We start from the raw sequence: 112107 nt of genomic DNA, 5'->3' as shown, positions 1-112107 counted from the left end.
CAGCAGACGAACACCCGCACTGCGGCGCGCGACGCCTTCGGTGACAAGACAGCCCGCGACCTTGCCGACGCCGGTGACCTTGAACACTTCCTTGATCGACGCATACCCGATGAAGGTTTCGCGGATCTCGTTGCTAAGCAGACCCGAAGCCGCCGCTTTGACGTCATCCACAAGATCGTAGATCACCGAATAGTACCGGATTTCGACGCCTTTCTGGTTGGCCGTGTTGCGCGCGGATGCATTCGCACGAACGTTGAAGCCCATGATCGGGGCGCCCGACGCTTCGGCAAGGCCGACGTCGGTTTCCGTGATGGCACCCACGCCCGAGTGAAGCACGCGCACGCGCACCTCTTCGTTGCCGATCTTTTCCATCGCCTGAACGATCGCTTCGGCAGAGCCTTGCACGTCAGCTTTGACAAGGATGGGCAGTTCGTTGACGCTTTCATCGGCCTTGGCGTTCGCCATCAGCTGCTCAAGCGTTGTCGCGGCACCGGCAGCGGCGCGTTTGTCGCGCGCGGCGTTGGCCCGGTATTCCGCGATCTCGCGCGCCTGGGCCTCGGTTCCGGTGACATTCAAAACATCGCCTGCCTCCGGCGTACCATTCAGGCCAAGCACCTCGACCGGGACCGATGGTCCGGCTTCCTTGACGCGCTCGCCCTGATCGTTGATCAGCGCGCGGACCTTGCCGTATTGTTCGCCCACGACAAAGATGTCGCCCTGACGAAGCGTACCGTTCTGGATCAGGACCGTCGCAACGGGGCCACGGCCCACGTCAAGCTGCGCTTCGATCACTGCACCGATCGCGGCCCGGTTCGGGTTCGCTTTCAGTTCAAGCAATTCCGACTGCAGTGCAATCGCCTCGAGCAGATCATCAAGCCCCTGACCGGTGGTGGCGGACACCTCGACGTCCTGCACTTCGCCGGACATCTTTTCGACGATCACTTCGTGCTGCAAAAGATCGGTCCGCACCTTGTCGGGGTTGGCCGCAGGCTTATCGATCTTGTTGATGGCAACGATCATCGGCACCTTGGCCGCTTTTGCGTGATTGATCGCCTCGATCGTCTGCGGCATCACCGCGTCGTCGGCGGCCACCACCAGAACCACGATATCGGTTACATGCGCACCGCGCGACCGCATCGACGTGAACGCCGCGTGGCCGGGTGTGTCGAGAAAGCTCAGCACCTGGCCGCCATCTGTCGTCACCTGATAGGCACCGATGTGCTGCGTGATCCCGCCTGCTTCGCCCGCAACGACCTTGGCGTTACGGATCGCATCCAACAGCGACGTCTTGCCGTGGTCCACGTGGCCCATGATCGTGATGACCGGGGGACGCGGCTGCAAATCCTTGGGATCGTCTTCGATCTCCTTGATCACGTCTTCCACGTCGGCATCGGACACACGCACGACCTTGTGGCCGAATTCCTCGATGATCAGCTCGGCAGTATCCGCATCGATGGTTTCGTTCTGCGTCACCATCATGCCGTTGTTCATCAGCGCCTTGACGACTTCGCCAACGCGCTCCGCCATGCGATTGGCCAATTCGGACACCACGATCGCTTCGGGCAACTGAACGTCGCGCACGACCTTTTCACGCTCGACCGATCCGCCCATCGCCTTTTGACGTGCGCGTTCCTGCTTGCGTTTCATCGCGGCCATCGACCGCTGACGCCCGCCTTCGCCACCGGCCAGCGCCTGGTTGAGCGTCAGCTTGCCAGAGCGGCGGTTGTCTTCGCCGCCCTTGTTGCGCTTGTTGGTATCTTCGCGGTCGCGCTCTGTCTTGCGTGCGGGCGCTTGCGGAGCGGCCTTGCTGCTGGACGGGCGGGCGACGGCGGGCTCTTCCGCAGGGGCCGCTGCCGCCTGGGCGGCGGCTTCGGCTTCCTGTTTGCGCCGCTCGTCCTCTTCGGCTTTCGCCTTCAGGCTTTCTTCGCGCTCACGCTCTTCGGCATCCTTGGCTTCCTGCTCGGCCCGGCGGCGCTCACGATCTTCGGCGCGCGCCTTTTCCTCGGCTTCGCGTTCCGCGGCCTCTTCGCTTTCACGGGCCTTGGCGGCCTGAACGGCTTTCAGGCGGCGTTCCATCTCGGCATCGGTGATGCCTGCGGGGCGTCGCGACGGATCACCCATTGCCGGCTTTGGCTTTGCACCGCCACCGGCTTGCTTCGACGCATCGGCTTTGGGAACCACAACGCGCTTGCGTTTGGTTTCGACCACGACGTTCTTGGTCCGTCCGTGGCTGAAACTCTGTTTCACGTTGCCCGGACGCGCGCCACCGCGCAGACCCAATGTTTTCTTGCCGTCAGTATCGCTCATGTAGCTCGTCTATCTTTCCGGGTGACCGTTGCCACCCTCAGTTATGCGCACGCCCTTTAGTCTTTGGGCTTCCTCTACAACACGTTGCGTGAGTCCACCAGAGGCGAGCGCCCCATGTATCACAGTTTGACGTCCGAATGCCAAACCCAATTCATCCGCCGTCAACCAGCCGATGTAAGATCCGTAATGCGGCGTGCTCAACTTCGACTTGCCGCGCCCCGATCCGTCGCTGGCCTGGATCAGCACTTCGGCCTCTTCCATCTGCAGCCAGCTCTTGACCTTTTCATACCCGGCGACCGCCTTGCCCGCCTTGCGCTGGAGCGAGATCAGATCGACCACGCGCCGTACCAGTTGCCGCTCAACCTCGTCCGACAGGGCCTCGGGCGTTTGCACCGGTTGCTTGGCCGCACGTGCGAACAACCCCTTCTTGGCTGCCTTGTCTATCGCGGCACGATCCGCCGCCACGTAAATGCCCCGTCCGGGCAATTTGCCCAGGACATCCGGCACGACCTGCCCGTCCGGTCCGACGACGAAACGCACCAAACCATACTTTGGTTGCACGTCGCCGGTGACGATGCACTTGCGTTCAGATCCCTCGGACCGGTCTTTCATGGCACCACCGCGCGTCATCATCGTGCCTCCGGACCCTGCAATCAGGCCTCGGCCTCCTCTGTTTCGTCCTCTTCGGCGGCGTCTTTTTCAAGATCGGCGAGATCGACCCAACCCAGCAGAACGCGCGCAGTCATGATCATGTCCTGGGCTTCTTCGAGGCTCACGTCGAACGGCTCCAACACGCCGTCGTCCTTGATACGCTCACCGTTCACGGTGGTCCAGCCACCGGCCAGTTCCCAATCCGCGCAGGTCGCGAAATCCTCAAGCGTTTTGACGTCGTCCTTGGCCAGCGCCTCAATCATCTGGGGTGTCAGGCCATCGAATTCAACCAGGCTGTCCTCGACACCCATAGCGCGGGCATTATCGAGCGCGGCCTTGTTCTGTGCCTCGAGCACATCGCGGGCACGGGCCTGCAATTCATTGGCGGTGTCCTCGTCGACGCCATCGATCACCAAAAGCTCGTCAATCTCGACATAGGCAACCTCTTCGAGGGTTGAAAACCCTTCGGACACAAGAAGCTGGGCAAAAAATTCGTCCAGGTCGAGATTGTCCATGAAGAGCTTGGTGCGCAGTTCGAACTCGGCCTGACGGCGCGCGCTTTCCTGCTCTTCGGTCATGATGTCGATATCAAGACCGGTCAACTGCGACGCCAGACGCACGTTTTGGCCGCGGCGGCCAATCGCCAGAGACAGCTGCTCTTCGGGTACGACGACTTCGATCTTTCCGGCTTCTTCGTCCAGAACGACCTTGCTGACCTCGGCGGGCTGCAACGCATTCACAAGGAATGTCGGCTGGTCTTCGTTCCAGGGAATGATGTCGATCTTCTCGCCCTGCAACTCGTTCACCACGGCCTGCACGCGACTGCCGCGCATGCCGACGCAGGCACCGACCGGGTCGATCGAATTGTCATAGCTGATCACCGCGATCTTGGCGCGCGAACCGGGGTCGCGGGCGACCGCCTTGATCTCGATGATGCCGTCGTAGATTTCGGGCACTTCCATCTTGAACAGTTCCGCCATGAATTCGGGCGCGGTCCGGCTGAGGAAGATTTGCGGGCCGCGCTGCTCGCGGCGCACATCCTTGATATAGACCCGGATCCGGTCGTTCGGGCGATACGATTCGCGCCCGATCTTTTCGTTGCGGCGCAAGATCGCTTCGCCCGCACCCACATCGACGATGACGTTGCCATACTCTTCGCGCTTGACCAGGCCGTTGATGATCGTGCCGGCACGGTCCTTGAATTCCTCGTACTGGCGATCACGCTCGGCTTCGCGCACCTTTTGCAGAATGACCTGCTTGGCCGACTGCGCGGCGATTCGGCCCATCTCGACCGGCGGAACTTCCTCTACGAATTGGTCGCCGACCTTGGGATCGTCCATATATTGCTTGGCCTGCTCGACCGTGAATTCGGCTTGATAGTTCTCAAGCTCTTCATCCTCGACCACCGTCCGCACGCGGGTAAATGTCGCCTTGCCGGTCTTGCGGTCGATATGCACACGAATGTCCATTTCCGCGCCATAGCGGGACTTGGCCGCCCGGGCGAGCGATTCTTCCATCGCTTCGACCACCAGACCGGGGTCGATCATCTTTTCGCGGGCAACCGCCTCGGCGGTTTGCAGCAGCTCAAGCTGGTTTGCGGATGTAATGGCCATCAGTTTTCTCCCTCATCAGACTCGTCGGTCTGGATCTCGTCAAAAGCGGTTTCGTCGATTGCGCCCGACGCCTTGCGCTGGCGCAGCATTTCCTTGATCAGATCGTCGGTCAGCACCAGCTTGGCGTCTGACAGCCAGTCAAATTTCAGACCAATTGTGCCTTCTTCCACGTTGATCAGAACTTCGTCGTCCTCGACCCCCGCCAATTCACCCTTGAAGCGGCGACGGCCATCGATCAATTCGGCGGTCTCGATCTTGGCCTCGTAGCCTTCGAACGCCTCGAAATCCTTCAGCCGCGTCAGCGGGCGGTCGATGCCCGGGCTCGACACTTCCAGTGTATATTCATCCAGAATCGGATCCTCGACATCCAGGATGGCGCTGACGGCCTGGCTGATCTGCGCGCAGTCGTCGACTTCGATACCGCCCTCGGGTTTGTCCGCCATGATCTGCAGGATCGTCGATTTGCCCGACATAAGACGCACGCGCACCAGTTCGAACCCCAGATCCTCGATCACCGGGGTGATGATCTCGGCCATGCGGCGGTCGATGGCGGCTTTGGCGATCAGGTCGTTGGTCATGAGATTGCTCGATACTCCAAGCACAAAAAAACGGGCGCGCGGCCCGTTACGAATTTCGGTGGAGCGTTTGGTTTGGACCCTAACGCGCCGCTGTTGAGGTTCATATACGCTTGAGATTCCGAGTCTGCAAGCCCTGATCGCCTATGCCATCCACCACCGCTCTGCCGCGCGCAGATTATCAAGCGGCCAGCGCGACCCGATGGTCGCGGGCAATGCCACAGTCCGCCATGCCGCCTGCGTCATGGCGTGTGCGTTTGGCAGAAGCGTAATATCGGGCTGGCCCAGAAGTTCGCCGGGATCGTCCAGATCGGCAACATCGACATAATGATCGCGCAACGCCTCGGCGCGCACATGCGCGGCCGGGACAGACACCAGTTCGACCGTGTCGAACCACCCCGCCTGACCGTCCTTGTAATGCTGCGCGACGCGGCTGCCCAGAAACTGCTGGCCGGGGTGAAACCGATCGACGCGGTAAAGGCCGGTGCCGATGCCCTCTGCCATCGCGTCGGCCATGCCGGCCTCGGGATAGATCACGAACTGCGGTGCGGACAGCGTGTAGGGGAAATCGGCGTTGCCCTGCGACAGCGTCACTTCGACCCGGTGCCGACCGAGCGCGCGCATGTCCGAAATGCCCGCCAAGGCCGCGTCGGTATGCAACGCCAGAGATGCGATTACATCCTGCGACGTAAAGACCGCCTCATTGTGAAACCGCGCATCGCGACGCAGATCGAAAACCCAGACGCGCGCATCCGAACTTCCGTGCCATCCGGTGGCCAGTTCGCCATGCAGCGTCCCGTCCGCGGCCACCTGCGTCAGCGTATCGAACACCGCGCCCAGCATCGCGACCTGCATGAAAACACCCATCGGCTTGCGCGCATCAAAGCTGTCATCGCGCCGCGCCCCGGACAGCGCCATCCGCAAACGCCCCCCGCGCCGTGGCGCCGCCATGGCCGACATGCCCGACGCCGCCAGCAATGCCGCGGCGGCACCGGATGCAAACAGCGCGCGACGATCCAATCTGGGGGCGGAACGGGTCATTGAAGGGCGATCCTGTCCATTGTGCGCACCAACTCGGCGCTGATGCCCGGTTCCGACAGCGCATGACCCGCGTTGCGCACCATCTTGAGTTCGCAGTTGGGCCACCGCTGCGACAACGCATAGGCGCTGTCGGGCGGACAGATCATATCATAACGCCCCTGAACGATCACGCCCGGAATATGCGCAATTCGGTCGACATGCGCCAGCAGCTGGCCGTCGAATTCCAGAAATCCCGCATTAATGAAATAGTGGTTTTCCAGCCGGGCAAAGGCCCGCGCATATTCGCCCGGGCTTTCACCGCCCGAACCGGACGAATGAATCGACGCCAGCGCGTTTTCCCATGCCGACCAGGCGCGGGCAAACAACGTTTCCTCGCCCATCTGGCCGGAAAACAGGCGCCGGTGATACGCGGCAATCAGATCGCCTTGCTCGGCCTCGGGGATAAGCCCGGTAAACCGCTCCCAGACCTCGGGCCAGAATTTTCCCGCCCCGCCGCCATAAAACCAATCCAGTTCCTTTTGCATCATCAGGAACACGCCGCGCAAAACGATGTGTCGCACGTGACCGGGATGCGCTTGCGCATAGATCAGCGCCAGGGTCGCCCCCCAGCTTCCGCCAAAGACGGCCCATGCGTCGATGCCCAGGGTCGTGCGGATAAGCTCGATATCCGCGACCAGGTGCCAGGTGGTGTTATGCGTCACCGATGCATGCGGTCGCGACCGTCCGCATCCCCGCTGATCAAAAAGAATCACCCGGTACACCGACGGATCGAAATACCGGCGCATCGACGGGCTGCATCCTCCGCCCGGACCGCCATGCAGCACGACCACCGGAATGCCCTGCGGATTTCCGCACTGCTCCACATAGATGCGGTGGCCCTGCCCAACATCGAGCATCCGCTGATCGTAGGGATCGATCGGCGGATAGAGATACTGCACTGCGCGCTTTTGGTCTGCGTACTTGTCCATTACTGCCCTATATAAGCCGAGAAAGACAAAAGAGCACATGGAGATCGAAATGCAAGCGCATCACACCACCGTGGACCCCGATGAGATCGCCAAATTCGAAGCGATGGCCGCAGAATGGTGGGATCAGGACGGAAAGTTCAAGCCGCTTCACATGCTCAACCCCTGCCGTCTGGATTACATCACCAACCAGATCGCGGGCGAATTCGATCGCGACCTCACGGCACCCCTTCCGTTCAAGGGGCTGCGCATCCTCGACGTCGGCTGCGGCGGCGGGCTGCTGGCCGAACCGATGGCGCGGATGGGCGCGGATGTCGTCGGCGCGGACGCCGCCGAAGGCAACATTCCGGTCGCACGGATCCATGCAGAGCAATCCGGGCTCGAAATCGACTATCGCCACACCACCGCCGAGGACATGGCCGCCGCGGGCGAACAGTTCGACGTGGTCCTGAACATGGAGGTTGTCGAACACGTCGCCTCGCCCATCGACTACCTGACCGCATGCGGGCAACTGTTGAAGCCGGGCGGATTGCACCTCTGCTCGACCCTGAACCGTAACCCGAAGTCCTACATGATGGCGATCATCGGTGCGGAACACGTCATGCGCTGGCTGCCAAGGGGCACGCATGACTGGTCGAAATTCATCACACCGGACGAGCTTTTCGACCTTTTGACGCGCGCCGGGCTCGTGCCGGTCGACCGCAAGGGGTTCGTTTTCAACCCTATCACATGGTCATGGAGCCTGTCGGACAGGGATCTGAGCGTGAATTACGTCACCGCCAGCCTGAAGCCTGACTAGGATTCGTCGGTCAGCTGCTTGCGCATCTCGCGCAGAATCGGCAGCGCGGCGCGCACCCGATCCGACCCCAATTCCTCGACCACCTGGTTGATCATCGGCGTGATCGAGTTGATTGCCGTGTCGCGCGCCGCCCGTCCCGCCGGGCTGATCGCGACCATCTTGCGGCGCGCGTCATCCCAATCGGGGCGGATGTGCACGTAACCCGACCGCTCAAGCTTGCTCAGCGTGTTGGTCATGGCGCCCCGCGTCACGTGAAACGTGTCGGCCAATTGGGCCGGCGTGCGCTCTCCGCCATGAAACGCAAGACCGTTGAGTACCGAGAAATGCGAGATTTCCATGCCCTTGGGCAGCACCCGGCTTAGCCGGTTGCGCACCAACTGATCGGCGGCCAGCACTTCGCTGAACAGCGCGATTGCGAGGGAATTCTTGTCATCCGTCATTCAGGGCCCATCGAAAGATCTTGCATTGGCAAGGCTTGGAATTTTGTTCCGCGCCTGCGTCACGCTCTCCATCGCCAGATCGGCGCAGTAGACACCGGGGGCCGTGCCCGCATCGAGGATCACTTCGCCCCATGGCGAGACGATCATCGAATGACCATAGGTGTCGCGGGTCCGGTGCGATCGGCTTGCATGGGTGCCGGTTTGCGCCGGCGCCAGGACAAAGCACCCCGTTTCGATTGCACGCGCACGCAGCAAAGGTTCCCAATGGGCCGGGCCAGTGGCCGGGGAAAAGGCCGACGGAACCGTCAGAACCTGCGCCCCCGCCCGCGCCAGAGTTTGGTAGAGGGCGGGAAACCGGACATCGTAGCAAATCGTCATGCCCAATTGTGCACCCAAAGCCGTTGCGAGAACAGCATGATCGCCCGGCCTGTATCCGGACGATTCGCGGTAAGTCTCGGTTTCGCTGACGGTCACATCGAACATGTGGATCTTGTCGTATCGCGCGACGATCCCCCCGGACGGATCGATCAGGAATGACCGATTCGCAAACCGGCCATCGTCGTCACCGGTCTTCAATGCCAGCGACCCGATCAAAAGCCACAGCCCTAGCGCCTTTGCCTCCGCTCTTAGCGTGGCGAGGGTCGCGTCGTCCTGCTCAAGCGCCAGCACGTCTTGTTGATGCCCGCGATTGGTCGATACGCAGTTCGTGACCTCGGGGGTCAGGACGAACGCCGCCCCGTCCCGCGCCGCATCGCGCACCATCGCGACCGTCCGGGGCAGATTCGCCACCGGATCGTCGCTCGCGTTCAATTGGCAAAGGGCAACCCGCATCACGCTTCCAGTAGCGCGTCCAGCTTGCCCGCCCGCTCAAGCGCGTACAGATCATCGCAGCCGCCGACATGGGCATCACCGATGAAAATCTGCGGCACCGTACGCCCCCCATTCGCCCGCTGAATCATCTCCGGCTTGCGGTCCGGGTTGGCCAGCACGTCCACCTCGGCAAAGCTGACGCCCTTTTCGTTCAGCAGGCGCTTGGCCGCATGGCAAAACCCACAAAGCGGCGAGGTATAGATTTCGACGGATGGCATTGACCATATCCCTTTCCAACAGATCGCGTTGAATAAGGATTTAGGTGTCTTTGGCCACGCGCGCCAGTGCCACGACGAAAACAGCCGTGGCGCCGCCGTCAATGCAAGCCGTGGCCGATGCCGAAAGCGTGGCGCCGGAGGTCATCACATCGTCCACCAGCAGGACCTGCCGCCCGACAATGCGGCGCCGTCTTTTCGGGTGTACGCGAATTGCGCCTTGCAACATCGTAAAACGTTCGTCGCGGGTCATCCCTTCCAGCGGTGTCGTCTTTCGGGTGCGGATCAAAAGGTCGGGACACTGCGAGGCACCGATCAGTTTGGCCAGGGCCTGCGCCAGCAACGCGGATTGGTTATACCGTCGTTTCAGCAACCGAAGCCAATGCAGCGGAACCGGCGCCACCAGCGCGTTGTCCAAAGGCAGGTCGCGGATCGTCTGCGCCATCCAGCGGGCTGCCGGTTGCGCGATTTCCTGACGGTCGCCATGCTTGAGCGCCAGCACCATCTTGCGCGCGTTATCCTTGTACAGAAGTGCCGCGCGCCCCTGCTGCCACGGGCGCTCCACGGTGCGGCACTCGTCACAGTGCAGCGCCTCTTCCGCCTTGTGTCCGGGCAGCGGCGTCCCGCACAGATCGCAGATTGCCCCACCCACAAACGCGGTGTCGCGCCAGCACTTGCCGCACAGTCCGAAATCGCTGTCCACCGTATCGCCGCAGGTCAGGCACCTGGCGGGATAGATAAGCGAGACCGCGGTTTGAACTACTCCCTGTGTCACACTATTATCTTCTTCATGACCTTACCCATACCCCTGACGGATCGCGCGGCATTGAACCGTAATCGGATGCGCGCCGCTGACGGCGACCTGTTCTTGCAGTCTGCGGCCGCCGACGATGTGCAGGATCGCCTGACCATGGTTAACAGGACGTTTAAATCGCCGGCCGTCGTGACGCCTTTTCCCGCGATCTGGGCCGATCGCATCCCGGGCGCCCGCATTGTTGCGGACGATGAAACCCTCGATCTTGCACCGGGCGCGCATGATCTTGTGGTCCATGCGCTGGGCCTGCACTGGGCCAACGACCCGGTGGGCCAACTGATCCAATGTCGCCGCGCGCTGTCGGCGGACGGTCTCTTGATCGCCGTCGCGCTGGGCGGGCAGACCCTGCATGAATTGCGCAGTTGCCTCGGCCAGGCCGAAGCGGCGCTGACCGGCGGCCTGTCGCCGCGCGTGGCCCCGATGGGCGAAGTCCGCGACCTCGGGGCCTTATTGCAGCGTGCCGGTCTTGCTTTGCCCGTGGCCGACAGCCTGCCGCTTCAGGTCGAATACCGGTCGATGTGGCATCTGATGCGCGATCTGCGTGCAATGGGAGAGGCCAATGCCCAAAGCGCGCGCCCCCGAAACGTCACCCGGCGTGCGCTGTTTCATCACGCCGCCGAACTTTATGCCGGTCACTTTGCCGCAGCCGAAGAACGCATCACTGCCACCTTCGAGCTGATCACGCTGACTGGATGGGCGCCCGACGAAAGCCAACCACAGCCGCTGCGGCCCGGATCGGCACGACAACGGCTCGCAGACGCGCTGGCCACGCAGGAAAACCCGCTGCCAGATTGACCCGGGCGGAAAACCGTTTATCTGACCCCCAGTTCACCGCGCCAAGGATACCGTCATGCTGGATACTGCAAACACCGCAACGCGACCTGTGCACGCCAAGCCGGACCACCCGGCGGTGGCGCGCCCCAAGATCGGTATCCTTCTGGCCAACCTCGGTACACCGGACAATTACGACTACTGGTCAATGCGCCGGTATCTGAACGAATTCCTGTCCGATCGGCGGGTGATCGACTACAGCCCCTGGATCTGGCAGCCGCTGTTGCAGCTGATCATCCTCACGAAACGCCCGTTTTCGAGCGGCGCGGCCTATAAATCCATCTGGAACGAGGCCGACGGCGAAAGCCCCCTTGCCACGATCACCAAAGCCCAGACCGCCAAGATCAAAGCGACGATGGAGGCGAAATATGGCGATGAGGTGATGGTCGATTACTGCATGCGCTACGGCAATCCCTCGACCAGGTCCAAGGTCCGGGCGATGACCGAGGCGGGATGCCGCAAGATCCTGTTCTTTCCGCTTTATCCGCATTACGCAGGCGCGACATCGGCCACCGCCAACGACGAGTTCTTTCGCGCGTTGACGCACGAGAAATGGCAGCCGTCCACCCGCACGGTCGAACCCTATTTCGACCGGCCCGATTACATCGACGCGCTCGCACAGTCGATCGAACGCGCCTATGCCGGCCTTGAAAAGAAACCCGACATTCTGGTGTGTTCCTATCATGGCGTGCCGATCCGCTATCTGATGGAGGGCGATCCCTACCACTGCCAATGTCAGAAAACCACGCGCCTGCTGAAAGAGCGGCTGGGTTGGAAGGACACGGAAATCACAACGACGTTCCAGTCAAAGTTCGGGCCCGAAGAGTGGCTGCAGCCCTATACCGTCGAAGAGGTGGCGCGCCTGGCCGAGCAGGGCAAAAAGAACATCGCCGTCTGCGCGCCGGCCTTCTCTGCCGACTGCATCGAAACGCTGGAAGAGATCAACGAAGAGATCAAGGAAAGCTTTGAAGAGGCAGGCGGCGAGCATTTCACCTATATTCCCTGCCTCAATGACGACGACGCGCATATCACCGCACTGTCCAATGTCATCGATGACAATCTTGCCGGGTGGATCAAAGGCTGACCGCCTGACGTTTACACCCGAAACGTAAAAAAGGCGGTGCAAGCACCGCCTTTTTCATAACTCTGCCGATATTGCTTAGTCAGCAACAGCAGCAGCAACCAGTGCCAGCAGAACCAGCGGCAGCAGAACGCCCGAAGACGAGCTGGACGCTTCTTCAACCACAACGGGTGCTTCCACGACGGGCTCGGCAAGCGAACCTGCGTAAGCTGTCGATGCGGCGGCTGTCAGAGCAGCTGCGAGAACGAGTTTTTTCATAGTATAACCTCCAGAAACAGCGCGCCAAGCAATGTGCCGGCGCGCACCCAAGACTTACCTCGTGGGAATTTCTAAACAACATAACTGTCGGATTGCAAACCCGGATTACGCGTCGGGGCCACACAACAGTCCGAATGTCGTCAAATAAGCAACACCTGCGTGCCCACCTTGGTCATCCCGAAAAGTTCCGCGATATGTTCGTTGTAAAGACCGATGCAACCATTGGAAGATTGCCGCCCGATTTTGCGCGTATCATGTGTTCCGTGGATCCGGTAATAGGTCCAGCTCAGGTACAGCGCATGCGTGCCAAGGGGGTTGTCCGGACCCGGCCCGATATACTCCGGCCATTCGGGGTTCCGCTCCAGCATGGAGGGAGTCGGGCGCCAGCTTGGGCCTTCGACCTTTCGAATGACGGACGTGCGGCCCTTGCGCGTCAATTCCTCGGTCAGCGGCACGCTGGAGGGGTACAGCTTGTAGATGCTCTCGTCTTCCGACCAGAAATGCACCGCGCGGCTGTCAATATCCACCAGCACGGCACCGTTGTTGAGGTTGCTGAAATAAGGCTGCCAATCGAGCATGCGGAAGCTCGAGATGTTGCGGCGCACGCTCTCCGTCAAGTCCCGCTCGCCCTGGGTTGTTGCCTCGGAATTCACCGAACTCGTGCTTTGCGCAATTGCGGGCGCGGCGATCATCGCGGCGCCGCCAGCCAGAAACGCCCGGCGGCTAGGCGTGTTGAATCGTGAAATAGACATTGAACTGTCTCCATCGTTCACAGGATATTTGGTTGACGATAACTTATTGCGTGAAAGACGCAGTCGCAAATCAAACCAGCGTCATCAGGCAAGGTCACGCCTATGTGCGTTTGAATTAGCACGCGCCGCGCGGTATGCGAGGGGGATTTTTTGAAGTGGAGATCATGATGATCCGTCTTGTGTCTGTTTTTCTGGCCGTTGCCGTTGCCCTTTCGGCCTGTGCCCCTGCTGCGCCAACCATTGGCTCCGATGGCCGCGCTCTGCCGCAACTCTACCGTATCAGCCGCGCCGATGCGGGGAAAATCCAGTTTCGGATGCTCGATTCGATCAACGCATTGCGCAGTGCCTCCAATCTGGCCCCGGTCGAACTTGATTCGCGCCTGAACGCGGCCGCCGCGACCCACGCACGCGACATGGCGGTGCAAAACCGCCCATGGCATTTTGGATCCGACGGATCGTCGCCCGTCGACCGCGTGCAGCGTGTCGGCTACACCGGAGAGCTTGTCGGCGAAAACATCTCCGAAACCTACGAGACCGAACTTGAGACGCTGGCGGCCTGGATGGAAAAGCCCGATACCCGCCGCATCATCATGAGCCCGGATGCGACCAAGATGGGATTTTCGTGGTTTCAGGAGACAGGCGGCAAGATCTGGTGGACCCTCGTGATGGGCGGTTAGCCCTTCACCCGCGCCCGGAGCGACCCCACCTAGGGGTTCAGTGCAATCGGCGTGCCATCACGCACCATTGCATAGATATCCTCGATCTCTTCGTTCTTCACCGCGATGCAACCCCAGGTCCAGTCCCTGGGGCCCGGCTTGAGCGGATTCTGCTGCCCATGAATAAAGATGTCGCCGCCCGGTGTCTTGCCCAGCGCCTTGGCGAGTGCGACATCGTTCACATTCGGATATGAAATTCCGATCGACAAGTGGAACTGGCTGTTGGGATTGCGCCGGTCGATCCGGTAAATCCCTTCGGGCGTGCGCCCATCCCCCTCGAACGCCTTGTGGCCGATTGGCGCAAATCCAAGATCGATATCGTAGTCCTTGAGCACCTTGTCATGGTGCATCAGGTACATCCGGCGGGCGCTTTTGTTGACCACGACATAGGTCACCTCCGGCCCGGAATAGCTCTTGAATTTCGATGGTGTGCTGCTGCACGCCCCTAGTGTGACCGCTGCCGCGGCCCCCAACATCAAACCTCTGCGATGCATTTGCCTGCTGTCCTGTCTCGTGGTCGTCATGCTCTGCTTCTTTTTGCTTCGATTACCACAAAGACTCACGGAAATCTCTCACAAAGCGGTTGATTCACGCTTTTTCGGCCGACCTGTTGCGACGGCGCTCACCTTCGCCGCCCTCTTGGATCCGGCTGCGGCGGTCTGGTGAATTGCGCCACGAGTTCGATATGCGTCGACCAGCGGAACTGGTCCACGACCTGTACCCAGTCCAGCGTGAAGCCCGCGTCGCGCAAGACCGATGCGTCCCGCGCGAATGTCACCGGATTGCAGGAGACGAAGCCAAGTCTTTCAAGCTGTGAACGGGCGATCTCCGCCACCTGGGCCTCTGCCCCGGCGCGCGGAGGATCCAGCACGGCCACATCGAACCGCCGCAATTCGTCCGGCATCAACGGACGGCGAAACAGATCGCGTGCCTCGGTCGTGATCTTCTTGAGACCTTGCGCCTTGCGCCATCCGGCATCCAGCGCCGCCATCATTGCGCGATCCCCTTCTACCGCGTGCACCTCCGCGCCTGCGGCAAGCGGAATGGAAAACGTCCCACAGCCCGCGAAAAGATCGACCACCTGGTCCGCCTCCCGCACGATCTCCTGAACCGCTTGCAGCAGCGCCGCTTCGCCGTGGGCCGTGGCCTGCAAAAACGCGCCCGGCGGCGGCACGACCCACGCCGCGCCAAAGCTTTGGCCGGGCGGCGCGCGCATCGCGATCACCTCGTCGTCCCATGTCAGCCGCGCCAGACCCAGCGACGCGCAAAGATGTGCCAATTCCTGCCGCAGCGGCCCGTCCAGCGGCTTGCCATTCTGCACCAGAACATCAAGCCCGTCGTGCGATAAGGTCACCGTCACCGCCAGGGTCGCTTTGCGGCTTGTGCCGACCATCGCCAGTGCCTGCGCCACCGGCAGCCCCTCCATCACGGTCGGGTCCAGCAGCTTGCAATCGGGTATTTCGACGATCGTATCGGATGCGCGGCCGTGAAACCCAGCCATCGCCCCCTTTTTCGTGCGTCGCGCCGCAAATGTCGCCCGGCGCCGCGATTGCGCGGGCGAGGTCAAGATCGGTCGCAATTCCGCGCTCAGACCCTGCGCATCCAGCGCGAACCGCACCATGTCCAGTTTCCACTCGGCGACGAACGCGTCGGAGGCGTGCTGCAGCTGGCAGCCGCCACAGGATTTAAAATGGCGGCACGGGGCCGCGACACGCTGGCTGGATGGGGTGACGATCCGCACATCGGCCAGTTGCGTGCCCTGCGGCGTGCCGGTCACCACCTCGCCCGGCAATGTCATGGGGGCGTACAGCGGCCCATCGGCAATGCCGTCGCCATGATGGCCCAGTCGTTTGATACGGTATTCTGTCATGCGACGGGCTTACTGCGCCGCGCGTCCGGGCAAAAGCCCCTATTCCGCCGCCTGCGTATGAATAAAGCCGCCGGATTGCCTGTCCCAGTACTGCCAATAGAGACCGCGCTGCGCCAGCAGGTCGTCATGCGTGCCGTTTTCGACGATGCGCCCGTCGTCCATCACGATGATGCGGTCCATTTCCGTCAGCGTCGATAACCGATGCGCAATCGCCAGAACGGTCTTGCCTTGCATCACACGCTCAAGGGCGGCCTGGATCGACGCCTCGACCTCGCTGTCAAGCGCGCTTGTGGCCTCGTCGAGTATCAGGATCGGCGCGTCCTTGAGAATGGCGCGGGCCAGCGCGATCCGCTGGCGTTGCCCACCCGACAGCTTGACGCCCCGCTCCCCCAGATGCGCGTCATACCCGCGACGGCCCTTGTGGTCTTCAAGCTGCAGGATGAAATCATGCGCCTCGGCCTTTTTCGCGGCGTCGATCAATTCGGCCTCTGTCGCTTCGGGGCGGCCATACTGGATATTGTCGCGCGCCGACCGGTTGAACATCGCGGTCTCCTGCGTGACCATCCCGATGTTGCGACGCAGGCTTTCCTGTGTCGCATCGCGAATATCGGTGCCGTCGATCAGAATCTGGCCCTCTTCGGCATCATAGAGCCGCAAGAGAAGCGCGACGAGCGTCGATTTCCCCGCGCCGGAGGCACCGACGATCCCAAGCTTTTCACCGCCGTGAATGGTCAGATCGATGTCCTGCACCCCACCTACATCGCGCCCATAGGCAAACCCGACATGGCGCAGGTCGATCTGCCCCTGCGGCACCTTGAGATCAACGGCATCCTGCGCATTCTCAAGGCGATTGCGTGGCGTCAGCGTGCGCATCCCATCCTCGACTTCGCCGACGTTGGAATAGATCGCCATCAGCGTGAAGCTGACCCATCCGGTCATCTGCGCGATGCGGATTGCGACGGCGCCCGCCGCGACGATATCGCCTTCGCTGGCCTGCCCCGAGCGCCACAACAAAATCGTCCCGCCCAGCAGGAGCACCGGCAAGATCCCCGCCAGCGACATCAGCGCAAACCGGAACCCCGCCGCCAGATAACCGAATTCAAGCGCGCGGGCGCGAAACGTCTGCATCGCGCCAAGCGCCGCGCGATCCTCGTGATCGGCATGCGCAAACAGCTTGACCGTCTTGATGTTGGTGATCGTGTCCACGACCTGCCCCGACACCATCGCCCGTGCCCCGGCACGCCCGGCAGATCGTTCGCGAATGCGCGGCAGAAACCAGTTGATCAGCGCAAGATAAGCGGCCATCCAGACCGAAAATCCCAATGCCACCCGCCAATCGATTGCCACCAGCAAAGCGACGGAACCGACAAGGGATGCCAGCGCAAAGGCAACCACGTTGATCATTTCCGACGCGACTTCGGTCACCGCGCGCGCGGCTTGCATCTGTTTTTGTGCAATCCGACCCGCGAAATCGTCGTCGAAAAACCCGACCGTCTGACCCAGGGTCCAGCGGTGCAGGCGTGACAGCACAAGAGGGTTCACATTGGGTTGCACGATGATCGCATTGGCCGAAGCGGAAAGCCCAAAGAGCAAGGGCCGCGCCAGCAGGAAAAACGCGACCGCCCCCATGATCAGAGCGATGTTCTGGCCATCGAAAAACTGCTCGGGCCCCGAGCTGACAGTCGCGTCGATCACCAGTCCGAGGATATACGCGGTGCCCGCCTCGAGCGCGCCGGCGGCTGCGGACAGGAATGCGGCAAGCCCCAACGCCGGCCACGCCCCGCTCAGGCACCATGTCATGAACGCGCCCAACGTCTGCGGCGGCGGACCGTCTGCGGCCCGAAATGCATCGATCCATGTTGAAATCTTCACTCGGCTGCCTCTGTCTTGAGAAACCCTCCCGATTGCCGGGCCCAGAAATCTGCATATAGCCCGCCATCGGACAAAAGCGCGTCATGGGGGCCATCTTCGACGATGCGGCCCTGATCCAACACCAAAATCCTGTCCATTTGCGCAATCGTGGACAGGCGGTGCGCAATCGCGATGACCGTCTTGCCCTCCATCATGCTGTAGAGGGTATCCTGTATCGCGGCCTCGACTTCACTGTCCAACGCGCTTGTCGCCTCGTCCAGCAGCAGGATTGGCGCATCCTTCAGGATGACCCGCGCTAGGGTCACACGTTGCCGCTGGCCACCGGACAGCTTGACGCCCCGTTCGCCGACCTGCGCATCGTACCCGCGACGCCCCTGCGGATCCGTCAGACCAAGGATGAATTCATGCGCCTGTGCCTGCTTCGCGGCGGCGATCACCTGGTCCTCGCTCGCGTCGGGGCGACCGTACAGGATATTGTCGCGCACCGACCGATGAAGCAACGAACTGTCCTGCTGCACCATCCCGATCGCACGCCGCAGGCTGTCCTGGGTGACCTTGCTGATGTCCTGACCGTCAATCTCTATCTTGCCGCTTTCGGCATCGTAGAACCGCAACAGCAACTTGACCAAGGTCGATTTCCCGGCGCCGGACCGCCCCACCAGACCGATCTTTTCACCGGGGCGTATCGTAAGATCGATCTGATCCAGACCGCCGGACGGACGCCCGTAATGATGCGTCAGGCCCGATATCGCGATTTCGCCCCGCGACATCACCAGCGGCTTTGCATCCGGCGCGTCGCGCAGCAAAACCGGCTGGGCGATGGTTTCCATCCCTTCGGCCACAACACCAAGCTGGCGGAAGAACGTGGTCAGCGCCCACATGATCCAACCGGTCATGGCATTCAACCGCAGGGTCAGCGCCGTCGCCGCCGCAACCACGCCAACACTGGCTTGGCCCTGGGTCCAGAGTGCGATCGCCCAGCCCACGACGCCCACGATCAACAAACCGTTCAACGCGACCAGCGTGGTGTCCATGACCGTGAAAATGCGCATTTCGGTCTGAAAGGTCTCGCGCGCGTGTTCGATGGCATCTTTGGCATATTCCAGTTCCCGGTCATGATGTGCGAACATCTTGACCGAATGGATATTGGTGTAGGCATCGACAACTCGGCCCGTGACCATCGATCGCGCATCGGATGCGTCTTTCGACGCGGGGCCGACCCGCCTGACGGTCCACCGGATCAAGAAACCATACAGAACGAACCAGCCCAGCAACGGCAGCAAAAGCCGCGGGTCAGAGGACGTCAGAAGGATGGCGGCACCGATCAGATAGGCCAGGGAAAACGAAATCGCGTCGAATACCTGAAAGATTACCTCTCCGGCGGCGGGGGGTGTCTGCATGATCCGGTTGGCGATGCGCCCGGCAAAGTCATTCTCGAACCAGCCAACGGATTGGCGCAGCACCTGACGGTGCGCCCGCCAACGGATGAGTGTCCCGAAATTCGGCAGGATCGCATTGTTGAGAAGCGCCACATCCAGCGCCTGCAACAGCGGACGCAAGAACAGGATGAACAGCGCCACGCAGATCAGTTCGATCCGGTGGTCGTCCCAGAACTGCGCGGGCCCTGCGCCCAGCAGGTCGATAATGCGACCCATGTAGTAGATCAGCCCCACCTCGATCCCGGCAACGATGATCGACATGATCGCCGTGATCATGAACACCCGGCGGAAAGGAACGGAATAGTCACGCAAAAACGGCCACAGCCTTTGCGGCGGGTTGTCGGATTCGGGGTAGTCCACGTAGGGATCAACAAGACGTTCGAAATATCGGAACATGGCAGGAAGCCTCGACTATCAGATGAACAAAATGATCGGACACCGCAAAAGCAGGTCCAAAGTGCCAGGGGTGTGACGGCTTCAGCCGAACCAGATCCCGCGAAACATTTTGTCATCCTCCGTCTTGATGTTTTTTTGTAGCGAAAGCCGTCGTTGCTGTCGACCTTTTCAACCCATGGTCAGCAAGTCGTCGCGCGTCAGTCGAAACCCAGATGCGATCCAGCGCCGTTCCAGAAAATCAAGTCGATCCCCCAGCGCCTTGCCTTTGTAGCCGGGCATCAGATCTTTTGCGGTCACGGGAAATCTGGCCGCGGCACCCGTGTCGATCTGCGCGATTTCCGTGGCGTCCACGGGCCGGTTGGCCAGTGCGGCGCGGAATATCGCAACCTTCCTCGCAACGTCACCGCCGGATCGGTATGCCACCTCATCAAGCCCCCGGCCCTCCGCGAATGCCGCGCGATACTGCTCTATCTGACGTGCGTCTGCCTTGCTCAACCGCAACCGCGCGGTCACCTGCTCCCCGCCCAGAACCGCAAGCCGAAAGCAGCAGTCCGGCGCGATCTCCAGGCTCGGCTCAAGATGAACGACGGGGCCGAGCAGCGTATCATCGGATCCCGGCAAGACAGCCACGAGCGCGCCGGTCTGCCGCATCTGCGCCACCGCCGAGACAGGATCGGGCGCTGACAACAGCTTGCATATCTCGGCGCCGATACGTTCCGCCGAAAGTGACTCTAACCCGGATGAATTACGCGATATGGCATCAAGCGCGTCCGGGTCAAAGCCGTTCTCGGGATTGGCGTACCACGCATGAAACCGAAAATAGCGCAGGATCCGAAGGTAATCTTCGGTGATGCGGTCATCGGCGTTTTCGATGAACCGCACACGACCGGCGCGCAGATCGGGCAACCCCCCCAACGGATCGACCACGGTGCCGTCGGGCCGCGCATAAAGCGCATTCATCGTGAAATCGCGCCGCCGGGCGTCATCCTCTATCCGGTCGGAAAACATGACAACCGCGCGCCGCCCGTCCGTTTCGACATCCCGTCGAAACGTCGTGACCTCGAACCCCGTTCCGCCGGCCACGACGGTTATCGTTCCATGCTCTATGCCGGTCGGAACCGCCTTGAGCCCCGCCTTGGTCGCCAGCTCGCAGACCCGGTCCGGGTGCGCGTCGGTCGCCAGATCGACATCCGAGATGCTCCGGCCCAAAAGCGCGTTTCGCACGCATCCGCCGACAAACAGGATCTGATATCCACCCGATGCTATAGCATCACACACCGCTTGCGCATGCGGATCATGCAACCACGGCGTATAGGCGGGGATCAGGGGGTCATTCGGTCGGTCCATGCCCGCAACATACGCGCAGTTGCGCCCCAGATGTAATAGGGTCCGTAGGGCACCGCGAAATATGACCGTTCCTGCCCGCGCCAGCGCCGCGATTGTATCACGTAGTTGTCAGCATTCAGGACATGCGACAGCGGAACGGTAAAGGCCTCTTCCACTTCGCCGGGTTCGGGCACAACGTCGAACGCGTCTTTGACAAGGGCGATCACCGGTGTCACCCGAAAACTCGTCACCGTTTCGTGCGGCGGCAATGTGCCCAAAATCTCGACCAGCTCCGGCGGCAGACCGACCTCTTCCTGCGCTTCGCGGATCGCGGCGGCAATGACATCCGCGTCGCCGTCATCCTGTTTGCCGCCGGGAAACGCTATCTGGCCCGGATGATGCTTGAGCGCGGAGGACCGCTTGGTCAGCAAAAGGTGGTACTCGTCACCGCGCTTGAGGATGGGCGCCAGAACGCCTGCGGGCCGCAAGACGCGCCCCTGGGGCAAGGTCACACCGGGATTGAGGTCATAATCGCTGGATGCCGCGCCGGTCGTCGCCAGCGCGGCCCGTATGTTTTCGATCAGGGACGACGGTTCAGTCACGCTCGTCCTGATCCGCCTCGAACCCCACGGTTGCGGGATCAAGGTCGTAATGCGCGCTGCAAAACTGGCAGTCTGCGGTCACACGGCCATCGTCGGTCGTCATCTTTTCGATGTCGCGGGCTGAATAGATCGACAGGCTTTGCCGCACCCGGTCTTCCGAACAGGTGCATCCGAACCGCACTGGCTGCGTGTCGAACACGCGCGGCTGTTCTTCATGGAACAACCGCAACAGCAGATCTGTCGGCGGCACGGTGGGACCGATCAGCTCAAGATCCTCGACGGTGTCGAGCAGGATATTCACCCGCTTCCAGTTCTCGGCCATATCGTCGTGCAACAGATCATCCGCCGCAAGGACATTGCCGGAGCCTTCGCCCTTGGCCACGAATGGCGATGCCTTGGGCATGTGCTGCAACATGACACCGCCCGCGCGCCAGTGCTGGTCGACGCCGGGCTGGGTCGATTCGCCAAAGCTGAGCGAAAACCGCGTCGGCAATTGTTCGGACTGCGCGAAATACGCCTCGGCGCAGGACGACAGCGATCCGCCCGCCAGCGGGGTAATGCCCTGGTACGGCGTCATCCCCTCGCCCTGGTCGATCATGATGGCAAAGTACCCTTCGCCCACCTGGTCGAACGCGGGGCCTTCGGTCAGCCGATCCTTGTCGTAACTGGCGTAGGCACGGATGCGCGCGGGCGTGCCGTCTTGCTCCGGGCCATAGTAATCCGTGGCGATCATGCGCACGGCGCCCTTTGACTGCACCTGCAACGACAATTTCCACCGCAGCTTGATGGTCTGGCCGATGAGAGCGGTCAGCAACGCCATCTCCGCCACAAGGGCTTCGACCTGCGTGGGATAATCGTGCTGTTTCAGAATACCGTTCAACACACCGTCCAGCCGCGCAACGCGGCCGCGAATGTCGCTGGCATCAAGCTGGAAGGGCAGGACTGTGTCGTCCCACGCGATCTGAGTTCCGAGTGTCATTGGGGTTTCCTTACGGGCCGCGTGTTGGCATACCGCGTCCATATAAGGCTCACAACCCGATTGAAAAGAGGGCAGGCCCTGATGATACCACGGATCGGCCCTGCGCCAGACGCAACGCAGCGCTATCAACTGCGCCCGGGTGCCTATGCGATATTGCCCCTCGAACGGCGGGTTCTGCTGACGCTGCAGACCGGACAGACGCCCGATATCCAGTTGCCCGGGGGCGGGATAGATCCGGGCGAGGCCCCGCTTCAGACCCTGCACCGCGAGGTGATGGAGGAAACCGGCTGGCGCATAGCGTTTCCCCGTCGCCTCGGGGCGTTTCGGCGGTTTGTCTATATGCCCGACTATGGGATCTGGGCGGAAAAGCTGTGCCATGTCTATGTCGCGCGCCCGGTCCGTCAGATCGCCGACCCGACAGAGCCGGATCACCACACCATCGTGCTCGCGCCCGATGATGCCATCGCAGCGCTGGGAAATGACGGTGACCGGATGTTTCTGAATGCTTATTTCGGCTAAGCGGGCCCGCTGTACTCAAACAGGATTCCTGACACATCGTCGTTGCACCCCTCCGGCCCGGCATGTTCGGTCAGCCGCCACATCAACGCTTCCAGTAATGCGGGGCCACTGGTGAAGCGCAACTCCTCCAGCAAGCAAGACAGGCCGTCTTCTCCTAGCATCTCGTCCTCCGCGACAGTACATTCCGTCACCCCGTCAGACAGAATCAAAAGCCGGTCACCGGGTTCAAGCCGCGCATCGAACTGCGAAAAAGTGACCCCCGACATCAAGCCAACCGGAAATCCGCCATTGCCAATGTATTCGATCCGCCCATCCCGGCGTTGAATGACGGGATGCGGATGCCCCGCCTGCCCGATCGTCACCCAGCCTGTCTCGAGGTCGATGTCGGCCATGAGAAACGTGAAATAGTGCTCGGTCTCCATCTCATCCAGCACAAGATCGTTCAGCGTCTCTATCGCCTCTGACGGCGGGCGGGAGCGATAGATGCCGTCAGCATGCAGTTCCAGGGCAATATTCTGCTCGCTCTGGTTCGGTGACAGATACCCGGCCAATCGCGCGGTCATCAGCGCGGAGCTGATGCCATGGCCCGACACGTCGATTGCATACAGCCCCAGATGCCCCGGCCCGGACGGATAAAACCCCACCAGGTCACCGCCTACATGGCCGCTGGATTTCAGCATCAGCGACAGCACGCCGGTGTCGAACACCTTGTAGCGTTCGCGCAGCAACGACTGCTGCAGCTTCTTCGCCTCGAGAAGATCCGTTTCGATGGAATCGTAGAGCCGCTGCAACTCCGCCAGCGTCTCGGTGATCATTCCGTTCTTGGCGGACAATTCACGCTGCATTTCCAGGATACGTTCACCGGCCGTCATGCGGGCGCGCAGTTCGTTTCCGTCGACCGGTTTGCTCAGGAAATCATCCGCGCCGGCATCCAGTCCACGCGCCACCTCGCCCTTGTTGTTCTTGGATGTCAGCAGAATGAAATACCCGTACTTGTCGACCGACAGGTCACGGAATTTCTGACAAAATTCCAGCCCGGACATGCCATCCATCATCCAGTCGCTCAAGACCAGGTCCGGCAGGCGGTCCTTGCACATCTCGAGCGCCCTTTCAGCGGAGTCCGCCTCGGCTACCTCGTACCCCCAACGGATCAACGCGCTGTTCAGGATCTTGCGCTGAAGCCGACTGTCATCGACGATCAACACCAGCCGCCGCGCATCAGGCGCAACCACCGGATCGGTCTGATCGGAAACAGGCGCGAGGGATGTCATGCTGCACGTCGTCTTTCAGGTACGAATGCGCACTAGTTACCACCCGACACCTAATGATGGATGAAGCCAGATCCTCAAAAAGTCGAAAAATGAAAAGATATTAATTTATTAAGGGTTTACGCCGATATTCCCAGCCAATCGAAGGAGCAGGCGAATGATTGATTGGACCCATGTGGCGCAGCTGAGAGACGAGGTCGGCCCTGATGATTTCGAGGAAATCATAGAGATCTTCCTGACCGAAGTGGATGACGGTCTGAGCGTGCTGCAAAGCCAGGCGCCCTGTAATATGGCCTCCGCACTCCACGCACTCAGGGGGTGCGCGATGAGCCTTGGCTTCACGGAATTCTCGGCCGTCTGCCAGAATGGCGAAGACCTTGCCGCCCGTGGACAGAGCGATCTGGTGAACCTGCCCGAGGTCCTGCAATCCTATGCCGCGTCAAGGGCGCGGTTCCTGTCCGATCTGCCGGAGTTGCGCGCCGGGTAACTCGGGCCGGATCGCGCAACTCAGATCACGAACTGGGCCAGCGTTTCGTTGTTGGTGATGTCGGTGTAGGAAAAGCCAGCCTCGTCAAGCTGCGCCAGAAGCGTGACGAAATTCTCTGGCGCGCGGGTTTCGATCCCGATCAGGACAGACCCGAAATTGCGCGCAGATTTCTTGAGGTACTCGAACCGTGCGATGTCATCCTCGGGCCCAAGGATATTCAGGAATTCCTTCAATGCGCCCGGCCGCTGCGGCATGCGCAGGATGAAATATTTCTTGACGCCAAGATAGCGCTGGGCGCGCTCCTTCACCTCCGGAAGGCGTTCGAAATCAAAGTTGCCGCCCGATGTCACACAGACAACCGTCTTGCCCCGGATCGCATCCGCCACATCACAGAGCGCCTCGATCGCCATCGCCCCCGCGGGTTCAAGCACGATCCCTTCGACATTCAGCATCTCGATGATCGTCGTGCAGATGCGGTCTTCGGGCAGGTGGACAACGTCTTGCGATGCGACGCCTTTCAGGCGCGCAAAGGTTCTTGCGCCGATCTTGGCCACCGCGGCGCCATCGACGAAACTATTGATCGGCGACACATCCACCGGCGCGCCGACGTCGAGGGCCCGCGCAAGACTGGGCGCGCCGGACGGCTCCACAAAGGTATAATCACAGGCATCCTGAAAATAGCTGCGCACTCCGGCCGACAGTCCGCCGCCACCCACGGGCAGGATGATGCGGTCGGGTGCATGGCCCAGTTGCGTCTCGATTTCCACGGCGACGCTGGCCTGCCCCTCGATCACGTCCTCATCATCGAAGGGGGACAGGAAATGCGCGCCCTGCTCGGCGCAGAATTGCTGCGCGGCGACAAGTGTCTTGTCGAAATAGTCGCCGACCAGCCGCACCTCGACAGTGTCTCCACCAAACATGCGGGTCTTTTGAATTTTCTGCTGCGGCGTGGTCACCGGCATGAAAATCACGCCGCTGACCCCGAAATGGCGGCACATGAATGCGACACCCTGCGCGTGATTGCCCGCACTGGCACAGACGAACATGCGCTGATCGGGTTTGGCGGCGATCACCTTGCGCATCGCATTGAACGCCCCGCGCAGCTTGTAGGACCGCACCGGGCTCAGGTCTTCGCGCTTGAGCCAGATATCCGCCTCGAACTGCTCCGACAGGTGATCGTTGCGCATCAGCGGTGTCGCGGGAAACACCGCGCGCATCTCTTCTTCGGCCATCCGGGCCGCCTTGGCATAGTCGTGATCCGTCATGGCTCTCTCCGGTCCCGGGCAGGCCTTATTCACTAGGCGCAACGCCCCGGCCGGTCAACGCCGCCGCATCACCTTGCCCAGAGGCGCAAAACCCGGTATCGCCCACGGCGAACCCGACAAAGGAAAACTGCATGTCTGCGCCGAAAAAAGTTGTGCTCGCCTATTCCGGCGGTCTTGATACCTCGATCATCCTCAAGTGGCTGCAAACCGAATACGGCTGCGAGGTCGTGACGTTCACCGCCGATCTGGGCCAGGGCGAAGAACTGGAGCCCGCGCGCAAGAAGGCCGAGCAGATGGGCGCGAGCCAGATCTACGTCGAGGACGTGCGCGAGGAATTCGTGCGTGATTTCGTCTTTCCGATGTTCCGCGCCAACGCGGTTTACGAAGGGCTGTACCTGTTGGGCACATCCATCGCCCGCCCGTTGATTTCCAAACGGCTGGTCGAGATTGCCGCCGAGACGGGTGCCGATGCGGTGGCCCATGGCGCGACCGGCAAGGGCAACGACCAGGTGCGCTTCGAATTGGCCGCCTATGCACTCAACCCCGATATCAAGGTCATCGCCCCCTGGCGCGAATGGGACCTGTCGAGCCGCACAAAGCTGCTGGAATTCGCCGAGCTGAACCAGATTCCCGTGGCCAAGGACAAGCGCGGTGAAGCGCCGTTTTCGGTCGATGCGAACCTGTTGCACACATCGTCCGAGGGCAAAGTGCTCGAGGATCCGGCGGTGGATGCGCCCGATTACGTCTATCAGCGTACGGTCGATCCCGAAAAGGCGCCCGATACGCCCGAATACGTCGAAATCGGGTTTGAACGCGGCGACGCCGTCAGCATCAACGGCGAGGCCATGTCGCCCGCCACCATCCTCACGAAACTGAACGAACTGGGCGGCAAGCACGGCTGTGGTCGTCTCGATCTTGTCGAGGGAAGGTTCGTCGGGATGAAGTCGCGCGGCATCTATGAAACCCCCGGCGGCACCCTCCTGCTCGAAGCGCACCGCGGGATCGAATCGATCACCCTCGATCGGGGCGCGATGCACCTCAAGGACGAACTGATGCCGCGCTATGCGGAACTGATCTATAACGGGTTCTGGTTCAGCCCCGAGCGCACTATGTTGCAGGCCGCCATCGACGCCAGTCAGACCCATGTTACCGGCACCGTACGGCTGAAACTGTACAAGGGCCATGTGCGCACCGTCGGGCGCTGGTCCGATCATTCGCTCTATTCCGAAGCGCATGTGACGTTCGAAGACGACGCAGGCGCCTATGACCAAAAGGACGCCGCCGGTTTCATCCAGTTGAACGCCCTGCGGCTGAAGCTTCTGGCCGCGCGCGACAAGCGCCTGACAGGTAAATAAGAACGAAAAGACCCGGATCACGAGGGAGCGATCCGGGTCTCTCGTCTTGTGCGCGCCGTGGGGATTTCGGCGCGATCAAGGTCTTACTTGGCGGTGACGACGGCCATGACCAGCTTGTCGTCCACCTTGATTGGGCCGTCTTCCTTGGCACCGAGGGTGTATTCGAAACCACCCATCTGCATGCCGCCATCTTCGGCGTGGACCATCAGCATCAGCATGTCGCCGGATTTCACGTCTTCCTGCAGGATCGCGGCCACATCGACGTTTTCACCTTTGCGCAGGGGGGCGTAGCCGACGACCGGACCCGGCTTCATGCCGTCCTCGGTGCGGTGCACAACCATCCAGCCGTTCGCGCCGGCGACGATCTTGTCGGCGCTGACGACACCGTTGGACACATCCTGATCGGCGGCTTCGACCGACGGGGCCATCGCATGTGCAGCGGCAAAGGCCACGCCCGTGGACAATGCAAGCGCGATCGCAGAATTCAAAACATACTTCATTCGTAGTCTCCCAGTTTTTGTTGTTACTGGGGAAGTCACGCAACGCCGCGCGGCAGAGTTTCACGATGCGAAAAAAATAATGTCCGGTCGCGTCAGACGGTCAGCCGCTGCTGCCAAAGCCTTTCGTAGAACGGCATCGCCTGCGCCGCCAGATCGGCGTCATCACCGCTCAGCTCGGGCAGATCCCCCTCGGCCCCGGCAAACCCGGTGCTGGCATGCACCGCGCCATACCAATGACTGGCCCAGATACCGTCTTCCGTGCGCGCGCCCGCCGCCCAGCGCAGCATCGCAGGGTCGAACGGCAGCCCGATCCGGTCGCACACCCGGCGCAGCATGGCCTCTGGGTCGGCGCGGATGTCTGTGCTGTCGACCACCAGCCCGCCCAGCGCATCGAACAGCCGCGCCTGCTGCACAAAGCCGATGTCGTCTAGCGTCGGGGCCTCGCGCTTGGCGGCATAGCTTGCGATCACCCGCGCGGGGTGCCGGATCAGATGAATGTTCACGCAGTCCCGCGCCCACCCCATCGGGAATCCAGGCAACATGTGATGCGGCATGTGCTTCATGTACCGATGCGGCGTCGTGCGCGGCTCGGACGCACAAATCGCGGCAACTGCGACAGGGTCGGTTTCATGAGCACGCAGGATATCGTCCCGCATGGGGTGATCGACGCCGGACGCGGCGAGGTAAGGCGCGTAAAAAGGTTCGTCCATCACCGTCATGTCGCGGCGCGCGCCAAAGCTGTACATCATCGCCGTCGACAGGTTGCGCGGCCCGGACCACATCGCAATACGCATCATGCACACTCCCGCGCGATCAGATCCTTGTAAAGCGTCCGAATGCGCTTGGTCACCTCGCCCATCTCCCCTGTCCCGATCTGTCGCCCGTCGATACTTGCCACCGGCGTCTGTGCACCAAAGGTCCCGGTCAGAAACGCCTCGTCGGCGCCGTAGGTATCGACCAGTGAATAATTCCTCTCGAACACCGGGATGTCGCTGGCGCGGCACAGATCGATCACCTTTTGGCGGGTGATGCCGTTCATGCAATAATCGCCCGTACTTGTCCAAACCGCGCCTTTGCGGACGATGAAAAAGTTGCAGGCATTGGTGGTGTTCACGAACCCATGCAGATCCAGCATCAGCGCCTCGTCCGCCCCCGCCTTTTCGGCGGCGATGCAGGCAAGGATGCAGTTCAGCTTGGAATGACTGTTCAGTTTTGGGTCCTGCGTCATCGGCAGGCCCCGCAAATGCGGCACCGTGGCCAGCCGGATGGGCCGCGGAATGCTTGGGCGCGAATGTTCCATGATGATCGTGACCGTGGGCCCAGACCGCGACAGCGAGGGGTGCTGAAACGGCCGCGTCTTGACCCCGCGCGTCACCATCAGCCGCGCATGCGCATCCGTCGTCATGTCGTTCGCGGCCTGCGTGTCCACGATTGCCTGCCGCACGGCCGCGCGGTCCAGTCCGATATCCAGATCTATCGCCTTGGCGGCCTCGAACAGCCGGTCCAGGTGCTCATCCATGAACGCCCATGTCCCATCATACAGCCGCAGACCCTCCCACACGCCGTCACCCAGCATGAAACCGCTGTCATAAACGCTGACAACCGCCTCTGCCTTTGGCACGATCCGCCCGTTCAGATAGATCTTGATCGCCTCGTTGCGGGCGTCCTCTTCGGCTTGGTGGGTTGTAACATGGTCCTGCATTGCGCGCCCTTTCCGTTTCACCGAACGCTAGAAACCGGCGCTCCGGATGCCAAGCGGTAAAATGCGATCACCGCTGTGTGACATCGCAGGAGCGTGAATTGTCAGACCATGCGATCCCAAGCTACTCCTGACCGGACAGGAGGATAGCATGATGCGAATAACCACCCTCAAGACCGTCGCCTTGATCGGAATGATCGCTGTCGGTCTTTTCGCGCAGTCCAAGACCACTCAAGCCGCCGAACTGGAAACACTGACCGTCGCCGGCGGGTGTTTCTGGTGCGTGGAGGCCGATTTCGAAAAGGTGAAAGGCGTGACCGAAGCCGTTTCAGGCTTTGCCGGCGGCAGCGTTCCCAACCCGACCTACAAACAGGTCGTCGCGGGCGGCACCGGGCACTACGAGGCGGTTCAGATCACCTATGACCCGGCCGTGGTCAGCGACGACACGCTGCTGCACCTGTTTTTCCGCTCGATCGACCCGACAGACGCCGGCGGGCAATTCTGCGACAGGGGCGAAAGCTACCGGACCGCGATCTTCGCCGCAGACACCGCACAGGCCGCCGCCGCCAAAGCGGCCAAGGCCAAGGCGGCGGCAGACCTTGGCATGCCGGTCGTCACCCCCGTTCTGGGACCCGCGCCGTTCTACCCGGCCGACGACTATCACCAGGACTACTACAAAAGCGACGACCGTCTGGCGTTCACCAGCGTCGGCATCGGCGTCAAGAAATCGGTCGCCTACAAACGGTATCGCGAGGGCTGCAAGCGCGACGCGCGCGTCAAGGAGCTTTGGGGCGACGCGGCGCCCTTCGCCGGAAGCTAACCGAACGTCTGATCCTGAATTTCCTTCAGGTCGGGAATCACATCCGCGGTTCCGTGCCGCGTCACCATCAAGGCCGCGGCCCGCGTGGCAAGCCCGATCGCCTGCGCCATGGGCATCTTCCGGTCCAGCCCGGCCACCAGGTATCCGGTAAAGGTGTCACCGGCGCCGGTTGTATCGACCGGCGTGACCGGAATGGCGTCAAAGTGCATAACGCCTTCATCCGACAACCAGCGGCACCCCTTGGACCCCAGCGTCACGATAATGTCGGATACGCCCAAATCTTTCAGGTTAGAGCCTGTTTCGGTCTCTAATTGCGTGGCTTCCACCTCGTTCAGGACCAGCAGGTCGATCAACCCCAGAACCTCCTGAACCGCCGATGCCTCGAACGGGGCAGCGGCATAGGCCACGCGCAGACCGAGATCGCGCGCCATTCGGGCCGCCGTAACCTGGCCATTGGTTTCGTTTTGCATGATAAGCGTATCCCCGGGCGAGGCTTGCGACAGCGCCTGACCGATCATTGCATCGGAAATGATGCGGTTAGCGCCGGGAAACAGAACGATCGAATTTTCACCCGCATCGTCGACACAGATGATGGCATGCCCCGTCGCTGTCTCCGTCACCGCGATATGGCGCGTATCGACACCGTATTCCATCATCCGCTCGACCGCCCAGCGCCCATCGGCGCCGACCGCGCCTATATGCGTGATCCGCGCCGCCGCGCGGGCAGCGGCCACCGACATATTGGCGCCTTTGCCGCCAAGCCCCTGCTGAAACCCGGTCGCGGCCAATGTTTCCCCCGGACCCGGCAGATGTGAAACGCGGTACACCTTGTCCACATTGATCGATCCAAGGTTGAAAAGCGTCATCACCCCACCTTGCAGGCAGCCAGAACCGCCATGTTCAGAACATCGTTCGCCGTCGATACGGTCGAACAGATCTGAATCGACCGATCCACGCCGGCCAGGATCGGGCCAATTACGGTGGCCCCCGCCATTTCCTGCATCAGCTTGACAGAAATACTGGCCGAGTGGCGGGCAGGAACAACCAGAATATTCGCCGGCCCCGTCAACCGCGAGAACGGATAGGCTGTTTGCGATCGCGCGTTCAACGCCACATCGACAGTCATCTCGCCTTCATATTCGAAACCGACGCCGCGCCGGTCCAGCACTTCGGGTGCCAGATGCATCTTTTCCGCCCGCTCCGACACCGGATAACCAAAGGTCGAAAAGCTGACAAAGGCCACCCTCGGTTCAAGCCCCAAGTTCCGCGCAACGGTCGCGGCGCGTTCTGCGATCGTCGCGAGATCTTCCTCGTTCGGCCATTCATGCACCAGCGTATCGGCGATCAGAACGATGCGCCCCCTGTGCAGCAACGCGGTGATGCCCGCCGCACCATGCGCGGCATCCGCATCGAACACGTGGTTGATACGTTCAAGGACATGCGCGGATTTCCGGGTGGCCCCTGTCACCAATCCATCGCCATGCCCGTGCGCCAGCATCAACGCGGAAAAGACGTGCCTGTCCCGCGCGGCCAACCGGTGAATATCGGACGCATCGTACCCTTTGCGTTGTAGTCGCTCGTACAAGAAGCTTTTGTAGGCATCCAGATGCATGGTATTCGCGGCATTCACTACCTCAAGCTCGCGCACCGCGTCACCCATGCCGGCCAGCTCAAGCTTGGCCTTCACATCATCGGCCCGGCCGACCACCAGCGCCTTGCCCAGCCCGGACCGTTGGTAATTGACCGCCGCGCGCAGCACGCGCGGATCGTCGCCTTCGGCAAAAATCATTCGCGCCTGATTGGCCCGCGCCCGCGCATTGATACCGCGCAATATGTTGGCCGTCGGGTCCATCCGCGACTTCAAGGACAGCTCGTAGGCATCCATGTCGATGATCGGACGACGGGCGGCGCCCGTATCCATCCCGGCCTTGGCGACGGCGGGCGGAATGCGGTGAATAAGCCGCGGATCGAACGGCGTCGGAATGATGTAGTCGCGCCCAAAGGTCAGGTTCTTGCCATAGGCGAGCGCAACTTCGTCCGGCACATCTTCGCGCGCAAGATTGGCCAGCGCATGGGCGCAGGCGATCTTCATCTCGTCGTTGATCGCCCGCGCGTTGATATCGAGCGCCCCGCGAAACAGGTAAGGGAACCCGAGCACGTTGTTGACCTGGTTGGGGTAATCGCTGCGCCCTGTTGCGACGATGGCGTCCATGCGCACCGCGTGGGCGTCTTCCGGCGTGATTTCCGGATCAGGATTGGCCATTGCGAAAATGACCGGGTTGTCGGCCATGCTGGCAACCATGTCCTGCGTCACCGCCCCCTTGACGCTGACCCCCAGGAATACGTCCGCGTCCTTCATCGCTTCGGTCAGCGTCCGCATGTCCGTGGCGACCGCATGTGCCGACTTCCACTGGTTCATGCCCTCGGTACGCCCCTGATAGATCACGCCCTTGGTGTCGCACATGATGCAGTTCTGGTGCCGCGCGCCCATCGCTTTCAGCAGTTCAAGACATGCAATGCCCGCGGCCCCTGCCCCGTTCAGAACGATCCTCACGTCTTCGATCTTCTTGCCCGAGATGTGCAAGGCATTCAGCAACCCCGCCGCACAGATCACGGCGGTGCCATGCTGGTCGTCATGAAAGACCGGAATGTCCATCTCTTCCTTCAGGCGCTGCTCGATGATGAAACATTCCGGCGCCTTGATATCCTCGAGGTTGATCCCGCCGAACGTCGGCCCCATCAGCTTGACCGCGTTCACAAAGGCATCCGTATCCTCCGTGTCCAGTTCGATATCGATTGAATTGACGTCGGCAAACCGCTTGAACAGAACCGCCTTGCCTTCCATCACCGGCTTGGAGGCCAGCGCACCAAGGTTGCCCAGACCCAGAACCGCCGTCCCGTTCGATATCACTGCGACCAGGTTGCCCTTGTTGGTATAGTCATAGGCCGTCTGCGGATTGGCCGCGATCGCCTCGCAGGGAACGGCGACACCGGGCGAATACGCAAGGCTCAGATCGCGCTGTGTCGTCATCGGCACGGTTGCGGTGATTTCGAATTTGCCGGGGCTGGGTTCAAGGTGAAAGGCAAGCGCCTCTTCGGCGGTCACGCGGATCTTCGACATGGGGCAGGCCTTTCTTGGAATAGGGGCTTGCGCGTTCTAGCCCACTGCGTGCGATGCCTCAATGCTTTAGCGAATTCATGGCTTTTACCTGTCGGCCACGGTTTGTAAGGTCCGCCCTGATCTGCCCGGGGGCCCGACCATGACCGTAACGCCGATGATGGCTCAATATCTCGATATCAAGGCCGCGCATTCAGGTGCGTTGCTGTTCTACCGCATGGGCGACTTCTACGAGATGTTCTTTGACGATGCGGTCGCCGCCGCCGAAGCGCTGGACATCGCACTGACCAAGCGCGGCAAACATGACGGCAAAGACATTCCGATGTGCGGCGTGCCGGTCCACTCCGCCGAAGGTTACCTGCTGACACTGATCAGAAAGGGCTTCCGCGTTGCGGTCTGCGAACAGATGGAAAGCCCGGCAGAGGCCAAAAAACGCGGGTCCAAATCGGTCGTGCACCGTGATGTCGTCCGGCTTGTCACGCCCGGCACCCTGACAGAGGAATCGCTGCTTGACGCGCGGCGGCACAATTATCTTGCCGCCTTTGCCGAGGTTCGCGATGCGGCCGCTTTGGCGTGGGTCGATATCTCGACTGGCGCGTTTCACGTCATGCCACTGACGCCGGTTCGCCTTGGTCCGGAACTCGCGCGGCTCGCCCCGTCCGAACTGATCGTATCCGAAGCGAAAGAGACTGAACTTTATGAAACAGTCTCTGATTTCGGCGTGGCGCTGACTGGTCTCGCGCGGTCGGCATTCGACAGCGGCAGCGCGGAAAAGCGTCTTTGTGACGTCTTCAACGTCGGAGCATTGGACGCCTACGGCACCTTCGACCGCGCCGAGGTTTCGGCGATGGGTGCGATCGTCGAATACCTGGAGATCACCCAGAAAGGCAATTTGCCCCTGCTGCGCCCGCCTCAGAAAGAAGCGGAACAGCGCACGGTGCAAATCGACGCGGCCACGCGCAGAAATCTGGAACTGACCCAATCGCTGGGCGGGGGGCGATCGGGATCGCTACTGTCGGTGATGGACAAGACCGTGACAGCCGGCGGCGGCCGATTGCTGGAACGGCGACTGTCCAGCCCCTCGCGGGTGCTAGACACGGTTCAACGGCGCCTTGATGCCGTCGAGTACTGCGTCCACGAGGCCGCGCTGACCTCGACAATTCGCGACGACCTGCGCAAAGTCCCCGATCTTGACCGCGCCCTGTCCCGTCTTTCGCTTGATCGTGGCGGGCCCCGTGACCTTGCCGCGATCCGAAACGGTCTGACGCAAGCATCGCTGTTGCACGCCAGGCTCGATCCGGCTGCGCTGCCCGACCTTTTGCGTGACGCAGCGCATCAGCTCTCAGGCCATGATGATCTGATCGACCGGCTCGACGCCGCCCTCGTGGCCGACCCTCCGCTGCTGATCCGTGACGGCGGGTTCGTGGCACCCGGCCTCGATGCCGACCTCGACGAGGCCCGTCAACTGCGCGACGAGGGCCGATCGGTCATCGCACGGATGCAGGCACAGTTCGTCACTGATACGGGTATTTCGTCCCTCAAGATCAAGCATAACAACGTTCTGGGCTATTTCATCGAAACCACCGCGACCCATGCGCAGAAAATGTTGTCGGCACCGTATTCCGATATGTTCATCCACCGGCAGACAACGGCAAACCAGGTGCGTTTCACGACTGTCGAACTGTCCGAGCTTGAAACCAAGATCCTGAACGCGGGCGCACGTGCCATCGACATCGAAAAGCGGCTCTACGAGGAACTGAAATCCTCTGTTCTGTCCCATGCTGCGGGGATCGGCACCGCCGCGGCCGCGTTGGCCGAGCTTGATCTTGCCACCGCACTGGCCGAACTGTCAGTGACGGAAAACTGGGTCAGACCGAAGGTGGACAACAGCCGCGCGTTCGACATCATCGGCGGCCGGCATCCCGTTGTCGAACGCGCATTGAAGGCGCAGTCCGGCGCGGCCTTCATCGCCAATGATTGCGATCTGTCCGCAAATGCGGATGCCGCCAAAGTGTGGCTTCTGACCGGTCCCAACATGGCGGGCAAATCCACCTTTCTGCGGCAGAACGCGATCATAGCGCTGGTGGCCCAGACGGGGTGTTTCGTGCCTGCAACGTCGGCACATATCGGACTGATCAGCCAATTGTTCAGCCGTGTCGGCGCTTCTGACGATCTGGCGCGCGGCAGATCGACCTTTATGGTCGAGATGGTCGAAACCGCGGCAATCCTCAACCAGGCCGATGACAGGGCATTGGTTATCCTGGACGAGATCGGACGCGGAACCGCGACATACGATGGCCTGTCCATCGCCTGGGCCACGCTGGAGCATCTGCACGATGTCAACCGGGCCCGTGCGCTGTTCGCGACCCACTACCACGAAATGACGGCTCTTGCCGGCAAGCTGCCCGGCGTCGACAACGCAACCGTCACGGTAAAGGAATGGAACGGCGAGGTCATCTTTCTCCACGAGGTCCGCAAAGGCGCCGCCGACCGGTCCTACGGTGTTCAGGTGGCGCAATTGGCGGGCCTGCCGGACAGCGTGATCGCCCGCGCGCGCGTCGTCCTCGAGGCGCTGGAAAAGGGAGAGCGCGAGGGCGGTGCGACACAGAAAACCCTGATCGATGATCTTCCTCTGTTTGCCGTGTCACCCAGCCCTGCCGCGAGGCCGGCAAAATCATCGGCACTCGAAGATGCGCTTGCCCAGATCCAGCCGGATGAACTGTCGCCCCGTGACGCGCTCGACCTGCTCTACAAATTGAAAGAGGCGGCCAGATCCTGACCGCCTCCTGGTGTTCACGCAACGTGGAAGACCTCCGCCAAAGGCAGGATTTTCCTCACTTGCCGGGCGTCGACGATACGCCCACCTGGGCGGGGCGCAACAAACGGTCATGCAGCATGAAACCTTCGGCGGCGACCTGAATGATGTCGCCCGCCTTGGTATCGGGCACCGGAGCTTCGAACATCGCCTGATGGAGCTTGGGATCGAACCGGTCCCCGACCTCAGGTGCAATCATCTCGATTCCGTGCTTCTTGAATACGCTGAGCAACTCTCGCATGGTCAATTCGATACCTTCGATCAGCGCACCAGACACTTCTTTCTGGTCGTCCGTCGCCGCTTCGAGCGCCCGCTTCAGGTTGTCGTACACCGGCAACATATCGCGCGACAGCTTGGACCCGCCGTAATTCTCGGCTTCGCGCCTGTCCTTCTCGGACCGCTTGCGTGCGTTCTCGGCATCCGCCAGCGCGCGCATGAACCGATCCCGCAGTTCGTCCCGCTCCGCGCGCAGGGTTTCCACCTCCAGCGCCTCTTCGTCTATTTCCGCATCATTCTCGGCGAACTCCTCCGCAGTTGCGGCCTCGATGTCGTCCAGAAAATCGTCGTTCTTCGGCTCTGCCATATCTCACCTCTAATTCCGGTCCGAGATCAATTTCCCGACCAGTTGCGCCGTGTAGTTCACGATCGGCACAATCCGTCCATAGTTCAGTCGCGTCGGACCAATGACGCCAACGGCGCCAATTATCTTACGATCAGCGTTCATATATGGGGAAACCACCAGAGAGGAACCCGAAAGTGAGAAAAGTTTATTCTCCGAGCCGATAAAAATGCGCACGCCGTCACCGCCTTCGGCCAACTCGAGGAATTCGGCAATATCACGCTTGCGCTCAAGGTCGTCAAAAAGCCTGCGAATGCGCTCCACGTCCTCCGCTTCACCGTCCGTGGACAGCAGGTTGGCCCGCCCCCGCACGATCAGGCGTTCAATCTGATCGTTATCTCCGTCCCAAAGCGCCAGACCGCTTTCCACCAGCGCCTGAGCAAGCGAATCGATTTCCTGTCGGCGGGCCTTGATCTGGATCTGGATGCTGGTCCGCAACTCGCTCAGGGTTTTGCCTTCGATCAACGCATTCAAAAAGTTGGCGGCTTCGCGCATCGAACTGGGCGTCTGACCGGGCGGCGGCGTGAACAGGCGGTTTTCGACGTGCCCATCGGCAAAGACCAGAACCACCAGCGCGCGATTCTGCGCCAGTGACACGAACTCGATATGCTTTATCGGTGCTTCATGCTTTGGGGTCAGAACCAACGATGCCCCTTGCGTGACACCCGAAAGCGCCGATCCGACACGGTCCAGCAGCCCTCCGACGTCGGTTTCGTTGCTGCCCAGCGTCGCGTCGATCTTTTCGCGGTCGGTTTCGTCCGGGTTCCCGATCTCAAGCAGACCATCCACGAACATCCGCAACCCCAACTGCGTCGGTATGCGCCCGGCGCTGACATGCGGGCTGTCCAGCAGGCCCAGAAACTCCAGATCCTGCATGACGTTGCGAATGGTCGCAGCACTGACCTTTTCGCTGAAATCGCGGGTCAGGGTCCGCGACCCCACCGGATCACCACTGGCAAGGTATCCTTCGACCACGCGGCGGAACACTTCCCGCGACCGGTCGTTCATTTCGTCAAGAAGTCTTGGTGTCTCACTCATGCGGTTATCCTATCCGATCCTATATAAAAGCGCACGGCCCGGATAATTCAATCGGGGTTGCATCCAGCGCCCCACGGGCGCTATCCGGTGAGGATCAAACAAAGGATATGATATGCGCCCCTCTGGCCGAGAGCTGAACGAAATGCGAGCCGTTTCCATCGAAACGGGCTTCACCAAACACGCCGAAGGGTCTGCCCTGATCAAGGTGGGCGATACCCATGTCCTGTGCACCGCGACAATCGAAGACCGGGTGCCGCCGTTTATCAAGGGCTCTGGTCTTGGCTGGGTCACGGCCGAATACGGCATGCTTCCGCGCGCGACCAACACGCGGATGCGGCGCGAAGCGGCCAACGGAAAACAGGGCGGGCGCACAGTGGAAATTCAGCGCCTGATCGGCAGGTCCCTGCGCGCCGGTGTTGACCGCGTCGCCCTGGGCGAACGCCAGATCACGGTGGATTGCGACGTCTTGCAGGCCGATGGCGGAACGCGCTGCGCCTCGATCACCGGCGGCTGGATCGCTTTGCGCCTTGCCGTGAACAAACTGATGAAGGCAGGCGATGTGATCAGCGATCCGCTGGTTGACCCGGTCGCCGCGGTAAGCTGCGGTATTTATGCCGGCCAACCGGTCCTTGACCTCGATTACCCCGAGGACAGCGAAGCCGGCGTGGACGGAAACTTCATCATGACCGGCACCGGGCAACTGATCGAAGTGCAGATGAGCGCCGAAGGATCGACCTATTCCCGCGATCAGATGAACAAGCTGATGGATCTGGCGGAAAAAGGCGTGGCCGAACTGGTCGCCGCGCAAAAGGCAGCAACGGCATGACACGGGCTTTTGCGGGCGATCGCATCCTGATCGCGACCCATAACGCCGGCAAACTGGAGGAGATGGAAAAACTGTTCCATCCCTTCGACGTCACGGTCGTGGGTGCGGCGGCGATGAACCTGCCCGAGCCTGAAGAAACCGAAACCACCTTTGTCGGCAATGCGCGGATCAAAGCACATGCCGCGGCAAAAGCGACCGGCATGCCCGCGCTGTCGGACGATTCCGGGATCGAGGTCGAGGCGCTTGATAACGCGCCGGGTGTCTATACCGCCGATTGGGCCGAAACGCCGGATGGTCGCGATTTTGTCATGGCGATGACCAAGACACATACCCTTCTGGAAGAACGGAACGCGCCCCATCCCCGCCGGGCGCGGTTTCGTGCAACGCTCGTGCTGGCATGGCCCGATGGGCATGACGAGGTATTCGAGGGCAAGGTGAACGGAACCCTAGTCTGGCCGATGCGCGGACAAATCGGTCACGGGTATGATCCCATGTTCCAGCCGGACGGGTATGACATGACCTTTGCCGAGATGCCCTTCGAGGAAAAAAACCGCATCAGCCACCGCGCGGATGCCTTTGCAAAACTGATCGTGGGTTGCTTTGGCTGAGGATTGGACAAACGGCGGCTTCGGCCTTTATATCCATTGGCCGTTCTGCGAGGCGAAGTGCCCCTATTGCGACTTCAACAGCCATGTTTCGCGCAGCATCGATCAAACGGCCTGGCGCGATGCGTACCTGAGCGAAATCCGCCGCGCGGCGCTTGAGACCCCTGGGCGGGTCCTGACCTCGGTGTTTTTTGGCGGCGGTACTCCCAGTTTGATGGACCCCGACACCGTCGCTGCCGTGATCGAGGAAATACGCAGGCTTTGGCCAACCGCCAACGATCTGGAAATCACGCTCGAGGCAAACCCCGGATCGGTGGAAGCAACCCGGTTCGCCGCGTATCGCCAGGGCGGCGTCAACCGCATCTCGATGGGTATCCAGGCTCTGAACGATGACGATTTGCGCCGTTTGGGTCGAATCCACACCACACAAGAGGCGCTGAAAGCCTTCGATATCGCCCGCAATACTTTCGAGCGCGTCAGCTTTGACCTCATGTACGCCCGACAGGATCAAAGCCTTGCAAGTTGGAAGTCAGAGTTGGATCAGGCACTGTCGCTGGCTATTGATCATCTGTCCCTTTACCAGTTGACCGTCGAACAGGGCACTGCCTTTGGCGATCGCTATGCCGCCGGAAAACTGCGCGGCCTGCCAGACGAGGATCTGGGCGCGGATATGTACATTTTGACCCAGGAACTGTGCGAAAGGCATGGGATGCCCGCCTACGAGGTGTCAAACCACGCTCGCGATGGGGCACAATCGAGGCACAATCTGATCTATTGGCGCTACGGCGATTACATCGGAATTGGCCCGGGCGCCCATGGGCGGCTTACACTTTGTGGCGCGCGATGGGCCACGGAATGCTACAGCAACCCAACCCGTTGGCTTGCCGCGGTTCAGTCGAACGAGGCGGAAAAGCCTCGAACCGCCCTGTCATCCGGCGATCAGGCCAACGAATTTTTGATGATGGGTCTGAGGTTGAAGGACGGGCTTGATCTGGCCCGTTATGCAAATCTGAACGGCTCTCCGCTCCCTCGGGAACGCTTGGACGCCCTCACTGACCTGGGTATAATCGAAACCCAGAAATCCAAAATTAAAGTTACCGATCAAGGGTTTATGGTCCTTAACGCAGTGATCAGAGAACTTTTGGGCGCTTAATCGCCGGTCAACATTCTACACAGCTCGTCAAGTTGCTCAAGCGACGTGTAATGAAGCGTCATTGCACCGTTTTCTTGCCCCGGTTTGTGATTCAGAACGACCTTCATCCCCAAATTCGCAGACAGATCGCCCTCCAGCGCTTTGGTATCGGCATCCTTCTCAGCCGCGCGCGCGGTCTTGTCGGGTTTTCCGAAGATATTATCGTCGGCGGCTGACTGCTCCTTTTTGACCAAGGCTTCGGTCGCCCGAACAGACAATCCACCTTCGACAATCTGTCGCGCCAGTTTTTCCGGGTTACTCGACGTGATCAAAGCACGCGCGTGACCCGAGCTAAGCTCGCCTTCGCGCACCATGTCCAGAACCGACCCCGGCAGGTTCAGTAGCCGAAGCAGGTTGGCAATATGACTCCGGCTTTTTCCGAGTGCTTCGGCCATTTTTTCCTGCGTATGGCCGAATTTATCCATCAACTGCCGATAGCCCGCCGCCTCTTCGATAGGGTTAAGATCGGCCCGCTGGATGTTTTCGATAATCGCAACTTCCAGCACTTCGACATCCGTAAAGCTGCGGACGATGACCGGAAGTTCATGCAATTGTGCAAGCTGCGCGGCGCGCCAGCGGCGCTCACCCGCCACGATTTCAAAATTACCGCCGTCCCGGGCACGCACGATCAAAGGTTGTATGACGCCCTTTTCCTTGATTGACGCCGCAAGATCATCCAAGTCGCCCTGTTCGAACCGTTTGCGAGGCTGTTCGGGGTTCGGGGCCACGCGCTCGATAGGAACATACTGCTCCGCGGCCGAGGGTCCTTTTGACGCCGACTGCTCTGTCTCGTTGACATCTGCCATCAAAGCCGAGAGGCCGCGACCAAGACCACGCTTTTTTTCCATCTTTTCCTGCCCTTCTTACACTGCCATTGCGGCGTTATTGCTCAAGACTTCGCGCGCCAGATCCCTGTAAGCCGCCGCACCCTTCGATCCGCTATCATAACTCAGGACCGGCATCGCAAATGATGGCGCTTCGCTGACCCTCACATTTCTGGGAATGCGTGTCTTGAACACCAGTTCGCCAAGGTTGTCCCGCGCATCCTGCTCGACCTGCTGAGACAGGTTGTTTCGCTTGTCGTACATGGTCAGCACGACGCCCTCGATCCGCAAATCCTTGTTGCCGCTTTGCCGAACTTCGCGAATTGTCAGCATAAGTTGCGACAGACCCTCCAGGGCAAAAAATTCGCTTTGCAAAGGTATCAGAACCGAATGCGCGGCGATCATGGCATTGACCGTCAACAGGTTGAGCGACGGTGGACAATCAATCAAGATATAGTCCAGATCGTAGCTGTCCATTTGGGTTTGCCTCAACGCGTCATGCAGAAGGAAACTGCGCTTTTCGTTGGAAATCAATTCCAGGTCAGCGGAACTAAGGTCAACCGTGGCCGGCACGATCAGCAACCCGTCCGTGGCCGTCGTCAATACGACAGAGGAAAGCTCAATATCCTCAAGCAACAGTTCGTAGGTCGTAAATTCCCTGTCGTCCATCTCGATGCCAAGGCCCGTCGATGCGTTTCCTTGCGGATCGAGATCAACAACCAGAACCCTCTGGCCAGCTTCGACCAGCGCGGCCGCAAGGTTGATCGTGGTTGTCGTTTTGCCGACACCGCCTTTTTGGTTGGCAACTGCGATGATTTTTGGCCCCGCCGGGCGCGAGAGATCATGCACGATGTATTCCTTTGATCAACAGAACGGCCGCAGTTGGATCTGTCTGGCTTGTATGTGCTTGATGGTCAAATGACCATGCTGATTGAGCTTCGGACAGTTCATTCTGCCATTGCGCGCCCTTCATGAAAATCGCCGACCCTCCCTTTTGAAGGTGCCGATCGGCGAACCCAAGAAGCTGTGACAAGCTGGCCAACGCCCTCGCGGACACGACAGTGGCACCTGCGGGATCCAAGGCTTCGATTCTTGTCGCTTCAACGCTGGCATTCAACTGCAATTCGCGGATGACCGTTCGCAGGAAAGCGGCTTTCCTTTGATCGCTCTCGACCAAAACCACCTTACGCGCGGGATTGTCCCGCTTGGCCATGATTGCAACGACGATACCCGGAAAGCCGCCGCCGCTTCCGATGTCCAGCCACGTTCCTTTGGGCTCTCCCAGGTCGTAAATCTGCGCCGAATCCCAGATATGCCGCTGCCAAATATCCTGCAGGCTTGCTTTTGAGATCAGATTGATCTTCTGCGTCCACCGTCCGACCAACTCGGCATATCTTGTCAGATCATCATATGTTTCACGTGAAACATTAAACGTCTCTTGCCACTCAACGCTCATGCTGACTTCTTACTCTTCGTTTTTCGCAACGAGGCCAGAACAACGGTGAGCGCCGCTGGGGTCATACCATCAATCCGCCCCGCATGCGCCAAGGTCATCGGTCTGACCTTTTCCAACTTTGTTTTCAACTCGTTGGACAGCCCTTCCAAGCACGAATAATCGAAATCCGATGGAATGATCAACGCTTCGTCTTTCTGCATCAAATCGATGTCACGCTGCTGCCGATGCAAGTAATTTGCATAGAGCGCTTCTTTGGCCAGTTGTGACCGTGTTTCTTCATCGACGGTCGACAAGCGGCTATCAAGCGATTCAAGGTCGGAAAATTCCACACCCGGGTATGCAAGCAACTGCATCGCTGTGCGTCGCGCACCATCCATATTGATCTTGATACCGACCGAAGCCGCCTGCTTGGGCGTGAAGCTGGCGTCGGCCAATACCGACCTCCCCTGCTCAAGCCGCTCCATTTTGGCCTGAAACAAATTCTTACGGTGGTCGGAAACACATCCAAGTTCGATCCCGACCGGTGTCAAGCGCTGGTCGGCGTTGTCAGCGCGCAAGGAAAGCCTGAATTCCGCGCGTGACGTGAACATCCGATATGGTTCGGAAACACCCCGTGTGATGAGGTCGTCGATCATAACCCCGATATAACTTTGGGATCTGGAAAAGATGACCGGGTCATGCCGCTTGGCGCGTCGCGCTGCATTCAGGCCCGCAACCATCCCCTGCGCCGCTGCCTCTTCGTATCCAGTCGTACCATTGATCTGCCCGGCCAGATACAGCCCGGGAACCGTTTTCACCGCCAATGACGAATCCAAAGCACGGGGATCGACGTAATCATACTCGATTGCGTACCCTGGCTGCACAATCTTGGCGCGTTCCAACCCTTTGATTGATCTGACGTATTCTTCCTGAACATCCTCCGGCAGGGACGTGGAAATACCGTTCGGGTAAACCGTATGGTCTTCCACTCCCTCCGGTTCCAGAAACACCTGATGGGATGACTTGTCGGAAAACCGGATAACCTTGTCTTCGATAGAGGGGCAGTAACGCGGCCCCACTCCGTCGATATGACCGCCGTACATCGCCGATCTTTCCAGGTTAAGGCGAATGATCTCGTGGGTACGCTCGTTGGTGTGGGTAATACCGCAAGAAATCTGACGTGCTGACGTGCTTTTCGACAGAAATGAAAACAGCGTCGGCTCTTCATCGCCTGGCTGGCTTTCCAGACATTCCCAATCAATGGTTCGGCCATCCAGCCTTGGGGGTGTTCCAGTTTTTAAACGCCCCAGCGGCAGCCCGAAGGAATCTATCCGCTCGGCCAGTTGAACGGACGGATTGTCACCCATGCGCCCACCCGGACGAGACACATCACCGATATGAATGACGCCGCGCAAAAACGTGCCTGTCGTCAAGATGACCGATGTCGCGCGGATTTCGCTGCCATCGCGCAGCACGACACCGCCGACGGCCTGGTCGTCAAAAACGAAATCGACAGCTTCACCAATGAGGATTTCAAGATTTTCCGTTGCTTCCATTTCTGCAAGCATGGTTTCGCGGTAGATCTTGCGATCAGCCTGGGCGCGGGGGCCCTGCACTGCCGGTCCTTTTCGACGGTTCAAAAGTCGAAATTGAATACCGGCACGGTCTGCAACACGACCCATCACGCCATCCAACGCGTCAATCTCGCGAACCAGATGCCCTTTTCCCAGCCCGCCTATGGCAGGGTTGCAGGACATGACGCCGATACCCAGCCGAGACATGGTAACCAACGCGGTCTTGGCCCCCGACCGCGCTGCGGCATGCGCCGCTTCCGCGCCTGCATGGCCACCGCCGATAACAACGACATCAAAATGTTTCACGTGAAACACTCCCTACTTTCCAACGCAAAAACTCGAGAATATTTCGTCTAACAGGTTTTCCACGTCGATACGACCGACAAGCGATTCAAGAGATCGAATCGCTGATCTTAGTTCTTCGGCGGAGATATCATAAAACTCCGGCCCGTATGAGAGGCGTTCAGCGGCTGCACTCAGATCGTCGCGCGCGCGTTCCATTGCGATCCTGTGGCGATCATGCGTCGCGACCCCCACAACTTGCGCACGGTCTTGAAAAATTGCCTGAATTCGGCTGATAAGCTCGCTCACGCCTTCACCGGTTTTGCCTGAAACCGCGCCGCCCTTGTCACTCAACTGATCCGCCTTCGGCCTCAGAACGATGTCGTCAGGCTCCGGCAAGACCGGCAGCTCCTCGGCTGAGGTCACAAGGAAAACGCGAAGATCCGCAGATTTTGCACGTGAAATCGCACGTTCTACGCCGATAAGTTCTATCGCGTCCTGTCCATCCCGCAGACCAGCCGTATCCAAAAGCGTCACGGGCAGCCCACCAAGATCCATCTGAACCTCGATGATATCGCGGGTGGTACCAGCAATTTCTGATGTTATTGCCGCGTCGCGCCCGGCGAGTGCATTCAACAACGTCGATTTGCCTGCGTTGGGTGGCCCGACAATCGCAACTTCAAAGCCGCTCCGGATCCGCTCGGCCACCAGCGTTCCCTTGATTTCCTTGTCCAGCGCATCCTGTACGCCCGCCAGCAACGTTTCGACCTCGGGGGTCACATCCACAGGAACATCTTCATCCACGAAATCTATGGTCGCTTCGATCAGCGCCGCGGCGCGGATCAGGTCTTTCCGCCAGCCTTCGACTTTCCGGCCAAGATCACCGGACAAGACGCGCAATGCCTGTTTGCGCTGCGCCTCGGTTTCCGCATCGATCAGATCTGCAAGCCCCTCGACCTTCGGCAAATCCAGACGACCATTTTCCAACGCGCGCCGCGTGAACTCACCAGCCTCCGCCAGCCTTGCAGCAGGATCAAGGGACAATTCCGACAAAACTGCGCGCACGACTGCGATGCTTCCATGAACCTGGAACTCGACAACGTCTTCTCCGGTAAAGCTGTTGGGGCCTTCAAAGGTCAGGACCAGCGCCTGATCGATCGGGGCCCCCTGCCCATCATGCAAAACCCGCAGCCCGCTGGACCGGGGCGGTGGCAAGTCTCCTGCCATGTTCTGCGCGACCTGGAATGCCTCGGGTCCAGAAATGCGGATGACAGAGACGCCCGCGCGCCCCTGGGCCGAAGCCAAGGCAAAGATCGTTTTCATTTTCACTAACCCATTGTTCTAAAAGAACAAGTCAGGTGTTCATGGAGTCAAAGAAGTCAGAGTTTGTTTTGGTCTGCTTCAGTTTCGAGATCAGGAACTCGATAGCATCTGTCGTACCCATCGGGTTCAGGATGCGCCGCAGGACAAATGTTTTTTGCAGGTCGATCTTGTCCACCAGCAAATCCTCTTTCCGCGTGCCGGACTTGAGGATGTCGATGGCCGGGAACACGCGCTTGTCCGCAATCTTGCGATCCAGAACGATCTCGGAGTTGCCGGTGCCTTTGAATTCCTCAAAGATGACCTCGTCCATCCGGCTGCCCGTGTCGATCAAGGCGGTCGCGATGATTGTCAGCGATCCACCTTCCTCGATGTTCCGCGCGGCACCAAAGAACCGCTTGGGGCGTTGCAGGGCGTTGGCATCCACACCACCGGTCAGCACCTTGCCGGATGACGGAACGACCGTGTTGAAAGCGCGACCGAGGCGCGTAATCGAATCAAGCAAGATGACGACATCGCGCTTGTGCTCAACCAGGCGTTTCGCTTTTTCGATTACCATTTCGGACACCGCGACGTGGCGGGTCGCAGGTTCGTCAAAGGTCGAGGAGACGACCTCGCCTTTCACCGACCTTTGCATGTCGGTCACCTCTTCCGGGCGCTCGTCGATCAAAAGGACGATCAGGTAACACTCGGGGTGATTTTTCTCGATGGAGTTTGCGATGTTTTGCAAAAGCACGGTTTTACCCGTACGCGGCGGCGCCACGATCAGGCAACGCTGGCCTTTGCCGATCGGCGATACCAGGTCGATGATCCGGGCGGAGCGGTCCTTGATCGTCGGATCGTCGACTTCCATCGTCAGACGCTCGTCCGGATACAGCGGCGTCAGGTTTTCAAAGGCGACTTTATGTTTGGCCTGTTCGGGTTCTTCAAAGTTGATCTTGCTGACGCCGATCAAGGCAAAATAGCGCTCGCTGTCGTCAGGGGCCTTGATCAGGCCGTCAATCGTGTCACCGGTGCGCAAGGAATACTGCCGGATCATTTCCGGCGAGACATAGATGTCATCGGGCCCCGGCAGATAGTTCGCCTCGGGCGAGCGCAGAAAGCCAAAGCCGTCCTGCAAAACTTCGAGAACGCCGTCACCGAAGATTTCCCAGCCTTCATCCGCGCGTTCGCGCAGGATCTGGAACATCATGTCGCCCTTGCGCATCGTCGAGGCGTTCTCGATCTCAAGCTCTTCCGCCATTGCCAGAAGGTCCTTGGGGCTTTTCGCCTTGAGGTCGGCAAGGTTCAGCGTCTCGATGGTGTCGGAGCCGTCAGCCGCGGTCGGTGCGTCGATTGAGATGTCAGTTGTCATTGGAAAACCTTTGCCGGCCCCACGCATGTTGCATGGACTGGACGTGTCATTTGAAATTCGGGTCTGCGCCATCCCCGGACGGGGTGGTGACGTCGGACATAAGCCGCGCAGGCGTGCGAGTCAATCTGCCTAGAACTTGACCACCACGGACAGGACGATCAGCACCATCAGAAGCGTTGGCACTTCGTTCATCATCCGGTACTGGCGGCCCGTCAGGGAATTTTCACCACGGGCAAACCCACGGCGGCGACCCGCCAGCCACATATGAAACGCCGTCATTGCGATCACGCCTGCGGCCTTTGTCCAAGGCCAGACAAGCGACCAATCGACCACCCCGGGTATGCCGACCAACAGGATTCCAAAGATCCAGGTCGCAATCATCGCCGGGTTCATGATCACGCGCAGCAGCTTCATCTCCATTGTCTGGAACAGCGCGTGTGTCGTACCGTCGAGACCGACCTGTTCAGCATGATAGACAAACAGTCTTGGCAGGTAAAACAGCCCGGCCATCCATGCGATGACGGCCATGATATGCAGGGCCTTGATCCAGGGGTAAGCGGTAAAGAGTAAATCGGTCATAGCAGGCTCCGGACGGGTCCGCCCTCCTTAATATAAATAAAGAAAGATAAAAGGATGATGATGTAGTTAGGGATTGGAAATTCTGTGGATTAATGGGTTCCACCTGTAGTTATCCAGATGTTGACAACTGATCGTTCAAACCGGCCCCATGATCATAAAGAATAATAATTTATATTTAAGTCAATGCCTTACATAGATAAGTCTTGGTTTCCATGTGGATAAATCTGGTGATTGTTCAGGAACTTTGGAATTTTCCCCACGGGTCGTGTTGTCCTTTTACCCATTGGGACAGAAACCGGCAAACCCGGTGGAGGCGCGCGGTTGTGCCCGGGTTGTGTTGCGCCCGGATTTTACGCAAAAGAAATCCCTAACGAATTCTTAATCCTACGCACAAGGTTATCCACATGCCTCTGATCCTTGCCTCCGGTTCTGAAATCCGGGCCCAGATGTTGCGTCAGGCCGGGGTCCAGTTTTCGGTGGTCACGGCGAGGATCGACGAGGATATGATCCGCGAAGCGTTGCTGGCGGAAGATGCGAAACCGCGCGACATCGCCGATGCGTTGGCTGAAATGAAAGCCCGCAAGGTCAGCGACAAGCATCCTGACGCGCTGGTTCTGGGGTGTGATCAAGTTCTGGACCACAAGGGCGCGCTACTGTCGAAACCAACCTCGCCCGGCGATGCGATCGAACAGCTCAAGATGATGCGCGGCGATCAGCACATTTTGTTGTCGGCAGCCGTGATATTTGAGAACGGCAAACCGATCTGGCGTCATGTCGGTCAGGTCCGTCTGAGGATGCGCGACGCTTCGGACCAGTATATCGAGGAGTATGTCGCGCGAAACTGGGACAGCATCCGCCACAGTGTCGGTGCCTACAAGCTTGAAGAAGAGGGGGTGCGCCTGTTCACCCGGATCGAAGGGGATTACTTTAACGTATTGGGTATGCCACTTTTGGAACTGCTGTCATACCTGACACTGCGCGGAGACCTGCAACAATGACTGCCCAGAAGATACCATTGGCCGGCGTCATCGGATCGCCGATTTCGCATTCGAAATCGCCGCAGTTGCACGGCCATTGGCTCAAGACACACGGATTGCCGGGATACTACATTCCGATGGACGTGTCGTCGGACAACCTGCGCCAGGTCATCACGACACTTCCGAAAATGGGCTTTGTTGGCGTCAATATCACGATACCTCACAAGGAAGCGGTTCTGGGCCTTGCAGATATCGTGACGGACCGCGCGACCCTGATCGGTGCGGCCAACACGTTGATCTTTCGCAAGGACGGTAAGATTCAGGCGGACAATACGGATGGGTACGGATTTATCGAGAATCTGAAATCCGGCGCACCCGACTGGATACCGACACAGGGACCGGCAGCGATTTTAGGGGCCGGAGGCGCCGCACGCGCAGTGATCGCATCCTTGCTTGACGCAGGCGTGCCGGAAATACTGCTGTCCAACCGGACCCGCGTTCGCGCCGAAAAGCTGAAGTCGGATTTCGGGAACCGGGTCCAGGTCGTGGATTGGGTCCAGGCCGGCAATATCCTCGAAGAGGTCGCATTGGTCGTGAACACGTCATCGCTGGGCATGATCGGCAAGCCGGAAATGCGCGTCCCGCTTGACGGTTTGCGCGCGGGAACGGTTGTGACCGATCTTGTCTACACACCGTTGAAAACCCGGCTTTTGACCACGGCCGAGGACCTGGGCTGTGTCACGGTCGATGGTTTGGGGATGCTGCTTCACCAGGCGGTTCCTGCCTTTGAGCGGTGGTTCGGCGTCAGGCCGACGGTAGACAGCGCGACGCGTGCGGCGGCGTTGCGCTGATGTTCAAACTTGGGCTCACCGGATCCATCGGGATGGGAAAATCGACAACGGCAAAGATGTTTGCCGGATTTGGGTGCGACGTCTGGGATGCAGATGCGGCCGTTCACCGGATGTACGGACCCGGGGGCGATGCCGTCGGGCCAATGAAAAAGGCGTTTCCATCGGCGATCGACGGCGACACTGTCTCGCGTGACCGCCTGCGCCAGATCATCGCCGATGATCCCGCGACCCTCAAGCGGATAGAAGCGATCGTGCATCCGCTTGTCGCGCAGGACCGCGCGTATTTCCTGGCCACGGCAACATCCGACATCGCGGTTCTGGATATTCCGTTGCTGTTCGAAACCGGTGGCGATGCGGAGATGGATGCCACCGCCTGCGTCACCGTCTCGGAGGATGAGCAAGAGCGCCGTGTGCTGGATCGCGGCAACATGACCCCGGAGCAGTTTCAGCAGATCAAGGCCAAGCAGATGCCCGCCAGCGAGAAATGCGCCCGTGCGGATTTCGTCATTGAAACCGATACGCTTGAACACGCTCGCGCACAGGTTAGAAACGTGGTCGAAATCATTCGAAGAAGGCTGGCCGATGCGTGAAATCGTTCTTGATACCGAAACGACTGGCTTCGACCCGGAATCCGGCGACCGGATCGTCGAAATCGGAGCGGTCGAATTGATGGGTCATATGGCCACGGGCCGCACGTTTCACAAGTATATCAACCCCGAACGCAGCATGCCGGATGAGGCGTTTCAGGTGCACGGGCTGGGCGACGATTTCCTGCGCGACAAACCCAAGTTCGCCGAAGTGGGGGCCGAGTTTCTCGAATTCATCGGCACATCGAAGCTTATTATCCATAACGCGGCTTTCGACATCAAATTCCTGAATGCCGAACTGCGCTGGATGAACCTGCCGCAGATTCCATGGGAACAGGCGATCGACACTCTGGCCATAGCGCGCAAACGGTTTCCCGGATCGCCCGCGTCGCTGGATGCGCTGTGCCGCCGTTTCAACATCGACAACGCGTCGCGTACGCTGCACGGCGCACTTTTGGACAGTGAAATTCTGGCCGAAGTGTATCTGGAACTGATCGGCGGCCGCCAACCTGATTTCGGCCTTTCGGCCAAACAGGAACGTTCTGCCGATGATATTTCGGGTGACTGGACGCCGAAACCGCGCCCGACGCCCCTGCCCTCGCGTCTGAGCGAGGAGGAAGCCGCCGCCCATGCCGAATTCGTCAAACGGCTGGGCGACGACGCGCTTTGGCTCAAGAGCTGAGGATCAGGCGTCTGCCTTGGGCGGTGTTTCCGATTGGCGGCGCGCGATCTCGTTGCGGTAAAGCGACAGGAAATCGATGTTTTCAAGGTTCAGCGGCGGGAAACCCCCGTCACGGGTGATGTCGCTGACAACGCGGCGCAGGAACGGAAAGATCATGCGCGGACATTCGATCAGCAGGAAGGGATGCAGCTGGTCCTCGGGGACCTGCTCGATGCTGAAAATGCCGACATAATCGATTTCCAAAACGAACAGCGTGGCATCGCCGTCCTTGGCCTTGGACGTGACCTTGAGCTTGATCGCCGTCTCGTACTGGTTTTCGGTCGCGCGCTTTTTCGCGTCAAGATTGACCTGAACCTGCACGTCGGGAGTGACATCGGCGGGCGCACCCTTTTGCGCCATGATGTTTTCGAAGGACATATCGCGAATGAACTGTCCCAGCACGCGCATCTGCGGTGCCTGTTGTTGTCCTTGCGGTTGGGCAGCGGCTTGATCGTCGGCCATGGTTTACTCCTGGGATGAAAAAATCTTGGAAGTCGTACCAGCTTGGCAAGGCGTACTCAATGCTTGGTCCAGCCAGACGGTTCGCCGGGCGTCCGCGTGTCCTCACGGACCTCGTGATAGTCGCCATCGATGATGTCGTCGCGCTGTTCGGGCCGGGTTGAATGCCCCTGCCGGGTCTGCGCCGAGAAGCCTTGCACGTTGATCCGGCTGCGCACGGCCTTGAAGACGGCGGATCGCACCTGCGGGCTCAGGAGCGCAAACCCCACGGCGTCGGTGAAAAACCCCGGTGTCAGCAGCAAAGCGCCGGAAAACAGGATCATCGCACCATGCACCAGCGGTTCGGTCGGGTCGCGCATTTCGTTGAACGACGATTTCAGTTGCCCTATGGCCATCACACCCTGTGTTCGCACCAGCCAAGTGCCCAAAACGGCGGTGACGACGACCGTGAAAAGGGTCCAGCCAAGGCCGATCACACTGCCGATTTGGATGAACAATGTGATCTCGATCAGCGGTACGACAAGAAAAGCGACTAACAGCCACATATGCGGCACTCCTTTCGACTGACCCGGAGTGGACTTGGGCGGGTCGAGCCCCTACATAAGTCTTCTAGTAACGTGTTTCCATGCTTTGCCTGAAACGAGGTCCCTATGAATTCGCCCCTGATCCAGCTTTTGGTGCTGGCCGGCATCGCCGTTTTTCTGATCCTGCGTCTGAAAAACGTGTTGGGCACGCGCGAAGGTTATGAAAAGACGCCGGTGTCGACGACGACGACGGAACGCCGAGGAAGGCCCGAATTCGACGTGATCGAAGGCGGACCCGACCTTGATATCGTCGATCATGTCGATGCCGACAGCGACGCCGCCAAAGCGCTTGCCGACATGAAGCGGATAGAGCCGTCATTCAACGTGACCGAATTTCTGACCGGCGCGCGCGGCGCCTACGAGATGATCGTCATGGGCTACGAGCGCGGCGAATTGTCCGAAATCCAGCCGTTCCTGTCGGAGGAAGTCTATGAGAGCTTTGTCGACGGCGTGGCCGCCCGCGAGGACCAGGGCCTGACCATCGAGGCGGAATTCATCGGCGTGCGGGAGATGAAACTGGTCAACGCCACGCTTGATCCCGAAACCAACGAGGCGGAACTTACCCTGTCCTATGTTGCCGAGTTGAGGTCCGCCGTGCGCAACGCGGATGGTGAGATCATCGAGGGCAGCCTGTCGGAAGTGAAGCGCCAGAAAGACACATGGGCGTTTTCGCGCATCATGGGATCGGATGATCCGAATTGGTTCCTGGTATCTACAGACGCATAAGGCGCGCGGCGCTGGTCGCTGTCGCAGCGGGGTCAATCGCAATGGCAAATAACGCCATGGCCGACGTCCGCTACGAGGTTCTGTCGTTCGAAAAGCTTGACGGCTGGGAGGATGACGACCACGCCGCCGCCTTGGCGGTTTTTCGCAACACCTGCCAGGATATGGACGACCCGGATTGGCGCGCGCTCTGTGCCTATGCGACGTCCGATCCCGATCCGAAATCCTTTTTCGAATTGCTGTTCCGCCCGATCTTGATCGATGACGGGTCAGAGGCGATGTTCACCGGCTATTTCGAACCGGAACTCGACGGCTCCCTGTCGCCCTCGCCTCGCTACGCCCATCCTGTCTATGCCATGCCGCCTGAGGCAAAGGAAATTTCGCCATGGTTGACCCGTCAGCAAATTCTGGACGGCGACGCGATGACGGGGCGCGGTTTGGAAATTGCCTGGGTCGATGACCCGGTCGAACTTTTCTTCTTGCAAATTCAAGGATCTGGCCGGATCAGATTGCCGGACGGGCGTTCCATTCGGGTCGGGTATGCCGGGGCGAATGGGCAGCCCTATCGATCGGTCGGGGTCGAATTGGTGCGGCGCGGCGTGTACGAACCGCACCAGGTCAGCGCACAGGTGATCAAGAACTGGGTGCGGCGCAATCCCGATGACGGGGCGCGGCTTTTGTATCACAACCCGTCCTATGTCTTCTTTCGGGAGGTCAGCGAAGTGCCTGCCGACAAGGGACCGCTTGGCGCGATGAACAGGTCTATCACGACACTGCGTACCGTCGCGGTTGACCCTGCGTTCGTGCCCTTGGGTGCACCGGTCTGGATCGAGAAAGACGGCAAAGGGCCTTTGCGCCGTTTGATGATCGCGCAGGATACCGGCTCTGCCATCAAGGGATCGCAGCGGGCGGACATCTTTTTCGGTACGGGCGATCGCGCGGGTCGCGCGGCCGGACGTCTGCGCGATCCGGGGCGGATGATCGTTCTGATGCCAATTCAGCGCGCCTTTGCCCTGCTGTCCGAGGACGGGTGATGAAGCGTCGCCGCCTTGCCCCGGAAGAGATCGATCTCTGGCGTCGCGTCACGGAGCAGACGGAGCGCCTCGATCCCGTCAGGTCCTTCGACCCCGAAACGCCGCCCGGTGCTCAATCTGCTCCACGGCCACGCCGGAACGAACCGGTCTTTCCGCACAAACCGGCACCGCGCCGCGCGTCGCATGACCTGGTGCCCACACTTCAGGATCGGCTGAATTCCGCGCCGGTGCAGATGGATCAAAAGGCCTTTGGCCGGATGAAACGCGGCAAGCTGGTGCCGGAAGGGCGCATCGATCTGCATGGTATGACGATCGATCGTGCGCATCCGGCGCTGACGCGGTTCATCCTGTCGTCCCACAGCCAAGGCAAACGATTGGTGCTGGTGATCACTGGCAAGGGAAAATCGCGCGATTCCGGCGGCCCGATCCCGGTGCGCCACGGTGTCTTGCGCCACCAGGTGCCGCAATGGCTGTCGATGGCGCCGTTGGGCCCGCTGGTGCTGCAGATTTCGCCGGCGCATATCAGCCACGGAGGCGGCGGCGCCTACTACGTTTACCTGCGGCGATCGCGCTAGGCCAACACGAGGCATCGCTGATAGCGCAGGATGCCTAGACAGGCGAGCGCCCCGGCCAGCAGGTAATAGATGCCAATCGCCACCATCTGATCCGGGAAATCAATCCCGGCATCGATCAGCGCGCCGGTGATGCCGGGCCCGATGGCGGATCCGAACACCATTATCGCCGCCGCGATCGCCTTGATCGCACCCAGGTGCCGCGTACCGTAGAATTCGGCCCAGAAAGCCGCCGGCGCAGTCGCCTGCATACCTTGGCCGACACCGAAGATGACCATGCCTAGGCCGGCCACCGCAATCGAGTCGGCATAGGCCAGTACAAAGAAGGAAACGGCAAAGGGCAGCATCTGAACCGGGACAACCCATTTGACGCCGAAGCGGTCTATCGCCCAGCCGGACACGAAGGTGAAGACCACCGCGGCCACGGTAAAAAGCGGCATCAGCGCCACGAAAGACACAAGCGACCAGCCTTTGACTTCGGTCAGGTGCACCTGCTGAAAGAACAATGCCGTACCCCAGGCCGCCGGCCCCAGCACCATGGGCACCATCAACCAGAACAGACCGCTGCGCAGCAATTGCGCACGTGTCCAGTGATGGCCGTTCATGCCTGCAACCTGATTGGTGCGGGCCATGGATTGCGGCGTGCGTTCATGTTGCAGCAGTCGGCGCATCACGGGGATGGTCAAAAGCACGATGATCGCGGCCAGAACCCAAAGACTGCGCCAGTGAAAGGTCGCAAAGAGGGCGACAAACAACACCGGCAGCGTGGCCTGTCCCGCCGCGAACCCCATGGAGGACAGCGACAACGCCCGGCCGCGCGCGGCCACGAACCAGCGTGCCATCGCCACCGATCCCAGTTGCGACATCATCCCCTGCCCCGTCAGGCGCAGCGCATAGATCACAAAGACCAAAACGATCCAGTTGGGAACCGCCGCCATCGCAAGGCAGGCGACGGCCAGCGCCAGCATCACGACAAGCGACAGTTCGCGCACCCGAAACCTGTCGGTCAGCGCGCCCGCCCAGATCATCGTGATCGCCGAAAGCGTGGTCCCGACTGTATAGATTCCGCCCCACTGCCCATCCGACAGGTTGAACGTGCCGCGGATTTCGCCCGCGAAGATCGAGATGAAGTAGGTCTGCCCGTAAGACGACGTGAGTGTCAGCAGAAAGCCCGCCAACAGAAACAGCCGATTGTCGATCACGAAGCGAAGATAACCCATGCCCCTCATTCACAGGGACATGGGCCAAAGAAAACCCCTAAAGAACGTAGCGCGACAGGTCGGTCGAGCGCGTCAACGCCCCAAGGTTCTTCTCGACGAAATCCGCATCGACCGAAATTTCCTCACCGCCGCGGTCGGGCGCATTGAACGACAGCTCCTCGAACACACGCTCCATCACGGTATAGAGCCGCCTCGCGCCGATATTTTCGACCGACTGGTTCACGTCCGCCGCGATCTTGGCCAGCGCCGCGATCCCTTCGGGCGTAAAGCTGACCTTGACCTCTTCGGTTTGCATCAAGGCGGTATATTGCAGTGTCAACGCGTTATCCGTCTCGGTCAGGATACGCACGAAATCGTCCTCTGTCAGCGCGCGCAGCTCAACCCGAATGGGCAGACGTCCCTGCAATTCGGGCAACAGGTCGGACGGCTTGGCGATGTGAAACGCCCCCGAGGCGATGAACAGGATGTGGTCGGTCTTGACGGGCCCATGCTTGGTGCTGACGATCGTCCCTTCGATCAGGGGCAGAAGATCGCGCTGCACGCCTTCACGGCTGACGTCGCCACCGCGTGCATCCGACCGGGCGCAGACCTTGTCGATCTCGTCCAGGAACACGATTCCGTTCTGCTCCACCGCTTCGATGGCGTTTCGCGTCACGGTTTCGTCGTCCAACAGCTTGTCGGCCTCCTCCCCGATCAGAACCTCGTAGCTTTCGGCGACCGAAAGACGCTTTTTCGTCTTGCGCCCGCCCATGGCTTTGCCAAACAGGTCGCCCAGGTTAAGCATGCCCATGCCGCCCTGCTGACCGGGAATATCCATCATCGGAAACGGGCTTGAGGTATCGGCCACCTCGAGGTCAATCATGGTGTTGTCCAGCTCGCCCGACTTCAGCTTCTTGCGAAACATCTCGCGGGTGCCTTCACGGGCGTCTTCGCCCGCAATGGCATCGATCACGCGCTCCTCGGCGGCCTCGTGAGCGTTGGTCTTGACGTCTTCGCGCATCTGATCGCGCACCATCGCGATGGCGGTATCGACCAGATCGCGCACGATCTGTTCAACGTCGCGGCCGACATAACCGACCTCGGTGAATTTCGTCGCCTCGACCTTGATGAACGGCGCGCGGGCCAATTTCGCCAAACGGCGGCTGATTTCGGTTTTGCCCACCCCCGTGGGTCCAATCATCAGGATATTCTTGGGATAGACCTCTTCGCGCAGGTCGTCCGACAGTTGCTTGCGGCGCCAGCGGTTGCGAAGGGCCACGGCCACGGCGCGCTTTGCGTCTTTCTGGCCGATGATGAAGCGGTCCAGCTCGCTCACGATTTCGCGGGGGGTCAGATCGGTCATGTGCTGATTTTCTCCACCGTAAGGTTTCCATTGGTATAGACGCAGATATCTGCGGCAATCGCCATCGCGTCGCGGGCCACGCCTTCGGCGTCGCGGTCGCTGTCCATCATGCCGCGCGCCGCGGCCAGTGCATAGTTCCCGCCTGACCCGATCGCGGCAATCGCGTGTTCCGGCTCGAGCACGTCGCCCGCCCCGGTAATCACCAAAAGATCGGCCCCGTCGGTCACGATCAGCATCGCTTCCAGTTTTTGCAGGTACTTGTCAGTGCGCCAGTCCTTGGCCAATTCAACGCTGGCCCGCTGCAACTGACCGGGAAAGCTCTCAAGCTTTGCCTCAAGCCGTTCCAGCAGGGTGAAGGCGTCGGCGGTCGAACCGGCAAAACCTGCGATCACGTCGTAACCGCCGGGCGACAAGCGGCGCACCTTTCGGGCGGTGCCCTTGATCACGGTTTGGCCAAGGCTGACCTGGCCGTCACCTGCGATCACGACCTCGCCGCCCTTTTTGACGCCGATGATCGTCGTCCCGTGCCATCCGGGAAATTCTTGCTTGGCCATTGGGTATCTCCTTGTCGTAGCTTCTCTATATGGCCCCGCCCCGCCCGGTCACAAGGGCAACCCCTTGTGACGCCGCCATCCTGTCGGTAGCGTTCTGCATATGACCGATCAAGCAACCCTTCGATTTCACCTCGAAGACGGCCTGCGCCAGAGCGCGGCGGCGGGCGAGCATAACTTCATCGCCAAGATCGCGCAGATCGCGCAGCGCGCCGGGATGGACGTCGAATATTCCAAGACACCGCCGCGTGCCGACGGTGCGTATACGCTGACCCATATGAACCAGCCGCCCGATGCAAAGGGGCTGATGTTTCGACGGGTCTATCACTATCCCTTCTGGCAAATCGAACAGACGGCAGCGCGCTGGGCGTGGGATGTCGCGCGCGCCGACTTTGCACCGGACACGATCGACCCGGACACGGCCGCGCGGTTTCATGCGTACTGGCAAAAGCGATTGTTCGGGGATGCGCCGCAGTCTTGCACACAAGATGGCTATGTCTATGTTCCGCTGCAGGGCCGGCTGTCGGAACACCGGTCGTTTCAGTCGCGTAGTCCCTTTGCGATGATCGAAGCCTGCCTTGAGCACGATCCGAACCGTCACATCGTCGCAACCCTGCACCCCAAGGAAACATACTCCCAGGCGGATCTGGCCATGCTGGAGCGGCTGGAGTTGTCCTTCCCGCGGCTCAGCGTTCGCATGGGCGGGATGGAGGAGTTGCTGCGCGGCTGCGACTACGTGGTGACCCAGAATTCAAGCGCGGCCTTTTTCGGCAATTTCTTTGCCAAGCCCGCGATCCTGTTTGCACAGATCGATTTTCATCACATCGCACTCAAGGCGCAAGACGAGGATCTGAAACCGCTGTTTGAAGCGGCCCCGACCTACAAGCCTGATTTCGCGCGCTACGTCTGGTGGTTCTGGCAAGATCAATCCATCAATGCCGGTCGCCCCGACGCAGAGGACAAGATCCTGGCACGTTTGCGTCGGTTCGGGTGGCCCCTCTGACGACAAAGGGCGCCCCGAAAGGACGCCCCCTTGATCTTGAAATTTGCCAGTCGCGCTTAGATCGAATCCTCGATCCAGCTCTGAAGCGCCGCCTTCGGCTTGGCGCCGGCCATGTTCGACACGACCTGACCGTCCTTGAAGATGAACAGCGCCGGAATGCCGCGCACGCCCATCTGCGCAGGTGAATTGGGGTTCTCGTCAACGTTGACTTTGACGATCTTCACTTTGCCGTCCATTTCGGCCGACAGCTCTTCGAGCGATGGGCCGATCTGCTTGCAGGGGCCGCACCATTCGGCCCAGAAATCCACCACGACGGGGATATCGGAATTTTTGACTTCGGCGTCGAACGTGGCGTCGGTGACTGCGACGGTGGCCATGATGCTCTCCTGACAGCTGTGATTAGAGCGCGAACCTAAGAACCTCGCCCGGCTTCGTCAAGGTCGGGCGTCATGCGCAGGGCCGCATTCACCAGATCGTGCGAAAGCGGCATCAGCGTGGCGTCACGGGTCCACAAAATCGACGTTTCGATCCGTTTGCCGGGATAGATCTGCGCCAGCGCATGGGCATATGCGCCCATCTGGCGCAGCAATCCTTCGGGGCACTGCGCCGCCGATCCGGGCACGGTGCGGTTGGTTTTGAAATCAACGGCCAGAACCCGTGTGTCGGTCACGATCAGGCGGTCGACGATCCCATGCAGGCGGCTCTCGCCCCAGGCGGCGCTGATCGGCACTTCGGCCATCGTGCCCGGTGCGAACAGATCGGCCAGCGCAGGCGCGGACGCCACCGACATCGCTTCCTCGGCGGCGCGCCGGGCGGTGTCATCCGCAGCGCCCGCAGGGTGCAACGCGGCAAGGATCGTGGGCCAATCCGCCGGATCGCGCCCGCCCAGATGTTCAAGGTAAAAGTGCACGAGCGAGCCATAGCGTTTCGCCGTGTCCTCGTCTTCGCCCTGATCGCCCGGCAGTGCCTTGGCGCCGCCCAGATCGGAGGGTGACACCGTTTTGGACCGGTCAGCAGGCGCAGGTGCTGCGCGCGAAAACAGCTCCGGCAGGGTAGCATCGTGCCTTGGCGGAACCGAAACCGATGCCATCTCCAGGTCGTCCCAGTCGCCCTCCTGCAGGCGCAGGCCCGGCGATCCGTCGAACATCTGCTCCGTCGCGCCCGACTGCAGCAGCGCGGCCTGAACCATCTGATACCAACTGCTGCCATCGTTCGACAGATCGCCCGCGGCAGCGACGATCAGCCATTTTTCCGCCCGTGTCAGCGCCACGTACAAAAGCCGCAGCCTTTCGTCGTGTTGCGCGTCCTTCATTTTGTCGATGGCGTCGCGCATCGTGTCCGGCATGTCGTCGGCGTTTGCCTTCCAGACCGGCGTGCCGTTCAGGCTGACGATCTCGTCCTTGATCTGAATGTCGCGTTTGCCCGTGTCGGGCAGAATGACGATGGGTGCCTCCAGCCCTTTGGCGCCATGCACCGTCATCACCCGGATCTGGTCGGACGCGCTGTCAATCTGGCGCTTGATGTCCAGATCGTCGGTTTCCATCCACACCAGAAACCCGGTCAGGCTCGGCACGGCGCTGCGCTCATAGGCGAGGGCCTGGCTGAGCAAGGCATTGATCCCGTCCTCCGCTTCGGGCCCAAGACGCGACAACAGCCTCGCCCGCCCACCGTGCCGGGTCAGGATCCGCTCGATCAGATCGTAGGGGCGCAGAAAGTCGGTGTTGGCACGCAGATCGCGCAGGATCGTGATCGTATCGGGAAAATCGGCACCGCGTTGGCGCAGCGCTTGCCAAAGGTGTGGCTGCGTGCGCCGGTGCGCCAGATCGAACAGCGCCTGTTCAGTCCACCCGAACAGCGGCGATTTCAATGCCGTGGCGAGAGACAGGCTGTCTTCCGGCGTGGCAAGGAACGACAGCAGCGCACCCAGATCCTTGACCGCCAGTTCCGCTCCGACCTTGAGCCGATCCGCACCGGCAATCGGCAACTGATGCGCCTTGCAGGCGCGGATGATCTCGGCAAAAAGCTCGGATCGACGTTGCACCAGGATCAGAACGTCGCCTGCCCGCACAGGGCGTCTGACAAAGCTTCCGGGCGTTGGCCCGTCAACCGGAACGGTCTGGCCGGTATCGATCATCCTCTTGATGTTGCAGGCGATCTGGTTGGCAAGCAGTACGGTATGGTGCCGTGCGCTGCGCCGATCAACCGGGTCTGACCACAGGCGGTCGTCATCGTCATCCTGCTTGTCCACCACTGGCCACAGATCTACCCGTCCGGGCAGGTCCGCCTTGAATGCCACGTGCAGTGCGTCCTTGGCAAAGCCCGCCTGTATCCGGTTGTCGAACGTCGCATCCACCAGCCGCAGGATGGCGGAGGACGAGCGGAACGAATGGTCCAGCGTGCTGTCCTGAAACACATGGCCGGCCGCGGTCAGCTTGGTATCGAATTCCGCCTGCATGCGGTCGAATTCGCGTGGATCGGCACCCTGAAAGGAATAGATCGACTGTTTCTTGTCGCCGACCACGAACAGCGTACGCGCCACGTTGCTGCGCGCGCCCTCACCGCTTGAAAACTCGGCGGCAAGCTTGCGGATCACGTCCCACTGCGCCGGGCTGGTGTCTTGCGCCTCGTCCACCAGGATATGATCGATGCCGCCGTCGATCCGGAACAACACCCAGGCCGCGACGCGCGGATCGGTCAAAAGCTGTCGCGCCTTGAGGATCAGATCGTCGAAATCCAGCCAGCCGCGGATCAGTTTTTCATGTTCGTACAACGGCACGAACCGCGCGGCGAACCGATGGAGCGCGTAAGTCTTGCGCGCCGCCAGCAATGCCAAACGTGGCTGGCGGGCCTCCTCGACCCGTTGCATCAAATCGTTCAGCAAGGGCAGATCGTCGGCAATGACCTTTTGCGTCGGCTTGGTCGGAAACCCGCCAATTTTCGCGGCAAACGGCGCCTTGGCCTTGGCGCCGTTCAGGAAGACACCCTCAAGCACGGGCAGCGCCGCGTAATCGATCGTCCGAAGGGTCCGCAATTTCTCTGCTGCCTTGCCGTCGTTGCCGCCCTTGGTCAGCATCGGCGGGACAATGCGCGCGATCATCTCCGCCTCGCCACCCTGGAAAACGCCGCGCTCTATCCGCTCTGCGCTCAGATCGGTGGGCTGGCCGAACAGCGCAAGACACGCGGCCCAATCGACCGGGTTCGCAAATGCCTCTCGCTGTCCGACGATGGCGCGCGTGAGCTTGCCAAGTTCCTCGCCGGTGAAATGCGTGGCAATTCCCGCGACGACGCCCGAGTCGGCGCCATCGGCCATCCGGTCCACGATCTCTTCGCGCAAGAGATCCGCGGCGCGATCCTCGATTTCGGTAAACTGCGGGCTGACGCCTGCCTCCAGGGGAAAGCGCCGAAGGAGCGACGCGCAGAACGAATGAATGGTCTGGATCTTGAGCCCGCCGGGCGTTTCGATCGCACGCGCGAACAGTGTTCTGGCCGCGCGCAGGTTTGCGTCATCCAGCTGCCCTTCGGCCCCCAATTGAACCAACGCATCGCGCAGCGCGTCCTGGCCCAGCATCGCCCATTCGCCCAGGCGGCGGAACAGACGGTTCTGCATCTCCGACGCAGCCGCCTTGGTGTATGTCAGGCACAGAATGTGCTGCGGCTCGACGCCGTCTAGCAGCAGGCGCGCGACCCGGTCGGTCAACACGCGGGTTTTGCCCGACCCCGCGTTGGCCGCCAGCCACGTAGAGACATCTGGCCGCGCGGCGTCGACTTGTCTTTGGGTGGCCGCATCGCGTTGGATCATGTCAAATCCTCTGGATACGCATCCTGTGTCGCGTCCCATTCCCCAAAGCGCGCCAACTGATCATAGTCGCTGCCATAGCGGTCCTGCTGCATCATCCGTCGGGCGGTAAACCCCTGTTCAGGGCTGAGGTAGGCGGCGATCAGGCTGCGAAGTTCGGCCAGCACCTCGCGCGGGGGCTCATCCTCAAGCGGTGCGTCAACCTCTACCGGTTTGGAGCCCAGACCGACAAAAGTGGCGCGTGCGACATGCAACGGCCCGATCTTTTCAAAAGCGCCCTCTTCGATCATCGCGGCCATGATTAGAAGCTGCTTGTCGAACTTGGCCTGTTCGGGCGCGCTTGGCGGTGTTCCAGTCTTGTAGTCATAGATCATCGCATCGCCATAGTCGGTCCGGTCGATCCGGTCTGCGCGGGCCGTCAGGGTGAACCCCAGATCCGGCAAGGTCAGCTTGCCCCTTGCGTCATCCTCGAAAGCGATCGGTTTCGCTTGGGCCTGTCGCTCTGCCTCGCGCGCAATGAACCAGTCAGCCACCCGTTCAATCCGCGCGCGCCACATCGCCCGCGCCGCGGGCCACGGCGCATCCTGTGCCAGGGCGTCGTCGGCGATGCGCATCAGGGTCGTGGCCGTCAATTGCGCCGGGTCGTCGGTGACGGTCTTGATAAAGCGTTCCATGATGTCATGCACGAGATTGCCGCGCATCGCGGCATCGGGCCCCTGCACCAGCGGCCCCATTTTGGACAGGCGCAGCGTATGCTTGGCGTAGATCGCAAAGGGGTCGCGGATCAGGCGTTTGATTTCCGTCACCGAAAGCGCGTCGGGCCGCGCGGCGACCGGGGGGCGGGGCGACGGGCGGCGCGCGGGTTTGACGCGGACGGTCTGCTCCAGCCTGGCGGCACGGCCGAGCCACTGATCGCCACGTGCCGTCATAGCGTCCCAGGCGTGTTGCCCGCCCTGCTTTGGCAAGCCACGCATCAGGTTTTCCAGCCGATTCAGCCATCGCGACGGTACGGTTTCCGCATCGTCGGAGCGGATCGAGCGTGTCAGCCAGACCTCGGGCGCCGCGACCGCCTGTTGGTAGTCGTGGGCCGACAAGCCGATGCGACGTTCGGGCAGCAGCAACCCGGCGGTTTGCCGCATGGCGCGGTTCAGCCAAGGGTCCGGCTTGGGCGCTTCGGGCCATGTGCCGTCGTTCAGCCCGCCCAGGATCACCAGATCGGCACCCTGAACACGTGCTTCCAGCGTGCCCCAGATCATGACATCGGGGTGCGGTGCATCGCGGTCCCGGACCTCGCCTTGCGACAGCAGCGCCCCCACGAGATCGGCGTAATCGGCAGCGGTCATGGATCCGCCATGCGGGGCCTCATCCTGCAACGATTGCAGTGTCGCGCGCGCCTTTTCACCCGCCTGCATCTTCCAAAGCTCGCCCGTGGTATCAGCGTCGGGACCGGCCGACAAAGCCTCCGCCAATCGCAGGTGTGCGTCGACCCAATGGCCTAGCGGCCGCTCGCCGGGAACCATCCGGTCGCACAGCAGATCGCCGACCCAAGCGGCCCAGGTCGACATCACCGCACGCTCGCCCTCGTCCGTGGCCGATTTCAGGGCCAGCCGCGCGAGACCTTCGGCATCCGGATAGGGAAGCCCGTCGCGGCGGATTCGCAGTTCAAGCCGCTGCGTGTTGAGTTGGTGCAGGTTTCGATCCGCGCCGCTGTGCGTCAGAGGATGTTTCAACAGCGTCAGAAATGCCTCGGCATCCAGTCTGCGCACAAAAAGCCCGGCAACATGCCGCAGGAAACGCCCCGGCGGCGTCAGTTGCAGAGGCGTGCCAGCACTGTCGTCCGGCAGGATGTCCCACCGGTCCAGCGCCGATGTAACCTGCCGGGTGAGCATCCTGTCAGGTGTGATCAGGGCGGCGGCCTGTCCGTTTTCCACCGCGTGCCGCAACCGCATCGCGATGGTCAGCGCCTCGACCCGTGGGGTTTCGGCCCGGACAAGCGTGATCGCGGCGGTTGCGCGGTCCAGATTTCGCAGGCGCGTCCCCTCGGTCATCCAGGCATCCGTCACCGGCGCAGGACGCAACGATAGCGATACCAACGCATTGCGGGGCGCCGATGGCGGCGGCGTGTCGTGCCAGACCTCGACCTGGTCCGCGCCAAGGTCAAGCGCACGCATCAGCGCATGAAAGCGGTATTGGGGATGATCCTCTGACAGCATTGCATCGTCGAGATCGGACCAGATCGCAGCGGGCATGTCGAAATCGAACCCCGGCAGAACCAATGCGCCCTGCGGCAACCGCGCCACTGCCTGCATCAACATCTGGGTCGTCCCCCGCGACCCAGTCGATCCCGCAAGGATGATGGGATCGTGCGGCGGGTTGTCCCGCCATTCGCCGACGATCGCCTCGACCAACCGACGCTGGCGGGTTTCGGGGTCAGGCGCCAGCGCCGTCTGGTCGATGTAGGTCTGCGCAATCGAGATGAAACTTTGCGCGCGCTGCCAATGGCCTGATTGATCCGTCACGTCCAGATTGGCGATGTCCTCCGCCGCGACGCCCTCGCCCTGCATTTCGTCCATCAGGCCCGCCAGGCTGTCCGCCAGATCATACAAGGAAGCTCGTGGCGCGAGGTCCGGCTGCTGATCCAGAAGTTGCGAAATCAGCTTGATCAGTTCAAGGCGTCGCCGCAAAGGCGATAGCGCCGGGAGCAATGCGCCCGTCGGGGCCAGCACCGCAAGATCGGTGATCAACCGGATGCGCGGCAGCAAAAGCGCCGGGCCGTCGTCAAACAACATACGCAGGCGTCGCGCCATGCGTTCGGTATTCACGATGACCTGAACCCGTGCCATTGCCTCGGGGGGCTGGCCCGCCATTCGCGCCGTCAATCCATCCACCAGCGCGCGGGGAAAATCCACACCGGGCGCAAGCCCGAAGACGCGCGGGGTGGCGCCGCGATCAAACATCGTGGGCGGCCAGAAGAGTTTCGGCCTGCGCAATACCGCCGGGGTGGCCCACATCGCACCACCTGCCGGTGTAGGCGAGGCCGTGAAGCGTGCGATCTGCCAACATGAGGTCCCAAAGCAAGTTCAGCGAAAATGCGGTCTCTTGTATGTCGTGCAACATATCGGTCTTGATGATCTGCACGCCGCCGTAGATCATCCCCGCACCGCGCGACAGTGTTCCATCGTCGTGCAGCGTGAAATCGCCCTGCCCGGCGTATCCTTTGGCCAGGTCAGGCTGGATCAGCATCAGCAGCCCATCCATGACGTCGGGTCGCCAGGCGCTTGCCAACGCCGCCAGCGGGTTCGGACCCGCCCAAATCGCATCGGTGTTCATCGTGTACACCGGCCCCTGCCCCAGCAGCGGCAACGCATTGCGCAACCCGCCACCCGTCTCGAGGATGTCGGGCGCTTCGATAATGGTGGCCACCCCCTGCGGCATCAGGTGATCGACCAGCATTTGCGGCTTGTAGTGCAGGTTGGCGACGATCGGACCGGATGCAACGCCCTTGGCCAATGCCAGCGCGTGATCGATCAGCGGGCGCCCCCCAACCGGGACCATCGGCTTGGGCATATCCGCCGTCAACGGGCGCATCCGCGTGCCGAAGCCTGCGGCGAACATCAGGACAGATGTGGGATGGTCGCGCATCTGGATTTCAATCTCTCTCGGATCTCGGGGGTCGGGCGCGGCAGATCACGCAGGATCGGTTCTGCTAGCGATGCCAGCATTGGATGCGACAGATTGGTTTCGACGTGTCCCCAGACGCGGGGAAGCAGATCGACGTAATGCGCCTTGCCGTCGCGCAGGCAGAGGCGGGCGAACACGCCCAGTATGCGCAGGTTGCGTTGCAGGCCAAGCAGCGCGTAATCCTTGCCGAACCGCACGGGATCAAGACCGCGCGCGGATACGTACCGCGCGATCATCATGGCTTCGATTTCGGGGGAGACATCGCGACGCGCGTCTTGCAGGACCGAAACCAGGTCATAGGCAGGATTGCCCGACATCGCATCCTGGAAATCCAGCAACCCGACGCGGGCAATTCCCTGCCGTTCCGGCAGCCACAGCAGGTTTTCCGCATGGAAATCGCGCAGGATCAAAACCTGTCGCTGGTGATCCAGTGCGACCAGATGGTCGCGAAACATCCGCGAGAATTCGGTTGCGGCGGCGTTCGGCGGATCGCCGGCACTGCCATTGCGATACCAGCCATAGGCGAGACCCGACAGGTCGGCCATCACCGCCGCGTCATAGGCGGGCACCTTGGGCACGGGGGCATCGTGCAGGGCGACAAGCACATCGACGGCTGCGGAATACAGCGGCACTTGCGCCCCGGGATCGGTGGCCATGACCCGCGCGAACAGGTCGTCGCCCAGGTCTTCGATCAATAGAAATCCCTGCGCCGGGTCCGCGGCCAGAAGGTTTGGCGCGCTTAATCCCTGCGCGCGGAGGTGGCCCGCGATGGCGAGGAAAGGACGCACGTCTTCGCCCTTGTTCGCCGGTGCATCCATCAGCACCGCGCTGCTGCCGTCGGATCGGATCAACCGGTCGTACCGGCGGTTCGATGCGTCGCCCGCCAGCAGCGACACCTTCGCATCCGTCCAGCCCGCGGATCCGATGAAATCACGCGCCATTGCCCGCCTGTCCGTCATGGCGTCCATTTCTTCAATCTCTCGCTCCACGTCCGATCGCACCCTGTCACCTGCATCCGGCGGTCCGTGTCATCTGCACCCGGATCCAGCGAAATGTCGAGCGCATCGTCCGGTCGCAGATCACCCAGCCTGTCGGGCCATTCGATGAGACAGATCGCGGTGTCGAACGCATCCGCGATGCCAAGCTCTTCGATTTCGTGCACCGAACCCACGCGATACAGATCGGCGTGCCAAAGCGGCCCCTGCGTCGTGTCATAGGTCTGGACCAGCGTGAATGTCGGCGACGGGACATCTTCGGGAACGGTCAGGATGGACTGGATCAGCGCACGGGCGAAGTGCGTTTTTCCGGCCCCGACACCGCCTGTCAAAAGCACCGTATCTCCGGGGGCCAAAAGCCGCGCGAGACTCCGGGCCATTGCCGCGGTGGCCTCTGCCGAAGCAAGATCGAATGTGCGCGAACATCGGTGCATGGGCGGCAAGGTATCGCGCTGGGCAGAGGCCGCAAGCGGATTAATCCAAGGTCTCAGGCTTCGGTGGCCGAAACCGGTCGTTGATGTCTTGAACCGGGCGCGCCGACCTGAAACCGGACCATCGATGCCGCCGCGGCGAGAGGTATCACATGGCACTCGAGCGAGCACCCATCCGACCGCCGGACGCTGGTGTGAAATGCGTCGCGGTCTCCGACGCTCATCACGCAATGCCCGATCGTGGTCATATCCGTCCCCGGTGCGCATTGTTTTTGCCAATCGCGCAGCGAATCCTGTATCGTCACATCGGCAAAGCTGTTGTCGGGATCGAGCCCCCAAAGCCTGCGATAGGCGGCATTGCAGAAGGTGACGATGCCCGTTGCCGAGAAGACGACCAATGCGTCCTCCAAAGTGTCGATCAGGGACTGGCCTATCTCGAGTTCAGCCCTAAAATTGCGGGTCACTGACATTTCGGCGGTGATGTCCTCGATAAGGAACGCGATGGCCCCGTCGGGATGCGGCCGGCCCTTGACCTTGTAGGTCTGACCGGTCTCCAGCGTCCAGGTGTCCTGATACCGCCCGTCCGCGGCCGCGGCGATGACTTCGGCGATTTCCTGACGCCAGTGCGTATAGTTCTTCGGTTCCGGCATGCGCCGATTTTCCCGCATCCAATCGAAAAACGCGGTCAGGGTCGGGCGTGCACTCAGGAAATCGGCAGGTAGATCCGTCAGGTCGATCAAGGCCGGATTGAACAGGACAAGCTGGCGATTGCGGTCAAAGATCGCGAGGCCGATGGACAGTTGCGCAAAAGTCTTCGCGAGGGTCTGAACGAAATTGCGCTGCGCGATTTCGGCTTCGACCACGGGGTTGATATTCGCGGCATGAAAGACGGTCGTCCCGCCTACGGTCCGGGCACGGACATCATACCAGTCACGCTCGCCGTCATGCTCTGACGGGGTCGAAACGCGACGGGTAGACAGGGTTTGCGGCTGCTCCGCAAAGGGTTGGAAAACGGGGTGATCAGGTTTCGGCGCGTCGCCAAATATCGAGCGGTATAGCCTGTCATATGCTTCGTTGTGCCAAACCACATGGCCTGTCGCCTCGGTCTGCCAGACCGGATGTGGGCTCGTTTCGCTGGCCAGTCGCAGGTGCCTCAATTCATCGTCTTTCGCCCTGGGCAATCCCGGCGGGCTGGTACGGGCCGGGATGGCGGTCTGACGCTGAACCTGCGCGTGCGTGACGTCACCGTTGCGGGTGATCCACAGGTCGCAGCGGTCGCCGTTTGCGCCCGCCTCGAGCGCAACCGATTGGTTCGGCGGTCCGCTCATGTAGGTTTCGAGATCGGGGAACCGGGGTTCGAGCGCCTGTGCCATCGAGGTCCAGTCGTCGCGTCCAGCGCTCAGGCCCAAGGCCTGTTCGGCGAAGTTTGACGCGTGGTGCAGCGCGCTGCCGTGAAACACGAATGCGATATCGCAGTCATCCTCAATATGATTTATCGCGGGGGCCGCAACGCCTTTCGTCAGCCACCAAAGCGCAACCAACGCGCTGATACAGGCAGACAGCCCGGCAACGGCCCAATCCAGCGGCAGCATCTGACACCCTCTTTCGTTGCGCAGAACCGGAATGACCCCGCCGAGTCAACGAGAGCGTGAAATTGGTTAATTTGTGATTAATCCTGGCTGAACAGCGGGGTTTGACCGGTGGATACGGTCAAGGAAACGCGATCCGGGTGTTTGCACCGGAAGGAACCGGCGTATCCCCCTGCCGCGCGTCGATCTTGGAGCGCGGCCAGACGACTTCGACGATGGCGCCGATGTGCCGATTTGGCACGACGTTCAGGGTCAGGTGCTCCGATCCGTTGACGAAGGTCAGTTCGGCGCCCGACCGCTCCAACAGGGTCTTGGCGATGAAAAGACCAAGGCCCATGCCTTCGTATTCGGGTCTTGCCTTGCGGTCGGCGGGCGCGCGGCGGCGGCGCATGAACGGATCGCCGATGCGACCCAATAGATGCGGCGGAAACCCGCGCCCATCGTCAACGATCCTCAGCGAAACGGTGCTATCGGTCCACTTCACTTCGATCCAGACGGTCGAACGCGAAAAATCCACGGCATTCTGAACGAGGTTTCGCAAGCCGTGAATGATCTCGGGTTTGCGCAGGATGGCGGGTTGATGTTTCTCGTCCTCGCCTGTGGGTTCTGAGATGAAATGCACCTCCTTGCCCCGCATCATATGCGGTTCGGCGGCCTCTTGGATCACCGCCATCAATGGCGCCTGTCGCAGGTGTAGGTCGTCCTTGCCCGCGCGGCCCATGTCACGCAGAATATCGCGGCACCTGTCGGCTTGTTCGCGGATCAGCTCTGCATCCTCGCGCAGCTCCGGATAGTCGGTCAGCTCTTCGGCGAGTTCCGCGCTGGCCAGTTTGATGGTCGCCAGCGGTGTTCCCAATTCATGCGCGGCGGCGGCGACCACGCCGCCCAGATCGGTCAGCTTCTGTTCGCGGGCCAGCGCCATTTGCGTCGCCGACAATGCGTCCGACATGCCGTGAATCTCCGACGTGACCCGCAGCGAATAGGCGCTGATGAACACGATCGCGATGATCAGGGCGATCCAGTTGCCAAACACAAAAAGCTCCGGGATCTGAAGGATGTCGCCAGTGTCCGTGCGCAAGGGGAAGTGGAACTGCGACAAGAGAGTGACAAGCAGGATCGCCGCCCCGCCCAGCACGACCGTTGACCGCAGGGTCAGCACCGCCGCCGAAATCGTCACCGGCCCAAGCAACAGCAACGCAAAGGGATTATGCAGCCCGCCTGTCAGGAACAGCAGAAACCCAAGTTGCAAAAGGTCGAAAAGAACCAGCAGCATGTTTTCGGTTTCAGACAGCCGCTTGTTTTCGGGAAAGACGAAAATTGCCACCAGGTTCGCGATGACCGACGCGCCCACCGCCAGATAGCACAAGCCCAGTTCCAGTTGCAGCCCGTAGAAATGCTGCGCCACGGTGATCGCCGTCAACTGGCCCGCGATGGCGAACCACCGCAGCAGGATCATCGTGCGCAGACGGATCCAGTTGGCGCGGGTGTGCCCGCTGAACGGTCTGACGTCGGTATCGGCCATCGGGGCACCATTCGTGGGTTGCATAAAAGCACAGCGCATTTAGATCTGCCGTGAACCAGTCTTAACATGTGTCATCCAGGAAGATTTTCAAAGCCATGCGTAATATTGCCATCGTCGCCGCGGCCGTCGCCGCCATCTTTCTGGCCGGACTTTGGTTTTTCACTCAAAGCCCCAAAACAGGCGATCAGTTCGCGCAATGCCGCGCCGGTCAGGTGGCCGGTGGTGCCGGTGCCATCGGAGGACCGTTCGAGTTGATTGACGCCGAGGGTCGGACCGTGACCGACACGGATGTGATCACCGAACCGGCGATCCTGTATTTCGGGTACACCTTCTGTCCCGATATCTGCCCGCTGGATGTGGCGCGCAACGTCTCGGCCGTCGATATCCTGGCGGAGCGGGGTCATTCGGTGACGCCGGTCTTCATCTCGATCGATCCGGAACGCGACACGCCCGAGGTGGTGGGCGATTTCGCCGCGAACATGCATGAGAAGATGATCGGTCTGACCGGCACGCCGGAACAGGTAAAGGCCGCAAGCGCCGCGTTTCGCACATACTACAGCGCGCAGCCAGCGGACGACGACTATTACCTCGTCGATCATTCGACCTTCAGTTACCTGGTGCTTCCCGAACACGGGTTCGTCGAATTTTTCCGCCGCGAGGTTACGCCACAGCAGATGGCCGACACCGTTGCGTGCTTTGTCGGTCAGTCGGGTCAATAAGGCCACGGACGCCAAGAAAATTTGACCCCGGCATGGTGCCGCCACATATTGAAGCGCGGGGTCGGCGACACGACCCTCTCAGGAAAGGCGGCACATGTCACAGCAAGAGCTTCTTGAACTAGGATCCGACCGGTCGCTGTTGCTTGTCGATGACGACGAGCCGTTTTTGCGGCGTCTGGCCAAAGCCATGGAAAAACGCGGTTTCGACGTTGAAAGCGCCGGATCGGTTGCCGCTGGTCGGGCGATTGCGACGGCCCGTCCGCCAGCCTACGCAGTCGTCGATCTGCGGCTCGAGGATGGAAACGGTCTGGACGTGGTCGAAGTTCTGCGCGAGCGTCGCCCCGATGCGCGGGTCGTCGTACTGACGGGATACGGTGCGATCGCGACCGCTGTCGCCGCGGTAAAGATCGGCGCGACCGACTACCTTTCGAAACCGGCGGACGCCACGGATATCATCAATGCGCTTCTAGCCAATGGCGAGGCGCTGCCCCCTCCTCCGGAAAACCCGATGAGCGCGGATCGCGTGCGGTGGGAACACATTCAGCGGGTCTACGAGCTTTGCGATCGCAACGTGTCCGAGACGGCGCGCCGGTTGAACATGCATCGCCGGACATTGCAGCGGATCCTGGCCAAGCGCAGCCCCCGCTGAGGGCGTCAAATGTCGTAGCGTTTGCTGATCTTGTCGACGATCTGACCACTGTCGAGCCGGACCGCTTCGTCAAGGGCCCAGTCGCGGAAGCCACGGCTTTGATAGTAGGTCAGCCCGCCGTGGTTGTCCGCGCGGATCGTTGCGTTGATCCACGCGTATCCCAGTCGTTTGGCCGCTTTGGCATTGGCGTCGAACAAGGCCGATCCGATACCCAGACCCGCTTGCCCGATCTGTACGTAACTGGCGATGTCGCAGGCTTCTGGCGGAAGCTGGGGATGCGGCGCGATCCACTGAAACCCGACCACCTTGCCTTGGTCGTCGACCGCCACGTGCCACGCCGAGCGGTCGGCGTCTTCTGCCATCCATTCCGTGATGTCCTGCCCCGTCACTGGCCGGGTCAAGGCGGTGGTGCCACCGCGTTCGATTATGTCATTCAGCAAGCGCGCGATGTCGCGCGTATCGATCAAAAGAGCCGGTCGAACCATCATCCTCCCATCTGCTCCAGCAATTCGGCATGACGCGCAGTGAATTCACTGCGGGTCTCGACCGGGGGGCGCAAGACGATGCCAAGCCCTTCGATCAGCCTGGGATCGGGCGTGCCGAAGAATCTGGCGGCTTCGGACGCGGCAAAGCCCGCGATCTGGGTTGCCTCCATGAAGGCGCTGATTCTGTCGGCGCGCTTGATCTGCTTTTTGACCGATGCGGGGATCGCGGCAGGCAGGCCAAAGCGGATATGAATGGCCGCTGTCAGCCGTTCATCAAGCGCACCGTAGTCCGGCCCGACAGCCGCTTTGACCGGTGATATCATGTCACCGATCACATATTCCGGCGCATCGTGCAGAAGGGCCGCCAACCGCCATTTCGCAGGTGCCTTTGGCGTGATGCGCCCGAACAGCGTTTCGACAAGCAGCGAATGTTCGGCCACGGAATAGGCATAGTCACCATGTGTCTGCCCGTTCCAGCGCGCCACGAAGGCAAGGCCATGCGCGATGTCTTCGATCTCGATATCCACGGGCGTCGGATCAAGCAGATCAAGCCTGCGACCCGATAGCATTCTTTGCCATGCGCGGGGTTGCGGGGCCATGCAATATCTCCTGTGGGGGGCCAACGGTTTGGGAATGCGGGCGAAAATCTGGAACCCGCAGCGGGGTCTGACTGTTCATCCCACGAAGGAGATGATCATGAAACCCGTTTTTTCCGCTCTTGCGATCACGCTTGCACTGACAACCACCGCCACGGCCGATGAAGTGTGCATGGACGCGACCGAGATGAAAGCGGCGCTGTTCGAATGGTATGGTGAAACCCCGGTTGATCGCGCCGCCGCCGGCGATGCGCAGCTTTGGGCGTCCGAGGAGACGGGGACATGGACGATCATCCGGCCCCAGGGCGATGACAGAGCTTGCGTGATGGCGCAGGGGGATGACTGGATGGGTGGTGACAAGGCCTCCGATCTGGTGGCATCGCTCGACTGACCACATCTCATCACCTTAATTCATGTTGAAACGTCGCGATGCACCCCCTGCACTGCGGCGTTTCGACGATTGAGCCTTTACAGCTAAGGTGGTACGCCCGGATCAAATTCTTCCGAAGGGTCCGACCATGTCAAACGACTATATCGTAAAAGACATCAACCTTGCCGCATACGGGCGCAAGGAACTTGATATCGCAGAAACCGAAATGCCCGGCCTGATGGCATTGCGCGAGGAATACGGCACAAGCAAACCGCTCACGGGCGCGCGGATCGTCGGATCACTGCACATGACGATCCAGACGGCGGTCCTGATCGAGACGTTGACGGCGCTGGGTGCGGATGTGCGCTGGGCGTCGTGCAATATCTTCTCTACGCAGGATCACGCGGCCGCGGCGATTGCGGCGGGCGGTACACCCGTGTTCGCGATCAAGGGTCAAACACTGGTGGAGCATTGGGACTATCTTGACCGGTCGTTCATGTTCGAGGACGGCCCCAACATGATCCTAGACGATGGCGGCGATGCGACGCTTTACATCCTGACCGGCGCGCGGGTCGAAGCGGGCGAAGACGAGCTGATCGCGATTCCCAAATCCGAAGAGGAAGAGGCCGTTTTCGCGCAGATCAAAAAGCGGATGGCACAAAGCCCCGGCTGGTTCACCAGGATGCGCGATCAGATCCAGGGCGTTTCGGAGGAAACCACCACGGGCGTGCACCGGCTGTACGACCTGGTGAAACAGGGTCAGCTTCCGTTTCCGGCGATCAACGTCAATGACAGCGTCACCAAGTCCAAATTCGACAACAAGTACGGCTGCAAGGAATCGCTGGTCGATGGCATCCGCCGCGCCACCGACACCATGATGGCAGGCAAGGTCGCGGTCGTGATGGGTTACGGCGACGTTGGCAAGGGGTCGGCCGCATCGCTGCGGGGTGCCGGTGCGCGGGTCAAGGTGACCGAAGTCGATCCGATTTGCGCATTGCAGGCGGCAATGGATGGCTACGAAGTCGTCTTGCTGGAAGATGTCGTCAGCACCGCGGACATCTTTATCACCACGACCGGCAACAAGGATGTCGTCCGTATCGAGCACATGCGCGAGATGAAGGACATGGCGATCGTCGGGAACATCGGCCACTTCGATAATGAAATTCAGGTGGCGGCGCTTAAGAACCACAAGTGGACCAACATCAAGGAACAGGTGGACATGATCGAGATGCCAAGCGGCAATCGGCTTATCCTGCTGTCCGAGGGCCGCTTGCTGAACCTCGGCAACGCGACGGGTCATCCGTCGTTCGTGATGTCGGCGTCCTTTACCAACCAGGTGCTGGCCCAGATCGAGCTTTGGACCAAGGGCGATCAATACAAGAACGAGGTCTATATCCTGCCCAAGCATCTGGATGAAAAGGTCGCACGCCTGCATCTGGACCGGATCGGCGTCAAGCTGACCAAGCTGGACAGCGAACAGGCCGCGTATATCGGCGTCACGCCCGAAGGCCCGTTCAAGCCGGAACACTACCGGTATTGAGGACATGACGGACCCGCGCATTGAACGCACCGAGGGCAACGACGCGATCTATCGCTACATTCGAAGCGAGATCCAGTTCGAGCTGTCGCTAATCAATGCGCGGGTGAACTGGCTTGTCACCAGCCAAGCCTTTCTGTTTGTCCCGCTGACGCTGGGCGCCCGCGCGGGCGGCATCGGAGCATCGGTATATTACCCCGTCATCCCCGTTCTGGGGGTCATGATTTGTGGCTTGGTGCTGATTTCAGTGCTTGCCGCCGTGTGGCGCAGCCATCAGTGGCGCAAAAAGGCAAAGCAGGGCGACTATTCCGGCGAAGACAGCTTTGCCACCTTCGATATCGTCGTCCCGCATCAACCATTGATCCCCACGATGGGCCTGATCGGCGGGCTTGGCGTTCCGGTTGCGCTCGTCTCTGTCTGGATCTGGCTTTTGATGGCTCCTCCGGGTGTTTGACGCCTGTCCATGATATGGCGCGGTTGCCGCCCTTTGGACGCCTGCAAAAATTTCTTTTGCGACGACGGTTTAGACACTAGGATTTGGCGAGGGCCAGATAGTTTGGCCGAAAATCAAGGTGGGAGAATGATTTATGGGCAAGCGAGACGATTTGATCGCGAAATACGCAGAGGACCTGCGTACGAAATGTGGCATGACGCCGGACATGGACCTGCTGACAAAGGTGACAATCGGTTGCGGCCCCGCGATCTATAACGACGATGCGTCGACGGTCGCCGGAAGCCAGCCAAGCGAGCTTGCGACCATCAAGGAGAACTTCCTGGTAAAAAAGCTTGGCCTGCCGGATGGTCCGAACCTGATGGAGGCGATTGATTCCGTGATCGAAACCTACGGCAAGTCGGAGCGCAACAAATATCGGGCGGTGGTCTATTACATGCTGACAAAGCATTTCGGCAAGGAATCCGCTTACGGATGAACCCGCCCGAAGCAACCCCTGGAAGCGCCCGCCTGGTTAAGCGGGCGTTTCGTTTTTGGGTTGGTTTTGACCTACTCGAAAATTGAAAATCGGTCGGTGATAGGCTATCACTTGGTCATTCGGCCAGGATGGCCAGAACCAGTTTCGAACACGTGTGGTGGTTATGGGAGCACGTGGGGTGAGGAGGGGTTCTGGCGGGGTGCCGGGACCCTTTTCACGTTCACCGACCGCGCCTTCGGTCCGCGACAGGGTTATCGTGATCCCGGTAAAGGCACCGTGAAAATCTCCGCCTCATTCATTTCGCGAAAACGGTGCGCAATGTCCCCGTGGCGCCGGCGTCAGGGGGAAAGCCCTGCCAATTCGCAGATGATGCGCCATTCGTCTCGTGTGACCGGCTGCACCGACAGCCGCGAGTTGCGCACCAGAACCATGTCCGACAGTCGCGAATCATCCTTGATCCGGTCCAGCGTCACGGGTGTTTGGGCCGGTTGGACCGCCTTGATGTCCACGCACTCCCACCGCTCGTCGTCGGTGGTGCTGTCCTGATGCGCCTCTGCGACCACCTCGACCTTTCCGACGATCGCCTTCTCAGACTGCGAGTGGTAGAAAAACCCAAGATCGCCGACGGACATCTCGCGCATGAAATTGCGCGCCTGATAATTGCGCACACCGTCCCATTCCTCGCCGCCGTCGCCCTTGGCCACCTGGTCGTCCCAACTCCACGTGGACGGTTCGGATTTGAACAGCCAGTAGCGCATTACCCGATGACCCGTTTCCATTCGATCAACTGCACATCCGCAAACAGACCCGCCTTGGCATAGGGATCGTTCCGGGCCCAGTCTTCCGCGGCCTTCATGTCATCGACATCAAGGACGATCAGCGATCCCGCCATGCCGCCCGACCCGTCCAGCAACGGCCCTGCCTGTTGCACGACACCCGTGGCATTCAGATATTCCAGATGCGCGGGCCGGTTTTCTGTCCGGATCGGCAGGGCGCCTGCCTTGTCATGGGCGATAAGGGCTACAAGCATTCACTCTTCCTTCAGGGGGCGCGACAACAGGCGCTTCATGGCGGTTTTCATATCTAAGCGGTTCTCAAGCAGGGCTGCAACGACCGATGTGATGGGCATGTCCAGACCGTGGTCTTGGGCCATGTCGTGCACCGCTTGCGCGGTTGCGGCCCCTTCGACCGTGGTTTTGGCGTCAAAGCTGTTGCCCTCGCCCAAAGACCGCCCAAGCCGGTAATTCCGGGATTGTTCCGAGGTGCAGGTCAGCGTTAGGTCACCAAAACCCGACAGGCCCGCCAACGTTGTCGGATCCGCACCCAGATATTCGGCCAGACGCTGCATCTCCGCATATCCGCGTGTCATCAGGGCGGCGCGCGCGCTTTCCCCCAAACCGGCGCCCATCACGGCCCCGCAGGCTATGGCGATGACGTTTTTCAACGCGCCGCCCAGTTCCGCGCCGATGGTATCGGTGGTGCGGTAAATCCGCAGATTGGCGGTCGACAGGTCGTGCTGAAGGATCGCGCCGCGCTCGTCGTCGCCACATGCCAGCGTCAACGCGGTCGGCAATCCGCGCGCGATGTCGGCGGCAAAGCTCGGGCCGGTCAGAATGGCCGCCTCTGCGCCTGGGATCACGTCGCGAATGACGGACACTGGTCCGACACCGGTGCCCAGTTCCATTCCTTTGCAGCAAGCCACAAGCGTCTTGCCGCTCAGGATGTCGTGGTGACGGGTCAGGAAATCCCTCAGTTTTTGCATCGGAATCGCCAGCAAAACAGTCTCTGATCCAGAGATATCGCCCAAATCTCCGATAACCCGCAAGTCGTCGGGAAAAGGACAGCCGGGCAGCCGCAGTGTATTTTCCCGCGCGGCTTTCATATCGGCCACCTGGTCTGCGTCACGCGCCCAAAGCTGCACAGGCCGATCGTGAGATATCGAGATCGCCAGGGCCGTACCGAACGCGCCGGCACCCAGAATTGCAAGTGTCACGCCTTGGCTCCTTTTTTGCCGCTGCCCAGCATCGCCGGCCGGGTCGGATCCAACGGCCATCGCGGTCGTGCCGACAGCGCCAGATCGTCTGCGGGGTGCAGTGCCATACGCTCTATCGCCGCATAGGCAATCATCGCCGCATTGTCGGTACACAGCGCCAGCGGCGGGGCAACAAAACGGGCCGAAAACTTGGATGCAACCGTCTCTAAACCGGCGCGAATGGCGGAATTCGCCGCGACGCCGCCCGCCACGCACAGCGCCAGATCGGAGCCTGCGACGTCAGCATATAGGGTCATGGCCCGCCTGGTTTTTTCCGTCAGCACATCGACCACCGCCGCCTGAAACCCCGCGCTCAGATCGTATTGATCCTGTGCATGCAATCCGCCCTGATCGGCGACAAGGGCATCGCGCGTCCGCAGTACGGCAGTTTTCAACCCCGAAAAGGACAGATCGCAGCCTGCACGGTCCAGCAGCGGCCGGGGAAAGGCAAAGCGCGCCGGCTCACCCGATAGGGCGGCCTGCTCGATCGCGGGTCCGCCGGGCTGCGGCAGGCCCAAAAGCCGCGCGACCTTGTCGAACGCCTCGCCGGGGGCATCGTCGATCGTGCCGCCGACCCGGTCGAACCGATCCGGCCCATGCACGATCAGGAACTGGCAATGACCGCCCGAGACCAGCAGCATCAGATAGGGATATGTCACCGCATTGGTCAGTCGCGGGGTCAGCGCGTGACCGATCAAATGGTTGATCCCGTAAAGCGGCTTGCCGGTCGCCAGCGCGAGGCCCTTGGCGCACATCACACCCGACACGACACCGCCGATCAGCCCCGGCCCCGATGTGACGGCGATGCCATCGACCTGAGAAACGGAGATACCCGCCTCGGCCAGTGCCTGCTCGATGCAGTGATCAAGTTTTTCAGCATGGGCGCGGGCGGCGATTTCGGGAACCACGCCGCCGAACGCCGCATGCAGGGCGGTTTGGCCAAAGACGACGGAGGACAAGACCCGCGGCGCCGAACCGACCGGTTGGCACACGACAGCGGCCGCCGTATCGTCGCAGCTGCTTTCCAATCCCAATATCGTAACGGTATGTGACACCGGCTGTTTCCGTTGCAAGACCTACCTGCCGCAGGTAACACCCTAGGCCATGTCAAACAATCCCACCGGACCCATCGGCAGCCCCGAGATCGTGATGATCCTGACCCGACCGGAAGGGACCGGCGATGCCTTTGTCGGGCAGATTTCGGAAGGTATCCGGGCGCGGTTGCGCCTTGTCCAGTCGCCTTTGATCGGGATCGAGCCCTTGGGCGGCCCCGTCGATCTGACCGGAGTGTCCGCCGTTATCCTGACATCGGCGAACGCCGTGAGGCATGCACCGAAAGGGCAGGGGATCAGAGCCTACTGCGTGGGCGAAATCACCACGCAGGCCGCGCGCGACAATGGTTGGGACGCCGTGTTTGCCGGGGAGGAGGCGACAGCCCTCATCGATTACCTCTCGGCACAGCCGTCCCGCGAAGATCTGCTGCACCTCTCGGGCTTGCATCATCGCGTGGATATCGCCGGTGCATTGCGCAGTGCGGGCATTTCCGCGCGACATCGGGCGATCTACGACCAAAAACTGCTGCCTTTGTCGCCGGCCGCACAAGATGCGTTGCGCGCGAACAGTGCGCCGGTGATCGCACCGCTGTTTTCACCGCGCACCGCCGCGCAATTCGTGACCGAGGCGTCCAGCCTGCGAAATGTGCACATCGTCGCGCTGAGCGAAGCGGTTGCAGACCGTGTCCTGGGCAGGGGCGCAATCGATGTGACGGTTGCCCGGGCGCCAACCCGGTCGGAAATGGTGCAAAGTGTTGAAAACCTTGTCCGCCGCATCAGCTTGGGTTGAGGGGACACTGCGCGCCGAGTAAGGTTGTGCAAATTTATCGGTCCCTTTGGGTCAGAATCGAAAAGGTGGGCGTGGTGGCGAAAGCGAAAAAACCGGTGACAAAGGCGCAAACGGATCCTGTCGATGACACCGGCAAGATCGAAGCAACTGCGGACGCACCGCAGTCTCAGGAAGATACCCCCGAACCCGCAATCGCCGATGCCATGCCCGACGAAGCCGCCCCAAAGGATCAAGCGGACGCCGCCCGGAATACAGATGACGCGGTGAGCGAAGATAAAACCGCACCTGTGGGCGAACCGGATGCCCCCGCCGAAAAAAGCGAAGCCGAAGACGCCAAGGCCGTTGGCGGCAATGACGCAGGTCCCTGGACCCCGAAACCGAAGGACGAGCCAGCGTCAGAGCACCCTATGCCCGTTCCCGTTGCGGCGGAACAGCGGGGCGGGGGCGTTTTGGCCTTTCTGTTTGCCGGCGTGATTGTCGCGCTTTTGGGGTTCATCGCCGGGCGGTCCGATGTGATCGACCCCTATCTGCCCGCAGCGATGCAACGCGAGATACCTGACTTGTCCGCGCTCGAGGCGCAATCACAGGATCAGGCGGCGCGCCTTGCGGCGCTGGAGCAGTCCGTGGCGGATGCGGCAAGTACCGTGACACCGCAAGATGACAGTGCCATCGACGATCTGAGCGTCACGATCGAGGCGTTGGACCGTGCCATTGCGGATGCATCCGCGCGGATCGACAGCTTGGAGGCGCGGCCCGTCCCAAGCGTGACGGAAGGCGACAGTGACGCCAATCAAGCGCTCCGGCAGGAGCTGGCGCAGTTGCAGGCGTCGGTTGCCGAGCAACGTGACGAAATCTCGGCCCTGGTCGAAACCGCCCGCGCGGTCGAGGATAACACGGAACAAATGGCGCAGAAGACACTGGCACGCGCGGCGCTGAGCCGGGTAATTTCGGCAGTGGACAGCGGCAAACCCTATGCTCCGGCCCTTGCCGATCTGTCGCAGACCGGGCAGGTCGACGTGCCGCAAGAGCTGGCCGGTGCGGCAGACACCGGCGTGCCGACCCTGAATGCCCTGGTAGAACGGTTTCCCGACGCCGCCCGCGCCGCACTCGCGGCCGCGCGGACAGCCGGAGAGGGGCAGGACGAGAGCGGTCTTGCCGGGTTCCTCAAGCAGCAGCTTGGCGCGCGGTCGGTCACGCCCCGCGAAGGATCGGATACCGATGCGATCCTGTCGCGGGCCGAACCCGCGTTGCGCGATGGCCGCCTGTCCGATGCGCTGGCCGAGCTTGATGCCCTGTCCGATCCTGCGCGCGCGGCGATGTCCGACTGGCTGTCGGATGCACACGCGCGGCAAGACGTTCAAAACGCTGCTGAAACTCTGGCGCAACGCCTGACGACGAACTGAGGAACCCCATCATGCTGTGGTCACTGATCAAGATTATTGTGTTTGTCGGCGCGGTCGCGCTTTTGGCTTTGGGTGCGGGCTATCTGCTGGAAAGCCAGGGCGGCGTGCAGGTCACCGTCATGGGAAGCGAATTCACCTTTGGTCCGTTGCAATCGGTCATCGCGATCGTTCTGCTGGTCGTCGCGGTCTGGGTGTTTCTCAAGCTGGTTGGCTTGCTGTACGCGACGTTGCGGTTTCTCAACGGCGACGAAACGGCATTGTCGCGCTATTTCGACCGGAATCGCGAACGCAAAGGGTTTCAGGCTTTGTCCGAAGGGCTGATGGCATTGGCCAGTGGTGAAGGGCGTCTTGCGATGGCCAAGGCCGCCAAGGCCGAGCGTTACCTGAACAAGCCCGATCTGACGAACCTGCTGACCGCACAGGCGGCGGAAATCGCCGGGGACCGCCGCAAGGCCGAGGAAACGTACAGGAAACTCGTGGCCAATGAAGCGACCCGTTTCGTCGGAGTGCGGGGCATTCTCAAGCAGAAGCTGGCAGATGGCGATACCGAGACCGCCTTGAAGCTGGCGGAAAAGGCGTTTGCCCTGAAGCCCAAGCACGAGGAAACCCAAGATGTTCTGCTGCGCCTGCAAGCGCAGAAAGAGGACTGGCACGGTGCGCGCCAGACTTTGAGCGCCAAGCTGAAATACGGCAGCCTCCCACGGGATGTGCACAAGCGCCGCGATGCCGTTCTGGCCCTGTCGGAAGCAAAGGACGTCATCGCCGAGGATGCCACGATCGAGGCCCGCGAAGCCGCGATCGAAGCCAATCGGCTGTCGCCAGACCTTATTCCGGCGGCAGTCATGGCCGCGAAAAGCTATATTGCGAAAGGCAAACCACGCTATGCCGTGCGCGTGCTGAAAAAGGCATGGGAGGCCCACCCGCATCCCGATCTGGCCGCCACCTTCGCATCCATCGAGCCGGACGAGACGCCCGCTCAACGGCTCAAGCGGTTCACCGCGCTGACCCGTCTGCGCCACGATCATCCAGAGGCCCGGATGCTGTTGGCCGAACTGCACATCGCGAACGAGGATTTCCCGTCAGCGCGCCGCGCGCTGGGCGATCTTGTCGAAACGCATCCGACGGTGCGGTCGGTCACGCTCATGGCGGCGATCGAGCGGGGCGAGGGCGCGTCCGACACAGTGGTGAAGGGATGGTTGGCGCGCGCATTGACGGTGTCGCGCGGACCGCAATGGATCTGCGACAACTGCCACCACATTCATACCAACTGGGTGCCGATCTGCGAAAACTGCGAGAGTTTCGACACGCTGTCATGGAAAACGCCGCCACTGTCGGAAATGGCAATGCCCGGCGGTGTGCAGATGTTGCCGCTGATTGTCGGCGTTCTTGAAGACAAAAAGACCGATGTCCCCGTCGCGACGGACCTGCAAAAGACAGAACCGCCGATTGAGGACGCGGAACTTATCGAGGACGACACGCCGCAAGGCACGACGGCAAAGCCTGCCTGATCCGGCGGACGAAAAAGCCGCCGAAGACTGGCTTCGGCGGCTTCATCATGTGCTCAGTTGCAATGGCTTTATGCCGCTGTCTTGCTCTGATGCTTCAAAAGCTCAAGCAGCTTCTCGGCAGCTTCCTCGCTTGATGCCGGGTTCTGGCCCGTCACAAGCGTACCGTCCACAACGACGAACGATGACCAGTCATCGCCTTTGACGTACTCACCCCCGTTTTCGGCCAGCATATTCTCAAGCAGGAACGGCACAACATCCGTCAAGCCGACAGCATCCTCTTCGCTGTTCGAGAAGCCCGTGACGCGTTTGCCGGATACCAGTGGTTTGCCGTCCTGCCCTTTGGTGTGGCGAAACACGGCGGGGGCGTGACACACGGCACCGATTGGTCGATTGCTTGCTTCGAAGGCTTCGATCAGCTTCTTGCTGTCCGCGCTTTCGGCCAGATCCCACATCGGACCGTGACCGCCGGGGTAGAAAACCGCATCGAAATCGTCCGCATTCACATCCGCCAGCTTTTTGGTGTGCGCCAGCGCCTCTTGTGCGGCTGCGTCGGACTTGAAGCGTTTCGTCGCGTCAGTCTGTGCATCTTCGGTATCGCTTTTGGGGTCAAGCGGCGGTTGACCGCCCTTGGGCGATGCCAGCACGATTTCTGCGCCGGCGTCCTTGAGGGTGTAATAAGGCGCCGCGAACTCCTCGAGCCAAAAACCGGTCTTTTCTCCGGTGTTGCCAAGGGTGTCATGCGACGTCAGGACCATAAGAATATTCATCTGCGGCTCCTTTCAAGAAAATTTGTGGGTCAGACCGCGCGGGGCGCCGCCTGATGTTCACTGGCTCAACGACCAACGGCGGCCTTGCGTTCCATAGCGGCGGGGTAACGTGGCGTCGGTCGCGGTTTGAAGGTGCGGTGCCGTGAGTCCGGTGATGTTTCCAGATCGTCCGAGGGCGGATTCACGCAATTCCCATCGGTCGGCATTTGCCGCATCGCGGAAAACTTATAGAACAAGACCCAAGCCGCGTTCGCTCCGCTCAGGCTGTGCTTTCGATCCAGGCCGGTGTGAAAGCGGCCCGGTGACGATCGCGTTCGCCCACCCCAGGAGCGCCTTGGGGTTCCATCCGTCCTGCCGTCGTCAGGTTGAAGCCTTTTCAGCTTTGGCATGGCCCCCTCGGAGCATCGGCTTCTCGGGCATCGATTTGAGAATGAACTACGATGAAACTGAGCGGTCCTTTCCTGTTTATCCTCGCCACGTTGATGATCGATGCCATCGGCGTGGGCATCGTTTTCCCTATCATGCCCGACCTGATGGAACGTGTCGGCGCAGGCAGCACCGCGGAAGGCGCGCTTTGGGGTGGAATCATGATGTCGGCCTATGCGGCGGCCATGTTCCTGTTCGGTCCGATCATCGGAAGCCTGTCGGATGCCTGGGGGCGCAGGCCAATATTGATCGCGGCACTGATCACGCTGACGATTGATTACGTCATCATGGCAATGGCGGATGCATACTGGTTGCTGCTGGTGGGCCGCATCATCGCGGGGATGGCAGGGGCCACGTATATCACGGCGACGGCCTATATTTCCGACATCGCCAGACCCGAGCAACGCGGCGCGGCATTTGGCATGATCGGTGCGGCATTCGGCATCGGTTTCGTCTTTGGTCCGGCCCTTGGCGGTGTCGCGTCCGGATGGCACATAACGGCGCCTTTCTGGATCGCGGCCGCGCTGTCGGCGCTGAACGTGGCCTTTGGCGTCTCCATCTTGCCCGAATCCCTCAAACCGGAAAACCGGCGACCCTTCGGCAAGCGTGACCTCAACCCATTCGGGACCATTGCCAGGGCTTTCGTGATCCCGGGGCTCGCGATCCCACTGATCTGTATCTTCGTGTTCGAATTCGCAAACATGGTCTATCCGACGCTCTGGGCGTTCTGGGGGCGCGAAGTCTTTGGCTGGGACGGGTTCACGATCGGGCTGACCCTGTCCGCCTACGGACTGTTGATTGCGGCGATACAGGGCGGTGTCCTGCCTCACCTCACCAAGCGGTTGGGCGATTACAGGACCCTGATCATTGCGACAATTGCCTGCGTGATCGGGTTGGTCGGATTCGGGTTTTCCGCCACGGTCTGGGCCGTCGCGGTATTTCTGCCGATTGCCGCCCTGTCGGATATGGCCCCGCCGCTGATGACCGCATTCGCGGCCAACCGGGTTGGCGAAGACCAGCAGGGCCTGGTGCAAGGCGTAATCGCGTCACTTGCGTCAATCGCGGCCGTCGCGGCCCCGCTGGTTCTGACCGGCGTGTTCGAACATTTCGTGGACAGCGAAGGCATCTATTTCCCGGGCGTGCCTTTTCTGCTTGCTGCGGTGCTCATCGTGGCAATCCTGCCGCTGGTTTTGCGCCTGCGGACTGCGGGTTCAAAACTGACGGCAAGCGGCTGATCTCTGCGCTCTTTGCATCAATCATTCTCATGGCTCGGCTGTCTGGGCAACGACGGGAGACAGTCATTTTCCTGATCCAAGCCCCTCGCCGTCGTGCGACGGCTTGAAGTCCGTTTCTCAAGACTATGGCGTCCCTAAAGAGAGCGTCTTTATCGTGGGTGAGTACGTGCAGTAGGAACTGCCTGAGCACGTGCAGATGGGTCGTGCCTGCGCACTCCTACAGGACATCAAAAATCCAGATTTTCCACATTGAGCGCATTCTTCTGGATGAATTCCCGACGGGGTTCGACGACATCGCCCATCAGCTTGGTGAACAGGTCATCCGCTTCCGCCATGTCGTCGATTTTCACCCGCAGTAGTGTCCGGGCATCCGGGTCCAGCGTCGTCTCCCAAAGCTGGTCGGGGTTCATCTCGCCCAGGCCTTTGTAGCGTTGCAGCGACAACCCTTTTTCCCCTTCGGCAAGGATAGCGTCCAGCAAATCCATCGGACCGTAGATCATCTGGCTGCGATCCTTGCGGATCAGTTTCGCGGGCCGGTCATAAACGTCCTGAAGGCTTTTGGTGAAGCTTCCTGTGCGCTTGGCCTCGCCGCCGCGCAAAATGCGACCATCAAGCGTGCGCACCTCTTCGACACCGCGCAGGATACGGGCCAGACGGATGCCGTGATCCTGTGTGATCCGTCCCTGCCAGCCGCGTTCGTATTCCAGCGCGATCAGGTTCAGTCGTTCGGCGACCTTGTCCGCGGTGCCTTGCAGATCGGCATCGACGACACCGGGCGCAAAGGCGCCGGCAATTGCCGCCTGTTCCAGGATATGACGCGGATAATGGGTTGGAAACGCATCCAGAACGCGCCGCATCTGGCGCGCCTGATCCACCACGCGGGCCAGATCCTGCCCCGTGATCTCTTCGCCGTTGCCTTGCTTGAGCATCGCCCCCTCGATCCCCTGATGGATCAGGTAGTCCTGCATCGCGGCCTCGTCCTTGAGGTACACCTCGGATTTTCCACGCGACACTTTGTAAAGCGGTGGCTGCGCGATGTAGAGGTGACCGTGTTCGATCAGTTCGGGCATCTGGCGATAGAAGAACGTCAGCAGCAGCGTCCGGATGTGCGCGCCGTCGACGTCGGCGTCGGTCATGATGACGATCTTGTGGTAGCGCAGCTTGGAAAGGTTGAATTCGTCGCGTCCGATTCCGGTGCCAAGCGCCATGACGAGGTTGCCAATTTCCTGACTGCCCAGCATCCGGTCAAAGCGCGCACGCTCCACATTCAGGATCTTGCCTTTGAGCGGCAGGATCGCTTGCGTCTGGCGGTCGCGTCCGGTCTGCGCCGATCCGCCCGCGCTGTCACCCTCGACCAGGAACACTTCGGTCTTTGAAGGGTCCTTTTCCGAACAGTCCTTGAGCTTGCCGGCAAGGAAATTCACGTCCATCGCCGTCTTGCGGCGGGTCAGATCGCGGGCCTTGCGCGCCGCCTCGCGGGCATGGGCCGCCTCGATGATCTTGCCCACGACGATCCGCGCTTCGTTGGGATTTTCCTCGAACCATTCGGACAGCTTTTCATTCACCAGGCCCTCGACGGCCGGGCGCACTTCGGAGCTGACCAGCTTGTCCTTGGTCTGAGAGCTGAACTTGGGGTCCGGCACCTTGACCGACAGCACACAGGTCAGCCCCTCGCGTGCGTCGTCGCCGGTAAAGCTGACCTTTTCCTTCTTCGCGATCCCGCTCGACTGGGCATAGTTGTTGATCGTACGGGTCAGGGCACCCCGAAAGCCCGCCAAATGGGTGCCGCCATCGCGCTGCGGGATATTGTTGGTGAAGGGCAGGACGTTTTCGTGATAGCTGTCATTCCACCACATCGCGACCTCGACGCCTATATCGTCTTTCTCGCCGGTGATGAAAATCGGTTCCGGCATGACGGAGCTCTTGTGCCGGTCGAGGTATTTGACGAATTCCTTCACGCCCCCTTCGTAGAACAACTCTGACTTCAGCGGCTCTTCGGGGCGTTCGTCAATCAGGATGATGCGCACGCCAGAGTTCAGAAAGGCCAGTTCGCGCAGCCGCTTTTCCAACGTCTCAAAGTTATAGTCGAGGTTGGAAAACGTGTCTGTCGAGGCCATGAAGCGAACCTCGGTGCCGGTGCGATCCGTCGGGCCGACCACCTCCAGGTGCTTGACGGTAAACCCGCCCTCGAACCGGGCGATATGTTCCTTGCCCTCGCGCCAGATGCGCAGTTCCAGCCAGTCCGACAGCGCATTGACGACGGAAACGCCGACCCCGTGCAAGCCGCCCGACACCTTGTAGGAGTTGCTGTCGAATTTGCCGCCCGCGTGCAGTTGGGTCATGATGACCTCGGCCGCCGATACGCCTTCTTCCTCGTGGATGCCGACCGGAATTCCGCGACCATTGTCACTCACCGAAACCGAACTGTCATCGTGGATTGTGACCGTCACCGCGTCCGCGTGACCGGCCAGCGCCTCGTCTATGCCGTTGTCCACGACTTCGTACACCATGTGGTGCAGGCCCGACCCGTCATCGGTATCCCCGATATACATGCCCGGGCGCTTGCGAACTGCCTCCAACCCCTTGAGAACCTTGATGGAATTTGCGCCATACTCTTCGGGGATTTTTTCGTCTTCGGACATGCCGTGATACCTTCGTATTTTTACGATTTTATACGATTTTCTGGGGGGGATGTCACGCCGAAGCCACAAGATTTTGTGTCATATGAGCGGGATCAGCACCCCGACGAGAATCAGGAGGTTGCCGGAGGTGATATTGATCCGGCGCAGGGCCGAAGGCGCGGTCATCAGCGCCCTGATCCGGCCAACGCAGGCAGCCATCACAAGATTGCCGATCATCGGAATCGCGACCGAAACCGCCAGGATCGCGGCGATGTCCGGCGCGGTCACCACGCGCAGATCGAAAAATCCGGGCAGCACGCCCATGTAGAACAGCACCGCCTTGGGATTGCCGAGGATCGCGATCACGCCGGCCGCGAACCCGGCCCAAAGCCCTGGTCGCGTCAGGCGAGTGTCGGTCGAGATCCCGTCGCCGGCATGCCGGATCAGCGCCAGCCCCATGACGACGAAGACACCGCTTGCGATCCAAGTCAGCACGGCCATGAACACGTCGAACACCGACAGGATCCAGGTAATGCCCAGTATTGCGACCAGCGGCCAGATCAGATCGCCGATCGCCACCCCCAGCGCCAGCGGCCACGCGGCCGCGAACCCGCCCGACAAGGCGCGCGCCATCAACGCCAGCCACACAGGGCCCGGCGTCAGGAACAAGATCACAAGCGCCCCGCAATACAGCATCAGATCGGCACCCGATATGGTCATGGGGCGGCGTTCTCCACCTGCGACACGCCGGCCTGTTCGGTGACTTGCAGGTATTGCGCACGCGGGCCCAGTGCGTCGAACAGGTTCAGGTCGGTGCCCGTCATCCACGCCTGCGCACCCAAGGCGCAGATTTCGTCATAAAGCGCGGCGCGCCTTTGTGTATCCAGATGGGCAGCGACCTCATCCAGCAGCAACAGCGGCGGTGCCCCGAAATCCTGCGCCAGCGCACGTGCATTCGCGAGGATCAGCGACACGAGCAAGGCCTTTTGCTCGCCCGTCGAACAGTCGCGGGCCGGAACGTTCTTGGCCGTGTAGACCGCCAGCAAATCGGCACGATGCGGCCCGATCAGGCTGCGCCCGGCGGCCATGTCACGCGCGCGACTGTCCGCCAAAGCCTGCCGGAGCGCGCCGGCGTCCGCTGGCATCTCGCCCTCCGTATGCACCAGATCCAGTGTCGCGGTGGGAAAAGCCGTCGCGGCCCCGTCCTGTGCGACGCGCAACTGCTTGAGCGCCGACAGCCTGTTGGCGTGGATGACGGCACCGGCCTCTGCCATCTGCGCCTCGAGCGCCCCATACCACGCCGGATCGCGGACCATGTCTTTCAACAGGCGGTTGCGTTCGCGCATCGCTTTTTCATAGGCCAGCGATGTTTGTGCGTGATCGGGCTCAAAGCTCAGCGTCATCCGGTCCAGGAACCTCCGCCGCCCGTCAGCCCCCTCTATCCAGAGCCTGTCCATCGACGGCACCAGCCACAGCACACGCGCAATCCGGCCCAACGCCACCTGGGGCGCGGATTTTCCGTCGATCCGAGTTTGCCGGGCGGCACCGTTTTCGGACCAGATCTCGATCTCATGCGTCTGATGAAGGCAGGTCAGTATGCCGGACACCTTCCACCCCAGCGCTTCGGGGCGCCGGGTCATGTCCTCGGCGCTTGACCGTCGCAGGCCACGGCCCGGCGACAGCAGCGATATCGCTTCGAGGATGTTCGTCTTGCCCGCCCCATTGGGCCCGAAGATCGCGACAGGCCGCGCATCGCAGTCGATCCGCGCCACGACGTGTGACCGGAAATGCGACAGCTTCAGATGGGATAGGTACAACCCCGACATGGCGCTAGCCGTTGACCTTCAGGGAAAACGCGCCGGAAGTTTCGAAAAACTCCGTCTGCGTCACACGCGCATCGGCATGACCACATAGACGGCCGACATATCGTTGCCTTCGCGCATCAGGGTCGGGTCACCCGAAGAATTGAACAGGAACACCGCGTTCTCGCGGTCCACCTGGCTGGCGATCTCCAACAGGTATTTCGCGTTGAACCCGATCTCGAGCCGCTCGTCGGAATAGGCCACGGCCAGTTCTTCCTCGGCGGCGCCGCTGTCGGGGGCGTTCACCGACAGGATCAGGCGGTCTTCGTCAAGCTGCAGCTTGACGGCGCGCGACCGTTCGGAACTGACGGTGGCGACGCGGTCCACCGCGCGGGCAAAATCGCTGGCATCGACCTCGAGCCGTCGCGTGTTGCCCTGCGGGATGACGCGCGTGTAGTCCGGAAACGTGCCGTCGATGACCTTGGATGTCAGCGTTATGTCAGGCGTGGCAAAGCGGATTTTCGTTTCCGACACCGACACGGCGATCGTCATATCGTCGTCATCCAACAGCTTGCGCAACTCGCCCACTGTCTTGCGCGGAACGATCACGCCGGGCATGTCCTCGGCACCCTTGGGCAGGTCCGCATCGATCCGCGCCAGCCGGTGGCCATCGGTCGCCACGCAGCGCAACACGCGCCCCTCGTCGCCATCGGCCACATGCATGTAGACGCCGTTGAGGTAATAACGGGTTTCTTCGGTCGAGATCGCGAATTTCGATTTGTCGAACAACCGCCGCAGCACCGGCGCAGGCGCACTGAAGTTCGAGGCGTATTCCGATGACGCCATGACCGGGAAATCTTCCTTGGGCAGCGTCGCCAGCGAGAAATTCGATCGTCCCGCCTCGACGGTCAGGCGGCCCGCGGCGCTGTCGGCGGTCAGTGTCACCAGCGCGCCATCGGGCAGCTTGCGAACGATTTCATGCAGCGTGGTGGCCGACACGGTCGTGGCACCCGCCCGTTCAACCTGCGCCGGGGCCTTGTCAACGACTTCGATGTCGAGATCGGTCGCGCGAAAAGTCACGTCCGAGCCCTCGGCTTCGATAAGGACGTTCGCGAGGATCGGAATGGTGTTGCGTCGCTCGACGACGGATTGTGCCTGAGACACAGCCTTGAGCAATGCGGCGCGTTCGATGCTGAGTTTCATGAGCCCTCTCCGTTCGTCTGTCGGGAGGGGCAAACTACCCCGTTTCCGCAACTTCACAAGACATTTTATAGGTTTGTCCGTCGGATTGCGGGACGCGTCAAGACCCGTGACGCAACGAGGCCACAGGTCTTGGTCATTGGTCTATGCTTCAAGGGCGCGGCGCAGCAGTTCCAGGTCTTCGGCGATTTGGCCATCCTGCTGTTTCAGCTCTTCGATGCGTCGCACCCCGTGCATCACGGTGGTGTGGTCGCGCCCACCGAACCGGCGGCCTATCTCGGGCAGCGAACGGCTGGTCATGTGCTTGCTCAGGTACATCGCGACCTGTCGCGGCCGGGCGTAGCTGCGCAGCCTTTTGGGCCCGATCATGTCGCTCAGGCGGATGTTGTAGTGGTCCGATACCTTGCGCTGGATTTCCTCGACCGTGATCTTGCGTTCCGATGCGCGCAGCACATCCGAAAGACAGTCCTGCGTCAGTTCGAGGTTGATTTCGCGGCCCACAAGCGACGCAAAGGCAAAAAGCCGTGTCAGCGCACCTTCGAGAACGCGCACGTTCGTGGATATCCGATGCGCCAGAAATTCCAGCACGCCGTCTTCGACCTGTAGATCGGGATAGTTGGCGCGCTGCACTTCGACCTTGCTTTGCAGGATCCCAAGACGCAGCTCATAATCGGTCGGATGAAGATCGACGACCAGTCCGCATTGCAGACGCGATTTCACGCGATCTTCAAGGTCCTTGATCTCTCCCGGCGCGCGATCGGCGGAAATGATGATCTGCTTGTTCTGATCGACCAGCGCGTTGAAGGTGTGAAAGAACTCCTCCTGTGTGCTGTCCTTGCCGGCGATGAATTGCACGTCATCGACCATCAGCACATCGACAGAGCGGAAAATTTCCTTGAAATCCATCATCTTGCGGTCGCGCAGCGCCTGAACGAAGCGGTACATGAACTGCTCCGCCGACAGGTAGAGCACATTCAGGTCCGGGCGGCGCTCCTGCAATTCATGTGCGATGGCGTGCATCAGGTGCGTCTTGCCCAAACCCACGCCGCCATACAAGAACAGCGGATTGAAGGTGACGGGCCCGCCCTCGGCCACACGGCGCGCGGCTGCGTGGGCCAGTTCGTTGGGCTTGCCGACGACGAAATTGTCGAAGGTGAACCGCTTGTCGAGCGGAGCGGTGTTCATGGCGTTACCATTTCCCGTCCTGGTCCGCGCATCGGGTTGTCCGGGGGTGTTGGCCGCTTGTGGCGCCGTGGCGACACGCGGTGACCCCTTGGCCGAGACGGCAAAGTTCAGCCTGCAAATCTCGGGGTTTTCGGACTTCAGCTCATGCAGGATCAGATCCGCAAAATTCTGGCTCACGTAGTTTCCCATGAAGTTCGTCGGCACTTCGAATGTGGCGATCCCATCGTTGGCCGCCTGAAATTCCAAAGGTTCGATCCACGTCTTGTAATTATTTTGCCCGACTGTTTTCAGCAACCGCTGGCGCAACTGGCCCCATTTTTCCTTGGTCATAACAAACCTGCATCCCCTTAGTCTGTCCCTGCACGCCAGCCGCAAAATCTGCGCTGACTTGTACCTGTCGTTATAGCCGCAAGACATAAATCAACCGGTCCGGTCCCAACTGAAAACCGGCTGTCGTCCTTCGGACTTTTATCATTTTCGACCCAAAACGAGTTGTCGCCATCCCCTGTCGCAGCGGGGAGGTTGGACAAATCGCATTGTGCCGTCAGCACATTTGTTTGACAGGGCGCTTACGCCTTGAACGGCGCTTGTCGCAGACTGAACGCATCGCGAAAGTAACGATGCTCAATTCCCGACGATCCTGACCCCGCGGCAGCGCAGTGGATCATCAGGGCCTGTCCCCCAAGGCGAAGTGAATCGCTAGGAATGGGTAGCAAGATAGGATCGCTCGCGGCAACCTATCTTCATTCTTGACTCTGCATTAGGCGAAAAGAATCTGCGATCCGTGTCACGGGAACACACAGCGCAAAAAAAAGACGCCGCAAAATGCGACGTCTCTTTTTTTGTTGGTTGGCCGGCGAATCAAGCCAGGGCTTTGACCCGCGAGGACAGCCGCGACATCTTGCGCGAGGCGGTGTTCTTGTGAAACACGCCTTTGGTCACGCCGCGCATCAGTTCGGGTTGGGCCGCCTTCAGCGCGGCCGCCGCCGCGTCCTGGTCGCCCGACGCGATGGCTTCTTCGACGCGGCGCAGATAGGTGCGGATCCGCGACCGGCGTGCCTTGTTGATCGCAAAGCGCGCTTCGTTGTGACGTGCGCGTTTCTTTGACTGGGGTGTGTTTGCCATTGAGAAGTCTACCTTTGGGTTCGTGTATAACTGTGTTCGCGTCGCGCGACGCCAAACCCGGACCGATCGAAACCGGAAAGGTGATTCTAGCCAGAGCGGGCTGCACGCGCATGTATGACGCCGGTCTATAGAGGACAAAAACGGCTTTGAAAACCGCAAATAGCGTCAGGAACGGCTCGCCGGGTGTACAAGGGCGGTGTGCCGCCCTTGATCCCGGGTTCTTGATCGCGCGCCGCTACTTGTCGCGGAACTGCGCTTCGCGCTTTTCAAGGAACGCGCCCATGCCCTCGGCCTGGTCTTCGGTCGCAAACAATGCGTGGAACATGCGCCGTTCGAACAAAAGGCCTTCGCGCAGCGGCACTTCGTAGGCGCGGTTGACCGCCTCCTTGACAACCATGACCGAAATCATTGATTTCTCAGAGATTTTCTGAGCAGCGCCAGTTGCTTCTTCAAGCAGCTTCTTGCAAGGCACAACCCGCGACACGAGGCCGGAGCGCTCGGCTTCGGTGGCGTCCATGAACCGACCGGTCAGGTTCATGTCCATGGCCTTGGACTTGCCCACGATCCGGGTCAGGCGTTGTGTGCCGCCAATTCCGGCAACCACGCCAAGGTTGATCTCGGGCTGGCCGAATTTGGCGGTATCCGAGCAGATGATGAAATCGCACATCATCGCCAATTCGCATCCACCGCCCAGCGCATAGCCCGATACCGCGGCGATGATCGGTTTGCGCACTCGCAGAATCTGGTCGGTCTCGGGTGTGAACAGATCGCCCGAGAATGCGTCGACAAAGCTTTTCTCGCGCATCATCGCGATGTCGGCCCCGGCGGCAAACGCCTTTTCCGACCCGGTGATGATAATGCAGCGTACCTTTTCATTGTCCTGAGCCGCCGTCAGCGCCTCGGCAAGTTCGCTCATGAGTTGGTCGTTCAGCGCATTCAGCGCGTCGGGCCGGTTCAGCGTGACCGTGGCAACGTGGTTGTCCACCTCTACGATGATCGTCTCATAGGCCATCAAAAAGCTCTCGATTGTTTATCCAAGGATTGAGTCATTACCACGCGCAGGCAATGGTTCAAGCTATCTTTGACACTTGGGGCAGAAGAACGATGACCGCCCCGACTGGACCGCGCGCGCGATGACGCCGGGGCATTCGGGCGTTCGGCAGGGGGCTTTCTCGCGGCCATATACGTCGAATGAATGCTGAAAATATCCAAGCTCTCCATCGGCTTGGCGAAAATCCCTGAGCGACGATCCACCCGCTTCGATCGCATCCGTGAGGACTTGGCGGATGATCGGCACAAGCGTCGCCACGCGGGCCGCAGAAATATTTCGCGCTTTGCGCGTTGGTCTTATCCCGGCGCGAAAAAGTGCCTCGCACACGTATATATTGCCCAATCCGGAAACAATTTTCTGATCCAGCAGTGCGGATTTGACCGGCGTGTTACGCCCCTCAAAGGCCGTCACCAGATGCGCCTCGTTGAATTCGTTGCCCAATGGCTCCGGCCCGAGGCGTGCCAGCAGCTTGTGTGCTTCGGCCGTCGCGGTGGGCATCAGGTCCATCGCACCGAAACGGCGCGGGTCGTTGAAAGTGATGCGCGCCCCGTTGTCCATATGCAGCACCACGTGGTCGTGTTTCTGCACCGCCGGATGATCATGCGCGAAGCGGCCGAGCGGATCACCCGAGACGAGCATTCGCCCCGACATGCCCAGATGAATCAAGAGCGTCTCGCCGGAGTGCAGATCGGCCAGGATGTACTTGGACCGCCGCCGCAGCCGCATCACCCGCTGGCCGGCCAGACGCAGCGCCATGTCGGGCGGAAACGGCCACCGCAGATCGGCACGGTTCACATCGGCTTTCGTGATCACCGCGCCCTCCATCGCCGGGCTCAGTCCGCGGCGCACCGTCTCGACCTCTGGTAATTCTGGCATCCTCGGGCACCCCCCCCTGTGACAAAAGGGGCGCATTGTGCCTGCCCCTGTGGACCCTATAACAAGGAACGAACTGTAAGGACCACAAGAGCCGATGACTGACGAGAACGACGATCTTATAGATTTCGGGCGCGAAACCATTCACGCGGGCGAAAAGGCCGGGCGTGTCCGGGGCGTGTTCAGCTCCGTGGCCAGCAAGTACGACATCATGAACGACGTGATGAGCGCCGGCGTGCACCGTCTGTGGAAGGACGCGATGATGGACTGGCTTGCGCCGCGTCCCGGGCAGAAACTGCTCGATGTGGCGGGGGGCACCGGAGATATCTCCTTTCGCTTTCTCAAGCGGGCCGGATCGGGCCATGCCACCGTGCTCGACCTGACCGAACCGATGTTGATCGAGGGCCGCAAGCGCGCCGAAGCCGGAGAAATGGCCGATATGCTGGATTGGGTCGTGGGCGACGCCATGGCGCTTCCGTTCGAGGATGACAGTTTCGACATCTACACGATCAGCTTTGGCATCCGGAACGTGACGCGGCCCCAGGAAGCGTTGAACGAGGCCTACCGCGTCTTGCGTCCCGGCGGCCGGCTCATGGTTCTGGAATTCAGCCAGTTGCCCAACCGCGCGATGCAGAAAGCCTATGACCTCTACAGCTTCAACGTGATCCCGCGCATGGGCCAGATGATTGCCGGGGATCGCGACAGTTATCAGTACCTGGTGGAATCAATCCGCAATTTCCCTGATCAGGAGACCTTTCTTGGAATGGTCCGGGCCGCGGGGTTCGAAAATGCAAAGTACCGCAACCTGACGATGGGTGTGGCCGCACTGCATTCCGGCTGGAAGATCTGAGATGCGCGGCCCGCACAATATCCTGCGGTTGGTGCGCACGGGGGCCACTCTGGAACGCACCGGCGCCATGACGGTCGTTCTCGAAGCGTTCGAGGCGCCCAGGCCATTGCGGATCGTCGCGCGGTCGCTGGCGCTTCCGTTCAAGTGGCTTGGGTACAAGGGCGACCCGTCGATGCCGCCGGCGACCCGCGCACTGACGGCGCTGGGCCCGGCCTACATCAAGTTCGGTCAGGTGTTGTCCACCCGGCCCGACGTGGTCGGCGATGACCTGGCGCGCCAGTTGCGCGTGCTTCAGGACAAGCTGCCGCCCTTTCCGGTGGACGTGGCCCGGATCGAGGTCGCCAAGGAATTGGGCCGCCCCGTGGACGAGATGTTTTCGGACTTCAGCGAACCGGTGGCCGCCGCCTCCATCGCGCAGGTTCACAAGGCCCGGTTGGCCGACAGCGGGGAAGAAGTTGCGGTCAAGGTTCTGCGCCCCGGCATCGAGCGTGCATTTGCCAGGGATGTCGACGCCTTCTACCTCGCGGCCCGCATGATCGAGCTGTTCTCGCCCGGATCTCGCCGGTTGCGCCCGATGGAGGTGATTACGCATTTTGACGGTGTCGTGCAGGGCGAACTCGATCTCCGGCTCGAATCCTCCGCCGCATCGGAATTCGCGGCGAACACCAAGAACGATGCCGGGTTCCAGTTGCCCGCGATCAAGTGGGAATACTCGGCGCGCCGGGTGATGACATTGGGGTGGGCGGACGGTGTGCCGATGGGCGACAACGACGCCATCGACGATGCGGGCCACGACCGCGTGGCTCTCAGCGAACGTGTGCTGCAACTCTTCCTGCAGCATGCCTTGCGCGACGGGTATTTTCACGCCGATATGCACCAGGGCAACCTCAAGGTCGCCCCGAACGGCGACATCATCGCTTATGATTTCGGGATCATGGGGCACATCGACGAATACACCCGCCGGGTCTATGCCGAAATCCTCTATGGCTTCATCCGCAAGGATTACAAGCGTGTGGCCGAGGTGCATTTCGAAGCCGGATATGTGCCCGCCGACAAGGATGTCGACGAATTCGCCCGCGCCCTGCGTGCGGTGGGCGAGCCGATTTTCGGCATGGATGCCACGCGCATCTCGATGGGTCGCCTGCTGAGCTACCTTTTCGAGGTGACGGAACGCTTTGGCATGGAAACCCGGACCGAGCTTATCTTGTTGCAGCGTACGATGGTCGTGGTCGAAGGGGTGGCGCGGTCGCTCAACCCGCACATCAACATCTGGCAGGTCGCCAGCCCGACGGTGACCGACTACATCACCAAATCCATCGGCCCGCGCGCGGTGATCAGCGATCTCACCAAAACCGCCCGCGTGATGGCCCGCTTCGGCCCCCGCCTGCCGGTCCTGGTCGAGGCGGCACTCATCCGGCAGGCCAATCCCGACCTGCCGCCAAAGCGTCCTTTCAAGCGCTGGATCGCGCTTGCCGGCGTTCTGGGTCTCGCGGGGGGGGCCGGTCTGGCCCTGACGCTCGGCGCCGTGATCTGACCCCAGGTTTTTTGACTGAAAATATCTCGGGGGTCCGGGGGTGGAACCCCCGGCCCGTCCCTGGCCTCAGGCGATACGCTGGATCGCCAGTGCGATACCCTGACCGCCGCCGATGCACATGGTGATCAGGGCCTTGTCGCCCTTGATCCGCTCAAGCTCGTACATCGCCTTGATCGTGATGATCGCGCCCGTGGCGCCAACCGGATGCCCGAGCGCGATGGCGCCGCCGTTTGGGTTCACCTTTGCTGGGTCAAAGCCCAGCTTGTTGCTGACGGCCAGCGCCTGCGCGGCAAAGGCTTCGTTGCTTTCGATCACGTCGAAATCCGATGCGCTCAACCCGGTCTTGGCCAGCAGGTTTTCAACCGCCGGAATTGGTCCGATTCCCATGACCTCGGGGCGAACACCGGCATGGGCATAGCCCAGCACCCGAACGCGCGCCTTCAGCCCGGCTTTCTCGGCCGCCTCGGCAGTGGCCAGAACCACCGCGCCGGCCCCGTCGTTGATGCCGCTCGCGTTGCCCGCGGTCACGCTTCCGTCTTTCTGGAACACCGGCCGCAGCCCCGCCAATGCCTCTGCCGTCGTGGCCTTGGGGTGCTCGTCCGCATCGAACTGCACCATGTCGCGCTTCACGCGCACGTCGACCGGGGTGATCTGGCTCTTGAAATGGCCCGCCTCGATCGCGGCAGCCGCGCGTTGCTGGCTGTGCAGGGCAAAGGCGTCCTGATCGGCGCGGCTTACGCCGTGTTCCGACGCGACGTTTTCGGCCGTCACGCCCATGTGCCCGGTGCCAAAGGGACAGTTCAACGCCCCCAGCATCATGTCGAGCGTGCGGATATCGCCCATCTTGGCGCCCCACCGCTGGTCCGGAACGATGAAAGGCGACCGCGACATGTTCTCGGCCCCGCCCGCAAGGCCGAACTCCGCATCGCCCAGCATCAGCGATTGCAGAACCGACACGATGGCCTGCACGCCGGACCCGCACAGGCGGTTGACGTTCATCGCGGGCGTGGTGTCGGGCACGCCCGCCTGCATCGCAGCCACGCGGCTCAGGTACATGTCGCGCGGTTCGGTATTGATGACATGCCCGAACGCCACATGGCCGATCTGACCACCCTCGACGCCGGAGCGTTCAAGCGCCGCCTTGGCGGCGACTGTGCCCAGATCGATGGGTGGCGTTCCGGCAAGCGCGCCGCCAAAGGTGCCGATCGCGGTGCGCGCGCCGTCCAGAATTACGATGTCACGGGTCATGGGTTCCTCCTTGGTATGTCGTTGCCGCAACTTATGCGGAGCATGCCGCGGACTTCCAGCCCAATCGTGTCGTGACGCGCCCGCTTGACAGAGACCGGTGTGACCCCCCACATATCCGCCATGACGGACAAACCTGCCGATATCCTGACGATGCTGCCGGCCCGCCTGAAGGAGGCGCGGCGCGGGCAGGGGCTGTCGCTGGATGCTGTGGCCAAGCTGTCGGGTGTCAGCCGGTCTATGGTCAGCCAGATCGAGCGGGGCGAATCCTCTCCGACCATCGCGACGCTTTGGAACCTGACGCGCGCCCTGCAGGTGGATTTTGCGGGATTGCTGGATGGCGCCCCGGCCGGCGACCAGATCGAAACGCTGCGCGCGGCGCAGGTGCCCACTATAGAAAACCTTGGCGCAGGCTGCCGGATCCGGATCCTGTCGCCACCCGAAGAGGCGGGCAAGCACGAGGTATATGAACTGCTGATCGATGCGCATGGCTATCTGGACAGTGCGCCGCACCGGCGCGGCGCGTGCGAGCATCTGACCGTGATCGACGGTGCGTTGGACCTGACCAGCGGAGAGGCCACCTCGCACCTGGGCGCGGGCGATACGGCCCGCTATGCCGCAGATGTTTCCCATTGCATCGCCGCGGGCGCGTCGCCCGTGCGCGCGTTTCTGGTGGTGCAGGATGCTTGATTCCGGTTTAGCGGATAAATTCCGCTAAGTCGAATATCCCCTATTTCGGATTTTAATCCGTTATGATAGAAGCACGCCCAAAGGAGACTCACATGACCCAAGCCTTTCTGACGCATATCACCGATGCCCTGTCCCAGATCCAGGCCGACGGCATGATGAAGCGCGAGCGTCTGATCACGTCGCCCCAGGGCGGAGAAATCACCGTCGGTGGCCGCGAAGTCATCAACCTGTGCGCAAACAACTACCTCGGGCTGGCCGATCACCCGGCGCTGATCGACGCGGCGACGGCGGCGATGGGTCCGCACGGCTTCGGCATGGCCTCGGTGCGCTTTATCTGCGGGACGCAGGACATTCACCGCGAGTTGGAGCAGAATCTCGCCGCTTTTCTCGGCAAGGACGATTCGATTCTCTTCGCGGCGTGTTTCGACGCGAACGGCGGGCTGTTCGAGCCGCTTTTGGAGCCCGAGGACGCGGTGATCTCGGACGCGCTCAACCATGCGTCGATCATCGATGGCATCCGGCTGTGCAAGGCGAAACGCTACCGCTACGCAAATTCGGACATGGACGACCTTGAAGGCCAGCTCAAGCAGGCCCGCGAGGATGGCGCACGGTTCATCCTGATCGCGACCGATGGCGTGTTCAGCATGGACGGCTACCTTGCCAACCTCGCAGGGATAAAGGCGCTGGCGGACAAATACGATGCGATGGTCATGGTCGATGATTGCCATGCGACCGGATTCATGGGGCCCAAGGGCGAAGGCACGCCCGCCCATGCCGGTGTCGATGTGGATATTCTGACCGGCACCTTGGGCAAGGCGCTGGGCGGGGCCATCGGTGGGTATATCGCCGGGCCGCAACCGGTGATCGACCTGCTGCGCCAACGCGCGCGGCCTTACCTGTTCTCCAATTCGCTGCCGCCGGGCATCGTTGCCGCGGGGATCAAGGCGCTGGAGCTGGTGGAGCAGGGCGACGACCTGAGGGCAAAGTTGTTCGACAACGCGCGCTACTGGCGCAAGGGGCTGGACGCCCTGGGTTTTGACCTTCTTCCGGGCGAGCATCCGATCATTCCCGTCATGCTGGGCGAAGCACAACTGGCGCAGGACATGGCGGAAAAGCTGTTTGACGAGGGTGTCTATGTCAGCGGCTTCTTTTTCCCGGTGGTGCCGCGCGGGCAGGCACGAATTCGCACCCAGATGAACGCCGCGCTGACCCGCGATGAACTTGATCGCGCGCTTGAGGCGTTCAAGGTGGCGGGCAAGGCCTGCGGGGTGATCGCATGACCAATCAGATGAAAGCACTGGTCAAGGCGCACCCGCGCGAAGGCCTGTGGATGCAGTCCGTACCCGTACCGGAAATCGGCCCCGACGACGTGCTGATCCGGATCAACAAGACCGGGATTTGCGGCACCGATATCCATATCTGGAACTGGGATGAATGGGCGCAGAAAACCGTGCCTGTGCCGCTGATCACCGGCCATGAATTCGCCGGCGAGATCGTCGAGCTTGGTCGCGATGTCGAAGGGCTCGAGCTTGGCCAGCGGTGCAGCGGCGAAGGCCATCTGATCGGCAAGAACTCCCGGCAGAGCCGCGCGGGCAAGTTTCACCTCGATCCGGCGACCCGCGGCATCGGCGTAAACGAACCGGGGGCCTTTGCGCAATACCTCAGGCTGCCCGCATTCAACGTGGTGCCCCTGCCGGATGAGATTTCAGATGATATCGGGGCGATCCTCGATCCCTTGGGCAATGCCGTGCACACCGCGCTCAGCTTTGACTTGGTGGGCGAGGACGTGCTGATCACAGGCGCGGGCCCCATCGGGATCATGGCCGCCGCAGTGGCGCGTCATGTCGGCGCGCGTCACGTGGTGATCACGGATGTGAACCCCGACAGGCTGGCGCTGGCGGCGCAGGTCGCCGACGTGGTGACCGTGGACGTGACCAGGCAAGATCTTCGTGACGTCATCACATCGCTCAAGATGAAGCAGGGGTTCGATGTCGGGCTTGAGATGTCGGGCAATCAGCAGGCTTTGGACCAGATGGTCGAGGCGATGACGATGGGTGGGCGCATCGCTATGCTGGGAATCCCGCCGGGAAAATCACCCGTGGACTGGAGCCGCATCGTCTTTAAGGCGATCACGATCAAGGGCGTTTATGGCCGCGAGATTTTCGAGACCTGGTACAAGATGATCGCGATGCTGGAGAACGGGCTGGACGTGTCCAAGGTCATCACGCACCGGTTCAAGGTCGATGATTTCGAGGCCGGTTTTGCCGCGATGAAGTCTGGTCAGTCGGGCAAGGTGGTTCTGGACTGGCGCACCGATTGACCGGGGTCAGACCTGGACATTCGTGCGTCGGCGGCCTGGGCGACCTGATCAATTCCCGGCGGCGGGAATGGCGACGCGCCCCCGATCCGACAACAGCCAGCCGGTCGTGCCTTCGAACACGGCGGCGTGCAGCGGGCGAAAATAGCCTGCGCCGCCGTCAAGGTTCACGCGGTTGCCATGATGTTGCGGGTGGTCCAGCGCCGTGTGCCCGTGCACGACCAGCCTGCCATGGTCGCGGTCATCGTCAAGAAAACCCGTGCGGATCCAGATCAGATCGTTTTCGGTCTGCCGGTCAAGGTCGATTCCGGGCCTGATGCCGGCATGGACAAAGACAAGGTCGTCGGTCACATGCATCACCGGCAGGTCGCGCAAGAACACCTTATGATCTTGCGGCACGGCACTCTGCGCGGCCTGGTGTATCGGCGGCAAGGGCGCTCCGTCCTCGGCGTCGACCCCGTAGGAGGCCAAAGTCTTGTCGCCGCCAAGCCGGGGGTTGAACCAATAAAGCCCGTCGCGCGTCGCGGGATCGTAGACCGACACGTCGTCAAGGAAGCGGGTGAAATACCGGTCGTGGTTTCCCTTGATCGTGATCCAGTTCTTGCCAGCCGCCTGACCGTCGATCAGGGTCTGGATCACCGCGCGGCTGTCTGGTCCGCGATCCACGTAATCCCCGACAAACACCACGGTGGCCTGCGGCCCGCCGTCCGCCTCGATCAGGGTCAGGACCCGCTCCAGCTCGTCCATCTGGCCATGGATGTCGCCGATGGCATAAATCGGATTATTCATGCCGTTTCACTAGCTCATGTGATGCCCATTGCAAAGCACCCCCGCGTTGCGATCGACGGCCGTTGCGCCAGAAAACGATTTATTCACCTTGCGTATTGCCGCATAATGGCGATGTACGGACCATCTGGAATTCCAGCGGGTTTTCTGTAAAAACGTTTTAATACAAGTATTTATCACTATTTTTACGTCTTCGCGTACATTTAGGTACGAGAAAAGGAGCGTATATTGAAAGATCAGCTACACGATATCGAATCGAAATTATGGATGAGCAATTGCTACAAATTCGCGCTTAGCGGGAACGACAGCGGCGGCAAGGCCTGTATTCTGGATGCGATGGCTTTTGCCGGCGCGGAAATGCCAAGACATATCCACACCGGAGACGACGAAATTTTCACCCTGGTATCCGGCAGTTGCGAGTTCTGGCTGGGCGACAAATACGTCACCCCCGGCCTGGGTGAGCCGCTGCACATTCGCCGCGGGGTGGAGCATGGATTTCGGATCACCGGCGACGGCCCTGCGCGGTATGTCATGATTCTGTCGCCGGGCGCGTCCGAGGGGTTCTTTCGCGCCATGGGCGACACGGGTCTGACATTCGAAGACGACGGCGCACGGATCGAAGCGATTGCCGCGCACCACCAGATGCAGTTTACCGGCATGGCGCCGGCACCCTTGTCCTGACGCGCGAAACGAACCCCTGCCGGCGGCCCGCCGGCAGGGGTTACGGGTCGCCCGACCAATCAGGCGACGTCGAAGACCAATGGCTTGACCTGAGTGAACAGCCCGGTGCTCTGCAGTTTTTCGATCACCGGCGCCGGGACTTCGTCATCGACGTAAAGCAGCGCGATCGCCTCGCCCTTGGCGGCCGATCGGCCAAGGGTGAAGTTCGCGATATTCACGCCGTTTTCGCCCATGGTCTGACCCAATGTGCCGATGATGCCCGGAACGTCTTCGTTGGTGGTGTAAAGCATGTGCTCACCGATCTCGGCGTCGATGGTGATGCCCTTGATCTGGATAAAGCGCGGCTTGCCGTCGGAAAACACCGTGCCCGCAATCGACCGTTCACGCTTGGACGTGACGACAGTCACCTTGATGTACCCTTCGAACACACCTGACTTGTGCTGATTGGTCGTGGAAATCTGCACCCCGCGTTCCTCGGCTATGACCGGCGCGCTGACCATGTTCACATCCGGGTTCACGCGCTTCATGATGCCGGCGACAACGCTGCAGTTCAGCGCCTCGAGGTTCATGTCCGCGACCGACCCGTCATAGAGGATATTGATCGCCTTGATCGGCTCGTCCGTCATCTGACCGATGAACGACCCCAGATGCCCGGCCAGTTTGACCCAAGGACCCATGACCTTGGCCTCTTCGGCGGTGACGGACGGCATGTTGAGCGCGTTGGTGACCGCTCCTGTCAGCAAGTAGTCCGACATCTGCTCGGCCACCTGTAGCGCCACGTTTTCCTGCGCTTCGGTCGTCGCGGCGCCAAGGTGCGGCGTGCAGACGACATTGGGCAGGCCGAACAGCACGTTCTCGGTCGCGGGTTCCTTGGCAAAGACGTCAAAGGCGGCACCCGCCACATGGCCGGACTTCAACGCTTCGGCCAGCGCTTCCTCGTCCACCAGGCCGCCACGGGCGCAGTTGATGATCCGCACGCCCTTCTTGGTCTTGGCAATCGCGTCCTTCGACAGGATATTCGCCGTCTGCTCGGTAAAGGGAACGTGCAGGGTGATGAAGTCGGACCGCTTCAGCAGTTCGTCCAGTTCGACCTTTTCCACACCCATCTTGTCGGCCTTGTCCTGCCCCAGGAAGGGGTCATAAGCGACAACTTTCATCTTGAGGCCCCGCGCCCGGTCGCAGACGATGCCGCCGATATTGCCCGCGCCGATCACGCCCAGTGTTTTGCCGGTCAGCTCGACGCCCATGAACTTGGACTTCTCCCACTTGCCCGCGTGGGTGGAGGCGGAGGCTTCGGGGATTTGACGCGCCACGGCGAACATCATCGCGATGGCGTGTTCCGCCGTGGTGATCATGTTCCCGAAGGGCGTGTTCATCACGATCACGCCTTTCTTGGAGGCTGCGACCTTGTCGATGTTGTCGGTGCCGATGCCGGCGCGGCCGATCACCTTGAGGTTTGTGGCAGCGTCGAGGATCTTGTCCGTGACCTTGGTTGCCGAGCGGATGGCAAGGCCGTCATACTGACCGATCAGTTCGGCCAGCTTGTCCTTGTCCTTGCCCAGATCGGGCATGAAATCCACGTCGATGCCACGGTCGCGAAAAATCTGGACGGCGGCGTCCGACAGCTTGTCGGAAATGAGTACTTTGGGTGCCATGTGGGGCTCCGTTTCTGATGGTAACTGGGGCGTCGCGAGGACGTCGGTATTTCGGGAGTGGAAAGCCGGCGTTCAGGCCGACGCCATCTGTGCCTCGATCTCGGTGTCGAAGGCCCAGGCGAGCCATGGCAACATCGCGTCGATGTCCGATGTCTCGACCGTGCCGCCGCACCAGATGCGCAGCCCCGCTGGGGCATCGCGGTAGGCACCGACGTCAAGCGCCACGTTCTCATCCGCCAGACGCTTGGCCACGGCCTTGGCAAAGGCGGGTCCATCGGCGATCCGGTCGTCCGAGAACTTGAGGCAGACGGAGGTGTTGGACCGTGTCGCGGGGTCCAAGGCAAGGAAATCGATCCAGTCATGCGCGGCGACGAAATCGGCGACAGCGCCCGCATTGGCATCGGCCCGCGCGATCAGGCCCTTGAGGCCGCCCACGGATTTCGCCCAGTCAAGCGCCACCAGGTAATCTTCGACACAAAGCATCGAGGGCGTGTTGATCGTCTCGCCCTTGAAGATGCCGTCGATCAGCTTGCCGCCCTTGGTCAGGCGAAAGATCTTGGGCAGCGGCCATGCGGGGGTGTAGCTTTCCAGCCGCTCCACCGCGCGGGGGCTGAGGATCAGCATGCCGTGCGCAGCCTCGCCGCCCAGCACCTTTTGCCAACTGAACGTCGTCACGTCCAGCTTGTCCCAAGGCAGGTCCATCGCGAAGGCGGCGCTTGTCGCATCGCACAACGTCAGGCCCTTGCGGTCGCCCGGGATCATGTCGCCATTGGGCATCCGCACGCCCGAGGTGGTGCCATTCCAGGTAAAACACACGTCGTTGTCGTAGTTGAGCGCACTCATGTCGACGATTTCGCCATACTCTGCCGTATGCACGGTATGGTCGATCTTGAGCTGCTTGACCGCGTCGGTGACCCAGCCTGCGCCAAAGCTTTCCCATGCGACCATTTCGACGGGGCGCTCGCCCAGCATGGTCCACATCGCCATCTCGTAGGCGCCGGTGTCTGAGGCGGGTACGATGCCGATCTTGTAGTCATCCGGCACGCCGAGCACGTCGCGCGTCGTCTCGATCGCCTCGAGGAGCTTGGCCTTGCCGGGCGCGGCCCGGTGGCTGCGGCCCAGGGGCGCCGATGCCAGTTTGGTCAGATCGAATACGGGGGGTTTGGCACAGGGGCCGGAGGAAAAACGCGGGTTAGCCGGCCGCGTTGCCGGTGTCGTCATAGCCATTGATGCTATCCTTCCAGATAAGCGCCCTTCGTTGGGGAAGGGTGTCCCGCGGATGGACATAGTGCGCAGCGGCGGCTGGCACAATCGGGAAAATGACGCTAGACCGCCGCTTGATCGCTTTTTTGCGACGCGGATGGCTCTGATCGGAAACTTTTGTATGTACGTTGTAACTTTGCTGACTGCGCCCTCGCGGCCCGATCTTGACCCCGCACTGGTGGAGTCGCTGCGCAACGCGTGGGGCGGCGGCGATGCCCAATGGCTGTCCCCGGACGAGGCGGCAGAATTTCCGCTGGCCGAACGGCCCGCGAATCGCTGGCAGGTCTGGGAGGACGTTCAGCGCCTGGGCGTCGATCTGGTGGTCCAGCCCGCGGCGGGGCGGCGCAAGGCCATGTTGCTGGCCGACATGGACAGCACCATGATCCAGCAGGAATGCATCGACGAACTGGCCGAGGTCGCAGGCGTCGGTGCGCATGTGCGGCACATCACCGCCCGCGCGATGAACGGAGAACTGGATTTCGAAGGTGCGCTGCGCGAACGGGTCTGCCTGCTCAAGGGTCTGGACGCGGGCGTGATCGACCGGGTGCTGGCCGAGCGGATCACGCTGATGCCGGGTGGGCGCGAATTGATCTCGACGATGCGCGCGCATGGCGGATACGCGGCGCTGGTGTCCGGCGGCTTCACGGCCTTTACGCAGGCGGTGGCAAAAAAGCTGGGATTTGACGAAAACCGCGCCAACACCCTGCTGATCGAGGATGGCAGGCTGACCGGGAAGGTGGCCGAACCCATTCTGGGACGCCAGGCCAAGGTTGACGCGCTGGCCGACATCTCGGAGCGGCTGGGCCTGGCCGAGGCGGAGGTGATGGCGGTCGGTGATGGGGCCAACGATCTGGGCATGCTGCACCGCGCGGGCAGTGGTGTAGCCCTGCACGCCAAGCCTTCGGTGGCTGCGGAGTGCGATATTCGGATAAACTTTGGCGATCTGACGGCGCTTTTGTACCTGCAGGGATATGCCCGAGACGAATTCGCAAGCGGCTGAGGCGGCGAATTCGACCCCGTTTCATGCTATGATTTCGGCGCAGGCACCTGAGTCTGCGTCAACGAGCAAGGGGGAATGAAAATGCCGAATTTCATCATGGCCTACCATGGCGGCAAGACACCCGACACGCCCGAAGAAGGGGAACGTGTGATGGCCGAGTGGACCGACTGGTTCAGCAAGATGGGCAAGGCGGTGGTCGATCCGGGCAACCCGGTCGGCATGTCCAAGACCGTGACCGCAAAGGGCGTGCGCGACGACGGCGGAGCGAACCCGCTGTCCGGCTACACCGTGGTTTCAGCGCCCGACATCGATGCCGCCGTCAAGATGGCGAAGGGTTGCCCGATGGTGGCCGATGGCAGCGGCAGCGTCGAGGTGGCGGAGATTCACCAGATGTAGCTGGCCGTGCGCCACGGGATCAGGCAAAGGCGGCGCCCGGCCTGATCCAGCCTGCCTGCAGGTTTCTGCGATTCAGGATCGGCGCATTGAGCCGTTTCAGCGTCGCAGGATGGGTCGCGTCCAGCACACCCAACCTGACCAGGATCGCCGCCATCGCGCATTCGGCGGCGCGTGTTCCGCCGTCATTCGCCTTGAGCGCGACACCCAGTTTCAGGTCGGGAATGATCGCGATGAAATATCCCTCTGCCCCGGTCTTGATCGCGACCTTGCCATCCATCGCGCGCATCAATTCGGTGCAGGCGCGCCCTTCGCCGGCGACCAGATCGGGATGCAGGCGCATCGCCTGATGCAGCCGCTGTTCGGGCGAGCCGTCGGGCGCCGCGGCAAAGCGAGCCATCGCACGCGCCATACCGTGCAGGGTCGTGGCAAAATTGGGAGCCGAACAGCCGTCAATGCCAAAACCGGGACTGTCGAGGCCGGTTGCGGTCTCGAAGGCGTCAAGGCAGGCTTTCTGCACCGGATGATCCGGGTCCACATACTCGGGGCCGGCGCCAAGGTGCTTGGCCAGGGTCAGGAACCCCGCGTGCTTGCCCGAACAGTTGTTGTGAATCTGGCAGGGGCTTTGATGCGCGAGAATCAGCCCGTTGCGCGCTGGAATGTCTTCGGGTTCCTGTGGGCCGCAGCGGAAATCGTCGTCGCCAAGACCCAGTGTGTCGAGCCATGCGCCGACGCGGTCGGTATGGATCGCGGCGCCGTTGTGCGACGCGCAGGCAAGCGCCAGATGCCGGGTGCCGAGCCCCGCCGCATCGGCCGCTCCGGAGGTGAGAAGCGGCAACGCCTGCAACATCTTGGATGAGCTGCGCGGCAGCACGACCGCCTCCGGATCGCCCCACGCGTGAACGATCTGGCCGCTGTCGTCACAGACCACCGCATGACCGTGGTGGACGCTTTCCAGGAAGGGGCCGCGCCATATTTCCGTGATTGCTGCCGATTGTGTCATCTGGTCCCTCACAAGTTGGCGAAATCCTGCCAATCAGGGTTTCGTCTGTCGCGTGTTTCGCGCTAATGTGGCACTTGTCGAGAAGAAAGCGGGCGCTGGCAAGAGACCGATCCAAAAAAGGATCGCCGGTCGGGGCACCGCTTCGGTGAAGTTGAGGTTTAGGACAGCTGGAGGCTGGACAGATGGGATTTTCGAAGACGTTGGGCGGGGCGATTGGCGCTTTGGCATTGATGGGCGTGTCTGCCGGCGCGCAGGAGCAAAGCACCAACCGCGTGGCCGCCAAGACGGACTGGAGTGTCTTTGTCGAAGACAATCCGACCGAATGCTGGAGCGTGTCGACGCCCAAGGAAACGGTGAACTCCAAGGACGGGCGAGTGGTTGCGGTGAACCGGGGGCAAACGCTCTTGATGGTGTTCTATCGACCGAGCGCGGGCGCCAAGGGGCAGGTGGCATTTACCGGCGGCTATCCGTTCGCGAGCGGATCGACGGTGAACATGAACATCGGCGGCACGGAATTCGAGCTGTTCACCGAAGGCGAATGGGCGTGGCCCGCGACGACGGCAGATGACAATCAGATCATCACCGCCATGAAGCGCGGCGCCGACGCGGTCGTGTCGGGCCGGTCCGGGCGCGGGACGGCGACCAAGGACACGTTTTCGCTGCTCGGCTTTACCGCCGCTGTCGAGGACGCCGCGAAACGCTGCGCCGGATGATGGTGCGTCTGCGACGCATTTGATTTATTGCGGCTCCCTCCGGGAGCCGCGTTCGTTTTGGGGCGCTGCCCCAACCCCCGAGGGATTTGAGGCCAAAAGAAACCCATTTCCGCGGGGGTTTGTTTTGCCTGCGATTGCCTATATACGGGCACATCCAACGAACCAGCGAGTCTGATCCATGTCTGCCAATGCGCCGATCACCCAAGATGTGCACACGATCCCTCGGAAATTGCCCGATGGGCCTGCGAACCTTGTGGGGATGACCCGTGCCGGGATGCGCGACGCGTTGATCGCCATGGGCACGCCGGAGAAGCAGGCGAAGATGCGGGTCGGGCAGATCTGGCAATGGATCTATCAGTGGGGAGTGCGTGATTTTGACGCGATGACCAACCTGTCCAAGGGGTATCGCGCGGATATGGCGGCGCATTTCGTGATCGACGTGCCGGAGGTCGTGAGCAAACAGGTCAGCACGGATGGTACGCGCAAGTACCTGGTGCGGATCGCGGGCGGTCACGAGGTCGAAATCGTCTATATCCCCGAGGAGGGGCGCGGCACGCTCTGCGTTTCGAGCCAGGTCGGATGCACTTTGACCTGTTCGTTTTGCCACACCGGCACCCAGAAACTGGTGCGCAACCTGACCGCGGGCGAGATTATCGGACAGGTGATGGTGGTGCGTGACGATCTGGAGGAGTGGCCCGAAATCGGCGCGCCCAAGGATGAAACGCGGCTGTTGTCCAACATCGTGCTGATGGGTATGGGCGAGCCCCTGTACAATTTCGAGAACGTTCGCGATGCGATGAAGATCGCGATGGATCCGGAGGGTATCCAGTTGTCGCGCCGCCGGATCACGTTGAGTACGTCCGGTGTGGTGCCAGAGATCGCGCGCACCGCGCAGGAAATCGGCTGTCAGCTGGCCGTGTCGTTCCACGCGACCACCGACGACGTTCGCGACAGGCTGGTGCCGATCAACAAGCGGTGGAACATCGAGGAGCTGCTTGCCGCGCTCAAGTCCTATCCCAAGGTCAGCAATTCCGAGCGCATCACCTTTGAATACGTGATGCTTCAGGGGGTGAATGACAGCGATGAGGACGCGCATCGGCTGATCCGGCTCATTGAGGGCATTCCGGCCAAGATCAACCTGATCCCGTTCAACGAATGGCCCGGCGCGCCCTACAAGCGGTCGAGCAACAACCGCATCCGCGCCTTTGCCGACATCATCTACAAGGCGGGGTACGCCAGCCCGATCCGCACGCCGCGCGGCGAGGATATCATGGCTGCCTGCGGACAGCTGAAATCGGCCACCGAGCGGTCACGCAAATCACGCCGCCAGATCGAGGCGGAGGCCGGGATCGGCGAGGCATAGGCGATTGCTTGAAACAATGCGGCGCGCGCCGTTGCACTGTTTCCGATATCGCCCCGAAATGGCCTTTTTTTGGCACAATTGCTGACATGACCTGATAGCAGGCTGACTTCTGAAGCAAGGCTTTTCAGGAGACTTCACACATGTCGATCATCATCAAACCCGATGCCTTCTTGAAGGCGAAGATCGTGGATCTGGTTCTGCGCGAGCGCGCCATTGCGCTGAGCCCGCGAGAATGGAAGCACCGGTTGGCCGGATATGGCTACGGGATCAAGGACACCGGCGCGGGACAGGTCATCGAGACACTGCCGCACCATGTCGAGATCTGTTCGCTGCCGGCCGAACTCAGCGCCTGATCCCGCAGTCTGGCTATCGTCCCGGGATCGCATCGCGCGCAGTCGCGGGCTCCCAGTTTTCGATCAGGTCGATCGCTTCCTGCGCGGTTTCGACAAAGCGGAACAGGTCGAGATCCTCGTCCGAGATCGTGCCAGCGTCGGCCAGCGCGTCCCAGTTCAGGATCTTGTCCCAGAAGCTTCGGCCGAACAGGATGAAGGGCACACGCTGCATGCGGCCGGTTTGGATCAGGGTCAGGGATTCGAACATTTCGTCCATCGTGCCGAAGCCGCCGGGGAAGATGCAGATCGCGCGGGCGCGCATCAGGAAATGCATCTTGCGAATAGCGAAGTAGTGAAAGTTGAAGCACAACTCTGGCGTGACGTATCGGTTCGGCGCCTGTTCATGCGGCAGCACGATATTGAACCCGATGGATGTGCCGCCCGCGTCCGCCGCGCCGCGGTTGCCGGCTTCCATGACGCCCGGTCCGCCCCCCGTGACGACAACGTTTTCACGGCCATCCGACTCCAGGCTTTTCAAGGTCATCAAACGGGCGAATTCGCGGGCCTCGTCGTAGAATTTCGACAGACCCGCCAGCGTCGCGGTGCGCGCGGTGTTCTGCTTTGACGGCTCGGGGATCCGGGCCCCGCCGAACAGCACGATGGTGCTGCTGATCCCATGTGCGTCCAGCGCCATCTCGGTTTTCAAAAGCTCCAGTTGCAACCGCACGGGCCTGAGTTCATCGCGGCACATGAAATCTTCGTCGGTGAACGCAAGGCGGTAGGACGAGGCGCGCGTTTGTGGTGTGTCGGGGACCGTACGGGCGGTCGTGCGATCGGCGTGCGCGTCGCGCAGAGGATGTGGTTTGTTCATTGATGTCTCCGAACAGCGGTTGTCGTCAGCGTCACCTGAGCCGCGGCAAGATGCAATGCAATTGCGCGACCGCAGGTGGGCTTGTATAGCGCAGGCAAGCAAATTCAATCAGATCCGGAGCCAGCCCCATGTCCAATGCCCAGCTTGAAACCGCCATCGAAGCCGCCTGGGAGGCGCGCGATACCATCACTCCGGCCACCGGAGGCGAGACGCGCGAGGCGATCGAGAACACTCTGGACGCGCTTGACAGCGGCAAGCTGCGCGTGGCCGAGCGTCAGGCGAACGGCGATTGGCATGTGAACCAGTGGGCCAAGAAGGCGGTATTGCTGGGCTTTCGGATCAAGGACATGGCGATTCAGTCGGGCGGCCCGCAGGGCGGCGGCTGGTGGGACAAGGTGGACAGCAAGTTCGCCGGTTGGGGCGATGCCGAATGGAAGGACGCGGGCTTTCGCGCGGTGCCCAACTGCGTGGTGCGCAAGTCGGCCTATATCGCGCCCGGCGTGGTGTTGATG

Annotated in this window: 111 protein-coding genes (2 of these 111 only partly in view); 42 read left to right on the top strand and 69 right to left on the bottom strand. The window is 61.1% G+C overall.

Going from position 1 to position 112107, the window contains the following annotated elements:
* The 6 genes from infB to pip form a co-directional block, all read right to left on the bottom strand.
* Positions 1-2307 carry the 5' portion of a translation initiation factor IF-2 gene (gene infB / locus FDT80_RS10235; protein WP_138662181.1) on the bottom strand. 180 nt of this gene lie to the left of the window's left edge, so 2307 of the gene's 2487 nt are visible here — the first part of the coding sequence; it begins with the start codon at positions 2305-2307; its stop codon lies beyond the left edge, outside the window.
* 9 nt (positions 2308-2316) lie between these two features.
* Complete coding sequence (locus tag FDT80_RS10230; protein ID WP_138662576.1) at positions 2317-2937, bottom strand: RNA-binding protein; 621 nt, start codon at positions 2935-2937, stop codon at positions 2317-2319.
* Positions 2938-2960: 23 nt separating this feature from the next.
* Entirely contained in the window at positions 2961-4571 is a 1611-nt protein-coding gene (gene nusA / locus FDT80_RS10225) for a transcription termination factor NusA (protein ID WP_138662180.1), read from the bottom strand.
* Positions 4571-5149 (bottom strand): ribosome maturation factor RimP, encoded by a 579-nt coding sequence (gene rimP / locus FDT80_RS10220; RefSeq protein ID WP_138662179.1) that lies wholly within the window; start codon positions 5147-5149, stop codon positions 4571-4573. Before rimP ends, nusA begins: the two co-directional genes overlap by 1 nt.
* A 141-nt stretch (positions 5150-5290) precedes the next feature.
* Positions 5291-6187 carry an ABC transporter substrate-binding protein gene (locus FDT80_RS10215; protein WP_138662178.1) on the bottom strand — a complete coding sequence of 299 codons (897 nt, stop codon included), beginning with the start codon at positions 6185-6187 and terminating at the stop codon, positions 5291-5293.
* Positions 6184-7155, bottom strand: coding sequence for a prolyl aminopeptidase (gene pip, locus FDT80_RS10210; RefSeq protein ID WP_138662177.1), 972 nt, complete (start codon positions 7153-7155; stop codon positions 6184-6186). Before pip ends, FDT80_RS10215 begins: the two co-directional genes overlap by 4 nt.
* Before the next feature lie 49 nt (positions 7156-7204).
* On the opposite strand from pip, the gene ubiG reads away from it, so the two are divergent.
* Positions 7205-7951: a bifunctional 2-polyprenyl-6-hydroxyphenol methylase/3-demethylubiquinol 3-O-methyltransferase UbiG gene (gene ubiG / locus FDT80_RS10205; RefSeq protein WP_138662575.1), complete on the top strand. Its 747-nt coding sequence runs from the start codon at positions 7205-7207 to the stop codon at positions 7949-7951.
* Here the strand turns inward: ubiG and FDT80_RS10200 are convergent.
* Genes FDT80_RS10200 through FDT80_RS10185 form a run of 4 tightly spaced genes read right to left on the bottom strand, consistent with a single transcriptional unit; the run spans position 7948 to position 10251 of the window.
* On the bottom strand, positions 7948-8391 hold the full coding sequence (locus FDT80_RS10200; RefSeq protein WP_138662176.1) for a MarR family winged helix-turn-helix transcriptional regulator: 444 nt from the start codon (positions 8389-8391) through the stop codon (positions 7948-7950). The genes ubiG and FDT80_RS10200 overlap by 4 nt on opposite strands.
* The gene (locus FDT80_RS10195) at positions 8392-9222 is read right to left on the bottom strand and encodes a carbon-nitrogen hydrolase family protein (protein ID WP_138662175.1); all 831 of its coding nucleotides are present in this window, start codon (positions 9220-9222) and stop codon (positions 8392-8394) included.
* On the bottom strand, positions 9222-9479 hold the full coding sequence (gene grxC, locus FDT80_RS10190) for a glutaredoxin 3 (protein ID WP_138662174.1): 258 nt from the start codon (positions 9477-9479) through the stop codon (positions 9222-9224). The genes FDT80_RS10195 and grxC overlap by 1 nt, the downstream gene beginning before the upstream one ends.
* A gap of 40 nt (positions 9480-9519) precedes the next feature.
* Positions 9520-10251 carry a ComF family protein gene (locus FDT80_RS10185; protein ID WP_138662173.1) on the bottom strand — a complete coding sequence of 244 codons (732 nt, stop codon included), beginning with the start codon at positions 10249-10251 and terminating at the stop codon, positions 9520-9522.
* A gap of 15 nt (positions 10252-10266) precedes the next feature.
* On the opposite strand from FDT80_RS10185, the gene FDT80_RS10180 reads away from it, so the two are divergent.
* Positions 10267-11085, top strand: coding sequence for a methyltransferase domain-containing protein (locus tag FDT80_RS10180; protein WP_138662172.1), 819 nt, complete (start codon positions 10267-10269; stop codon positions 11083-11085).
* Between the two features lie 55 nt (positions 11086-11140).
* On the top strand, positions 11141-12205 hold the full coding sequence (hemH, locus tag FDT80_RS10175) for a ferrochelatase (RefSeq protein WP_138662171.1): 1065 nt from the start codon (positions 11141-11143) through the stop codon (positions 12203-12205).
* 75 nt (positions 12206-12280) lie between these two features.
* Here hemH and FDT80_RS10170 read toward each other — a convergent pair whose 3' ends face one another.
* A complete protein-coding gene (locus FDT80_RS10170; protein WP_138662170.1) occupies positions 12281-12460 on the bottom strand; it encodes a hypothetical protein in 180 nt (59 codons plus the stop codon).
* 140 nt (positions 12461-12600) lie between these two features.
* Complete coding sequence (locus FDT80_RS10165; RefSeq protein ID WP_138662169.1) at positions 12601-13212, bottom strand: L,D-transpeptidase; 612 nt, start codon at positions 13210-13212, stop codon at positions 12601-12603.
* A gap of 167 nt (positions 13213-13379) precedes the next feature.
* Here FDT80_RS10165 and dalA point away from each other — a divergent pair, with 167 nt between their 5' ends.
* Entirely contained in the window at positions 13380-13889 is a 510-nt protein-coding gene (dalA, locus tag FDT80_RS10160) for a divisome-associated lipoprotein DalA (RefSeq protein ID WP_138662574.1), read from the top strand.
* A gap of 29 nt (positions 13890-13918) precedes the next feature.
* On the opposite strand, the gene FDT80_RS10155 is transcribed toward dalA, so the two are convergent.
* The 7 genes from FDT80_RS10155 to hslO all read right to left on the bottom strand — a co-directional run bounded on the left by FDT80_RS10155 (position 13919) and on the right by hslO (position 22412).
* A complete protein-coding gene (locus FDT80_RS10155) occupies positions 13919-14422 on the bottom strand; it encodes a L,D-transpeptidase family protein (protein ID WP_138662573.1) in 504 nt (167 codons plus the stop codon).
* Positions 14423-14550: 128 nt separating this feature from the next.
* Entirely contained in the window at positions 14551-15798 is a 1248-nt protein-coding gene (locus FDT80_RS10150; protein ID WP_138662168.1) for a class I SAM-dependent RNA methyltransferase, read from the bottom strand.
* A gap of 39 nt (positions 15799-15837) precedes the next feature.
* On the bottom strand, positions 15838-17670 hold the full coding sequence (locus FDT80_RS10145; protein WP_138662167.1) for an ABC transporter ATP-binding protein: 1833 nt from the start codon (positions 17668-17670) through the stop codon (positions 15838-15840).
* A complete protein-coding gene (locus FDT80_RS10140; protein ID WP_138662166.1) occupies positions 17667-19505 on the bottom strand; it encodes an ABC transporter ATP-binding protein in 1839 nt (612 codons plus the stop codon). The genes FDT80_RS10145 and FDT80_RS10140 overlap by 4 nt, the downstream gene beginning before the upstream one ends.
* 168 nt (positions 19506-19673) lie before the next feature.
* Positions 19674-20852, bottom strand: coding sequence for a CCA tRNA nucleotidyltransferase (locus FDT80_RS10135; protein ID WP_138662165.1), 1179 nt, complete (start codon positions 20850-20852; stop codon positions 19674-19676).
* Positions 20828-21433 carry a CoA pyrophosphatase gene (locus FDT80_RS10130; RefSeq protein WP_138662164.1) on the bottom strand — a complete coding sequence of 202 codons (606 nt, stop codon included), beginning with the start codon at positions 21431-21433 and terminating at the stop codon, positions 20828-20830. The genes FDT80_RS10135 and FDT80_RS10130 overlap by 25 nt, the downstream gene beginning before the upstream one ends.
* Complete coding sequence (hslO, locus tag FDT80_RS10125; protein WP_138662163.1) at positions 21426-22412, bottom strand: Hsp33 family molecular chaperone HslO; 987 nt, start codon at positions 22410-22412, stop codon at positions 21426-21428. Before hslO ends, FDT80_RS10130 begins: the two co-directional genes overlap by 8 nt.
* Positions 22413-22493: 81 nt before the next feature.
* On the opposite strand from hslO, the gene FDT80_RS10120 reads away from it, so the two are divergent.
* Entirely contained in the window at positions 22494-22931 is a 438-nt protein-coding gene (locus FDT80_RS10120) for an NUDIX hydrolase (RefSeq protein WP_138662162.1), read from the top strand.
* Here FDT80_RS10120 and FDT80_RS10115 read toward each other — a convergent pair.
* Positions 22928-24202, bottom strand: coding sequence for a PP2C family protein-serine/threonine phosphatase (locus FDT80_RS10115; protein WP_138662161.1), 1275 nt, complete (start codon positions 24200-24202; stop codon positions 22928-22930). The genes FDT80_RS10120 and FDT80_RS10115 overlap by 4 nt on opposite strands.
* A 154-nt stretch (positions 24203-24356) precedes the next feature.
* On the opposite strand from FDT80_RS10115, the gene FDT80_RS10110 reads away from it, so the two are divergent.
* Positions 24357-24686, top strand: coding sequence for an Hpt domain-containing protein (locus tag FDT80_RS10110; RefSeq protein WP_138662160.1), 330 nt, complete (start codon positions 24357-24359; stop codon positions 24684-24686).
* A 20-nt stretch (positions 24687-24706) separates the two neighbouring features.
* Here FDT80_RS10110 and ilvA read toward each other — a convergent pair whose 3' ends face one another.
* Positions 24707-25951, bottom strand: coding sequence for a threonine ammonia-lyase IlvA (gene ilvA, locus FDT80_RS10105; protein WP_138662159.1), 1245 nt, complete (start codon positions 25949-25951; stop codon positions 24707-24709).
* A gap of 131 nt (positions 25952-26082) precedes the next feature.
* Between ilvA and FDT80_RS10100 the strand changes: the two genes are divergently transcribed.
* Complete coding sequence (locus FDT80_RS10100) at positions 26083-27306, top strand: argininosuccinate synthase (protein ID WP_138662158.1); 1224 nt, start codon at positions 26083-26085, stop codon at positions 27304-27306.
* Positions 27307-27389: 83 nt separating this feature from the next.
* Here the strand turns inward: FDT80_RS10100 and FDT80_RS10095 are convergent, their stop codons facing one another.
* The 3 genes from FDT80_RS10095 to FDT80_RS10085 all read right to left on the bottom strand — a co-directional run bounded on the left by FDT80_RS10095 (position 27390) and on the right by FDT80_RS10085 (position 29508).
* Positions 27390-27806, bottom strand: coding sequence for a DUF7282 domain-containing protein (locus tag FDT80_RS10095; protein ID WP_138662157.1), 417 nt, complete (start codon positions 27804-27806; stop codon positions 27390-27392).
* Between the two features lie 92 nt (positions 27807-27898).
* Positions 27899-28600 carry a sulfotransferase-like domain-containing protein gene (locus FDT80_RS10090; protein ID WP_138662572.1) on the bottom strand — a complete coding sequence of 234 codons (702 nt, stop codon included), beginning with the start codon at positions 28598-28600 and terminating at the stop codon, positions 27899-27901.
* On the bottom strand, positions 28600-29508 hold the full coding sequence (locus FDT80_RS10085; RefSeq protein ID WP_138662156.1) for a D-amino acid aminotransferase: 909 nt from the start codon (positions 29506-29508) through the stop codon (positions 28600-28602). Before FDT80_RS10085 ends, FDT80_RS10090 begins: the two co-directional genes overlap by 1 nt.
* Positions 29509-29656: 148 nt before the next feature.
* Between FDT80_RS10085 and msrA the strand changes: the two genes are divergently transcribed.
* Positions 29657-30325: a peptide-methionine (S)-S-oxide reductase MsrA gene (gene msrA, locus FDT80_RS10080; protein WP_138662155.1), complete on the top strand. Its 669-nt coding sequence runs from the start codon at positions 29657-29659 to the stop codon at positions 30323-30325.
* Here msrA and FDT80_RS10075 read toward each other — a convergent pair.
* Entirely contained in the window at positions 30322-31191 is an 870-nt protein-coding gene (locus FDT80_RS10075) for a ribokinase (protein ID WP_138662154.1), read from the bottom strand. The two genes, msrA and FDT80_RS10075, sit on opposite strands and share 4 nt — an antisense overlap.
* The gene (locus FDT80_RS10070; protein WP_138662153.1) at positions 31191-33446 is read right to left on the bottom strand and encodes an NADP-dependent malic enzyme; all 2256 of its coding nucleotides are present in this window, start codon (positions 33444-33446) and stop codon (positions 31191-31193) included. The genes FDT80_RS10075 and FDT80_RS10070 overlap by 1 nt, the downstream gene beginning before the upstream one ends.
* A gap of 139 nt (positions 33447-33585) precedes the next feature.
* On the opposite strand from FDT80_RS10070, the gene mutS reads away from it, so the two are divergent.
* Positions 33586-36222: a DNA mismatch repair protein MutS gene (gene mutS, locus FDT80_RS10065; protein ID WP_138662152.1), complete on the top strand. Its 2637-nt coding sequence runs from the start codon at positions 33586-33588 to the stop codon at positions 36220-36222.
* Between the two features lie 55 nt (positions 36223-36277).
* Here the strand turns inward: mutS and FDT80_RS10060 are convergent, their stop codons facing one another.
* Positions 36278-36841 carry a nucleotide exchange factor GrpE gene (locus FDT80_RS10060; protein WP_138662151.1) on the bottom strand — a complete coding sequence of 188 codons (564 nt, stop codon included), beginning with the start codon at positions 36839-36841 and terminating at the stop codon, positions 36278-36280.
* A gap of 9 nt (positions 36842-36850) precedes the next feature.
* Complete coding sequence (gene hrcA / locus FDT80_RS10055) at positions 36851-37885, bottom strand: heat-inducible transcriptional repressor HrcA (RefSeq protein ID WP_138662571.1); 1035 nt, start codon at positions 37883-37885, stop codon at positions 36851-36853.
* A 142-nt stretch (positions 37886-38027) separates the two neighbouring features.
* Here hrcA and rph point away from each other — a divergent pair, with 142 nt between their 5' ends.
* From rph to hemW, 3 genes are read left to right on the top strand one after another with little or no spacing between them, the layout of a single operon-like run.
* Complete coding sequence (gene rph / locus FDT80_RS10050; protein WP_138662150.1) at positions 38028-38741, top strand: ribonuclease PH; 714 nt, start codon at positions 38028-38030, stop codon at positions 38739-38741.
* Positions 38738-39349, top strand: coding sequence for an RdgB/HAM1 family non-canonical purine NTP pyrophosphatase (rdgB, locus tag FDT80_RS10045; protein WP_138662149.1), 612 nt, complete (start codon positions 38738-38740; stop codon positions 39347-39349). Before rph ends, rdgB begins: the two co-directional genes overlap by 4 nt.
* Complete coding sequence (gene hemW, locus FDT80_RS10040; protein WP_138662148.1) at positions 39342-40499, top strand: radical SAM family heme chaperone HemW; 1158 nt, start codon at positions 39342-39344, stop codon at positions 40497-40499. Before rdgB ends, hemW begins: the two co-directional genes overlap by 8 nt.
* Here hemW and FDT80_RS10035 read toward each other — a convergent pair.
* From FDT80_RS10035 to hemJ, 7 genes are all read right to left on the bottom strand, one after another.
* Entirely contained in the window at positions 40496-41386 is an 891-nt protein-coding gene (locus tag FDT80_RS10035) for a ParB/RepB/Spo0J family partition protein (RefSeq protein ID WP_246039919.1), read from the bottom strand. The two genes, hemW and FDT80_RS10035, sit on opposite strands and share 4 nt — an antisense overlap.
* A 15-nt stretch (positions 41387-41401) precedes the next feature.
* On the bottom strand, positions 41402-42211 hold the full coding sequence (locus FDT80_RS10030) for a ParA family protein (RefSeq protein ID WP_138662147.1): 810 nt from the start codon (positions 42209-42211) through the stop codon (positions 41402-41404).
* Positions 42204-42818, bottom strand: a complete 615-nt coding sequence (gene rsmG, locus FDT80_RS10025) for a 16S rRNA (guanine(527)-N(7))-methyltransferase RsmG (RefSeq protein WP_138662146.1) — start codon at positions 42816-42818, stop codon at positions 42204-42206. The genes FDT80_RS10030 and rsmG overlap by 8 nt, the downstream gene beginning before the upstream one ends.
* Entirely contained in the window at positions 42815-44677 is a 1863-nt protein-coding gene (gene mnmG, locus FDT80_RS10020) for a tRNA uridine-5-carboxymethylaminomethyl(34) synthesis enzyme MnmG (RefSeq protein WP_138662145.1), read from the bottom strand. Before mnmG ends, rsmG begins: the two co-directional genes overlap by 4 nt.
* Before the next feature lie 12 nt (positions 44678-44689).
* Positions 44690-45976, bottom strand: a complete 1287-nt coding sequence (mnmE, locus tag FDT80_RS10015; RefSeq protein WP_138662144.1) for a tRNA uridine-5-carboxymethylaminomethyl(34) synthesis GTPase MnmE — start codon at positions 45974-45976, stop codon at positions 44690-44692.
* A gap of 31 nt (positions 45977-46007) precedes the next feature.
* Positions 46008-47327: a transcription termination factor Rho gene (rho, locus tag FDT80_RS10010; RefSeq protein ID WP_138662143.1), complete on the bottom strand. Its 1320-nt coding sequence runs from the start codon at positions 47325-47327 to the stop codon at positions 46008-46010.
* Positions 47328-47456: 129 nt separating this feature from the next.
* The gene (gene hemJ, locus FDT80_RS10005) at positions 47457-47906 is read right to left on the bottom strand and encodes a protoporphyrinogen oxidase HemJ (RefSeq protein WP_138662142.1); all 450 of its coding nucleotides are present in this window, start codon (positions 47904-47906) and stop codon (positions 47457-47459) included.
* 404 nt (positions 47907-48310) lie between these two features.
* On the opposite strand from hemJ, the gene FDT80_RS10000 reads away from it, so the two are divergent.
* From FDT80_RS10000 to dnaQ, 4 genes are read left to right on the top strand one after another with little or no spacing between them, the layout of a single operon-like run.
* The gene (locus FDT80_RS10000; protein WP_138662141.1) at positions 48311-48904 is read left to right on the top strand and encodes a Maf family protein; all 594 of its coding nucleotides are present in this window, start codon (positions 48311-48313) and stop codon (positions 48902-48904) included.
* On the top strand, positions 48901-49734 hold the full coding sequence (locus tag FDT80_RS09995) for a shikimate dehydrogenase (RefSeq protein WP_138662140.1): 834 nt from the start codon (positions 48901-48903) through the stop codon (positions 49732-49734). The genes FDT80_RS10000 and FDT80_RS09995 overlap by 4 nt, the downstream gene beginning before the upstream one ends.
* Positions 49731-50324: a dephospho-CoA kinase gene (gene coaE / locus FDT80_RS09990; protein ID WP_138662569.1), complete on the top strand. Its 594-nt coding sequence runs from the start codon at positions 49731-49733 to the stop codon at positions 50322-50324. The genes FDT80_RS09995 and coaE overlap by 4 nt, the downstream gene beginning before the upstream one ends.
* Entirely contained in the window at positions 50317-51003 is a 687-nt protein-coding gene (dnaQ, locus tag FDT80_RS09985) for a DNA polymerase III subunit epsilon (RefSeq protein ID WP_138662139.1), read from the top strand. Before coaE ends, dnaQ begins: the two co-directional genes overlap by 8 nt.
* Before the next feature lie 3 nt (positions 51004-51006).
* Here the strand turns inward: dnaQ and secB are convergent, their stop codons facing one another.
* A complete protein-coding gene (gene secB, locus FDT80_RS09980) occupies positions 51007-51504 on the bottom strand; it encodes a protein-export chaperone SecB (RefSeq protein WP_138662138.1) in 498 nt (165 codons plus the stop codon).
* Between the two features lie 56 nt (positions 51505-51560).
* Complete coding sequence (locus FDT80_RS09975) at positions 51561-52046, bottom strand: FxsA family protein (protein WP_138662137.1); 486 nt, start codon at positions 52044-52046, stop codon at positions 51561-51563.
* 105 nt (positions 52047-52151) lie between these two features.
* Between FDT80_RS09975 and FDT80_RS09970 the strand changes: the two genes are divergently transcribed.
* From FDT80_RS09970 to FDT80_RS09960, 3 genes are read left to right on the top strand one after another with little or no spacing between them, the layout of a single operon-like run.
* The gene (locus FDT80_RS09970) at positions 52152-52811 is read left to right on the top strand and encodes a Tim44/TimA family putative adaptor protein (RefSeq protein WP_138662136.1); all 660 of its coding nucleotides are present in this window, start codon (positions 52152-52154) and stop codon (positions 52809-52811) included.
* Positions 52812-52852: 41 nt separating this feature from the next.
* Positions 52853-53842, top strand: coding sequence for a murein transglycosylase A (mltA, locus tag FDT80_RS09965; RefSeq protein ID WP_170311841.1), 990 nt, complete (start codon positions 52853-52855; stop codon positions 53840-53842).
* Entirely contained in the window at positions 53842-54417 is a 576-nt protein-coding gene (locus tag FDT80_RS09960; protein ID WP_138662135.1) for a Smr/MutS family protein, read from the top strand. Before mltA ends, FDT80_RS09960 begins: the two co-directional genes overlap by 1 nt.
* Here FDT80_RS09960 and FDT80_RS09955 read toward each other — a convergent pair.
* The 3 genes from FDT80_RS09955 to hslV are packed head-to-tail and all read right to left on the bottom strand — an operon-like array spanning position 54414 to position 57530.
* A complete protein-coding gene (locus tag FDT80_RS09955; protein WP_138662134.1) occupies positions 54414-55634 on the bottom strand; it encodes an MFS transporter in 1221 nt (406 codons plus the stop codon). The two genes, FDT80_RS09960 and FDT80_RS09955, sit on opposite strands and share 4 nt — an antisense overlap.
* A gap of 37 nt (positions 55635-55671) precedes the next feature.
* Positions 55672-56976 carry an ATP-dependent protease ATPase subunit HslU gene (hslU, locus tag FDT80_RS09950; protein WP_138662133.1) on the bottom strand — a complete coding sequence of 435 codons (1305 nt, stop codon included), beginning with the start codon at positions 56974-56976 and terminating at the stop codon, positions 55672-55674.
* Entirely contained in the window at positions 56973-57530 is a 558-nt protein-coding gene (gene hslV / locus FDT80_RS09945) for an ATP-dependent protease subunit HslV (RefSeq protein WP_138662132.1), read from the bottom strand. Before hslV ends, hslU begins: the two co-directional genes overlap by 4 nt.
* A gap of 100 nt (positions 57531-57630) precedes the next feature.
* Between hslV and FDT80_RS09940 the strand changes: the two genes are divergently transcribed.
* Complete coding sequence (locus FDT80_RS09940; protein WP_138662131.1) at positions 57631-58530, top strand: hypothetical protein; 900 nt, start codon at positions 57631-57633, stop codon at positions 58528-58530.
* A 56-nt stretch (positions 58531-58586) separates the two neighbouring features.
* Here the strand turns inward: FDT80_RS09940 and trxA are convergent, their stop codons facing one another.
* The 8 genes from trxA to regB all read right to left on the bottom strand — a co-directional run bounded on the left by trxA (position 58587) and on the right by regB (position 70544).
* Positions 58587-58907 (bottom strand): thioredoxin, encoded by a 321-nt coding sequence (gene trxA, locus FDT80_RS09935; protein WP_138662130.1) that lies wholly within the window; start codon positions 58905-58907, stop codon positions 58587-58589.
* Between the two features lie 35 nt (positions 58908-58942).
* Positions 58943-62329, bottom strand: coding sequence for a double-strand break repair helicase AddA (gene addA, locus FDT80_RS09930; RefSeq protein WP_138662129.1), 3387 nt, complete (start codon positions 62327-62329; stop codon positions 58943-58945).
* Positions 62326-65283, bottom strand: a complete 2958-nt coding sequence (gene addB, locus FDT80_RS09925; protein ID WP_138662128.1) for a double-strand break repair protein AddB — start codon at positions 65281-65283, stop codon at positions 62326-62328. The genes addA and addB overlap by 4 nt, the downstream gene beginning before the upstream one ends.
* Positions 65276-65968, bottom strand: coding sequence for a nucleotidyltransferase family protein (locus tag FDT80_RS09920; RefSeq protein ID WP_138662127.1), 693 nt, complete (start codon positions 65966-65968; stop codon positions 65276-65278). The genes addB and FDT80_RS09920 overlap by 8 nt, the downstream gene beginning before the upstream one ends.
* The gene (locus FDT80_RS09915) at positions 65941-66966 is read right to left on the bottom strand and encodes an aminoglycoside phosphotransferase family protein (protein WP_138662567.1); all 1026 of its coding nucleotides are present in this window, start codon (positions 66964-66966) and stop codon (positions 65941-65943) included. The genes FDT80_RS09920 and FDT80_RS09915 overlap by 28 nt, the downstream gene beginning before the upstream one ends.
* A complete protein-coding gene (gene tsaE / locus FDT80_RS09910; RefSeq protein ID WP_342777645.1) occupies positions 66963-67382 on the bottom strand; it encodes a tRNA (adenosine(37)-N6)-threonylcarbamoyltransferase complex ATPase subunit type 1 TsaE in 420 nt (139 codons plus the stop codon). The genes FDT80_RS09915 and tsaE overlap by 4 nt, the downstream gene beginning before the upstream one ends.
* Before the next feature lie 107 nt (positions 67383-67489).
* A complete protein-coding gene (locus FDT80_RS09905; RefSeq protein WP_138662125.1) occupies positions 67490-69025 on the bottom strand; it encodes a PAS-domain containing protein in 1536 nt (511 codons plus the stop codon).
* Between the two features lie 118 nt (positions 69026-69143).
* A complete protein-coding gene (gene regB, locus FDT80_RS09900) occupies positions 69144-70544 on the bottom strand; it encodes a sensor histidine kinase RegB (protein ID WP_138662566.1) in 1401 nt (466 codons plus the stop codon).
* A gap of 95 nt (positions 70545-70639) precedes the next feature.
* Between regB and FDT80_RS09895 the strand changes: the two genes are divergently transcribed.
* Positions 70640-71263 (top strand): SCO family protein, encoded by a 624-nt coding sequence (locus tag FDT80_RS09895; protein WP_138662124.1) that lies wholly within the window; start codon positions 70640-70642, stop codon positions 71261-71263.
* A gap of 94 nt (positions 71264-71357) precedes the next feature.
* Positions 71358-71912 (top strand): ActR/PrrA/RegA family redox response regulator transcription factor, encoded by a 555-nt coding sequence (locus tag FDT80_RS09890; RefSeq protein ID WP_138662123.1) that lies wholly within the window; start codon positions 71358-71360, stop codon positions 71910-71912.
* A 5-nt stretch (positions 71913-71917) separates the two neighbouring features.
* On the opposite strand, the gene FDT80_RS09885 is transcribed toward FDT80_RS09890, so the two are convergent.
* Together FDT80_RS09885 and FDT80_RS09880 are read right to left on the bottom strand one after the other, a co-directional pair.
* Positions 71918-72400: a GNAT family N-acetyltransferase gene (locus FDT80_RS09885; RefSeq protein ID WP_138662122.1), complete on the bottom strand. Its 483-nt coding sequence runs from the start codon at positions 72398-72400 to the stop codon at positions 71918-71920.
* The gene (locus tag FDT80_RS09880) at positions 72397-72996 is read right to left on the bottom strand and encodes an HD domain-containing protein (RefSeq protein ID WP_138662121.1); all 600 of its coding nucleotides are present in this window, start codon (positions 72994-72996) and stop codon (positions 72397-72399) included. Before FDT80_RS09880 ends, FDT80_RS09885 begins: the two co-directional genes overlap by 4 nt.
* Before the next feature lie 97 nt (positions 72997-73093).
* Between FDT80_RS09880 and FDT80_RS09875 the strand changes: the two genes are divergently transcribed.
* From FDT80_RS09875 to FDT80_RS09860, 4 genes are all read left to right on the top strand, one after another.
* Positions 73094-73384, top strand: a complete 291-nt coding sequence (locus tag FDT80_RS09875; protein WP_246039918.1) for an S-adenosyl-L-homocysteine hydrolase — start codon at positions 73094-73096, stop codon at positions 73382-73384.
* A gap of 127 nt (positions 73385-73511) precedes the next feature.
* A complete protein-coding gene (ahcY, locus tag FDT80_RS09870; protein WP_138662119.1) occupies positions 73512-74903 on the top strand; it encodes an adenosylhomocysteinase in 1392 nt (463 codons plus the stop codon).
* A gap of 4 nt (positions 74904-74907) precedes the next feature.
* Positions 74908-75354 carry a hypothetical protein gene (locus tag FDT80_RS09865; protein ID WP_138662118.1) on the top strand — a complete coding sequence of 149 codons (447 nt, stop codon included), beginning with the start codon at positions 74908-74910 and terminating at the stop codon, positions 75352-75354.
* Between the two features lie 133 nt (positions 75355-75487).
* A complete protein-coding gene (locus FDT80_RS09860) occupies positions 75488-75829 on the top strand; it encodes a DUF2853 family protein (RefSeq protein WP_138662117.1) in 342 nt (113 codons plus the stop codon).
* A 338-nt stretch (positions 75830-76167) separates the two neighbouring features.
* On the opposite strand, the gene FDT80_RS09855 is transcribed toward FDT80_RS09860, so the two are convergent.
* Genes FDT80_RS09855 through tsaD form a run of 4 tightly spaced genes read right to left on the bottom strand, consistent with a single transcriptional unit; the run spans position 76168 to position 78916 of the window.
* Positions 76168-76587 carry an EVE domain-containing protein gene (locus FDT80_RS09855; RefSeq protein WP_138662116.1) on the bottom strand — a complete coding sequence of 140 codons (420 nt, stop codon included), beginning with the start codon at positions 76585-76587 and terminating at the stop codon, positions 76168-76170.
* Complete coding sequence (locus tag FDT80_RS09850; RefSeq protein WP_138662115.1) at positions 76587-76859, bottom strand: YciI family protein; 273 nt, start codon at positions 76857-76859, stop codon at positions 76587-76589. Before FDT80_RS09850 ends, FDT80_RS09855 begins: the two co-directional genes overlap by 1 nt.
* The gene (locus tag FDT80_RS09845) at positions 76860-77822 is read right to left on the bottom strand and encodes an NAD(P)H-dependent glycerol-3-phosphate dehydrogenase (protein ID WP_138662114.1); all 963 of its coding nucleotides are present in this window, start codon (positions 77820-77822) and stop codon (positions 76860-76862) included. It lies immediately after the preceding gene.
* Positions 77819-78916 (bottom strand): tRNA (adenosine(37)-N6)-threonylcarbamoyltransferase complex transferase subunit TsaD, encoded by a 1098-nt coding sequence (gene tsaD, locus FDT80_RS09840; RefSeq protein ID WP_138662113.1) that lies wholly within the window; start codon positions 78914-78916, stop codon positions 77819-77821. The genes FDT80_RS09845 and tsaD overlap by 4 nt, the downstream gene beginning before the upstream one ends.
* Before the next feature lie 49 nt (positions 78917-78965).
* Here tsaD and FDT80_RS09835 point away from each other — a divergent pair, with 49 nt between their 5' ends.
* The 3 genes from FDT80_RS09835 (at position 78966) to FDT80_RS09825 (ending at position 82614) form a co-directional block, all read left to right on the top strand.
* Positions 78966-79703, top strand: a complete 738-nt coding sequence (locus FDT80_RS09835) for a uroporphyrinogen-III synthase (protein WP_138662112.1) — start codon at positions 78966-78968, stop codon at positions 79701-79703.
* A gap of 74 nt (positions 79704-79777) precedes the next feature.
* A complete protein-coding gene (locus FDT80_RS09830) occupies positions 79778-81106 on the top strand; it encodes a COG4223 family protein (protein WP_212733849.1) in 1329 nt (442 codons plus the stop codon).
* Positions 81107-81117: 11 nt separating this feature from the next.
* Entirely contained in the window at positions 81118-82614 is a 1497-nt protein-coding gene (locus FDT80_RS09825) for a heme biosynthesis protein HemY (RefSeq protein WP_138662110.1), read from the top strand.
* A 68-nt stretch (positions 82615-82682) separates the two neighbouring features.
* On the opposite strand, the gene FDT80_RS09820 is transcribed toward FDT80_RS09825, so the two are convergent.
* On the bottom strand, positions 82683-83381 hold the full coding sequence (locus FDT80_RS09820) for a type 1 glutamine amidotransferase domain-containing protein (RefSeq protein WP_138662109.1): 699 nt from the start codon (positions 83379-83381) through the stop codon (positions 82683-82685).
* A 440-nt stretch (positions 83382-83821) separates the two neighbouring features.
* Between FDT80_RS09820 and FDT80_RS09815 the strand changes: the two genes are divergently transcribed.
* Positions 83822-85042 (top strand): MFS transporter, encoded by a 1221-nt coding sequence (locus FDT80_RS09815; protein WP_138662108.1) that lies wholly within the window; start codon positions 83822-83824, stop codon positions 85040-85042.
* 227 nt (positions 85043-85269) lie between these two features.
* On the opposite strand, the gene gyrB is transcribed toward FDT80_RS09815, so the two are convergent.
* The 8 genes from gyrB to mutM all read right to left on the bottom strand — a co-directional run bounded on the left by gyrB (position 85270) and on the right by mutM (position 94902).
* A complete protein-coding gene (gyrB, locus tag FDT80_RS09810; RefSeq protein ID WP_138662107.1) occupies positions 85270-87684 on the bottom strand; it encodes a DNA topoisomerase (ATP-hydrolyzing) subunit B in 2415 nt (804 codons plus the stop codon).
* A gap of 78 nt (positions 87685-87762) precedes the next feature.
* Positions 87763-88383 carry a LysE family translocator gene (locus FDT80_RS09805; protein ID WP_138662106.1) on the bottom strand — a complete coding sequence of 207 codons (621 nt, stop codon included), beginning with the start codon at positions 88381-88383 and terminating at the stop codon, positions 87763-87765.
* Positions 88380-89489: a DNA replication/repair protein RecF gene (recF, locus tag FDT80_RS09800; RefSeq protein ID WP_138662105.1), complete on the bottom strand. Its 1110-nt coding sequence runs from the start codon at positions 89487-89489 to the stop codon at positions 88380-88382. Before recF ends, FDT80_RS09805 begins: the two co-directional genes overlap by 4 nt.
* 60 nt (positions 89490-89549) lie before the next feature.
* Positions 89550-90668, bottom strand: coding sequence for a DNA polymerase III subunit beta (dnaN, locus tag FDT80_RS09795; RefSeq protein WP_138662104.1), 1119 nt, complete (start codon positions 90666-90668; stop codon positions 89550-89552).
* A 141-nt stretch (positions 90669-90809) separates the two neighbouring features.
* A complete protein-coding gene (gene dnaA / locus FDT80_RS09790; RefSeq protein ID WP_138662103.1) occupies positions 90810-92180 on the bottom strand; it encodes a chromosomal replication initiator protein DnaA in 1371 nt (456 codons plus the stop codon).
* Between the two features lie 531 nt (positions 92181-92711).
* The gene (rpsT, locus tag FDT80_RS09785) at positions 92712-92975 is read right to left on the bottom strand and encodes a 30S ribosomal protein S20 (protein ID WP_138662102.1); all 264 of its coding nucleotides are present in this window, start codon (positions 92973-92975) and stop codon (positions 92712-92714) included.
* A gap of 235 nt (positions 92976-93210) precedes the next feature.
* Positions 93211-93987 (bottom strand): enoyl-CoA hydratase, encoded by a 777-nt coding sequence (locus FDT80_RS09780; RefSeq protein ID WP_138662101.1) that lies wholly within the window; start codon positions 93985-93987, stop codon positions 93211-93213.
* Between the two features lie 63 nt (positions 93988-94050).
* On the bottom strand, positions 94051-94902 hold the full coding sequence (gene mutM, locus FDT80_RS09775) for a bifunctional DNA-formamidopyrimidine glycosylase/DNA-(apurinic or apyrimidinic site) lyase (RefSeq protein WP_138662100.1): 852 nt from the start codon (positions 94900-94902) through the stop codon (positions 94051-94053).
* A gap of 94 nt (positions 94903-94996) precedes the next feature.
* Here mutM and ubiE point away from each other — a divergent pair, with 94 nt between their 5' ends.
* The gene (gene ubiE / locus FDT80_RS09770) at positions 94997-95749 is read left to right on the top strand and encodes a bifunctional demethylmenaquinone methyltransferase/2-methoxy-6-polyprenyl-1,4-benzoquinol methylase UbiE (RefSeq protein WP_138662099.1); all 753 of its coding nucleotides are present in this window, start codon (positions 94997-94999) and stop codon (positions 95747-95749) included.
* 1 nt (position 95750) lies between these two features.
* Entirely contained in the window at positions 95751-97283 is a 1533-nt protein-coding gene (gene ubiB, locus FDT80_RS09765) for a 2-polyprenylphenol 6-hydroxylase (RefSeq protein ID WP_138662098.1), read from the top strand.
* Positions 97284-97349: 66 nt separating this feature from the next.
* Here the strand turns inward: ubiB and FDT80_RS09760 are convergent, their stop codons facing one another.
* The gene (locus FDT80_RS09760) at positions 97350-98531 is read right to left on the bottom strand and encodes an acetyl-CoA C-acyltransferase family protein (RefSeq protein ID WP_138662097.1); all 1182 of its coding nucleotides are present in this window, start codon (positions 98529-98531) and stop codon (positions 97350-97352) included.
* 120 nt (positions 98532-98651) lie between these two features.
* On the opposite strand from FDT80_RS09760, the gene FDT80_RS09755 reads away from it, so the two are divergent.
* The 3 genes from FDT80_RS09755 to tdh all read left to right on the top strand — a co-directional run bounded on the left by FDT80_RS09755 (position 98652) and on the right by tdh (position 101538).
* The gene (locus FDT80_RS09755) at positions 98652-99218 is read left to right on the top strand and encodes a helix-turn-helix domain-containing protein (protein WP_138662096.1); all 567 of its coding nucleotides are present in this window, start codon (positions 98652-98654) and stop codon (positions 99216-99218) included.
* Positions 99219-99310: 92 nt separating this feature from the next.
* The gene (locus FDT80_RS09750; RefSeq protein WP_138662095.1) at positions 99311-100498 is read left to right on the top strand and encodes a glycine C-acetyltransferase; all 1188 of its coding nucleotides are present in this window, start codon (positions 99311-99313) and stop codon (positions 100496-100498) included.
* On the top strand, positions 100495-101538 hold the full coding sequence (tdh, locus tag FDT80_RS09745; protein WP_138662094.1) for an L-threonine 3-dehydrogenase: 1044 nt from the start codon (positions 100495-100497) through the stop codon (positions 101536-101538). The genes FDT80_RS09750 and tdh overlap by 4 nt, the downstream gene beginning before the upstream one ends.
* Before the next feature lie 48 nt (positions 101539-101586).
* On the opposite strand, the gene FDT80_RS09740 is transcribed toward tdh, so the two are convergent.
* Entirely contained in the window at positions 101587-102324 is a 738-nt protein-coding gene (locus FDT80_RS09740) for a metallophosphoesterase family protein (protein WP_138662093.1), read from the bottom strand.
* A 225-nt stretch (positions 102325-102549) separates the two neighbouring features.
* Here FDT80_RS09740 and FDT80_RS09735 point away from each other — a divergent pair, with 225 nt between their 5' ends.
* A complete protein-coding gene (locus FDT80_RS09735) occupies positions 102550-103002 on the top strand; it encodes a cupin domain-containing protein (RefSeq protein WP_138662092.1) in 453 nt (150 codons plus the stop codon).
* A 59-nt stretch (positions 103003-103061) separates the two neighbouring features.
* On the opposite strand, the gene serA is transcribed toward FDT80_RS09735, so the two are convergent.
* A complete protein-coding gene (gene serA / locus FDT80_RS09730) occupies positions 103062-104657 on the bottom strand; it encodes a phosphoglycerate dehydrogenase (RefSeq protein ID WP_138662091.1) in 1596 nt (531 codons plus the stop codon).
* Between the two features lie 72 nt (positions 104658-104729).
* On the bottom strand, positions 104730-105884 hold the full coding sequence (locus FDT80_RS09725) for a phosphoserine transaminase (protein ID WP_138662090.1): 1155 nt from the start codon (positions 105882-105884) through the stop codon (positions 104730-104732).
* Between the two features lie 157 nt (positions 105885-106041).
* Between FDT80_RS09725 and serB the strand changes: the two genes are divergently transcribed.
* Both serB and FDT80_RS09715 read left to right on the top strand, forming a co-directional pair.
* Positions 106042-106920, top strand: coding sequence for a phosphoserine phosphatase SerB (gene serB, locus FDT80_RS09720; protein WP_138662089.1), 879 nt, complete (start codon positions 106042-106044; stop codon positions 106918-106920).
* Positions 106921-107001: 81 nt separating this feature from the next.
* On the top strand, positions 107002-107316 hold the full coding sequence (locus FDT80_RS09715) for a YciI family protein (RefSeq protein WP_138662088.1): 315 nt from the start codon (positions 107002-107004) through the stop codon (positions 107314-107316).
* A gap of 19 nt (positions 107317-107335) precedes the next feature.
* On the opposite strand, the gene FDT80_RS09710 is transcribed toward FDT80_RS09715, so the two are convergent.
* On the bottom strand, positions 107336-108316 hold the full coding sequence (locus FDT80_RS09710) for an asparaginase (protein ID WP_138662087.1): 981 nt from the start codon (positions 108314-108316) through the stop codon (positions 107336-107338).
* Positions 108317-108498: 182 nt separating this feature from the next.
* Here FDT80_RS09710 and FDT80_RS09705 point away from each other — a divergent pair, with 182 nt between their 5' ends.
* The 3 genes from FDT80_RS09705 to FDT80_RS09695 all read left to right on the top strand — a co-directional run bounded on the left by FDT80_RS09705 (position 108499) and on the right by FDT80_RS09695 (position 110745).
* Positions 108499-109029: an invasion associated locus B family protein gene (locus tag FDT80_RS09705; RefSeq protein WP_138662086.1), complete on the top strand. Its 531-nt coding sequence runs from the start codon at positions 108499-108501 to the stop codon at positions 109027-109029.
* 178 nt (positions 109030-109207) lie between these two features.
* Entirely contained in the window at positions 109208-110392 is a 1185-nt protein-coding gene (gene rlmN, locus FDT80_RS09700; RefSeq protein ID WP_138662085.1) for a dual-specificity RNA methyltransferase RlmN, read from the top strand.
* A gap of 140 nt (positions 110393-110532) precedes the next feature.
* Positions 110533-110745 (top strand): hypothetical protein, encoded by a 213-nt coding sequence (locus FDT80_RS09695; protein WP_138662084.1) that lies wholly within the window; start codon positions 110533-110535, stop codon positions 110743-110745.
* A gap of 13 nt (positions 110746-110758) precedes the next feature.
* Here the strand turns inward: FDT80_RS09695 and FDT80_RS09690 are convergent, their stop codons facing one another.
* On the bottom strand, positions 110759-111595 hold the full coding sequence (locus tag FDT80_RS09690) for an LOG family protein (RefSeq protein ID WP_138662083.1): 837 nt from the start codon (positions 111593-111595) through the stop codon (positions 110759-110761).
* A 128-nt stretch (positions 111596-111723) separates the two neighbouring features.
* On the opposite strand from FDT80_RS09690, the gene dapD reads away from it, so the two are divergent.
* On the top strand, positions 111724-112107 hold the 5' portion of the coding sequence (gene dapD / locus FDT80_RS09685; protein ID WP_138662082.1) for a 2,3,4,5-tetrahydropyridine-2,6-dicarboxylate N-succinyltransferase. Its footprint extends 444 nt past the window's final position; the window shows 384 of its 828 coding nt (coding positions 1-384); it begins with the start codon at positions 111724-111726; its stop codon lies beyond the right edge, outside the window.

This window comes from Sulfitobacter sabulilitoris (assembly GCF_005887615.1).
Taxonomy (GTDB): domain Bacteria; phylum Pseudomonadota; class Alphaproteobacteria; order Rhodobacterales; family Rhodobacteraceae; genus Sulfitobacter_E; species Sulfitobacter_E sabulilitoris.
Note: the sequence above shows the minus strand (reverse complement) of the source record. Positions and strands in the feature narration are given on the sequence as shown.

What these genes read in the sequence shown, in the direction of transcription:
- FDT80_RS10230 (WP_138662576.1), bottom strand. Translation starts at nt 2,937, where the DNA reads ATGACGCGCGGTGGTGCCATGAAAGACCGGTCCGAGGGATCTGAACGC.
- nusA (WP_138662180.1), bottom strand. Translation starts at nt 4,571, where the DNA reads ATGGCCATTACATCCGCAAACCAGCTTGAGCTGCTGCAAACCGCCGAG.
- rimP (WP_138662179.1), bottom strand. Translation starts at nt 5,149, where the DNA reads ATGACCAACGACCTGATCGCCAAAGCCGCCATCGACCGCCGCATGGCC.
- FDT80_RS10215 (WP_138662178.1), bottom strand. Translation starts at nt 6,187, where the DNA reads ATGACCCGTTCCGCCCCCAGATTGGATCGTCGCGCGCTGTTTGCATCC.
- pip (WP_138662177.1), bottom strand. Translation starts at nt 7,155, where the DNA reads ATGGACAAGTACGCAGACCAAAAGCGCGCAGTGCAGTATCTCTATCCG.
- ubiG (WP_138662575.1), top strand. Translation starts at nt 7,205, where the DNA reads ATGCAAGCGCATCACACCACCGTGGACCCCGATGAGATCGCCAAATTC.
- FDT80_RS10200 (WP_138662176.1), bottom strand. Translation starts at nt 8,391, where the DNA reads ATGACGGATGACAAGAATTCCCTCGCAATCGCGCTGTTCAGCGAAGTG.
- FDT80_RS10195 (WP_138662175.1), bottom strand. Translation starts at nt 9,222, where the DNA reads ATGCGGGTTGCCCTTTGCCAATTGAACGCGAGCGACGATCCGGTGGCG.
- grxC (WP_138662174.1), bottom strand. Translation starts at nt 9,479, where the DNA reads ATGCCATCCGTCGAAATCTATACCTCGCCGCTTTGTGGGTTTTGCCAT.
- FDT80_RS10180 (WP_138662172.1), top strand. Translation starts at nt 10,267, where the DNA reads ATGACCTTACCCATACCCCTGACGGATCGCGCGGCATTGAACCGTAAT.
- hemH (WP_138662171.1), top strand. Translation starts at nt 11,141, where the DNA reads ATGCTGGATACTGCAAACACCGCAACGCGACCTGTGCACGCCAAGCCG.
- FDT80_RS10170 (WP_138662170.1), bottom strand. Translation starts at nt 12,460, where the DNA reads ATGAAAAAACTCGTTCTCGCAGCTGCTCTGACAGCCGCCGCATCGACA.
- FDT80_RS10165 (WP_138662169.1), bottom strand. Translation starts at nt 13,212, where the DNA reads ATGTCTATTTCACGATTCAACACGCCTAGCCGCCGGGCGTTTCTGGCT.
- dalA (WP_138662574.1), top strand. Translation starts at nt 13,380, where the DNA reads ATGATCCGTCTTGTGTCTGTTTTTCTGGCCGTTGCCGTTGCCCTTTCG.
- FDT80_RS10155 (WP_138662573.1), bottom strand. Translation starts at nt 14,422, where the DNA reads ATGCATCGCAGAGGTTTGATGTTGGGGGCCGCGGCAGCGGTCACACTA.
- FDT80_RS10150 (WP_138662168.1), bottom strand. Translation starts at nt 15,798, where the DNA reads ATGACAGAATACCGTATCAAACGACTGGGCCATCATGGCGACGGCATT.
- FDT80_RS10140 (WP_138662166.1), bottom strand. Translation starts at nt 19,505, where the DNA reads ATGTTCCGATATTTCGAACGTCTTGTTGATCCCTACGTGGACTACCCC.
- FDT80_RS10135 (WP_138662165.1), bottom strand. Translation starts at nt 20,852, where the DNA reads ATGGACCGACCGAATGACCCCCTGATCCCCGCCTATACGCCGTGGTTG.
- hslO (WP_138662163.1), bottom strand. Translation starts at nt 22,412, where the DNA reads ATGACACTCGGAACTCAGATCGCGTGGGACGACACAGTCCTGCCCTTC.
- FDT80_RS10120 (WP_138662162.1), top strand. Translation starts at nt 22,494, where the DNA reads ATGATACCACGGATCGGCCCTGCGCCAGACGCAACGCAGCGCTATCAA.
- FDT80_RS10115 (WP_138662161.1), bottom strand. Translation starts at nt 24,202, where the DNA reads ATGACATCCCTCGCGCCTGTTTCCGATCAGACCGATCCGGTGGTTGCG.
- FDT80_RS10110 (WP_138662160.1), top strand. Translation starts at nt 24,357, where the DNA reads ATGATTGATTGGACCCATGTGGCGCAGCTGAGAGACGAGGTCGGCCCT.
- ilvA (WP_138662159.1), bottom strand. Translation starts at nt 25,951, where the DNA reads ATGACGGATCACGACTATGCCAAGGCGGCCCGGATGGCCGAAGAAGAG.
- FDT80_RS10100 (WP_138662158.1), top strand. Translation starts at nt 26,083, where the DNA reads ATGTCTGCGCCGAAAAAAGTTGTGCTCGCCTATTCCGGCGGTCTTGAT.
- FDT80_RS10095 (WP_138662157.1), bottom strand. Translation starts at nt 27,806, where the DNA reads ATGAAGTATGTTTTGAATTCTGCGATCGCGCTTGCATTGTCCACGGGC.
- FDT80_RS10090 (WP_138662572.1), bottom strand. Translation starts at nt 28,600, where the DNA reads ATGCGTATTGCGATGTGGTCCGGGCCGCGCAACCTGTCGACGGCGATG.
- FDT80_RS10085 (WP_138662156.1), bottom strand. Translation starts at nt 29,508, where the DNA reads ATGCAGGACCATGTTACAACCCACCAAGCCGAAGAGGACGCCCGCAAC.
- msrA (WP_138662155.1), top strand. Translation starts at nt 29,657, where the DNA reads ATGATGCGAATAACCACCCTCAAGACCGTCGCCTTGATCGGAATGATC.
- FDT80_RS10075 (WP_138662154.1), bottom strand. Translation starts at nt 31,191, where the DNA reads ATGACGCTTTTCAACCTTGGATCGATCAATGTGGACAAGGTGTACCGC.
- FDT80_RS10070 (WP_138662153.1), bottom strand. Translation starts at nt 33,446, where the DNA reads ATGTCGAAGATCCGCGTGACCGCCGAAGAGGCGCTTGCCTTTCACCTT.
- mutS (WP_138662152.1), top strand. Translation starts at nt 33,586, where the DNA reads ATGACCGTAACGCCGATGATGGCTCAATATCTCGATATCAAGGCCGCG.
- FDT80_RS10060 (WP_138662151.1), bottom strand. Translation starts at nt 36,841, where the DNA reads ATGGCAGAGCCGAAGAACGACGATTTTCTGGACGACATCGAGGCCGCA.
- hrcA (WP_138662571.1), bottom strand. Translation starts at nt 37,885, where the DNA reads ATGAACGACCGGTCGCGGGAAGTGTTCCGCCGCGTGGTCGAAGGATAC.
- rph (WP_138662150.1), top strand. Translation starts at nt 38,028, where the DNA reads ATGCGCCCCTCTGGCCGAGAGCTGAACGAAATGCGAGCCGTTTCCATC.
- rdgB (WP_138662149.1), top strand. Translation starts at nt 38,738, where the DNA reads ATGACACGGGCTTTTGCGGGCGATCGCATCCTGATCGCGACCCATAAC.
- FDT80_RS10035 (WP_246039919.1), bottom strand. Translation starts at nt 41,386, where the DNA reads ATGGAAAAAAAGCGTGGTCTTGGTCGCGGCCTCTCGGCTTTGATGGCA.
- rsmG (WP_138662146.1), bottom strand. Translation starts at nt 42,818, where the DNA reads ATGAGCGTTGAGTGGCAAGAGACGTTTAATGTTTCACGTGAAACATAT.
- mnmE (WP_138662144.1), bottom strand. Translation starts at nt 45,976, where the DNA reads ATGAAAACGATCTTTGCCTTGGCTTCGGCCCAGGGGCGCGCGGGCGTC.
- rho (WP_138662143.1), bottom strand. Translation starts at nt 47,327, where the DNA reads ATGACAACTGACATCTCAATCGACGCACCGACCGCGGCTGACGGCTCC.
- hemJ (WP_138662142.1), bottom strand. Translation starts at nt 47,906, where the DNA reads ATGACCGATTTACTCTTTACCGCTTACCCCTGGATCAAGGCCCTGCAT.
- FDT80_RS10000 (WP_138662141.1), top strand. Translation starts at nt 48,311, where the DNA reads ATGCCTCTGATCCTTGCCTCCGGTTCTGAAATCCGGGCCCAGATGTTG.
- FDT80_RS09995 (WP_138662140.1), top strand. Translation starts at nt 48,901, where the DNA reads ATGACTGCCCAGAAGATACCATTGGCCGGCGTCATCGGATCGCCGATT.
- dnaQ (WP_138662139.1), top strand. Translation starts at nt 50,317, where the DNA reads ATGCGTGAAATCGTTCTTGATACCGAAACGACTGGCTTCGACCCGGAA.
- secB (WP_138662138.1), bottom strand. Translation starts at nt 51,504, where the DNA reads ATGGCCGACGATCAAGCCGCTGCCCAACCGCAAGGACAACAACAGGCA.
- FDT80_RS09975 (WP_138662137.1), bottom strand. Translation starts at nt 52,046, where the DNA reads ATGTGGCTGTTAGTCGCTTTTCTTGTCGTACCGCTGATCGAGATCACA.
- FDT80_RS09970 (WP_138662136.1), top strand. Translation starts at nt 52,152, where the DNA reads ATGAATTCGCCCCTGATCCAGCTTTTGGTGCTGGCCGGCATCGCCGTT.
- mltA (WP_170311841.1), top strand. Translation starts at nt 52,853, where the DNA reads ATGGCAAATAACGCCATGGCCGACGTCCGCTACGAGGTTCTGTCGTTC.
- FDT80_RS09960 (WP_138662135.1), top strand. Translation starts at nt 53,842, where the DNA reads ATGAAGCGTCGCCGCCTTGCCCCGGAAGAGATCGATCTCTGGCGTCGC.
- FDT80_RS09955 (WP_138662134.1), bottom strand. Translation starts at nt 55,634, where the DNA reads ATGGGTTATCTTCGCTTCGTGATCGACAATCGGCTGTTTCTGTTGGCG.
- hslU (WP_138662133.1), bottom strand. Translation starts at nt 56,976, where the DNA reads ATGACCGATCTGACCCCCCGCGAAATCGTGAGCGAGCTGGACCGCTTC.
- hslV (WP_138662132.1), bottom strand. Translation starts at nt 57,530, where the DNA reads ATGGCCAAGCAAGAATTTCCCGGATGGCACGGGACGACGATCATCGGC.
- FDT80_RS09940 (WP_138662131.1), top strand. Translation starts at nt 57,631, where the DNA reads ATGACCGATCAAGCAACCCTTCGATTTCACCTCGAAGACGGCCTGCGC.
- trxA (WP_138662130.1), bottom strand. Translation starts at nt 58,907, where the DNA reads ATGGCCACCGTCGCAGTCACCGACGCCACGTTCGACGCCGAAGTCAAA.
- addA (WP_138662129.1), bottom strand. Translation starts at nt 62,329, where the DNA reads ATGATCCAACGCGATGCGGCCACCCAAAGACAAGTCGACGCCGCGCGG.
- addB (WP_138662128.1), bottom strand. Translation starts at nt 65,283, where the DNA reads ATGTTTGATCGCGGCGCCACCCCGCGCGTCTTCGGGCTTGCGCCCGGT.
- FDT80_RS09920 (WP_138662127.1), bottom strand. Translation starts at nt 65,968, where the DNA reads ATGCGCGACCATCCCACATCTGTCCTGATGTTCGCCGCAGGCTTCGGC.
- FDT80_RS09915 (WP_138662567.1), bottom strand. Translation starts at nt 66,966, where the DNA reads ATGACGGACAGGCGGGCAATGGCGCGTGATTTCATCGGATCCGCGGGC.
- tsaE (WP_342777645.1), bottom strand. Translation starts at nt 67,382, where the DNA reads ATGGCCCGGAGTCTCGCGCGGCTTTTGGCCCCCGGAGATACGGTGCTT.
- FDT80_RS09905 (WP_138662125.1), bottom strand. Translation starts at nt 69,025, where the DNA reads ATGCTGCCGCTGGATTGGGCCGTTGCCGGGCTGTCTGCCTGTATCAGC.
- regB (WP_138662566.1), bottom strand. Translation starts at nt 70,544, where the DNA reads ATGGCCGATACCGACGTCAGACCGTTCAGCGGGCACACCCGCGCCAAC.
- FDT80_RS09895 (WP_138662124.1), top strand. Translation starts at nt 70,640, where the DNA reads ATGCGTAATATTGCCATCGTCGCCGCGGCCGTCGCCGCCATCTTTCTG.
- FDT80_RS09890 (WP_138662123.1), top strand. Translation starts at nt 71,358, where the DNA reads ATGTCACAGCAAGAGCTTCTTGAACTAGGATCCGACCGGTCGCTGTTG.
- FDT80_RS09885 (WP_138662122.1), bottom strand. Translation starts at nt 72,400, where the DNA reads ATGATGGTTCGACCGGCTCTTTTGATCGATACGCGCGACATCGCGCGC.
- FDT80_RS09880 (WP_138662121.1), bottom strand. Translation starts at nt 72,996, where the DNA reads ATGGCCCCGCAACCCCGCGCATGGCAAAGAATGCTATCGGGTCGCAGG.
- FDT80_RS09875 (WP_246039918.1), top strand. Translation starts at nt 73,094, where the DNA reads ATGAAACCCGTTTTTTCCGCTCTTGCGATCACGCTTGCACTGACAACC.
- ahcY (WP_138662119.1), top strand. Translation starts at nt 73,512, where the DNA reads ATGTCAAACGACTATATCGTAAAAGACATCAACCTTGCCGCATACGGG.
- FDT80_RS09865 (WP_138662118.1), top strand. Translation starts at nt 74,908, where the DNA reads ATGACGGACCCGCGCATTGAACGCACCGAGGGCAACGACGCGATCTAT.
- FDT80_RS09860 (WP_138662117.1), top strand. Translation starts at nt 75,488, where the DNA reads ATGGGCAAGCGAGACGATTTGATCGCGAAATACGCAGAGGACCTGCGT.
- FDT80_RS09855 (WP_138662116.1), bottom strand. Translation starts at nt 76,587, where the DNA reads ATGCGCTACTGGCTGTTCAAATCCGAACCGTCCACGTGGAGTTGGGAC.
- FDT80_RS09850 (WP_138662115.1), bottom strand. Translation starts at nt 76,859, where the DNA reads ATGCTTGTAGCCCTTATCGCCCATGACAAGGCAGGCGCCCTGCCGATC.
- FDT80_RS09835 (WP_138662112.1), top strand. Translation starts at nt 78,966, where the DNA reads ATGTCAAACAATCCCACCGGACCCATCGGCAGCCCCGAGATCGTGATG.
- FDT80_RS09825 (WP_138662110.1), top strand. Translation starts at nt 81,118, where the DNA reads ATGCTGTGGTCACTGATCAAGATTATTGTGTTTGTCGGCGCGGTCGCG.
- FDT80_RS09820 (WP_138662109.1), bottom strand. Translation starts at nt 83,381, where the DNA reads ATGAATATTCTTATGGTCCTGACGTCGCATGACACCCTTGGCAACACC.
- FDT80_RS09815 (WP_138662108.1), top strand. Translation starts at nt 83,822, where the DNA reads ATGAAACTGAGCGGTCCTTTCCTGTTTATCCTCGCCACGTTGATGATC.
- gyrB (WP_138662107.1), bottom strand. Translation starts at nt 87,684, where the DNA reads ATGTCCGAAGACGAAAAAATCCCCGAAGAGTATGGCGCAAATTCCATC.
- FDT80_RS09805 (WP_138662106.1), bottom strand. Translation starts at nt 88,383, where the DNA reads ATGACCATATCGGGTGCCGATCTGATGCTGTATTGCGGGGCGCTTGTG.
- recF (WP_138662105.1), bottom strand. Translation starts at nt 89,489, where the DNA reads ATGTCGGGGTTGTACCTATCCCATCTGAAGCTGTCGCATTTCCGGTCA.
- dnaN (WP_138662104.1), bottom strand. Translation starts at nt 90,668, where the DNA reads ATGAAACTCAGCATCGAACGCGCCGCATTGCTCAAGGCTGTGTCTCAG.
- dnaA (WP_138662103.1), bottom strand. Translation starts at nt 92,180, where the DNA reads ATGACCAAGGAAAAATGGGGCCAGTTGCGCCAGCGGTTGCTGAAAACA.
- rpsT (WP_138662102.1), bottom strand. Translation starts at nt 92,975, where the DNA reads ATGGCAAACACACCCCAGTCAAAGAAACGCGCACGTCACAACGAAGCG.
- FDT80_RS09780 (WP_138662101.1), bottom strand. Translation starts at nt 93,987, where the DNA reads ATGGCCTATGAGACGATCATCGTAGAGGTGGACAACCACGTTGCCACG.
- mutM (WP_138662100.1), bottom strand. Translation starts at nt 94,902, where the DNA reads ATGCCAGAATTACCAGAGGTCGAGACGGTGCGCCGCGGACTGAGCCCG.
- ubiE (WP_138662099.1), top strand. Translation starts at nt 94,997, where the DNA reads ATGACTGACGAGAACGACGATCTTATAGATTTCGGGCGCGAAACCATT.
- ubiB (WP_138662098.1), top strand. Translation starts at nt 95,751, where the DNA reads ATGCGCGGCCCGCACAATATCCTGCGGTTGGTGCGCACGGGGGCCACT.
- FDT80_RS09760 (WP_138662097.1), bottom strand. Translation starts at nt 98,531, where the DNA reads ATGACCCGTGACATCGTAATTCTGGACGGCGCGCGCACCGCGATCGGC.
- FDT80_RS09755 (WP_138662096.1), top strand. Translation starts at nt 98,652, where the DNA reads ATGACGGACAAACCTGCCGATATCCTGACGATGCTGCCGGCCCGCCTG.
- FDT80_RS09750 (WP_138662095.1), top strand. Translation starts at nt 99,311, where the DNA reads ATGACCCAAGCCTTTCTGACGCATATCACCGATGCCCTGTCCCAGATC.
- tdh (WP_138662094.1), top strand. Translation starts at nt 100,495, where the DNA reads ATGACCAATCAGATGAAAGCACTGGTCAAGGCGCACCCGCGCGAAGGC.
- FDT80_RS09740 (WP_138662093.1), bottom strand. Translation starts at nt 102,324, where the DNA reads ATGAATAATCCGATTTATGCCATCGGCGACATCCATGGCCAGATGGAC.
- serA (WP_138662091.1), bottom strand. Translation starts at nt 104,657, where the DNA reads ATGGCACCCAAAGTACTCATTTCCGACAAGCTGTCGGACGCCGCCGTC.
- FDT80_RS09725 (WP_138662090.1), bottom strand. Translation starts at nt 105,884, where the DNA reads ATGGCTATGACGACACCGGCAACGCGGCCGGCTAACCCGCGTTTTTCC.
- serB (WP_138662089.1), top strand. Translation starts at nt 106,042, where the DNA reads ATGTACGTTGTAACTTTGCTGACTGCGCCCTCGCGGCCCGATCTTGAC.
- FDT80_RS09715 (WP_138662088.1), top strand. Translation starts at nt 107,002, where the DNA reads ATGCCGAATTTCATCATGGCCTACCATGGCGGCAAGACACCCGACACG.
- FDT80_RS09710 (WP_138662087.1), bottom strand. Translation starts at nt 108,316, where the DNA reads ATGACACAATCGGCAGCAATCACGGAAATATGGCGCGGCCCCTTCCTG.
- FDT80_RS09705 (WP_138662086.1), top strand. Translation starts at nt 108,499, where the DNA reads ATGGGATTTTCGAAGACGTTGGGCGGGGCGATTGGCGCTTTGGCATTG.
- rlmN (WP_138662085.1), top strand. Translation starts at nt 109,208, where the DNA reads ATGTCTGCCAATGCGCCGATCACCCAAGATGTGCACACGATCCCTCGG.
- FDT80_RS09695 (WP_138662084.1), top strand. Translation starts at nt 110,533, where the DNA reads ATGTCGATCATCATCAAACCCGATGCCTTCTTGAAGGCGAAGATCGTG.
- FDT80_RS09690 (WP_138662083.1), bottom strand. Translation starts at nt 111,595, where the DNA reads ATGAACAAACCACATCCTCTGCGCGACGCGCACGCCGATCGCACGACC.